Here is a 113,504-nt window from a genome sequence, read left to right on the forward strand (position 1 = left end):
TTGGCGCCCTGCGCGATCTTGATCTGGATGTCGTCGGCGTTGACCAGGTACTCGCTGGTGACGCCGAAGCGCCCCGACGCGACCTGCTTGACCGCCGAGCGCCGCGAGTCGCCGTTGGCGTCGCGGGTGAAGCGGTTCGGGTCCTCACCGCCCTCGCCGGTGTTCGAGCGCCCGCCCAGGCGGTTCATCGCGATGGCCAGCACCTCGTGCATCTCCTGCGAGATCGACCCGTAGGAGATGGCTCCGGTGTTGAACCGCTTGACGATCTCGGAGACCGGCTCGACCTCGTCGATCGGCACGGGGGTCCGGCCGACCGACTCCGCGGCCTTGAAGTCGAACAGCCCGCGCAGGGTCATCAGCCGCGAGCTCTGCTCGTCGACCGCGCGGGTGTACTCCTTGAACGTGTCGTAGTTCTGGGTGCGCGTGGAGTGCTGCAGCTTGAACACCGTGTGCGGGTTGAAGACGTGCAGCTCGCCCTCGCGGCGCCACTGGTACTCGCCGCCGACGGCGAGCTCGCGGTGCGCGGGCTTGACCCCGTCGGCCGGCCAGGCCTGGCGGTGGCGCTGCGCGACCTCCTCGGCGAGCACGTCGTAGCCCACCCCGCCGAGGCGCGAGGTGGTGCCGGCGAAGCAGTCGTCGACGACCTCGGGGCCCAGGCCGATCGCCTCGAAGATCTGGGCGCCGACGTACGAGGAGACCGTCGAGACACCCATCTTGCTCATCACCTTGCGCACGCCCTTGGCCAGCGCCTCGACCACGTTGCGCGTCGCGGTCCCCGAGGTGACGCCGGTGATGACGCCCCGGTCGATGAGGTCGTCGACCGAGTCCAGCGCGAGGTACGGGTTCACCGCGCTGGCGCCGTAGCCGAGCAGCAGGGAGACGTGGTGGGTCTCGCGGACGTCGCCGGCCTCGACGACGAGGTCGACGCGGGTGCGGGTCTTCTCGCGCACGAGGTGGTGGTGCACCGCGCCGGTGAGCAGCAGCGACGGGATCGGCGCGTGGTCGGCGTCGGAGTTGCGGTCCGACAGGACGATGACGCGCGCGCCGTCGGCGACGGCGGTCGAGACCTCCTCGCGGATCTCGGTGAGCCGCTCCCGGAGCGCGTCCCCACCCCCGGCGACGGGGTAGAGCCCGGACACGACGTAGGGCGCGAAGCCGGGCATGTCGCCGTCGTCGTTGATGCCGACGAGCTGGGCGAGCTCGTCGTCGTCGATGACCGGCAGCGGCAGCACGACGCGCCGGCACGAGGCGGGCGAGGCGTCGAGCAGGTTGGTCTCCGACCCCAGGTGCACCTGCAGGGAGGTCACCAGCTCCTCGCGGTAGGCGTCCAGCGGCGGGTTGGTGACCTGCGCGAAGAGCTGGATGAAGTAGTCGAACAGCACCCGGCTGCGCGAGGAGAACGGCGCCAGCGGCGCGTCGTTGCCCATCGAGCCGGTGGCCTCGGCGCCCCCGGTGGCCATCGGGCGCAGGAGCAGCGAGACCTCCTCGCTGGTGTAGCCGAAGGTCTGCTGGCGGCGCACGAGCACGTCGTGGTCGAACGGCACGCGCTCGCGGACCGGCAGGTCGGCGAGCTCGACCATCCCGGCGTGCAGCCACTCGTCGTACGGGTGCTCGGCGGCGAGCTCGCCCTTGATCTCGTCGTCGTCGACGATCCGGCGCTCGACGGTGTCGACGAGGAACATGCGGCCGGGCTCGAGGCGGCCCTTGCGCACGATCGTCGTGGGGTCGATCTCGAGCACCCCGACCTCGGAGCCGAGCACGACCAGGCCGTCCTCGGTGACCCAGTAGCGGGCGGGCCGCAGGCCGTTGCGGTCGAGCACCGCGCCGATCACCGAGCCGTCGGTGAACGCGGCGAGCGCGGGGCCGTCCCAGGCCTCCATGAGCGTGGAGTGGTAGCGGTAGAACGCCCGCCGGGCGGGGTCCATCTCGGCGTGGTTCTCCCACGCCTCGGGGATCATCATCAGCACCGCGTGCGGCAGCGTGCGGCCGCCGAGGTGCAGCAGCTCGAGCACCTCGTCGAAGGTCGCCGAGTCGCTGGCGTCGGGCGTGACGATCGGGAACAGCCGGTCGAGTTCGGCCTCGCCGAACGCCCCGGTGGCGAGCATCGACTCGCGCGCGGCCATCCAGTTCCGGTTGCCGCGCAGGGTGTTGATCTCGCCGTTGTGCGCGAGGTAGCGGTACGGGTGCGCCAGGCTCCACGCCGGGAAGGTGTTGGTGGAGAAGCGGCTGTGCACCAGGGCGATCGAGCTGGTGGTGCGCTCGTCGGCGAGGTCGGCGAAGAAGGGCTCCAGCTGCTCCTCGGCGAGCATGCCCTTGTAGACGACGGTGCGCCCCGACAGGCTCGGGAAGTAGGTCTCCAGCCCGGCGGCCCGGGTCTCGTGCTCGACGCGCTTGCGCAGCGCGAAGGCCCGGCGCTCGAGGGTCAGGACCACCCCGGCGTCCCTATCGGCGTGCTCCCCTGATCCCCCCGCTGACGGCGTGTCGACCACGTGGTCCACGCCCGCGTCTTCACCCGCCCGCCCGAGGCCGACGAAGAGCTGGCGGAACCGCGGCATCACCGCGCGGGCGGTGGGGCCGATGCCGGCGCGGTCGGGGTCGACGGGCAGCTCGCGCCAGGCCAGGACCTCGAGGCCCTCCTCGCCCGCGATCCGCCCGACGATCTCCTCGATCGCGGAGGGGTCGCCGTCGACGGGCAGGAAGGCGTTGCCGACCGCGTAGCGCCCGGCCGCGGGCAGCTCGACGCCCGCCTCGGCGAGCACGGGGCGGTAGAGGCCGTCGGGGACCTGGATGAGGATGCCCGCGCCGTCGCCGGTTTCCGGTTCCGCGCCGCGGGCACCCCGGTGCTCGAGGTTGATGAGCGCGGTGAGCCCCCGGCTGACGGTGCGATGGTCACGGCGACCGGCGATGTCGGCCACGAAGGCGACGCCACAGGCGTCGTGCTCGTGGGCAGGGTCGTAAAGGCCCTCGGCCCGGCGTCCGGTCGCGTCCACGTGGCGCCTCCGATCGTTCTCGCGTGCAGGTGGTGGTCGCCGGGGACCGGCGTGGTGGTCGTGGGGTGGGGAGCGCCATCCGCACTGGACTCGTCCCGAGACGGCCCCCGCACACCCGGTCGGCGGTGGACGACCGGAGGGGCAACCCGACGTTAACCTCCGCAGCCGTGCGCGCGCACCGGGTCGATGGGCCCGAAAGAGTGCTGATCGCCACGTGCCGGCAACCGGCGGGGGTCAGCGCCTCCTGCGTCGGCGCGCGGCGGGATCCTCATAGGGATCCCGACCCGGCAGCCCGGCCGCGGCGGCGTCGCCCGACGAGCGCGGAGCGCGCGGTGGGCGCCGCGCCCTCGTGATCGATCCCGACACGCCGATCAGTCTGCCCGGCGACACACCGTGCGGCCAACCCCCGCTACCCGGCGGTACGCCCCGGGACAGCCGCTGACGGTGTGCTGAGGTGTCCCCGCCGCACGACCGGGTAACCGGGGCGGGTCGAACGCGTGTTCGACGCGACCCTCGACCACCCCGACGACCGAGGAGCTCCGGTGACCGACCCCCAGACCACGACCCCCGACCCGCGCGCCGTGAAGACCCCCGGTGACGACTCCCCCGCCGCGAAGGACAACAGCGCGTGGGTCACGGGCGACGAGCCGATGACCGGCCCGCAGGCGAGCTATCTCGAGACGCTCGCCCACCAGGCCGGCGAGGAGCCGCCGAGCGGGCTGAGCAAGGCCCAGGCCTCCGACGAGATCGAGCGCCTGCAGGGCGCGGTGACCCCGACCACCGGGAACGGCACGGAGGGCGGGGACTCCCCCGACCTCTCGCGCCAGGAGCGCCCCACCACCGAGTGGGTCACCGGGGACGAGCCGATGACCGGGCCCCAGGCCAGCTACCTCGAGACGCTGGCCCAGCAGGCCGGCGAGGAGCCGCCCACCGGGCTGAGCAAGTCGCAGGCGTCCCGGGCGATCGACGAGCTGCAGCAGAAGGCCGGCCGGACCCCGTGAGACGGATCTGGCCTCCTGCCCGCGTACCGGGGCCCGACGTCGAGCTCGACCGCGACGCCCTGGCCGCGCTCTACGCCCACCCCGAGGGGTGTGTGCGCGTCAACTTCGTCGCGAGCGCCGACGGGGCCGTCGCGGTCGGGGGTCTCTCGGGCGGATTGGAGGCGCCCGGCGACGCGCAGGTCTTCGGGCTGCTGCGCGAGCTCGCCGACGTCGTGCTCGCGGGGGCGGGCACGGTGCGCGCCGAGGGCTACCGCGGGGCGCGGACCTCCGCGGCGCGCGAGGCCCGCCGCCGCGCCCGGGGCCAGGCGGCCGTGCCGCCGATCGCCGTGGTGAGCACGCGCGGCGACCTCGACCCCGGGGCGGCCCTGTTCACCGACACCACGGTGGCCCCGCTGGTGCTCACCGCCGCGGACGCGGCGGACGACGCCCGCCGCCGCCTCGGGCCGGCGGGGGCCGAGGTGGTCGCCGTCAGCGCGTCGGACCCGGCGGCCACCGACCCGCACGCGGTCGTGCAGGCGCTGGCCGACCGCGGTCTGACGCGCGTGCTCTGCGAGGGCGGGCCCGTGCTGTTCGGGTCGCTGCTCGCCGCGGGGTGCGTCGACGAGCTGTGCCTGAGCCTGGCGCCGCAGCTGGTCGGGGGCGGCCCCGAACGGATCGTGGCCGGTCCCGGCCTCGACGGTCCGCGGCCCCTGCGGCTGGCCTCCGTCGTGGCCCACGACGACGGCCTGATGCTGCGCTACCGGACGGGAGCGGGCTGAGATCCCGGTCACGAATGTGGTCTTTTCGGGTGACGGCACATGACGACTCGCCGACGGCTGTGTCCCACGGGTACCGGATCGGCAACCGGCCTGGTCCGGTGTGAACGACCCGACGCACAGCCCAGCGCACAGGGAGCGCCCCCATGACGCAGAGCCCCAGCACCGCCACCAGCTCCGGCTCCGGCCCCGAGGCCTCGAGCGGGGCCACCGCCCCGTCGACCGGGCGGACCGGGAGCCCCAGCACCCCGGCCCGGCTGGCCGACGACACGGGCCAGGGCAAGACCACCATCGCCTCCGGCGTGGTCCAGAAGATCGCCGGCATCGCCGCCCGCGACGTGTCGGGCGTCTACTCCATGGGCGGCGGCGTCTCGCGTGCGTTCGGCGCGATCCGCGAGCGCATCCCCGGCGGCAGCGGCACCTCGCAGGCCGCGGGCGTCCAGGTCGAGGTCGGCGAGAAGCAGGCCGCGATCGACCTCGACATCATCGTCGAGTACGGCGCCGGCATCGTCGAGCTCGCCCGTGCCGTGCGCCGCAACGTCATCGCCGCCGTCGAGCAGATGACCGGCCTCGAGGTCATCGAGGTCAACATCGCCGTCAACGACATCCACATGCCGGGCGAGGACACCGCCGACGAGACGGCGCAGTCCCAGCCGACCACGCGCGTCGAGTGAGCAGGCCCGACCCGGCCCGGGCCGGCGGGGCCCGGACGGGACACCCGGCGGAGGGGAGCCGGACCGGGGCGGGCGGCTCCGCCGTCGGGCCCGGTACCCCCGAGGCGCCCGGCCTCGGCCCGCTGCCCGAGCGGGTCGCCGCGGCGCTGCTGGCACACCCGGCGGTGGCCGCCCTGTCCGGTGGCCCCTTCGGCACGGTCGCCAGCTACCTGCCCGGGCGCCGGCTCGTCGGGGTCGCGCTCGGCGGCCCGGACGAGCCCGCCCGGATCGGGGTCGTCCTGCGCTTCGGCGCCCCGATCGAGGCGACGGCCGCCGAGCTGCGACGCATCGTCGCGGCGGCGTCCGGCGCCCGCCGGGTCGACGTCGTCGTCACGGACCTGGAGATGCCGGTATGAGCAGCCCGTCACCCGACGCCGCACGGGCGGCGCTGCGGGCCTTCGTCCGCACGCACCACCCCGACGTCGGGGGCGACCCGGTCGCGTTCCGCGAGGGCCTGGCGGAGCTCCGGGCAGCGCTGGGTGTCCTCGCGACGGCGCCGTCCGGGCGGGCCGGGGGGTCCTGGCCGGCGCCGGACGACCCCCGGCTCGACGCGCCGGTCGTCGCCGTGTCCGACCGTCACCTGGCCCGGCTCGGACGCCTCGGGAGGCGGCTCGCCCGGCGGTACGACCCCCGGCGCGGGTCCGCCCGCGTGCAGTAGCACCCCGCCCCGCCGCTCGGCGGAGCACACGAACGACGTGGAGGTAGTGGTCATGAGCGCCACCCGTACCGGCATGTTCGTCGGCCTCATCCTGGGACTGGCCGCCGTCATCGGCGGCCTGACAGGCTTCTTCATCGCCCTCGTTCTCGGCGTCCTGGGCTTCGTCGTGGGCCGGGTGCTCGACGGCGAGCTCGACGTCAACCAGTTCGTCGGGCGCGGCCGCGACCGATGAGCACCCCCACCGAACCGGTCGCGCGCCCGGGGACGGTGCCGCTGGCCGAGCGGACGTCCCCGGCGTCCGGCACGCCCGCCGCCGGGGATCACGACGAGGCCGCCGAGCGCGGGCGTCTCGACGTCGCGCTGTCGGTGGTCCGCAAGATCGCGGAGTACGCGGCCGACCACACCGCGGGCACGGTGCGCACCCAGCGCCGCCTGGCCGGGCTCGACCTCGGCGAGGCCGGGGCCAGCGCCAAGGTCTCCGGCTACGGCGAGCAGGTCGACGTCCGCCTCGAGGTGCCGCTGGCCTACCCCGCGCGGATCACCGAGACCGCCGCCGCGGTCCGCGACCACGTCCGCGAGCGCGTCCAGGCCCTCACGCCCTACCGGGTGCGCTCGCTGGACCTGAGCGTCTCCGCGCTGACCGACCCCACCTCCCGGAGGGACTGACGACGTGCGCCTGCTACTGCGCGTCCTCGCGCCGCTGCTCGGCCTCGCGCTGGCCGTGGTCGGCCTCGCGATCGTGGTCGAGACGGTCACGCTCTGGGTCGCGCCCGCCTCCAGCCCGCTGATCGTGCCGTGGCCCTCGTGGCGCACCGCGATCGAGGGCCTGACCTGGCAGTCCGGCGTCGTGCGCGGCGTCGCCATCGGGGTAGGCGTCGTCGGGCTGCTCGTGCTGCTGCTCGGGCTCGTCGCCCGCCGCCACGACGTCTACCTCGCCGACCCGGTCCCCGAGGTCACCGTCACCACCTCCCCGCGCTCGCTGGCCCGCGCCGTCGGGCACGAGGTGCGCTCGCACGAGGACGTCGTGTCGGCCTCGGTGGTGGCGACGACGAAGAGGATCACCGTCAAGGCCTCGACGCTCGACCCCGCCGACACGGTCCGCGACGCCGTCCGGGCCCGGGTCGACGAGCTCCTGGGCCGCCTGCCGCTGGCGCGGCGCCCGCGCGTCGCCGTGTCGGTCACCACCACCAAGGGGGTCAAGTGAGCCGCCGCTCGCGTGCCGCCGTCGCCCGTTCCGCGGGCGGCGACCGCACCCTCACGGTCGTCCTCGGGCTCGTCCTCGTCGCCGCAGCGGTCCTCGCGCTGCTGGTCGGCTACGGCGTGTTCGGTGTCTTCCGCGCCCAGCGCCCGTTGATCGACCCCCTGCTCGTCGAGTGGGTCACGGCCCACACCGGCGCGACTCGGTGGATCGCCGTCGGGATCGGCGTCGTGCTGTTCCTGCTCGGGCTCTGGTGGACGCTGCGCTCGCTGCGCCCCGAGCCGCGCCCCGACGTCTCGCTCTCGGAGGTCCCCGGCGAGCGCCTGACCGTCGAGCACTCCGCGATCTGCGACGCCGTGCGCGCGGACGCCGAGACGATCGACGGCGTCAGCCGCGCCCGCGTGCGCCTCGTCGGCGGCCCGCAGCGGCCGGCGCTGCGCATCGCGCTGACCCTCGTCGAGGGCACCGACGTCCGGGACGTGTGGGCCGACCTCGACGGCCGGGTGCTCGCCCGCGCCCGCGAGGCGTTCTCCGTCTCGGCCCTGCCCACGGCGGTGCGCCTGGAGCTCGACGCCACCTCGGCCCCGACCCCGGCGCGGGTGGAGTGACCTGTCGCTCGACCGTCAGGCCTCGACGAACCGTCCGATGGTGTGGTCCGGCTCGATACCTCGCAGGTGCTCACGGAAGATCCGGTAGTAGGCGAGTTCCTCGCGGGTGCGCAGCGGCGGGTCGACGGCGTCCCGCTCCTGCTCGAGCTCCTCCTCGGTCACCGTGCGCCCGAAGTGGTCGGAGAGCACGTCCTTCATGCCCGTGCCCTGGCCGAACTGCTGCTTGCCGCGCCAGAGCAGGTCGTCCGGGAGCCAGCCCTCGAAGGCGCGCCGCAGGAGCCACTTCTCGGCCCGGTCCTCGCGCGTGAGCTTCCAGTCCGGGGGCAACGCGAGCGCCAGATCGACGACGTCGAGGTCGAGGAAGGGGATCCTGGCCTCGATGCCGTTCGCGCTCGTCACCCGGTCGACACGCTGGAGCCCCAGGTTGTGCAGTCCGCGGATCGTCTCGAGCAGTTCCTCACGGAGCGCTTCCCCGGTCTCGATCTCCGCGTAGTGGGAGTACCCGGCGAAGAGCTCGTCCGCCCCCTCCCCGATCAGGACCGCCTTGACGTCATCGCGCGCGAGCGTGGCCACGAGGTGGTTCGGCACCGCGCTGTGGATCAGCATCGGATCGAAGGACTCGAGCATCCAGATGACGTCCGGGACGAGCTCGATCGCCTCCTCGGCCGTGTAGACGCGCTCGTGGTGGTGGCTGCCGATGTGGTCGGCCACGCGACGGGCGGCGAGGAGGTCGGGGCTGTCGCTCAGCCCGGCGGCGAAGGTGTGGAAGGTCCCGCCTCGGGCACGGACGGCGTTCGCGGCGACCGCGCAGATGACGCTCGAGTCCAGGCCTCCGGACAGGAACGCGCCCACCGGCACGTCGGCGCGCAACGCGGTCTCGACGGCCCGGACCACCGAGTCGCGGATGGCGTCGAACACCCACAGCGGTGGGTCCTCGTCGGACGCGCGGCTGCGCATCAGCGCCGTCGGCCCCGAGAGGGAGGAACTCCACTCGCACAGGCCGTCCCGCGGCGTCCAGGCCTGACCCGTCGGGAAGGGCTCGACCTCGGGGCGCCAGTCCTCGTCGAAGGCCTTGAGCTCCGAGGCGAAGAGGACGGTGCCGTCCCGGCGGGCCCAGTAGAGCGGCGCCACGCCCAGCGTGTCGCGGATGGCCGCGAAGCGCCCGTCCTCGCCGGCCACGGCGAACGCGAAGGTGCCCCACAGTCGCTGAGCCCCTTCGAGGCCGTCGCGGTCGAACAGGCGGAGGGCGGCCTCGTGATCGGAGCCGGTACGGAAGTGTTGCTCGCCCAGATCGGCACGCAGGCGTCGGTGGTTGTAGATCTCGCCGTCGCCGACGAGCCAGACGTCACCGGCGTCGTTCGCGAGCGGCTGGCCGCCGCCCTCGGGGTCGACGACCGCGAGGCGGCGATGCCCGAGCCATGCGTCGCCGACCTGGCGTGAGCCCTCGCCGTCCGGACCGCGGTGGGCGAGCCGCTCGAGCATGCGCCGCCCGAGACGGGGGTCGAAGGGGCCGTAGGCGGCGACGATGCCGGACATGGGGAAGCCTCCTGCTCGAGCGACGGCCTCGGTGGACCGAGCGCTGCAAGAGGGTGGGTACCCGCGACGGGCGGCGCGATCACCGAGCCGTCAGAACCTCGGTGAGGTCGAAGCGCACCGGCCGCTCGAGCTGGGAGAACGTGCACGACGCCGGGTCCCGATCGGGGCGCCAGCGCTTGAACTGCGCGGTGTGCCGGAACCGCACGCCCTCCATGTGGTCGTAGCGCACCTCCACCACGCGCTCGGGGCGCAGCGGCACGAACGACAGGTCCTTCTGGTTGTTCCAGCGGCTGTGCTCGGCCTCGCGAGGGGTGCGGGTGCCCTCCTCCTGCGCCGCCCAGGCCCAGGGGTGGCCCTCGAAGGAGGTCACCAGCGGCTGCAGCTCGGCGAAGAGCTCGCGGCGCTTCGCCATCGGGAACGCGCCGATGACGCCGACGCTCTGCAGCGTCCCGTCCTCGGAGTACAGCCCCAGCAGCAGCGAGCCCAGGGCGTCGGGACCCGACTTGTGCACCCGGTAGCCCGCGACCACGCAGTCGGCGGTCCGCTCGTGCTTGACCTTGCTCATCACCCGCTTGTCGGGCTGGTAGGTCAGGTCCGCGCGCTTGGCGACGAGCCCGTCGAGGCCCGCGCCCTCGAAACGGTCGAACCAGTCGCGGGCGGTGTCGAGGTCCTCGGTCATCGGCGTGAGGTGCACGTCGGGGCGCGAGAGGCCTCCGACGAGGTCGGCGAGGCGCTCACGGCGCTCGCTGAAGGGCCGCCCGGTGAGGTCCTCGTCGTCGACGGCGAGCAGGTCGAACGCGACGAAGTGAGCCGGTGTCTCCGCGGCCAGCTTGCGTACGCGCGAGGCGGCGGGGTGCACGCGCTGCAGGAGCGCCTCGAAGTCCAGCCCCGTGCCCTCGGCATCGACGACGACGATCTCCCCGTCGACGACGCACCGCGGCGGCAGCGCGTCCCGGAACGCGTCGACCAGCTCCGGGAAGTAGCGGGTCATCGGCCGCTCGTTGCGGCTGCCGATCTCCACCTCGTCGCCGTCACGGAAGATCACCGAGCGGAAGCCGTCCCACTTGGGCTCGTAGCGCTGCCCCGCGGGGATGTCCGGGACGGCCTTGGCCAGCATCGGGGCGACGGGTGGCATCACGGGCAGGTCCACGCGCGCATCATGCCGCGTGGGCGCAGGATGTCGACCGCGCGCGTCGACCCGGGTCGAGCCCTGCTGCGTCCTCCCGCCGTCCTCCCGCAGTCCTCCCGCCGTCCTCCCGCCGTCCTCCCGCCGTCCTCCCGCCCCCTCACGCGCGCCAGCGCCGCCGGCCGTCAGACTCCCCCGGTCCGCGGTCCCCGTCCCGTCCCAGGAGCTCGTGTGCCCCGACCGACGACCCGCGCCGGCCGGGCCTCCGTCGCGCTCGTGCTCGGCGCCGTCCTCCTGCTCGCAGGGTGCGCGGTGGGACCGTCGCAGCGCCCACCGGTGGCGACGCGGGTCGACGGTCCGGTGCTGCCGGCCCCGGAGCCGGAGACCGCGGCGCCAGGGCCCGCCCCGTCCCTGCTGCCGCCGTGGGCGCCGGTGCCGTCGGCGCCGGTCGGCTTCGCCGACTGCACCGCCGAGATCCGGGCGACGTACGGGACCGCGCTGCCGGCGGGGCGCGACCTGCGCTTCGGCTGCCAGAGCGTGCCGGTCGGGGGACGCGGCGGCTCGTCGCGCGCCGAGGTCGGCGTGCTGCAGGTGACGCTCGGGCCGGTGCCCCCGGGCGGACCGGTGCCGGTCGCCGTGGTCGGCGAGGCCGGCGGGCCGACCGGGGCGGAGCACGCCACCCGTCTCGCGGCGACGGCCCCGGAGGCGGTGCTCGCGGGTACCGCGCTCTACGGCGTCGACCTGCGCGGCACGGGCAACTCCGAGCCGGTCGACTGCATCACCCCGACCACGCGCGAGGCGCTGGTCGACGCCGACCCGCTGGCCACCGAGCCGGCCGCGCTCGACCAGCTGCGCGAGGCGGCGGCCACCGCGGCGCGCACATGCACCCAGGTGCTCGAGACCGCGCTCACCGACTACCGCACCGAGGTCCACGCCGAGGACCTCGAGGAGGTCCGCACCACCCTCGGCGCCGACCGGCTGCACGTCGTCGGGATCGGGGACGGCGGCGGCGTCGTGGCGTCGTGGGCCCGGCGGTACCCGTCGTCGGTGGGCCGCACCGTGATCGACGGCGCCGCCGACCCGACCACCTCGTTCTCCCAACGCGGCCGCGAACGCGCGGCGGCCGCCCGCGAGGCGCTCACCGCGTTCGCCGCCGACTGCACCGCCCGCCCGGACTGCCCGCTCGGGCCCGACCCGGCCGGCGCGCTGACCGGCATCCTCACCAACCTGCGGGCGGCGCCCCTCGTCGCCCCGGGCGGGCGCACGGTCACCGACGGGACCGCCATGCGGGCGGTCGTCACCGGGCTCGCCGAGCCCCGCCGCTGGCCCGAGCTCGCGTCGGCGGTCGCGGCCGCCGGCGAGGGCGATCCGGAGGGCGTGCTCGGGCTGCTCACCCGCCTGGAGGTCGACGGCGGGGGCTTCGACGCCGGGGTGCTCCTGACGTGCAACGACACCCTGGAGCGCCCCACCCTGGACCAGGTCGCCCTCGACGCCGCGCAGGCCCGCGCGGCGGAGCCGCTGTTCGGGGCCTACTTCGCCCACGACGCGCTGGTGTGCGGGTCGTGGCCCGTTCCCACCGCGACCCCGGACCCGGGTCCGGCCGTCGGGCCGCCGCCGCTCGTCGTGGCCACGCGCGGCGACCCGGTGACGCCGCTGCCGGGCACCGAGCGGGTGGCCACCCAGCTCGGGTCGGCGAGCCTCGTCGCGTGGCTCGGCGCCGGGCACGGCGCGTTCCCCGCGACGCCGTGTGTCCGCGACGCCGTCGGCGCCTACCTGCGCGACGGCGCCCTGCCCCCGCCGGGGCTGGTCTGTCCTCCGTGAGGGGCGGCGTCACCGCGCTCCCCGACCTCGTCAGTAGCCTGCTCGCCGTGCCGCTGCCCCGCCTCGTCGATGCCGTGCTCGACCGACTGGTCGTCCCCGGCTACTCCCGCCTGGGCTACGCGGCACGGCGCGCCGGCTTCCGGGCCCTGCCGGCGGGCGGCATGGCCGGGCGCACCGTGATCGTGACCGGCGCGAGCAGCGGGCTCGGCGCGGCGACGGTGCGGGGGCTGGCCGGTCTCGGCGCGCGGGTCGAGATGGTCGTGCGCGACCGCGAGCGGGGCGAGCGGGCCCGCGAGGCCGTGCTCGCCGAGCACCCGGGCGCGGCGGTCGAGGTGGCGGTCTGCGACGTGTCGTCGCTGGCCGACGTCCGCCGCTACGCCGCCGAGGTGCGCGACCGCGAGGCCGCGGTGCACGGGCTGGTGCACAACGCCGGCGTCCTGGCGACCGAGCGCACCGAGACCGCGGAGGGCCACGAGGTCACGCTCGCCACCCACGTGCTCGGGCCGTTCCTGCTCACCCGCGAGCTGCGCCCCGTGCTGCGCGCCGGCGCCGGCCCGACCGCCCCGTCGCGGGTCGTGTTCGTCTCCTCGGGCGGCATGTACACCGCGCCGCTGCGCCTCGACGACCCCGAGTCGCGGGAGGGCGACTGGTCGGGCGGGGCGGTGTACGCGCGGACCAGGCGGATGCAGGTGGTGCTCGCCGAGCTGCTCGCCGACGATCTGGCCGGTGACGGCATCGTCGTGCACAGCATGCACCCGGGCTGGGCCGACACCCCCGGCGTCGCGCGCTCGCTGCCCGGCTTCCACCGCGTCACCGGTCCTCTGCTGCGCACCGACGAGCAGGGCGCGGACACCGTCGTCTGGCTGCAGGCGGCCGCCGAGCCCGGCCACAGCACGGGGGTCTTCTGGCACGACCGGGCCCCGCGGCCCACCCACTGGCTGCCGCGCGCCGCCGAGAGCCCCCAGGCCCGGGCGGCGCTGTGGACCCTGTGCGTCTCCGACACGGCACACCGATAGGGCGACGGCGTCATGACCGACTCCCGTCCCACCTCCCGTCCCACCTGGAAGCGCCGCGGCCTCGACGAGGTGCGCACCGAGGCGCCGACGTCCGCGGCCGTGCTCACCCCGGAGCGCCGGACCCTGCAGGACACGGCGCGCGCGTTCGCTATGGAGGAGGTCCTGCCCGTCGCCGACGCGCTCGACCCGCGCCGCGAACCTGCTGGCGCGTACGCGCCCGCCGCGCGAGGGCGAGAGCCGGTCGGACGGCCTCGAGCTCTTCCTGGTGCCCAAGGAACGGGGCCGGTTCCCCGACGGCGTCACGGGCACGCCATCGACAAGATCGGCTACTTCGGCCTGACGACCTGGGAGCTGCACCTCGACGGCCTGCGCCTGCCCGCCGACGCGCTGCAGGACACCGGGCAGGCCGAGGGTCAGGGCTTCAAGGACAGCCTGCGGTGGCTGGGCACCGCCCGCGTGCAGATGGCGGCGCGGGCGGTGGGCGCTCGCGCGCGGGCGCTCGAGGACGCGGTGGCCTACAGCCGCCGGCGCGAGCAGTTCGGCCACCCGATCGCCGACCAGCAGGCCCTGCGCCACAAGCTCGCCGACTTGGCCGCGGCCGTCGACGCCGCGCGGACGCTGTGGTGGCACGCGGCGTGGCTGCTCGACGAGGGCCTGCCCGGCGGGGACGTCGCCGCGTCGTCGGCCAAGCTCGTCGCGTCGGAGACGGCGGAGCGCGTGACCAGCGACGCCCTGCAGGTCTTCGGCGGCAACGGTTACACCACCGAGCCACTCGGTGGAGCGCTACTGGCGCGACGCCCGCCTCACGACGATCTTCGAGGGCACCTCGGAGATCCAACGAAAGATCATCTCCGACGCCCTGTTGGGCTAGCGGCCGGCCGGGGGAGACGCATTCGCCCGGGTGGCGGTGCGTGTCGGCGTCGTCGCTGACCGTTCACCCGCCGATCGTGCCCAACGGACCGCTCGCGCCGTCGACCGTCGACCTCGCGGTATCGAGCGCTCACGGTGGGCATGCGTGCCGGGACGTGACCAGGGGTGCAGGACGCCGCCCGATGGTCCGGGGAAGCGGAGAGGCCCGGGACGAGACCGGGGGCGGGGGACGGAATGACGGACGCGGTGGAGTTCGCGCGGGCGGTGCACCCGGCGCGGGCGGACGAGGCGGCGCGGATGCGCCACGAGGCACGGGACTGGCTGGCCGGGCTCGAGCTCGACCAGGACGCGCGCGAGCGGGTGCTGATCGCGGTGTCCGAGGCCGTCGAGAACGCGGTCGAGCACGCGTACCCCGGTGACGCCGAGGGCACGGTCGAGCTGACGTTGTGGTGCGAGGCGGACTCGGTCAACGTGCGGGTCACCGACCACGGCACCTGGAGCGAGGGCTCCGCACCGGCGGCGCCCGGCTCGCACGCGGCCCGTGGACGGGGCTTCGTGCTCATGCAGCGCAGCGTGGACAGCGTGGCCATCCGGCACACGCGGACCGGGACGACGGTGGCCCTGCGCCAGCAGCGGGGAATCGAGGCCGGGTAGGGGCCGGCTAGTCGGGCGCCGGGTCCGGCACGACGGCCAGGCCCGCGAGGAGCTGGTCGAACAGGACGAGCAGCTCCGCGCGCAGGGCCGCGTGCTGCTCCGGGGACGCCTGGCCGAGCAGCTGGCCGGCGCTCGACAGCATCCCCAGCACGACGGTGGGGTGCGACACCCCCGGCGGCCGGGCGAGGTAGCCCTCGCGGGCGAGGCCGTCGAGGACGCGGGCGATGAAGGCGTAGCCGTAGTCGGCCTCGCACTCGCGCCAGCGCTCCCACCCCAGCGCCAACGGGCCGTCCCGGAACACGATGCGTCCGTAGGTGGGTTCGGTGCAGGCGTCGAGGAACGTGCGCAGGGCCGCCCGGGCGCCGGCGAGGTGGTTGGGCGCGCCGTCGAGGGCGGCGCCCAGGCGCTCGTGGACCTCGGCCTCCCGGGCCGAGAAGACGGCCTCGAACAGGGCCGCCTTGCCGGCGAAGTGGTGGTAGACCGCGCCCTTGGTCATGCCGGCGACCGCGGCCACGTCGTCGATCGACGTCCCGGCGAAGCCCCGCTCGGCGAAGAGGGCCGTGGCCGCCTCGACCAGACCCGAGCGCGTCGCGGCCGTCGCCTCGGCGCGCGGGGAGGTCAGACGGGGCACGGGGGAAGGGTAGGTGACGGGGGCGGGGTGCCGGAGGCCTCAGACGCGGGCGGTCGGGATCGCGGCGGCGGCCATGGCCGCGAGGGCGGCGGGGGTGGTCGCCCGCGGCCGCGGGGCGGGCACCACCGGGGCGGGCACCGCCGGTACGGGCCGATGGGGGACGAGGCCGCGGTAGGCCGCGGGCGGCGGATAGCCCCACGGCGTCCAGGTGTGGGCGTCACCCACGTGGCCGGCGGTCACGGCCACGGCCGCGTGGTGGGCGGCGTGGGCCCAGGTCGGCTCCAGCTCGGCGAGGTCGACGAGCCCGGCCGGCGGCTGCCACGGGACGGGAGCCGTCCAGCGCACGCGGTGGAGGTCGGCGGCGGGGTGCGGGGCGGGGCGCATGTCCCTGGGACGGCACGGCGCCCGCCGGTGGGTCCCGTCGTTCTCTGGCGGTTCCGTGAGAGAGGCCCACCCTCAGCGTTCGCAGCTCATCACCGATCGTCGCCGGGAGATGTCTCGTCGGGCTCGACGTTCTCCCGCGCCTGGCGGGCACCCGGAGCCCGTTCCTCCTCGTAGATCTCCTCGGCGCGCTCGACCTCGTCCTGCGCCTGCCGGGCGGCCGGGGCCCGTTCCTCCTCGTAGATCTCCTCGGCGCGGTCGACGTTCTCCTGCGCCTGCCGGGCGGCCGGGGCCCGTTCCTCCTCGTAGATCTCCTCGGCGCGACGGGCGTTCTCCTGCGCGTGCTGTGCGGCGCGGGGCGCCTCCGGTTCGGTCATCGGCCCTCCTCGAACGACGAGACCGGGTTACCCCGTGGGGGCCGGGCGCGATGCCGGGACGACGGGGCCGCCTCACCCTTCCTGCGCCACGAACACGTCGTCGACGTGCACCAGCACCGCGACGGGTTCCAGTCCCGTGTGGGCGCGGATGCCCGCTTCCACCGTCGCCCGGATGCGCGCCCCCAGGGCCACGAGGTCCTCGCCGAGGTCGGCCGCGAGGGTGATCGCCACGACCGTCGAGCTGCCGACCACCCCGGCCGTCACCTCGGGCCCGCCGTCGAGGCTGGTCTCCGGGCCGTGGCCGGCCGCCACGAGGCGGCTCACCGCCACCCGTACCCCCGGCACCCGGGAGGCGAGGTGGCGGGCCAGCGCCACGACCACCCGCGCGCTGATCCGGGTCCGGCCGCGCGGGCCCTCGATCCGCCCGTACTCCGGGTCCGACGCGATCCCCCGGATGCTGCGCAGCGCCTCGTCCAGCAGCCCCTCCGGGGCCCGCGGGCGGTGGGCCGACACGGCCCGCACCGGCGCCCAGAGCCGGTCGAACTCGGCGAGCGCGGCCTGGCAGTGCGGGCAGTCGCGCTGGTGGGCGTCGAGCCGGCTCCCGGCCCCCTCGGCGACCTGCGCCACGAGGGCGTCCGTGTCGCGCCCGCAGGCCAGCCGCCTCCCGGTCACGGCGTCGGGGGTGCGCTCCTGGGTCATGTCCAGTCCTTCATCTCCGACATCAGCGTGGCGCGTGCCCGGGCCAGACGGCCCCGGACCGTAGCCTCCGTCGTCTTCGTGACCGCCGCTGCCTGGCGGTACGACAGTCCCTCGAGCTGCACCAGCACGAGCGGCACGCGCTGCTCGTCCGGCAGGGAGCTGATCGCCGCCAGCCCGGCCCGCAGCTCCTCCCCCGCCAGCACGCGCCGCTCCGGACCGGGCACGCCCGGGTGGGTGGTGTCGTCGAGGTCCCGGTGGGGGCGCTGGGCGCGGCGGTGGTTGAGGCACCGGTTGACCACCACGCGGTACAGCCACGTCGTGAACGCCGCGCTGCCGCCGAAGCCCGACAAGGCCGTCCAGAGCTGGATGACGACGTCCTGCGCGACGTCGTCGGCGTCGGCGGCGTTGCCGAGCATCCGCAGGGCGATGCGGTAGATCCGGTCCCGGTGCCGGCGGACCAGCTCCTCGTAGGCGCTCCGGTCGCCCTCGCGCGCCCGGCGCACGAGCCAGCGATCGGCCTGGTCGTCGGTCCCCGGCGAGGGGTCGTCAGGGCCGTGTTCTCGACCCTCGGTGGTCACCCGGGCAGCCTCCCACGATTCGGTCGTGCACGACCGATCGACGTCGCCGCCGGTGGCGACCGTCGCAGGCCATCATCCCGGCCGGGGTGGCCCGCGTCCCACGACGCGCCCGTCGGGTCGCAGCACGGCCGTTCGTGGGGCAGGAGCCCGCGGATCACGCGCTTCCGCCGCGCGGCCGGACGCCGACGCGAGGGGCACGTCCGGCAGCCCCGATGCCCGGTGGATCATGCCCGACGTGCCTCTCGCGGGCCGGACGCCCGTGGCCCGGCGGGCGCCGCGCCCGGAGCGCCCCTAGCGTCGCTGGCCGTGGAGCCCCTCGCCCCGACCGGTGTCCCCGGACCGGCGGTGCCCGCCGGTCACGTCGAGCCCTGCCCGCGGCGGGTGCGCGCCCGTCTCGACGGGCGGGTCGTGGTCGACACCACGGACGCGCGCTACCTGTGGGAGCACCCCTGGTACCCGCGCTGGACGATCCCGGTGTCCGACGTCGACCCGGCGGTGCTGGTCGAGGACACCACCACGCGGACCGACGCGCACGGCAGCGTCCGCGACGTCGTCCTGCGCGGGGCCGCCGGCGACCGGCTTGCCGGGCACCGCTGGGTCGACGGTCCCCTGGCCGGCACCGTCGCCCTGCGGTGGGACGCGCTCGACGCGTGGTTCGAGGAGGACGAGCAGGTCCGTGGGCACCCGCGCAGCCCCTACGTGCGGGTGGACGCGCTGCGCTCGCGACGTCACGTGCGGGTCGAGCTCGACGGGGTGGTGCTCGCGGAGTCCGACGCGCCGGTGCTGCTGTTCGAGACCGGGCTGCCGACGCGGGCCTACCTCGACCCCACCGCCGTCGACGCCTCCCGCCTCGAGCCCTCGGACACCGTCACCGCCTGCCCCTACAAGGGCGTGACCAGCCGCTACTGGTCCGTGCGGACCCCGGTGGGCCGCTACGAGGACCTCGCCTGGTGCTACGACCATCCCGCCCCGGCCGTCGCCCGCATCGCCGGTCTCGTGGCGTTCTACGACGAGCGGGTGGACGTGGTCGTCGACGGCGTGACCCGTCCGAGGCCGCGGACGCACCTGGCGTGAGCTCACGGGCAGCGGGCGAGCAACCAGGCGACGATCTCCTCCCCCGCCCGCAGTCCGGTCCCTGCGGTGACGGCGACGTGGTCGGCGCGCCAGCCCGCGGCGTGCAGGCGCCCGTCCACCGGCTGGATGCCGGCGTCGGCGGCGCGGAGCAGGTCGGCGTCGAGCGGGGAGTCGCCCGCGGCCAGGAGGCGGGTCGACCCGAGCCGGCGGCGGACCTCGTCGACCGCGCGGCCCTTGCCCAGACCCCGGGGCAGGACGTGCACCTCGGTCCCGTGCACGACGACCCGCCAGCCCCGGGCGTCGCACTCCGCCGCCAGTCCGGTGTGCCACGCGGCGGGCGCCGGGGCCCGCACCACGAGCAGCGCGCCGTCGACGTCGCGGACCGGCCCCGCCGCCCCGGGCGGCAGGCACGCGAGGTGCCGCGCGAGGACGTCGGCGACCTCCGCCCTAGGCGCCGCGTCAGCGAGGAGGCGTTCGATCCACGCCGCCCACGCCGGATCGGGGACCCCGTCGACGAGCAGCACCCCGCCGCACGCGGCCACGACGTACCGCGGGGCGACCCCGAGGCGACGCCCGAGATCGAGGCGCGCGTACTGCGCCGTCGACCGCGTCGTGGCCGGCACCCACACCGCCCGGCGGTCGAGCGCGGCGAGCGCGGCGGCGGTGCGGGGGGTCAGCATCGCGGTCGGCACGCCCGCGCGCCCTCCAGGCAGAGGGCGGACCGCGGATCGACGGGCCCCGCGGCCCGCGCGGAGTGCACGACCGTCCGGTCGAGGTCCGTCGCGACGAGGGCGGTCACGGGCGCCACGGACGCAGGACGCCCACGCAGCGGTACGGGGACGCGAGACCCGCGCACGGGTCCGGGAGCTCGCGGACCGGGACATCCCGCTCGCGGCACAGCACCCGCACCGGGTCGAGGTGGGCGCCGGCGTCGCGCGCGAGGAGCACCACGGCGGGGTCGCGGCGCAGCAGGGCCCGCAACGTCTCCCCCGCACCGGCCCGGAGCCGCCCGCCACCGAGCGGGCCCAGCTCGCGCGCCAGCGCGGCGAGGTAGCACGCACCGCGCCGGTCCGGCTCCCGCCCCGGACCGGCCGTCGGGGCGCTCGCGGGGAACCGGGCGCTGACGGCGTCGAGGAAGGCCCCGGTGCGGTCCTGCTCGGCGAGCTCCGCGTGGTACTTCGCGCCGTGCCACGCGCCGGGTGCGAGCAGGTCCGCGCGGGCCACCGTGCGCGAGACCAGCCCGCACACCGTGGCGTTGAGGCACGCCTGGGGCACCAGGAGGTCCGCCCGCGTGCCGTACAGCGCGGTGGCGTGGGCGGGGTCGGCGAGGACCGCGACGGTGGGGTCGACCCGGTGGCCCGTCGCGCGCGCGTGCCGGGCGAGGTCGCCGGCCACCTCGTCGACGATGCCGCCCGTACCCGTCCAGCCGTCGACGAGCACGAGCGAGGCCGGGTCGTGGGCGGCGGTGAGCGCGTCCAGCGCCGCCCGGTCGAGGCCGCGACCGCGCAGGACGCTCATCGCGTAGTGCGGCAGCGCGACGCCCCGCACGCGCGACGCCCACCGCCGCACCAGCACCGCGACCGGCGTCCCCGCGCGCGCCAGCGACAGGAGGACCGCGCCGGCGCCGTGCCGGGCGAGGATCCGGTCGGCCAGGACCCCGACCGCCGCGGCCACCGCGTCGGCGCCCTCGGCGAGGACCCGGTCGACCACCTCCGCGTACGCCCGGCTCGGCGCCGTCTCGTGCGGCAGGGTCTCGGCGTAGTGCGCGCGACCGCTGCCGAGCGCCTCCTCGCGCCGGGCCCGCGACGTCTCGAGGGCGAGGCCCGAGAGGTCGCTGAGCAACCAGCCCACCTCGTCCGGGGCGAACGTCCCGAACTCCGGCGCGCGCCGCGCCGCCACCGCGCGCGGACGCCCGCACGGCGCCCGGCACGGCACCACCGCCTCGATCACCCGCCCGCACACGGCGCCCAACGCGGCGAGCAGCCCGTCGGGACGGCGCAGGGCCGGGGTCCGGGCGACGCCGTCGACGACGAGCACGACGGTGTCGAAGTGGCCCGCGCCCGGCGCACCGAGACCGTAGGCGTAGCGCTCCGGGGCGTGGCCGAACGCCGTGTCGTGCGCGGCGAAAGCCAGCGCCGAACGCACCGGGTACCCCGGGAGGTCCCGCGCCACGAGCGGGGAGCGGCTGGTGGCGCCCACGGCGACGTCCAGCCCGCGGCCGGCGAGCGCCTCGGCGAGGCGCACGGGCAGGTGGTGCAGCTCCTCGGTGCCCAGCACGAGCACGCGGCCGGGCGCGGGTCCGAGGGCGTCCTCCACCGCCGCGGCGGCGCCGGGCACGGCGGCGTCGAGCGCCGCGCGGCCAGGGCGGTCGAGGCCGTGCCGCGCACCCTCCGACGCCCCGTCGAGGCCGAGGTGGACGGTGACCGGGGTCGCCGACCGGACCGCCGGACGGTCGGCCGTGTCCGGGATCCGCGCCAGGAGGCGGGCTGCGCGGTCGAGCACGTCCGCGGGCGGGACGAGGGCCGCCCGCGACAGGGCGACGACGTCGACCCGCACCCCCAGCTCGCGCGCCGCCTCGGCGAGCGCGACGTCCGGTCCCCGCAGGTCGGCGAGGGTGGCCACGACGTAGCGCCCGCGCGGGAGCACCGCGTGGAGGGCGTGCACCGTCGCCGCCGCCGTCCGGCCCGTGGACAGCTCGTCGTCGACGAGCACCAGGGGCCGGTCGGGCGTCCAGCGCCCCGGGTCGTCGGGCAGGAGCACGTGACGCGGGGCGTGGCTGTGCTCCTCGTCGACGGCGGCGAGGACCTGCGCGCCGGGCACGATCCGGCGGGTGGTGTGCACGACGTGCTCGGCGTCGAGGTCCTCGGCCAGGAGGTGGGCCAGGGCCGTCGCGTTCTCGGCGTACCCGAGCACGATCGGGTCGCCGCGGACCCCCGAGCCCGTGGCCAGGCAGTGCGCGACACGGCGGGCCAGGGCCACCGCCGCCGCGCGCACCCGGCCGGGGTCGGCGGGGACGTGCTTGCCCAGCAGCGGGGAGACCGGCAGGTGGGCGCGACGCGGGTTGCGGCGCAGCGCGAGGCCCACCACCGCCCGCACCGGCTCGGCCTCCTCGTCCGGCCCGAGCTCGAGACCGAGGGCCTGCTGGACGACCTCGCCGGTCCACGGCTCGTCGATCACATGCCCTTGATGCCAGAGCGGGCGACGGAGCACCACAGCTCGGCGGTCGCCCGATCGCGCCACCGGCGCGCTGTCGAGCGCGACACGCCGGGGAGCACGAGCCCATCAGGGTGATCTCCCGGCCGAGGTGTCGCGTGGAGATCACCCGGAGGGTAGACAGTCGGGCCGACGCAGACGGGGGGACCGATGTCGTACGCCGCGACCATCGCGCGCGAGCCCGCACGCCGTCGGACACTCCTGCGCACGACGGGCTCCGTCATCACGACCGTGCTGTGCGCCGGCGCCCTGATGCTGCTCCTCGAGATCGAGGTCGCCGAGCCCGCGGCGCGGCCGGCCGCCACGGCGGCGCCCGAGGTCGTGCCGTTGCCCTACGGCGGCCAGCTCGACCGGCCGGACCCGGGTGACCTCGTCGGCCCGGGTGGCGCGCTGGGGCTCGGTCTGCTCGCCCTCGGCCTGCTCAACGCGCTGGTGTTCGCCGGCGCGGCGACGCTGGACGTGGTGCGGGCGCCCTCCCCCGCCGAGACCCGGCACCGGCTGCGCCACCGCACCGCGCCCGGTGCCGTGCCCGGCGGCCGGCGGGAGGTCGAGCGGACGGTCGTGGCGGCCCCCGCAGCCCCGGCCGCCTCGGACGGGCCGGTGGTCGGCGACCTCCCGGCGCTCCGCAGCGCACCGGGCCGCCCCGCCGCGGGGACCACCTACGCTCCGATCCCGATCCCCCGCGCTCCGGTGGACCCCGTGCCGGAGCCCCGGCCCGTCATCGAGGTCGCCCCGGAGCCGGAGCCGGAACCGGCTGCCGAGGTCGCCCCGGAACCGGACGCGGCACCGGCGGCCGGAGCCGCCCCGGAGCCGGCGCCGGCACCCACCCCGGAGCCGGAGCCGGAGCCGGAGCCGATGCCGGAGCCGCTGCCGGACCCGGTCGCGGAGCCCGCCCCGGAGCCAGAGCCGGAGCCGGCCGCCGCGGCCCTGCCGGACCCGGTGCCCGAGCCCGCGCCCGCTGCTCCGCGCCGTCCCTCCCCCGTGCCGCGTGACGGCGGCGACGGCCGGCCCGCACCCGCGACCCGTCGCGGCACGGGGCCCTGGGGCTGGCGCCCCGCGCGCCCGGACCCGGTGCCGTGGCGCAACCCGCTGCCGGTGCCGGCCCTCGCGGGCTGATCAGCGGGCGAGCGCGTCCTCGACGGTGCGGGTGAACGCGGCGAACACCGGCCCGGCCGGCGGCAGCACCTGGGTGACGAGCACCGCCGCGAGGTCGTGGTCGGGCCACGAGTACCAGAGCGTGCCGAGGCCGCCCGCCCAGCCGTACCGCGGGCCGGCGGCCGTGTCGGCCACGCCCATGCCGTGGCCCCAGCCGCCGCCGTCGAGGAACGGCGCGGCCGCCGGTGCGGCGCGCTGGGTCGGGGTCAGGTGGTCGGCCGTCATCGTCGCGACCGCGGCGGGGTCGAGCAGTCCCGCGCCCCCGTCGAGAAGCATCCCCGCGAACCGCAGCAGGTCCTCGGCGGTGCCGACCAGCCCGCTGCGGCCGTCGGGGAAGGTCGGCGGCGCCAGCCACCGGCTGTCGGCGACGCCGTCGAAGAGGTCGAGGCGGCCGTCCTCGCCGCGCGCGAACGAGGGGACGAGTCGGGTGGGGTCGGCGACGAAACCGGTGGCGGCCATCCCGAGCCGGGCGAGGAGCGCCTCGACCAGCAGGTCGCCGAGCGGGCGCTCGCCGGCCCGCGCGACCAGCACCCCGAGCACCGCTGCGGAGAGCTCGTAGCGCCAGGTCGTGCCGGGCTGGTCGAGCAGGGGCAGCGTCCCCAGCCTCGTGATCCACGCGTCGGGCGGCGGCGGTCCCTGCGGGTCGGGCGGGCCGAAGCCGAGGCCGAGGGCGGCTGCGCGGTCGAGCGTCGGGCAGGGGCCCTCCACGACGAACCCGGAGCCCATCCGTAGCGTCAGGAGGTCCTCGACCGTGATCGGTCGCTGGGCCGGGACGGTGTCGTCCGGGTCGGCGAGGCGGCGCAGCACCCGGGGTTCCGCGAGTTCGGGCAGGAGCCGGTCGACCGGTTCGTCGAGGGTCAGCACGCCCTCGCCGACCAGGCGCAGCGCCAGGGCGGCCACGATCGGCTTCGTGTTCGAGCTGAGCCGGACGACGGCGTCGGGGCGCAGCGGGGTGTCGCCGCCGGGCGTGGTGGCGCCGCGCGCGGCGAGGGTGGTCCGCCCTCGGTGCCGCACGCCGACGACCGCGCCGGGGACGACCCCCTCGGCGACGAGATCGTCGATCCCGTCGATGACCTCGTCGGCGTCCACGCGACCTCCGGGCGGGTCAGGCGGTCAGGTCGTCCCGACCCTGCCACCCGTCGCGACGGGTCGCAGCGGCCGGGACGGCGCCTGCCGTGAACACCACCTCAGCCGTTGGTGCCGCCGCCCGCGGGACCCACAGGGCTGGGCTCGGGCCGGACGCCGCCGCCCCCGCCCGAGCCGTCGGGGCCGTCGTCCGGGTCGGGCCCGGTCGGGGTGCGGGCGGCCCCGCCCGCGATCCAGATGCCGACCTCGGCACCGCGCTCGCGCTGCTCGCCGGCGGGCGGCTCCTGGTCGTTCACGTGTCCGCGCCCCGCACCCGTGTGCACGGCGTTCCGTCCGACGGCGAGGACCCCGGCGTCCAGGGCCTTGTCGTGCGCCTCGGCCGCGGGCAGCCCGACCAGGTCGGGCACCGTGGTCACGTCACCGCGGGGCCCGCCGGCCGCGTCGCCCGTCATGTCCTCGGCGTCGGTCGTGCGCGTCTCGTCGGTGTGCATCGTCGCCTCCTCCGGCATGCCGGTCACAGCCAGTGCGTACCCATCCTGCCGGTCACCCGAAGCTGCGTCGGGGGTCACCCCGTCGTCGGCGGCACCGCGACCCGGACGCGCCGCACCCGGGCTGCCGCCGCCGGAGGCGATGCGCGCCCTCGTCCGGACGCTCCTGGCCCGACCCGCGGGGGCGGTCGCCCGACGGCGGCGCGTGTCCGCCCGAGCACCGTCCGAAGTGTGCCTTGACCTCGTCCGAGCTGCGGGTCTGCACTTGGTTGGTCTACCAAACAGCGCGGTGGAGGGTGCGGGCATGGACGACGTACTGGTGGTCGGAGCGGGGCCGGTGGGGCTGACGGCGGCCTGCCAGCTCGCGCGGCTCGGGGTGTCGGTGCGGGTCGTCGACAAGCTGGATCGGCCCACCACCGAGTCACGTGCCGTCACCGTGCACGCCCGCAGCATGGAGATGCTCGCGCCGCTCGGCGCGCTGCCGCGCATGCTGGCCCGGGGCCGTCGCGTCGACGGCCTGGCGATGGTCGACGGCGCGACGGGCCACACCCGCGCCCGCATCGATTTCGGCGAGGTGCCGAGCCGCTACGCCTTCCTGCTGGACATCGCCCAGCCCGACAGCGAGGCGGTGCTGGCCGAGCGGGCCGACGAGCTCGGGATCGTCGTGGAGCGTGGGGTCGAGCTCATCGCGCTGACCCAGGACGACGACGGCGTCGAGGTCACCCTGCGATCCGACGACGGCGAGCGCACCACGCGGGTGGGCTGGGTCGTCGGCGCCGACGGCGGCCACAGCACCACCCGCCACCTGGTCGGCACCCACCTGGAGGGCGGCTTCCACGGCCAGCACTTCGCCATGGCGGACGTGGAGACCGAGACCGCCCTGTCGCCGGACACCATCCGCATGTTCACCCACCCCGACGGCGTCGGGATGCTCTTCCCCCTGGCCGGGGCCCGCGCCCGGACGATCTTCCTCGTCGACGCGCCACCCGCCGGCGCGACCGCCCCCACGCTGGAGGAGATCCAGGCCCTCGCCGACGCGCGCATGGGCGGGCAGGTCCGGATGCGCGACCCGCTGTGGCTGACCTACTTCGAGGTCCACCATGCCCAGGTCCCGCAGTACCGCCACGGCCGGGTGCTCCTCGCCGGCGACGCCGCGCACATCCACAGCCCGGCCGGGGCGCAGGGCATGAACACCGGCATCCAGGACGCGGCCAACCTGGCCTGGAAGCTCGCCCTCGTTGCCCGGCACGGGGCCGACGCCCGGCTGCTCGACACCTACCACGACGAACGTCACCCCGTCGGCGCCGAGGTCGTCCGCACGACCACCGCGCTGACGAACGTCGGTACCGCGGCGGGCGTCGGCGCGGTGCTGCGCGACGCCGCCCTCTTCGTCGTCGGTCACACCCCCGCGGTGGGCGACGCCGCGGCCGCGAAGACGGCCGAGGTGACCATCGCCTACCGCGACGGCCGCCTGGCGGTCCACCACGGCCACCACCGGCACGGCACGGCGCGCGCCGGCGACCACGCGCCGGACCCCGACGGCCTGCGACGTCCCGACGGTTCCGCCGTGACGATCGCGGACCTCCTCGTGCGGCCGGGGCTGCTGCTGCTCGCCCGCAGCGACGACACCGACACGGTCGACGCGCTGCACCGGGTGCTCGGCGACCTCGGCACGGTGGTGCGGGTCGTGCGGGCGGCGTCCGCCGACGGCGGGGAGCAGGTCGTCGACGACGGCGACGTGATCGGGCGGCACTACGGCCTCGGCGACGAGGGCCTCGCGCTCGTCCGGCCCGACGGTTACCTCGGCCTCGTCGCCGACGCGGCCGACCCCGAGCTCCTGCGGCGCTACCTCGCCGACTCCCTCGGCGTCCCCGAGCCCGTGGCACCGTAGGGGCGATCGTGGCCGACAAGCGCCGCGCCATCGTCGAGGCCGCACTGGAGGTGATCGGCGACTCGGGACCGGGCGGGTTCACCCAGCCCCGGGTGGCCGCGCGGGCGGGTCTGCGCCAGAGCCACCTCACCTACTACTTCCCGACCCGCGACGACCTGCTCGCCGCGGTGGCCGAGGAGGCGGTACGCCGGCGCATCGCCGTGCTCCGCGAGGCACAGGCGGCCGCCGGCGGACCCGGCGAGCAGGTGGCGGCCCTCGCGCAGGTGCTCACCGCCCCCGAGCACACCCGGATCCTGTTGGCCCTGACCCAGGCCGCCGACCGGGACGCGGCGGTGCGCGCCTCGTTCGACGCGCTGGCGGCGGGTGTGGGACCGCTCGGCGCGGACCTGCTGGCGACGGTCGGCGCGGAGCCCGACCCGGTCGACGTCGCCCTCGTGCAGGCGCTGTCGACCGGCATCGCCGTGCTGTCCCTCGCGCGCGGCGGGGACGCCGCGGCCGCCGAGCACCTGCTCCGCGCCTTTCTCGACCGGCTCGCCGCGGCCCGTAGTCACGGCGACGCCGGCGTCGTCTCCAGCGACGCCGCCAGCCGCGCGAACCCCTCGTCGAGCGGCACCCGCGGGACGTAGCCGAGGTCGCGGCGCGCGGCGGTGATGTCGAACCAGTGCGCCGTGGCCAGCTGCCGGGCCAGGAAGCGGGTCATCGGCGGCTCCCCCACGCCGACCGGCACCGGCAGGCGTTCGAGCAGCCGCCATACCGTCTCCACCGCAGCTCCCGCGGCGAGGGCCACGGGCAGGGGCACGGTGGCGTGCACCGGGGCGAGCCCGCCCGCGACGACGATGCCGTTGATCAGCTCGCGCACCGGGCGCGGGTCGCCGGACGTCACGAAGTACGCCCGGCCCGCGCAGGCCGCGCCGGGCGTGAGGCGGTCGGCGGCGTCGAGGTGGGCCCGGGCGGCGTCGTCGACGTAGGTGGAGTCGATCAGCGCCGAGCCGTCACCGACGAGGCGCAGCCGCCCGGACCGGGCGCGGGCGAGGATCCGCGGCACGAGCTGGGTGTCGCCCGGTCCCCACACGAGGTGCGGGCGCAGCGCCACGGTGGCCGGCCCGTGACCGTTCGCGGCGAGCACCAGGCGCTCGGCCTCGGCCTTGGTCTCCGGGTAGGGCGCGTCGAAGTGGGTGGCGTAGGGCAATGACTCGTCGCCGCCGGCGATGTCGCCGCCGGTGTGCACCACGCTGGGCGTGCTCGTGAAGACGAAGCGCCCGACGCCCGCGTCGCGGCAGGCGTCGAGCAGCACGCGGGTGGCGTCGACGTTGCTGCGGCGGTACTGCGCCTCGCTGCCGGAGATGCCGGCCCGCGCCGCGACGTGGAACACGACGTCGACGCCCTCGACCGCGGCGCGCGCGACGGCGGGGTCGGCGAGGTCGCCCCGGTGGGTGGTCACCCCGCGCTCGCGCAGGGCCGGGTAGTCGCCGCGGGCCACGCTGGCGACGTCGTCGCCGCGATCGAGCAGCGCGTCGACCACGGCGCCGCCGAGGAACCCGCCGCCGCCCGTGACCAGGGCCCTCACGCGAGCTCACCCGCCGCCCAGCGCCCGAGCGCCTCACGGTCGATCTTCGAGTTGTGCCGCGGGTCGACGGGCAGCCCGGGGTGCTCGAGCAGGGTGGTGATCGACCGGGTGCGCGCGTCGTCGGCGGCGAGGGCGCGCAGCTCGTCGGCCACGACCGGGGTCAGCCGGTGCCCGGGGAGCATCTCGACCACCGCCACCGGCCTCCGGTCGCCGTCGGGCCCGACCCCCACCAGCGCGGTGCGGCGCACCGCGGGGTGCCGGTTGAGCACCTCCTCGCACGGGACGCTGTGGAGCGGGCCGCCGGCGGTGTGGACGACGTGCGAGACCCGGCCGGCGAACCAGAGACGGCCCGCGGCGTCGGCGGAGGCCAGGTCGCCCATCCGGTGCGCGAGGCTCCCGTCCCAGCGCAGCTTGGCCGCCGCCGTCGCCGCCGGCCGGTCGGCGTAGGCGGGGCTGACGACGGGACCGCGGACGACGACCTCGCCGACCTCGCCGGGCGCGACGTGGCGGTCGGGGGTGAGCTCCTCGATCGGCCCGTCCGTCGGCCGCACGAGGGCGACGTCGACACCGGGCACCGGGCGCCCGACGCAGATGCCGTCGTCGGGCAGGTCGAGCAGCTCGTCGCTGCCCACCGACGCGACGGGGAGCGCCTCGGTGGCGCCGTAGGGGGTGTGGACCTGCGCGCCCGGGTCGAGCAGGGCGAGCACGCGGCGCTGGACGTCGCGCGGCACCGGGGCGCCGGCCGAGATCACCTGGCGCAGGGTCGGCAACCGCGTCCCCGCCGGCGCGCCGCGGCCGAGGCGGTCGAGGACCGCGGGCGAGCCGAACATGACCGTGGCCCCGGTGCGCCGGGCGGCCCGCACGAGACGCGCCGGGACGACCTTCGCCGGCTTCGTCGGGTCCATGCGCGGCACCACCGTGGTCATCCCGAGGGCCGGGCCGAAGAGCGCGAACGGGGGGAAGGTCGCGAGGCTGACGTCGCCGGGACCGAGCCCGTAGAGGTCGCGCACGAGGCCGGCCTGGGCGAGCAACCCGTCCTCGTGGTGCTCGACGCCCTTGGGCGGGCCGGTGCTGCCGCTGGTGAACAGGATCGCGGCGGGCGTGCCGGTGGGTCGGGCGACGGGGGCGAACGGCCCACGGCGGGCGCCCTCGCGTTCCAGCCGGCGCAGCGACAGCGCGCCGGGCACGGGCACGGGGCCGGCCCCGACGGCGACCCACGCGTCGGGGCACCAGCGCAGCACGCGGCGCGCGAGGTGGGCCTTCGCGACGCCGACGAACGCCTCGGGCGCGGCCTCGCCGAGACAGGCGCGCACCCGGTCGAGGCCGATCCCGGGGTCGACGACGACGGGCACGGCCCGCACGCGCAGCAGCGCGTAGGCCAGCACGAAGAAGTCGGCGACCGGGGGCACCAGCAGCGCGGTACGGGTGCCCGGCCCGACACCCGCGGCGAGCAGCCCGCCCGCGGCGGCGTCGACCCGGCGCTCGAGGGCAGCGAAGGTCACCCGGCGGAACCCGAGCGGTCCGGGGAGCACCAGCGCGTCGGCGCCCGGCCGGGCGGCGGCGTGCTCGGCGAGCAGGCCGTCGAGGGTGGGCGGTGCCTGCGGCGACGTCGCGGTCATCGCCCGGCGGCCAGGAACGTCCGGACCCGCGGCACGATCCGGTCCGCGGCGTCCTCGAGCACGTAGTGGCCGGCGTCGGGGTAGCGGTGCACCTCCGCGCGCGGCAGGTGCCCGACGAGGTGGTCGAGGATCTCGGCGTCGAACACCGGGTCCCGCATCCCCCAGTGCACCTGGACCGGCTTCGCGTCCAGCAGCGGCAGGCGCTCGGCGAGGTGTTCCAGCACGGGCTGGGCGGGGTCGGCCGGGCCGGTCGGGATGTCCTGCACGAAGGCGTGGACCGCGACACGGTGGGCGGGGCTGTCGTAGGGAGCGAGCAGCCCGCGGCGGGCCTCGGCGTCCAGCCAGCGACGCCCGGTGCCCATCGCCAGCGCGCCGAGGGAGAACGCGTTGAGGCGCCGGACCGCCACGTCGCCGACGACCGGCAGCCGCGCCGCCTGCAGCGACCACGGGATGCGCTTGCCCGCCGGGAGCGGGAACGCGCCCGTGTTGAGCACGACGACCCGGTCGACGCGGTCGAGGTGGTCGACCGCCCAGGACAGCCCGATCGGCCCGCCCCAGTCGTGCACGACGAGCGAGACCGGCTCGTCGAGGTCGAGGGCGTCGACGAAGGCGGTGAGGTCGGCGACCCGGCGGGAGAGCGTGTACGGGTAGTCGGCGCGCGCGGGCTTGTCCGACCGACCCATGCCGATGTGGTCGGGAGCGATCGCCCGGAACCCGTCCCCGGGCAGCGTCGCCAGCAGGGAGCGGAAGTAGAACGACCAGGTCGGGTTGCCGTGGACGTGCAGCACCGGCGGCCCGGTGCCCTCTCCCCCGGGCCGCTCGTCGACGTACGCCATCGCGTGGCCGCCGACCTCCACGGTCCGCTCGGTGAAGGTGAACCCGGGCACGGTGGTCGTCACCAGATCACCTCCGCGGCGGCGGCGTTGATCCCGCTCCCGACCCCCATGAGCATCACCCGGCTGCCGTCGGTGACGGTGCCGTCCTCCACCGCCTTGGACAGCACGGTGGGCACGCCCGCCGGGCCGATGTTGCCGAACCACGGGTACTGGGACGGGAAGCGGTCGTGGTCGAGTCCGAGCTGGTCGGCCACCGCGCGGGTGTGCACCTTGCTGACCTGGTGCAGGCAGTAGACGTCGTAGCTGTCGGTGTCCCAGTCGAACGCGGCCACCGCGTCCTTCCACGCACGTCCTGCGAGCTCCATGCCCGCCGTGAGCAGGCCGGAGCTGTCGGTGCGCATCTCGTCGGCCTGCCCGACGCACAGCCCCGAGTTCCCGATCGTGCTGGCACGCCCCAGCCCACCCAGGAAGCGGTGCCCGCCCGGGCCGTCGGCGCGCGAGAGGACCATCGCCACGGCCCCCGAGCCGACGGTGAGGGTGGCGAACTGCTCGTGGAACATCGCGCGCGTCGCGCCATCGCCCGCCAGGCGTGCGAGCGTCGACTCCATCGCGAAACGGCTCGTCTCTCCGGCGACCACGAGACCGTGGTCGATCTCGCCCGCCTCGATCATCGTCGACACGATGTTCATGCCGTTGAGGAATCCGAGGCACGCATTGCCGAGGTCGAAGTTCACGGCCTCCGGGGACAATTCGAGGCGGCCGTGGACGATGCTCGCCGTCGACGGTTCGAGGTGGTCGCGGCTCACCGAGGTGTTGATCAGCGCACCGATGTCAGCGCGGTCGACGCCGCTGCGCGCCAGGGCCTCCTCCCCCGCCCGCGCGGCCACCTCGCTGGGCATCGTGCCCTCGTCCCAGACGCGCCGTTCCGCGATGCCCGAGAGCTTCTCCAGCAGGCCCGGCGTGATGCGCAGGCGCTGCAACGTCCCCGCGATCCGGTCCTCCAGCTCGGTGGAGGTGACCACGTGCGGCGCATCGACGTGTGCCAGGCCCGTGATCACGACGTCGTCGTACCGCTGTGCCGCTCTCATGCCCCCGAGAATGCGTGCCGACCGTCGAGCGCGCACAGGAGACGGAATCGTCTGCTCCCCGACGACGGCTGATACCGTCGTTCACACGAACTGCGGTAACAGGAAAGATCGGGTGCTGTCTCCACCGAACGGGCGCACCCACGACGACACCCGCAGGAGAATTGTCGACCTCGCACGATACGGCACTACCGAGGGGTACGGCGCCGGAGACCGTGCGATGTTTCTCGTATTCGCCGTGCGGTCGGATCTCTCCCCACCGGCACACGGGCCGCGCCCCGCCAGAGGCCGAGGGACCGATCGCGGCCGCCGCAGGTCCCGGCAGCGAGCCGTCGTCGGCACTGTGCACGGACGCGCGCCCGCCCGAGGATCGCGGGCCGTGAGAGCGACCAGGCGTCGCGGGAGCACGCGCACCCCGGCGGTGCTCGGCTGGGCCCTGTGGGACTGGGGTGCCTCCGCCTTCAGCGCGATCATCGTGACGTTCGTGTTCGCGGTGTACCTCACCGATGCCGTGGCCGCGGACCCGGACGCCGGCGCCCGGGCGCTCGGTCTCGCCCTCACCGCCGCCGGGGTGTGCGTGGCGCTGCTGGCGCCGGTCACCGGGCAGCGCGCCGATGCACGCGGTCGACGCAAGGTCTGGCTGGGCGTGCACAGCGCGGTCGTCATCGCCTGCATGGCGGCGATGTTCGCCGTGCGGGACGAGCAGGCCTACCTGCTGCTCGGCCTGGTCCTGCTCGCCGTGGCCTCGGTGTTCTTCGAGTTCGCCGAGGTCAACTACAACGCGCTGCTCGTGGCGGTCTCGACCCGGGAGACGCGGGGCAGGGTCTCCGGGTTCGGCTGGGGCATGGGGTACTTCGGCACCGTCGTGGTGCTGGCCTTCGTGCTGTTCGCCTTCGTGCAGCCCGACGTCGGCCTGTTCGGGGTCACCGCGCAGGACGGTCTGAACATCCGCGCGGTCGCGCTGACCGCGGCGCTCTGGTTCGCGGTCTTCGCGCTGCCCTTGTTCCTCCTGGTGCCCGAGGCACCCGCGTCCGGCGAGGCGGTGCCCCGCAACGTCCTCGCCAGCTACGCCGTGCTCGGGCGGCGGATCGCTCAGATGTGGCGCTCGGACCGGCGGCTGCTCGCGTTCCTCGGCGCCAGCGCGATCTACCGCGACGGGCTGGCGGCGGTCTTCACCTTCGGCGGCGTCATCGCCGCGGGGACCTTCGGTTTCAGCCAGGCCGAGGTCGTGGTGTTCGCGATCGCGGCGAACCTCACGTCCGGGCTGGGCGCACTCGTCGGCGGCCGGCTGGACGATCGGCTCGGCCCGAAGGCCGTGATCGTCGCCTCACTGGCCGGCATGCTCCTGGCCGGAACGCTCCTCGTGCTGTTCACCGGCAGGGCCGCGTTCTGGGTGTGCGGGCTGGCGCTGTCGGTCTTCCTCGGCCCCGCCCAGTCGGCCAGCCGCACCTTCCTCGTCCGCGTGGTCCCGCCGGCGCGGGAGGGCGAGGCCTTCGGGCTCTACGCGACCACGGGCCGCGCCGTGAGCTTCCTCGGACCGCTGGCGTTCACCGGCTTCGTCGCGGCCTTCGGCACCCAGCGCGCGGGGATGGTCGGCATCGTGCTCGTCCTGCTCGCCGGGCTGGTCGCCGTCCTGCCCATCACCGGCCCTCGCGGCGACGAGGCGCGCGCCGCGTGACCGATCGGGCGGGCTCGTTGCTGCTGCTGCGCCACCGACAGCCACCCGCGGAGGGACGTTCTCGGGGTGGCAAGTGGACCCGTGTGATACCACCCACATCAAGGTCATCTTGAGGTTTAAGGTTCCGGCTTCGTCGCCCGAGGCGCGTGGTGTGGACCTCCGCGCGGTGGCGACCCATCGGGAACAGTGCGGCAGGAGGCCGGAGAGATGTGGCAGCGACAGGGGGCGCCCGTCGGAGGGTGGCGCGCCGACGCGTTCGGCACCGGGACCTGGCAGGGGGCGTCGCAGCACCAGCGACCGCCCGTCGAATCCGATCCGGCGACCGCCGCCGGACCGCTCGGTGCGACGGCGGTCGCGTCAACGGGCCGGCGTTCGCGACGCACCCGGGACGCGGTGCCAGGGCCGCCCTCACCTGCGCGGGGGGCCTGGGAGCCGACGCCGATCTTCCAGGCCGTGGCGTCGGAGTGGGAGCGGCGCCGGCGCGACGACGTCGTCGCGGACCGCCCGGGCGCCGAGGCCGGGCCCGCGGGGGACCACGGCGCGCCGGCCGCGTCGTCGGCGGACACGGGACCGTTGCCGGTCCAGCGGACCCACGGGGCCCGGGCGCACGATCTCGCCCCGGTGCACGCCGTGCCCCCGCCTCCGCCACACGACGCCCGGCGCCACGAGGTCGACGGCCTCCCCCCGCGCGTCGCGTCCGCGGGCGGGACGGACCGCCCTGGCTGGATGCCCGTGCCGCGTCCGGGAACGGGACCGCTGCCGGTCCAGCCGCGGTACGCGAGCCGGCGTGATCTCGCCCCGGTGGACGCAGTGCCGCCGCCCCCGCCGCGGGGCGGCTCGCTCGAGGACGAGCTGATCCGGCGGGCGGAGCGCCGCCGGCGGCCGCTGTCCTCGACACCGGTCGCGGGCGGACGGCACGCCCTGCGCCCGCTCGACGGGGACGAACCGACGCCGCATGCCGACCCCGACAGGCTCGGCACGGGCGGGAACCTCCTGACCTTCACCGGGATCTCCTAGCACCGACCGGCCACCGGAACCGCCAACCGAGGACGGTGCGACGGTCCGTCGACGCGGGCGACCAGTGCCCCGGGCTCTAGCGCCGGCGAGTGGAGGCCGGTTCCGGGCCCCTCGACGCGCGACGGGCGCGCTCACCGTCGCGGTACTCGTAGAGGCGGAGGCGCGCGGCCACGTCCGGGTCGATCGAGCCGGGTGGGGCGGGCTCGGGGGGCAATGCCGGCGCCGCCTCGAGCGCTGCCGCGCACGGCTGTTCGCCGGTGGCAGTGCGGCACTCCGCGGACGCGTGCGCGGGCACCGGGGCGCCGTTCGGCGCCGGGTGCCGTCGGCTGCGCTCGTCGGTACGAGGGGGATCGGCCTCGGGGTGGTCGGCGGCGGATCGCCGGTGACGACGGATCGAGCGCCGAGGGCTGGTCTTCTTGCTGTGCAGCAGGGCCGCATCGATCCGTCGATGAACCCGGTCGGGCTGGTCGACGTCCACGACGACACGGTGAAAGGGTCGGCCGGAGAGGTAGATGACCACGACGTGTGTGCCGTGCCGGGCGCTCCACAGCTGGCGACGTTCACCGACTCCCCAGCAGCCGGCGCGGTAGCGCCGCGGCCACCACAGACCGGGACAGGGAAGGCGTGGACTCGAGGCGACGGCGTCGGCCCGAGCCATCACCCGGGCCCCGAGGATCCGTGTGTAGGGCAGGAAAATCCCACGCGAACCCGCGGCGACGAGGTCGGCTCCGGAGAACCGGACACGCAGCCCGGTCAGCGTGACCTGGAGTCGTACCGCCATCCACACCTCCACGGCTTTCGGAGGGCAGCCACACCGACTCCCCTCCTGGACCCCCACCGGATGTGGCGGCCGCGAGCGAGTTGGTGACTTGTCGAATTTCATCACGCCGGGGTTACGGCCCTGAGCCCTGTCCTGAGCAAGTTGGGCCATTCGCCCGCGCGGATGACGGCCGGCCCGACGCAGCCCTTGCTCTCCATCGCGCTCTCGCATCGACAGCAATTCGTCGTTTCCGGGGTCGCGACACGCCGAGCGAGCCGAAATGCCGGGAACGGGTCGGCCTCGGAGGATCCTGCACGGCTATGATCGCGTGGCTGTCGGTCCTCCTGTCGGTCCTGCCGCCGCTGTTGATGCTGCTGGCGGTCGGGACGGAACGCTTGGAGACCACCCGTTTGAAGGCCGGTACGGTCCGGGTGGAGGACGTCGAGGACTTCCTCGATCGCGTTCACCGCCTCCGACTCAACCGCGGTGACCGTCTCGACGGCTGAGAACGCACGCCCGCCCTCGACCAGCCCGCGGTGGTCGGGCACGGGCCGTCAGGCGCGCGGCACCAACCTCACGATCTTGCACGCGTGGCGGCCGGAGTCCTCCTCGCGCGACGTCACGGCGTGCCGTCCGTGAGCCGTGAACGGCACGACCTCCGCCTCACGGCCGTGCTCCGCGGGATGCTCCAGCTCGTCCTCGGCCGGCCGGGCTCGTGGCAGGACCGGCGGCGTCGTGGTCGCCGAGGCCCGGGCGTGCCGGACGGCGCGGCGCTCGACGGCCCTGCCCCGGCGCTCCCAGTCCGAAGCCACGGCGCGAAAGATCGGCGTGAACTCGTCCGCCCCCTCGTCCCAGGCCTCCCAGGCCCAGGTGCGGAGCGTGTCGGATCGCCACTCTCCACGCCGCACGTCCTCGCGCCATCCCGACATCGCCGGTCTCCCTGTCGTCCGCCACGGTCACCGACGCCGCGCGGACTGCCCTCCGCGGCTCGCGTCGAGGCAGACCCTAAAGTTCAACATGAGGTTGAGGGGCCGCGACACGCTGAGGGAGATTTCCGACGCGCGACCGGCCGCGAACAGGGAGTGGAAGACGTCGCCGATCTCACCCTCGGAGACGTCGAACAATTGACCACATACAATGGGGCGGGCCCCGCCGCTCACAGTTGAACGGCGGGGCCGGCGGACGCCCGAGGTGGGGGCTCCCCCAGTGTCCGCGAGACCACCGGCGGACGGCGCGACGAACAGGGAAATACTTCCTCGTGACGGCGTTGACCGACTTCCGGAACAGTTCTTCCGCGCGACCGGTCGGCGCCGTTTCCGGTCACGGGGTGCACGTCGGAATCCTCATGAGACAGTTTTCCCGGTGGTGTCCGCCCTGGAACGGCTGGGCTGCACCCGTTTCGGCTCGCCGGGCATCTTCGGGTACTCGGGCGGGTAGGGCAGATCGCCCAGGCCGTGGTCGCGCCGGTCGCGCTCCACCCACTCGAGCACCGTCTCGAGGCCGCGGGGGTCGTCGTGCAGGCCCGCGTGGGCGTCGCCGCGCTCGGCGAGCACGCCCGCGGCGGTGAGGACGTCGAAGTCGTCGGGGTCGACGTCGCCGAGGTCGTCCCAGCCCAGCGGCATCGACACCGTCGCCCGCGGGGTGCCGCGCACCGACCACGCCGAGGCGATCGTGCGGTCACGCGCGGCCTGGTTGTAGTCGAGGAAGACGCGCTGCCCGCGCTCCTCCTTCCACCAGTCGACGGTGGCCTCGCCGGGCACACGCCGGCACACCTCGCGGGCGAGGGCGATCACGGCGCGGCGGACGCCGACGAAGTCCCACTCCGGGCGCACCGGCACCATCACGTGGATCCCGCGCCCGCCCGAGGTCTTGGGGCGCCCGTGCAGGCCGGCGTCGTCGAGCACCTCGCGCAGCACGCCGGCGACGCGCACGGCGTCGGCGAAGTCGGTGCCGGGCTGGGGGTCGAGATCGATGCGCAGCTCGTCGGGCTGATCCACCTGCCCGCGGCGTACGGGCCAGGGGTGGAAGTCGAAGGTCCCGAGGTTCGCGGCCCAGGCGAGCACGGCCGTGCGGGTCGGGCAGATCTCCTCGGCGGAGCGCCCGCTGGGGAAGCGCACCTCGACGGTCTCGAGCCACTCCGGGGCGCCCTTGGGCACGCGCTTCTGGTAGAAGAACTCGCCGGTCACGCCGTCGACGAACCGCTTGAGGTGGGTCGGGCGTTCGTAGAGCACGTCGAGCAGCGGCCCGCGCACCGCGATGTAGTGCTGGACGACCTGGCGCTTGGTGATGCCGCGGTCCGGGAAGTAGACCTTGTCGGGGTTGGTGACGCGCACGGCGAGGCCGTCGACGTCGAACTCCTCGGCCGGGGACTTCGCCACGCAGGCAGGCTAGGAGATCAGGCCTCGCCGGTCACGATGCTGTCGTCGGCGGTGCGCAGCCGGTCGGCCAGGGCCTGCAGCTCGCTGCGCAGGCGCGCGAGGTCGGACGGCTCGAGGCCCGTCTCGGCCTGGACCCGGCGCTGCACGGCGAGCGCGGGCTCGCGCAGCGCCTCGCCCTCCGGCGTGCACGCGACCTCGACGGTGCGCTCGTCCTCGGGGCGGCGGCGCCGCACGACGCGGCCGCGCTCCTCCAGACGCTGGAGCAGGGGCGAGAGCGTGCCGCTGTCGAGGTGCAGCTCGCGGCACAGCCGGCCCATCGTCACCGGCCCGTGCTCCCACAGCACGAGCAGCGCGACGTACTGGCTGTAGGTGAGGCCGAGGGGTGCGAGACCACGCCGATAGGACGCCGCGATCGCGCGCGAGGCGTCGTGCAGCGCGAAGCACAACTGCGCGTCGAGCGTCGTGCACGCCGAGGTGTCCGTCGTCATGCCGTACAGGGTAGGCCCGACCTGCCCGTTCGCGGGTTACCGTGGGCCGATGACCATGTCCGAGGGCCCGCGCGACCGACCGGGGGACGCCCCCGGTCCGCCCGGCCGGTTCGCCGACGACCTCGTCGGTCTCGACCCCGACGACCCCGAGGCGCGCGCGTTCGCCGCGCACCTCGACCGCATGGAACGCGTCGGGCCGACGTTCACCGTCGAGGGGCAGCTGGCCGGGGTCCGCGACTTCGCCGAGTCGGCCAACCGCGCCGACGGGCTGCGCCGGTTGGCCGCCGTGGTCCTGGTCACCCTGGTGCTGCTCGGCGCCGGGTACGTCATCTTCGAAACGCTCGAGGTCGTGCTGCGCACCGCGTTCTGAGCCGTCGGGCCGGGCCGCGGGACGTATTAGCCTGGGGGCATGAGCAGTGACGCCTCGATCGGCACCCCGAAGGTCAGCAAGTCCGACGCCGAGTGGCGTGCGCAGCTGAGCCCCGAGGAGTACGCGGTGCTGCGCCAGGCGGGCACCGAGCGTCCCTTCACCGGTGAGTACGACGAGGTCTTCACCGAAGGCGTGTACTCGTGCCGCGCCTGCGGGGCCGAGCTCTTCCGCTCCGAGACCAAGTTCGCGTCGCACTGCGGCTGGCCGTCGTTCTACGCCCCGTCGTCCGACGACAACGTCATCCTGCGCGAGGACCGTTCGATGGGGATGACCCGCGTCGAGGTGCTGTGCGCGAGCTGCCACTCGCACCTGGGCCACGTGTTCACCGGCGAGGGCTACGGCACGCCCACCGACCAGCGCTACTGCATGAACTCGGTCAGCCTGCGCCACGAGCCCGCCGCCTGACGACGACCACCACTGGTCCGTCCGGTGGAGCCGGCACGGCCGGACCGACGCTTTGCCCGGCGGCTCCGGTGGCCGTGACCACCTGTGGCGGGCGCGAGCGGCCGTGGCCGTTAACGTCGAGGACGGCGAGCCGCCTCTGCACCCGGAGCGAGAGAGGACGATGCCGCCGATGGGCCATCCCATCCGCCACGGGGCCACCCCCGACCACCCGCGCCGCCCGCACCCGCTGGCCGCGCGGCTGCCGCGGTTCGACGAGAGCGTCCAGTACGACGTCGTCCGCGACAGCCTCATGCCCGAGGAGCAGATCGACGGCGTCTACGCCAGCGAGAGCGCCATCGCGCTGTGCGGGATCACCAACCGGCGGGTCATCCTGCTCGACACGGCGTTCCCGGGTGGGCGCGCGGCGCTGATCACCGCGCCGTACAGCCGGATCACGACGGTCGCCTACGTCTCCACCGAGAACGACCCGATCTTCTCCCGCACCGTCGCGATCCAGATCGGGCGCACGTTCTACGAGGTGACCTGCCGCGGCGAGGAGCAGGCCGCGGAGATCCACGACCTCATCACCTGGCACCTCATCGACTGAGGGCCGGCACCCCGCGCGTCGCGGCCGCCGCCAGCTCCTCCACGCCCACGGCGGCGACCCCGCGCTCGCGGGCGACGCGGACGACGTCGCCGAGCAGGGAGGGCCAGGTGCACACCACGGCGTCGACGTCGCGGCAGATCAGCTCGCCGACCCGGGCGGCCAGGCGGACGCGGATGTCAGCGGTGGGCTCGAGCAGCGTGCGGTCGACGACGTGCACGTCGACGATGCCCGGCGCGTGCTCCGCGAGGAGCCGCCGGGCCGCCTGGACGTGCGCGGCGGCGACGTGCAGGAAGCCGACGGTCGCCACGTGCGGAACATGCCACATCGCGGAGCGTGACGCGAGTGCTCGGTCGACGGGCGGCCGTCCACCGCCGTTCGACGGCACCCGACCGGGCGACGATCAGGGCAGCGACGTGACCAGCTGGCCCGGCGACACCCGCGGCCCGGTGAAGAACGGGGTCTCCTCGCGCACGTGACGGCGGGCGTCGGTGGCCCGCAGGTCGCGCATGAGGTCGACGATCCGGTCGAGCTGGTCGGCCTCGAACGCGAGGATCCACTCGTAGTCGCCCAGCGCGAACGCCGGCACGGTGTTGGCGCGGACGTCGGCGTAGCCGCGCGCGGCCTTGCCGTGCTCGGCGAGCATGCCGCGGCGCTCCTCGTCGGGCAGCAGGTACCACTCGTAGGAGCGGACGAACGGGTAGAGGCACAGGTAGCCGCGGGGCTCCTCTCCCGCGATGAACGCCGGCACGTGGCTCTTGTTGAACTCCGCCGGGCGGTGCAGCGCCGTGCCCGACCACACCGGCGTCGAGGCGCGGCCCAGCGCCGTGCGCCGCAACGCCGAGTACGTGGCCTGCAGCGACTCGACGTCGGGAGCGTGGGTCCACACCATCCAGTCGGCGTCGGCACGCATGCCCGCCAGGTCGTAGACGCCGCGCACGGCGACGCCCTTGCCCTCGGCCTGCTCCAGCACGCCCGTGAGCTCCTCGCCGAGGGCTGCGCGGTCCTCGCCCAGGCGCGCCGGGTCGGTGCGGAAGACCGACCACATGGCGTAGCGGACGGTCGAGTTCAGCTCGTCGTAGTTCAGCCGGGCCACGGCTCCATCGTGCCACCGCGCGTCCCGGGCACGCGGGTCAGAGGGACTCCTCGGTGGCCGAGACGCCGGGCACACGGTCGGCGCGGAAGGCCTCGACGAAGCGGCGGTGGTCGTCGCGCACGACGGAGGCGTAGTCGCGGCCGAAGGCGACGAGGTCGGCGACGAACGCGTCCTCACGCTCGCCGACCACGGCGAGGACCGCGTCCTCCACCTGGAGTGCGACCAGCCCCTGCTCGGCGTCGGCGTCGGCGACGCAGTGGGCGCGGGCGGTCGCCTGGCCGAGGCGGTGCAGGACGTCGCGCAGATCGCGGGGCTCGGTGAGGTCGTCCCAGTCGAGGTCGTTCTCGTAGGGCGAGAGCTGGTTGACGACGTAGCCGACCCCGCGCATCTCGGTCCACCCGAGCAGGCGGTCGGCGTGCGCCTGCAGCGCGCGGCGGGACAGGGCGGTGCGGTGGCCGTGGTGGAGGAACCACGCGGCGGCCTCGGGGTCGTCGACCACGCGGCTCGGCGCGGCCCGGACCGCCTGCTTCATCGACAGCACGATGTCGTCGTCCAGCGCCTCGGTCGGGCCCTCGATGAGCACGTTGTAGGCGGGCAGTCCGGCGCTGCCGATCCCGAAGCCGCTGCGGCCGACCACGTCGTGGACCGTGTAGGCCGGATCCGGCCAGCGCCTGCCCGGCGGGATCGTGTCCAGATAGGCCTCGTAGGCCGCGAGGACCTCGGCGCGCTCGTCGTCGTCGAGGCGCCGCACCCCCGGGCCCGCGCGGAAGATGCGGTTCTCGCCCTCGATCTCGGTGGTCGCGTCGAGGAGGGCTCGGCGGCTCCGCTCCCGCGAGCGCTGCAGCGCGGCGCGGATCGGGCCGTCGGTGGTGGCGCGGGTGAGGGCGAACTCCCGCTCGCCCGAGCCCCCGGAGAAGGAGCGCACCGCACCGAGGTAGGACCGCAGGTACGCGGTGTTGAGCGCGTCGATGTCGGCGTCGGAGAACGCCTTCGACCAGCCGAGCAGGGCCACACTGGCCACGAGCCGGCGCAGGTCCCAGGTCCACGGGGCGACGTAGGCCTCGTCGAAGTCGTTGACGTCGAACACCAGCACGCCGTCGCCGTCGAGGTAGGTGCCGAAGTTCTCGGCGTGCAGGTCGCCCTGGATCCACACCCGGCGCGTGCGCTCGTCCACCCACGGGTCGTCCAGCCGGACGACGTCGGCGTAGAACAGCGGCGCGCTGCCCCGGTAGAAGGCGAACGGCTCGGCGGCCATCTTGCGGAACTTGTTGCGGAACGCCGCCGGCGACGCCGCCATGAGGTCGGAGAACGCGTCGGTGAGCACGTCGACGATGGCGGCGGTGCGGTCCTCGTCGTCGTGGGCGTCGAGGGCGGCGGCGAGATCGGCCATGGCGATCAGTCTGGCCCCGGTCGGCGCCGCGCGGGAGGCGCCGGGCGGGACGTCAGGCGACCGCCAGGTGGGCGGCCACGCGTGCCGCGGCGGCGTCGCCGGTGGCGAGGCAGGCCGGCACCCCGACGCCGTGCCACGCGGCGCCCGCGACCGCGAGGCCGGGCAGTGCCGCGACGCCGGCCTCGACGGCGGCGACGCGGTCGAGGTGCCCGACGCCGTACTGCGGCAGGCCGCCCGGCCAGCGCACCACGGCGGTCTCGACGGGCACGGCGTCGATGCCGGTGAGCGCGGCGAGGTCGTCGCGTGCGGCGCTGACGAGGTCGTCGTCGTCGCGGCGCAGCGCGGCCAGCGAGGCGGCGTCGCCGTGGCGCCCGACCGACAGGCGCAGGACGGCCGTCGCGTCGGGGTCGTCGGGGCGGGCGTGATCGGACGCGGCGAGGTGCGGCCACTTCTCCGAGGTGAAGGTGGCCGCTTTGATGGTCCAGGGCAGGCCGTCCGGGCGCCGCTCCCCCGCCCCGACGAGCACCCCGGACCGGCCGGCCAGCGGCGCGGCGTCCGCGGCGGGCAGGGCGAGGAGCACGAGCGCCGAGGAGGCCAGCTCGATCTCCCCGGCCGCCCGAGCCGCGGCGGGCGCATGGTCGGCGAGCAGGCGGCGCACGGCGGGTGCGGGGACGGCGAGCACGACCGCGTCGGCGTCGACGTGGCCCACGATGTCCGCTCCCGTGTCGGCGACCTCCGCGCGCCACCCGGTGGGCGTGCGGGCGAGCGCGGTCACGGTGCGGCCCAGCCGCAGCTCAGCGCGGGCGGCGAGGGCGAGCGTGGCGGGGAGGTCGGCGAGGCCGCCCCGCAGGGTGCCGAAGACCGGCACCGGGGGCGCCGCGTCCGCGGGCGGTGCAGGCAGGCACGCCCGGGCGGCGGCGAGCAGCGAGCGCGGGTCGGCGTCGAGGGCCGCGGCCAGCGCGGGCACGGTGGCACGCAGGCCCAGCCCGTCGGCGTGGCCCGCGTAGACCCCGCCGAGCAGCGGGTCGACCAGCCGGTCGGCCACCTCGTCGCCCAGCCGCGCCCGCACGAGCGCGCCCACGGCGACGTCACCGCCGGGCTCCCAGGGTCCCGGGCGGTCCTCGCGCAGCGCGGCGAGCCCGGCGGGCGAGAGGACGCCGGCCGCGACGTCGGGGTCCCCGGGCACGCCCATCACGGTGCGCGGGGGCAGGGGCACCGTGCGCCCGCCCACTCGCAGCGCCGACGCCGCCGGCCCGGGGTGCACGAGCTGGTCGTCGAGCCCGAGCTCGCGGATCCGCGCGGCGGCCTCGGGACGGCGCGCGAGGAAGGCCTCCGCGCCCACGTCGACGCGCCGTCCGCCGAGCTCCATCGCGGCGAGCTTGCCGCCCAGCGCGCGCGCGGCCTCGACGACCACGATCTCCGCGTCGGGCCCGAGCAGCGTGCGCAGACGGTGGGCCGCGGCGAGCCCGGAGACCCCGCCGCCGACGACGAGGACGCGGGTCACGGCAGGTCGGCGGAGTGCACCAGGTCGACGACCCGGGCGAGCGCGTCGGGGTCGGTCTCGGGCAGCACGCCGTGGCCGAGGTTGAACACGTGGCCCTCGGCCGACGCGCCCTCGGCGAGGATGCGCCGGACCTCCCGCTCGACGACCTCGGGGCCGGCGAAGAGCAGCGCGGGGTCGAGGTTGCCCTGCAGCGCCCGGCCCGGTCCGACGCGGGCGGCGGCCATGTCCAGGGGCACGCGCCAGTCGACGCCCACGACGTCGGCGCCGGCCTCGCCCATGGCGCCGAGGAGCTCGGAGGTGCCGACACCGAAGTGGATGCGCGGCAGCCCGGTGTCCGCGAGGCCCTGCAGGACGCGCGTCGAGTGGGGCAGGACCAGCTCGCGGTAGTCGCGCTCGGACAGCGCGCCGGCCCAGGAGTCGAACAGCTGCACGGCGTCGACGCCGGCGTCGACCTGGGCGCGCAGGAACGTCAGCGTGGTGTCGGCGAGCGCGGAGCACAGCGCGTGCCAGGTGGCCGGCTCGGCGTGCATGAGCGCCTTGGTGCGCTCGTGGTTGCGGCTCGGCCCGCCCTCGACGAGGTACGACGCGAGCGTGAAGGGGGCGCCGGCGAACCCGATGAGCGGGGTCTCCCCCAGCTCGCGCACCAGCAGGCGCACCGCCTCGGCCACCGGCGCGACGCCCTCGGCGTCGAGGGTGGGCAGGGCGGCCACGTCGGCGGCGGTGCGCACGGGACGCTCCACCACCGGGCCCGTGCCCGCGACGATGTCGACGCCCACGCCCGCGGCCTTGAGCGGCACGACGATGTCGGAGAACAGGATCGCCGCGTCGACGCCGTAACGGCGCACCGGCTGCAACGTGATCTCGCAGGCGAGCTCGGGCGTGAGGCAGGCCTCGAGCATGCCGCTGCCCCGGCGGACCTCGCGGTACTCCGGCAGCGAGCGTCCGGCCTGGCGCATGAACCACACGGGGCGCCGTGACGGGCGCTCGCGGCGAGCGGCGGCGAGGAACGGCGCGTCGGGGAGGTGGCGGCGCGCGGGGACGACGTCGGTGGCCGCGTCCGCGGTGCCTGCCCTGCTCATGGTGCCCCCATCCTCCCACGCCGTCCCCGGGCACCGCCGCGCGTGCCGGGTTCGTGGAGCGAGGGACGCCCCGAGTGCGTCAGACGCAGCGAGCGACGCCCTCGCTGGGCACCGGGGCGGGTGCGCACCGGGGTTGCTCGGCGTGGGAGGTGCCGGAAAGAACCCGTTCGGCCTACTGTCATCGAGGTGACGGCGCCCACCACCCACCCCGAGACGTTCCGGCGCGCGGTGGACTCCCTGAGCGATCTGCGCACCCGCCCGGAGATCGAGCTGCGCACCATGCGCCCGCCGCAGCGCCTGGCGCCGTACTCGGCCGCGTGGAGCGCGGAGGTGCTCGCCGGGCCGCCGGCTCCGGGCGCCCGCGAGGTGGACGACGCGGAGGTCGTGGTCACCGGCCGGCTCGTGCTGTTGCACGACCCGGAGGGCCAGGACGCGTGGGACGGCACGCTGCGCGTCGTGACGTTCGTGCGCGCGGAGCTCGACCCCGAGCACGCCGGCGACCCGCTGCTGCCCGAGGTGGCGTGGTCGTGGCTGACCGGCGCGCTGGAGGACTCCGGTGCGGCGTGGACGGCGCTGGGTGGCACGGTGACCCAGACCGCCTCGGTGCGCTTCGGTGACATCTCCGGACCGAGCCACGCGACGGACCTCGAGCTGCGGGCGTCCTGGACGCCCACCGAGGACGTGCTGACGGCCCACGGCGAGGCGTTCGCGGGCGTCCTCGCGATCGCGGCGGGACTTCCGCCGGAGGGCGTGGCGACGCTCGGTGCCCGCCGCGCCGGGCGCTCGGGCTGACCATTTTCCGGTACCACGGGTATCGGAACACGCAATTTCCGCAGGTCGTTCCGGGTCGTTCCCGTTCGTCGAACGGATGCTCAGGCAGGCGTCCGATCAGCCTGATCGTGCTCCGTCCGTCACGGGGCGGCGTTGGGTCGTTGGTTGCAGTGCGGCTGGGACGGTCGGCGCCACTTCGACACGCTGCGTAGCAGCGGTTACACCTAGTGTCACCGCGAGACGATTCTGCGTCGTCTGTCCACTCCAAAGGGTGACCGTGAGCACGTAACGCGCGAAACTCCACCGAGCGAAGTTGGCCCTGATGCTCTCGTTAACTCGCCCGGGGGGATATGTTCTCTCGCACGCACTTCCTCGTCCGATCGGCGGCGCGGTCGATGGGTCGGGGGCCGGGGTGCGGAATGTCGGGGGGCAAGACCGACTTCTAGGAGGTACTCGACGTGGCTACCGTGGGCCCAGGCATGGCCCTTCGCGGCGTCGCGAGCGGCTTGCTGCCGCCGGCCATGGTCCCGCATCCGCGGGAAGAGATGTTCACCGTGCTGGTGGTCGACGACCACCCGCTGCTGCGTGAGGCGATCGCACAGCGGCTCTCCTCGATGGGCGCGGGCACCGTCCACGAGGCGGCCTCGATCTCCGAGGCGCGCACCCGGGCACTGGCCAGCGGCCCGTGCGACCTCGCGATCCTCGACCTGGGCCTGCCGGACGGCAGCGGCCTGGACCTGATCGCCGAGCTGCGGGCGCAGGGCTGGAACCGGGTGGTGGTGCTGGCGGCCTCGGACGACCCGTCGGCGGTGCGTGCGGCCTTCCAGGCCGGCGCGCAGGCCTACCTGCTCAAGTCCGCCTCGCCGGGTGTCGTCACCGACGGCGTGCGCCGGGTGCTCGAGGGCGGCCTCTACGCCGATCCCTCGGTCGCCCCGCTGCTCGCCGCGGGCACCCGCGTGCCGGCGACGGACAACACGCCCCGCGAGCTGTCCGCCCGCGAGGTCGAGGTGCTCCAGCTGGTGGCCGACGGCCGCTCCAACAAGGAGATCGGCGACGCGCTGAGCCTCTCGGCGCTCACCGTCAAGAGCCACCTCTCCCGCATCGGGCGCAAGCTCGGCACGGGCGACCGGGCGCAGATGGTGGCGCTGGCCATGCGGGCCGGCGTCATCCGCTGAGCGCGAGGGTGCGGGGGTCGGCCGGTGCGTCGACCCCGACCACCCGCTCCGCGGACCCCGCCGGGGGCGCCGGCGGGGTCCGCGGGCGGCGCTCGTCGGCGGACACTTCCACGGCACGCGCCGACGCGCCGCGCGCCCCGAGGGCCGCGAACGGGCAGACTGTCGAGGCAGTGGACGCCGCGCAGACCGACGAGCACGCTCCGGGAGACCGATCGGGGCGGACCCCCGGAGACGACCCGACGGTCGTCGACCTGCTCGTGCCCGCCGAGGGCGTCCCGCCCCTGGTGACCGACCGGGACGCGCTGGCCGACACCGCGGCCCGCCTCGCCGCGGGCACCGGCCCGGTCGCGGTCGACGCCGAGCGCGCCTCGGGCTACCGGTACTCGGCGCGCGCCTACCTCGTGCAGCTGCGACGCGCGGGTGCGGGCAGCTTCCTGGTCGACCCCATCGCCTGCGACGGCGACCTCACCCCGCTCGACGAGGCGCTGCGCGGGGTCGAGTGGGTGCTGCACGCCGCGTCGCAGGACCTGGCGTGCCTGGCCGAGGTCGGCATGCACCCCGACCGCCTCTTCGACACCGAGCTCGCCGGGCGCCTCGTCGGGTACCCCCGCGTCGGGCTCGGCCCCCTCACCGAGAACCTGCTGGGCGTGCGGCTGCAGAAGGGCCACGGCGCCGCCGACTGGTCCCGCCGTCCGCTGCCCGCCGAGTGGCTCACCTATGCCGCCCTCGACGTCGAGCTCCTCGTGGAGCTGCGCGACGCCGTCGCCGCCGACCTCGAGCGCCAGGGCAAGACCGTCTGGGCCGAGCAGGAGTTCGAGGCCGTCCGACTCGCCGCGCCCCCGCCGCCGCGCGCCGAGCCGTGGCGCCGCACCTCGGGCCTGCACAAGGTGCGCCGGCCCGCGGCGCTCGCCGTCGTCCGCGAGCTCTGGGAGTCCCGCGACACGCTCGCCGCCGCCCGCGACATCGCCCCCGGCCGGCTGCTGCCCGACGGGGCCATCGTCGACGCCGCCCTGCGCGAGCCGTCGCGCCGCGACGACCTCGTCGCCATGCCCGTGTTCCGGGGCCGCGCCCAGCGCCGCCTGGCCGACCGCTGGTGGTCCGCGATCGAACGGGCCCGCGCGCTGCCGCGCGACCGCTGGCCGGCCACGGCCGCGCCGCCCGACGGCCCGCCGCCGGCCCACCGCTGGGGCGACAAGGACCCGGCCGCCGCCGCGCGTCTCGCGGCGGCACGCGCCGCGCTCGCCGAGCTCTCGGAGGAGACGGGCACCCCGGTGGAGAACCTCCTGACCCCCGACCTCGTGCGGCGGCTGTGCTGGTCGCCGCCGGAGCGCGCCACGCCCGACGCGGTCCGGACCGCGCTCGCGACACTGGGGGCACGCCCCTGGCAGGCGGAGCTGACCGCGCCCCGGCTCGCCGAGGCGCTGACGGCGCAGCCGGCTCAGCCCGCTCAGACCTCCGCCGACGCGGGCTGAGCCCCGACCCGCTGGCTGGTCAGCGGCAGGACCACGGTCACCGCCAGCCCCCCGCCCTCGACGGGCTCGGCCACGGCCCGGCCCCCGTGCGCCCGCGCCACGGCGCGCACGATCGACAGGCCGAGCCCCGTGCCGCTGCCGGTGCGCCCGGCCCCGCGGCGGAAGGGCTCGAACAGCTCGGCGACCGTCGCCGGCGCGACCACCGGCCCCGACGACGCGACGTGCAGCACGGCGTGGCCGTCCTCGGTGCCCGTGTGCACGGTGAGCCACCCGCCCTCGACGTTGTGGCGCACGGCGTTCTCGACGAGGTTGCCGGCCACGCGTCCGAGCAGCGCGGCATCGCCGGCCACGGGCGCCGGCCCGAGGTCGGTGGAGATCCGCAGGCCCCGGTCGCGGGCCTCGGCGCGCACCGCCTCCAGCGCGAGCGGGACCGTCTCGGCGAGGTCGACGGGCTCGGTGGGGACGGCCTCGGTGGCCTCGGTCCGCGCGAGCAGCAGCAGCCCGGCGACGAGGTGCTCGGCGCGGCGCGTGGCCTCGCGGACCACCTCGGCCATGCGCCGCAGCTCGGCGACGTCGGCGTCGGGGTCGGCGAGGGTCACGTCGACCTCGGTGCGCAGCACCGCCAGCGGGGTGCGCAGCTCGTGGCTGGCGTTGGCCACGAAGCGTGTCTGCGCGTCGAACGCCGCCTGCAGCCGGTCGAGCATCGCGTCGAACGTGGCCGCGAGCTCGGCGACCTCGTCGCGGGGACCGGTGAGGCCGATGCGGGCGTCGAGCGACGTCGCCGACAGCCGGCGTGCGGTCGCCGTCACCTCGTGCAGCGGGCGCAGGACGCGGCGCACCAGCACCCACGACACCAGCGCCGCCGCCAGCACGACCATCGCGAACGCGATCGACCCGACGCGCAGGACCTCGACCCGCGCGGCCTTGCCGAGCGCGTCGGCGAGCTCCCCGGCCGGCACGCGCACGCCGTCGACGAGCACCGGGGTGTCGGGCGGCAGCTGCGGGACGGCGGCCGCGACCTCGCCCACGAGCATCCAGCCGAGCCACACGAGCAGCACCGCCACCACGGCGACGAGCCCCGTGGCCAGCAGCGTGAGCCGCACGCGCAGGCCGGGGCCCCGGCGCAGGGCGGACGTTCCGGCGGGCACGCCAGGACGCTACGGGGCGCCGGGCGACCCCGGGGTGAAGCCCCCGGGAGTCAGACGGTGGCGGGCGCCTCGGCGGGCACGCGGTAGCCCGAACCCACGACGGTGTCGATGATGCCGGGCTCGCCGAGCTTCTTGCGCAGGGTCATGACCGTGACCCGGACCGTGGTGGTGAACGGGTCGGCGTTCTCGTCCCACACGCGCTCGAGCAGCTCCTCGGAGCTGACGACGGCGCCGCGGGCGGCCATGAGCACCTCGAGCACCCCGAACTCCTTGCGGGTGAGCTCCAGCGGGACGCCCCCGCGGGTGACGGTGCGCTTCGAGGGGTCGAGCACGATGTCGGCGGCGCGCAGCACCGGCGGCACCGCGGGCGTGGCGCGGCGACCCAGGGCCCGGACGCGGGCGACGAGCTCGGGGAAGTCGAACGGCTTGGGCAGGTAGTCGTCCGCGCCGAGGGCGAGGCCCTCGACCTTGTCGCGCAGCGTGCCGCTGGCGGTCAGCATGATCACCCGGGTGACCCCGCCGACGATCTCGGTGCACAGGTCGTCGCCGGAGCGGCCGGGCAGGTCGCGGTCGAGCACGACGACGTCGTAGCGCGTGACGCCGACCTTCTCGCTGCCCTCGTCGCCGTCGTAGGCCACGTCGACGGCCATGCCCTCACGCCGCAGGCCCCGGGCCAGGGCATCGGCCAGCGCCTGCTCGTCCTCAACGATCAGTACTCGCACGCCTCCACGGTGCCACAGCGGACCTGAGGGCCCGCTGAGAGAAGCCGCAGGTCAGCGTGCGAATGAGTCCGCCGTGTCGCCCCCGTCGGGCAGCGTGGTGGCGTCCCGCCCGGAGACCCACTCGGTGACGCGGCGGGCGACGTCGGCGTCGGTGAGCCCGGCCGCCGAGAGCACCTGACCCCGGGAGGCGTGCGCGAGGAACTCCTGGTCGAGCCCGAGCCGGCGCACCGGCACGTCGACGCCCGCCACGGAGAGCGCCTCGGCCACCGCGGACCCGACGCCCCCGTGGCGACCGCCGTCCTCGACGGTGACCACCAGGTGGTGCTCGCCCGCGAGGTGCAGCAGGGCCTCGGGCACGGGCTGCACCCAGCGCGGGTCGACCACGGTGACGCCGATCCCCTGCGCGGCGAGGCGCTCGGCGGCCTGCACGCCGAGCTCGCCGAACGCGCCGACGGCGACGAGCAGCACGTCGGCCACCCCGTCCGACCCACCCACCCCGGAACCGGCCTCGGGGAGGCGGTCGACCGCGGTGGGGCGCGGGGCCGCCCGCGAGGCGCGACCGGGCTCGGCGAGCACGTCGACGCGGCCCGGGCCCGCGGCCGGGCCGAGATGGCGCAGCGCCGGCACCTCGGCCGGCACGGCGCCCTTCGACCAGCGCAGGGCCGTGGGGCCGTCGCCGATCCCGACGGCCTCGCGCAGCTCGTCCCGCAGGGTCGGCGCGTCGCGCGGGGCGGCGACCCGCAGGCCCGGAACGATCCCGAGGACCGACAGGTCCCACATGCCGTTGTGGCTGGCGCCGTCGTCGCCGGTGACCCCGGCGCGGTCGAGCACCACCGTCACCGGCGCGCGGTGCAGCGCCACGTCCATGAGCAGCTGGTCAAAGGCGCGGTTCAGGAACGTCGAGTAGATGGCGACGACGGGGTGCAGGCCGCCGGCGGCGAGCCCCGCCGCCGAGGTCATCGCGTGCTGCTCGGCGATGCCGACGTCGAAGAGCCGCTCGGGGTAGGCCTGCCCGAACGGGGTGAGGCCCGTCGGCCCCGGCATGGCCGCCGTGATGGCCACGACGTCCGAGCGCTCGCGGCCGAGCTCGAGCATCGCGTCGGTGAACACCGACGTCCAGCCCCGGGCCTTGGGACCCACGGGCAGCCCGGTCTCGGGGTCGAGCACCCCGATGCCGTGCATGAGGTCGGCCTCGTCGGCCTCGGCGGGCGCGAACCCGCGGCCCTTGGCCGTCACGGCGTGCACGACCACCGGCCCGCCGAAGTCGCGGGCCCGGCGCAGCGCGTGCTCCATCTCGGCGACGTCATGGCCGTCGACCGGGCCGAGGTACTTCAGCCCGAGGTCGGCGAACAGCGGCTGCGGGCTGAGCGCGTCCTTCACCCCGACCTTGGCGGCGTGCACCGCCGAGTACAGCGTCGAGCCGATCACCGGCACGCCCTGCAGGGCGCGCTTGCCGTGCTCGAGCGCCTGCTCGTAACGGGGCAGCAGCCGCAGCGACGAGAGCTTGCGCGAGAGCCCGCCGATCGTCGGCGAGTACGAGCGGCCGTTGTCGTTGACGACGATGACCACCGGGCGGTCGGGCGCGGCGGCGATGTTGTTCAGCGCCTCCCAGCACATCCCCCCGGTCAGCGCACCGTCGCCGACGACCGCGACGATCGCGCGGTCGCGGCCGGTCAGCGCGTCGGCCTTGGCCAGCCCGTCGGCCCAGGACAGGGCGGTGGACGCGTGGGAGTTCTCCACCAGGTCGTGCTCGCTCTCCGCGCGGCTCGGGTAGCCCGAGAGACCGCCGTCCTGGCGCAGCCCGTCGAACTCCCCGGCCCGTCCGGTGAGGATCTTGTGGACGTAGCTCTGGTGACCGGTGTCGAAGATCAGCGCGTCCCGGGGCGAGTCGAACACCCGGTGCAGCGCCAGCGTCAGCTCCACCACACCGAGATTCGGTCCGAGATGCCCGCCGGTGCGGCAGACCTTGTCCACCAGGAACGCCCGGATCTCCGACGCGAGCGTGGCGACCTCGTCCGCATCGAGGCCGCGCAGGTCCGCAGGGGTGCGGACACGGTCCAGCAGCGTCACTGAAGGTCACCTCGGCTCCGCAGGCGGATCAAACGGCCCGGCCAGTCTACGGACGCCCGGTGCCCCCGCAGCGTGCGAAGCCTCCGCCCCTACGGGCGGGGGCGGCGGGCCACGTAGACCACGGCCGGCGGGACGTTGGCCCACACGGTGCGGCTGACCACGACCTCCTCGAACGCGGCCTCGAGGTTGCGCTGCACCTGCTTCGCGGTCGGGAAGAAGCGGATCCACGCGTGCGCGAGCTGCGTCACCGCCCCGCCCGGCGCCGCCAGGCGGGCCAGCGCCTCGAAGATCGAGGGGCCGGTCGTGGGCGCCGTGACCAGCCACGGCAGACCGGACACGGTGAGGTCGGCGCGCACCCCCTCGGCGAGCAGGCGCTCGACCACGGCGTTCGCGTCGTCGCAGAGCACCTCCACCTTGGGGTGCCGCTCCGCGAGGAGCGCGGCCATCCGCGGGTTGAACTCGACGGCGATGTGCCGGCCCCGGCCCGCCAGGCGCTCCTGGAGGACGTCGGTGACCTGGCCGGTGCCGGCGCCGAGGTCGAGCACCACCGGGTCGCCGGTCTCGGGCAGGGGCGCCGCGGCCTGGCGGCACAGGGGCCCGCCGCTGGGGACGAGGGACGCGACGTTGAGGGGGTCGCGCAGGAACTCACGGGCGAAGGTCTGGATCTCGGACACGATGACTCGTCGACTCCGTCACGGTGGGGTGGTGTCCGGTACGGGCTGCGGATTCGACCCGGTCACCGGCGGGGCGAGTGCCGCGCCCGCGGCCGCGACGGACGCGAGGAGCGCGCGGGCCACCTCGCCGACCATCGCGTCGTCGGGCGAGAACTCGGGGTGGTGCAGGCCCGGGCCCGCGCCCGGGGTGGTCCCGGTCGCGGCCGCGCCCACGAACAGCATCAACGACGGCAGAACGTCACCGTAGTGGGAGAAGTCGTCGGCGCCACAGGAGCGGAACGTGGTGTCGAGCACCAGCCCGGTCGGGGTGCCCTCCCCGTCGACCCCGTCCCCGTCGACCCGGTCCTCCGCCCCACGCCCCCCGAGCGCGGTCGCGACGGTGCGGGCCAGGGCCTCGTCGTTCACCACCGCGGGCTCGTTGGGCACGACGGTCAGGGTGGCCGTGCACCCGTAGGCGGCGGCGGTGCCCTCGACGTGCTCGCGGACGGCGTCGAGCAGCTCGTCGCGGCTCGCGTCCAGCGCCCGCACGGTGCCCCGTGCCGAGGCGCTCTCGGGTACCACGTTGGGCGCCGAGCCCGCCTGCACCTGGCCGACCGTGACGACGCCCGCAGTCATGGGGTCGACGCGCCGCGACACCACGTGGTGCACCCCGCAGACGATCTGGGCCAGCGCCAGCACGGGGTCGCGGGTGCGGTGCGGGTAGCCGCCGTGGCCGCCGCGCCCGTGCACCTCGATCTCGATCTCGTCCGCCGAGGCGTTGACCGGCCCGCCGCGCACGGAGACCGTCCCGCGCGGCAGCTCGGGCTGGACGTGCACGCCGAGCACCGCGCCCACGCCGTGCGCGGTGAAGGCGGGCTCGGCGACGACGTCCGCCGCACCCGACGGGGCCTTCTCCTCGCGTGGCTGGAACACCGCGAGCACGGGAGCCGGCAGCCGGGCGGCGCCGACCCGGGCCAGCGCGCGCACGACGGCCACCAGTGCGGCGACGTGCACGTCGTGGCCGCAGACGTGAGCGACCCCGCCGGTGGCGCTGAACGGCAGGCCCGTGCGCTCGACCACCGGCAGCGCGTCGAGCTCCGCGCGCACCGCGACCGCGGGCGGCCCCTCCCCCGGCGCCGGGCCGAGGCGCAGCAGCGCGCCGGTGTCGGCCACCGGCTGCGGCGTCGTGCCGGGGGGCAGCGCGTCGGCGAGGGCGGCCAGCACGAGGTCGCGGCTGTCGGCCTCGTCCCCGGACAGGCGCGGGTCGCGGTGCAGCGCGTGCCGCAGCGCCACGGCCGCGTCGAGCTCCGCCTCCAGCGCGGCGCGCAGTGCGGGGTCGACGCGGGGCGGGACGGCGGGATGCGGCCGGCTCACGCCGGCATCCGCCCGTAGACCCGGCGCGCGTTCTCCGTCCCGATCATGGTGGCCACCCGTTCGGCGTCGGCGGGCGCGAGCTCGTCGGTCGCGCAGAGGTGCTCCAATAGACCACCCAGCGCGGACCGGAAGCGCAGCGCCCCCAGCAGGTGCAGCTCGGGCAGCCCGAAGGCGTCCGAGGAGTAGAGCACCTTGCCGTAGGGCGCCAGCTCCAGCAGCTCGGCGATGATCGTGGCCGCGCGCGCGCCGATGTAGGGCACGGCGAGGCCCACGTCGACGTGCACGACGGCGAACGCCTGCGCCAGCCACGCCGCCTCGCGGTGATACGGGTAACAGTGCAGGAGCATCAGCGGCACGCCCAGCGGCTCGACGAGGCGCGCGAGACCGACGAGCAGCGCGGGGTTGGCGCGGTGCAGGTCCTCGTCGGGATCGCCGAACCCGGTGTGCATCTGCAGCGGCAGGCCGGTGTCCAGGCCCGTCCACAGGCCGTGGCGCAGCAGCACGGGGTCGCGCAGGGGCTCGCCGGTGGCGGCGCGTCGCCGCAGCCAGCCGTCGGCGGCCCGCGCCACCTCCCCCGGCTCCGGGCGGGCGGGGTCGACGTCGAGACCCGCGCGGTAGGCGAGCACGCTCTTGCAGGCCACCGGCAGCGGGTCCGCCGAGGGAGCGGTACGGGCGGCCACCGCGTCGCGCAGCGCCTCGCCGTATCCCCCGGCGTCGACCCCGGCGTCGGCGAGCGCCTCGGCCACCGCCTCGAGCCGGACGACCTCGCCCACCGGCGCCCCGGCCGCCGTCCCGAGCGAGGCGGGCGGCAGCAGCCCGTCGGCGGCGAACCCGTGGTCGACGAACAGCGCGCCCACGCCGGCGCCGCCGAGGAAGCGGCGGGTCACCTCCTCGGGGCCGAGCTCGGTGCGGCGGGCGAGGTAGTCGTCGGCGGCGGCGTGCGCCGGCAGGTCGAGCGCGGGCGCGCACCACCGGCGGACCGAGAACCCCAGCGCGGAGTCGAAGCTGCTCGTGCCCCGCGCCGGGCCGGGGCCCTCGGTGAGCAGGGCCTCGAACCCGGCCCGGTCCAGGGGCCCGTCCACGACGCTGTGGCAGTGGTGGTCGACGAGCCGCACCCCGTCGAGGAAGCTCACCGGACCCGCGGGCACCAGCCCCGCACTGACCATGCTCCCGCTCACCGGTGACCCCCTCGACGCCGCCGGGTCCTGTGTACCGGAGCGGATCACGTCGCGAGCAGGGTTGCGACGCACTCGACGTGGTGGGTCATCGGGAACGCGTCGAAGGCGCGCAGCCCGGCCAGCGCGTAACCGTGCTCCGCGAGGGCGGCGACGTCGCGCGCCAGGGCCGCCGGGTCGCAGGCCACCAGCACGATCCGCGCCGCGCCCTGCCGCGCCAGCTCCCCGGCCAGGCGGCGCCCGAGGCCCTTGCGCGGCGGGTCGGCGACGATGACCGCCGGCGGCCCCGGCAGCCCGTGGAGCACCTTCTCCACCCGCCCCCGCACCACCTGCACCGCGGGCAGGTCGGCCAGGCACTCCCCCGCTGCCGCCGTGGCCGCCGGGTCGCTCTCGACCAGCACCACACGGCCCTGGGAGCCGGTGCAGCCGTCGGAGCCCACGGTGCCCACGGTGCCCACGGCGCCCACGCGCTCCGCGAGCGGGGCGGCGATGAGCCCGGCCCCGCCGTAGAGGTCCCAGGCGCAGGCCCCGGGCTCGAGGTCGCCCACCCCCTCGAGCACCGCGTCCACCACGGCATCGGCGGCGTGCGGGTGGACCTGCCAGAACGCCTCGGCCGGCAGCTCCCACGCGCGTCCGGCGGCACGTTCGTGCGCGGTGCCGTCGCCCAGCTCGGGGTGCCGCTCGCCCTCGAAGAGCTCGACGGCGTGCACCTCGCCCGCGGCGTCCCGGACGATCTCGACCTCCGCGGTCGGGGTCCACGACCGCTCGAGCACCGGCAGCAGCGCGCCCGGCGCGGCGATCGGGCAGTCGCCCACCGGCAGCACCTCGTGACTGCGGTGCGCGCGCAGTCCCGGGCGCCCGTCGTCCGTGACGGCCATCCGCATCCGCGTGCGCCAGCCCAGGGGCCCGCCGGGCAGCTCCTCGACGGTGACCTCGCGCTCGATCCCGGCCAGGCGGGCGAGCTGCTCGGCCACCACCGCGGCCTTGAGCTGCCGCTGCGCCGCCGGGCTCGCGTGCTGCCAGTCGCAGCCCCCGCACCCGCCGGGCCCGGCCCACGGGCAGGCCGGCTCGACGCGGTCCGGCGACGCCGTGAGCACGGCGACGGCGTCGGCGCGGCAGAACGACCCGCCGCCGTCCTCGGTGACCACCGCCCGCACCCGTTCGCCGGGCAGCGCGTGGCGCACGAACACGACGCGGCCCTCGCTGCGCGCCACGCAGTGCCCACCGTGCGCGACCGGCCCGACGTCCAGCTCGAGCAGCCGGTCGGTCCAGTCCAGGGTCTGCCGGGGGGCCGTCACCGCGGCCGCGCCGGGGTGCGGGACGTCGGCGCGGGCGCCGCGGCCGGGTTGGGCGGCGGGGCGGGGGCCGTCGGGCCGGTGCCGGGCGTCGTGCCGGGCGGGGGCTCGTAGCCGCGGCGCGCCGAGCCGGGCGCGCCGGGCGGGCGCCGCGTCGCGGCGCGCTTCGACGACTCCAGCTGCCACGGCACGCTGACCACCATCACCCCGGGCTGGAACAGCAGACGGCCCTTGAGGCGCAGGGCGCTCTGGTTGTGCAGCAGTTGCTCCCACCAGCGCCCGAGCACGTACTCGGGGATGAACACCGTGACCACGTCACGCGGGTTGTCGGTCCGGATCCGCTTGACGTACTGCAGGATCGGCTTGGTGATCTCGCGGTAGGGCGACTCGACGACCTTGAGCGGGACCGGGATGTCGCGCTTCTCCCACTCCGCGACCAGCGCCCGCGTGTCGGCGTCGTCGACGTTGACCGTCAGCGCCTCCAGCACGTCCGGGCGCGTGGCGCGGGCGTAGGCGACCGCCCGCAGCGTCGGCATGTGCAGCCGCGAGACGAGCACGATCGCGTGGTTGCGGCTGGGCAGCGTGCTGCTCATGACCTCGGGGGCCGCGATCTCCTCGCTGACCCGGTCGTAGTGGCGCCGGATCGACACCATCATGAGGAACGCCAGCGTGCCGGCGACGAGCGCGATCCACGCGCCCACCACGAACTTGGTGACCAGCACCACGACCAGGACCGTGCCGGTCATCGCGGTGCCGAAGCCGCTGACCCACCGCGAGCGCCGCAGGCGGGCCCGCTCGCCGGCGTCGGGCTCGGTGCGCAGGAGCCGCGTCCAGTGCCGGACCATCCCGGTCTGCGACAGCGTGAACGATACGAACACCCCGACCGTGTAGAGCGGGATCAGCGCGGTGACCTCGGCACGGAACCCGACGACGAGCACGATCGCGAAGAACGCCAGGAACAGGATGCCGTTGGAGAAGGCGAGCCGGTCGCCGCGGGTGTGCAGCTGGCGGGGCAGGTAGCGGTCCTGGGCGAGGATCGAGCCGAGGACCGGGAAGCCGTTGAACGCCGTGTTCGCGGCGAGCACCAGGATCAGCGCGGTGAAGATCGTGACCGCCCAGAAGCCGGGCGGGAAGCCGTCGAACACCGCCCGGCCGAGCTGGGCGACCAGCGTCTCCTGCCGGTAGCCGGGGGGAGCGCCGACGAGCTGCTCGCCGGGGCGCTCGGCCATGATCACGCCGGACGCGCGGGCCAGGTAGATCATCCCCGAGAACAGGAACACCGCGATCAGCCCGAGCAGGGCCAGGGTCGTCGCGGCGTTGCGCGACTTCGGCTTGCGGAACGCCGGGACGCCGTTGCTGATGGCCTCGACGCCGGTGAGAGCCGCGCAGCCCTGGGTGAACGAGCGCAGCACCAGGAAGACCAGCACGAGCTGCGAGAGGTCCTCGGTGGACTCGGCGCCGCCCTCGGGCCGCACCCCGAACCCGGCGCTCGGGGCGACGAGGGTCTCGCCCAGCACCAGCTGCACGAGGCCCCAGACGATCATGCCACCGACGCACACGACGAAGCAGTAGGTCGGGATCGCGAACGTGATGCCGGACTCGCGCACGCCGCGCAGGTTGATCGACGTGAGCACGAGGATCGCCGCGCACGCGAACAGCACCTTGTGGTCGCCGACGAAGGGGATCAGCGCCCCGAGGTTGTCAGCCGCCGCCGACACCGACACGGCGACGGTGAGCGTGTAGTCGACGAGCAGGGCGCTCGCGACGACCAGCCCGGCGTACCGCCCGAGGTTGACCGTCGCGATCTCGTAGTCGCCCCCGCCGGAGGGGTAGGCGTGCACGTTCTGCCGGTAGCTCACGATCACCGTGCCGAGCACGACCATCACGGCGACACCCACCCACGGCGACAGCGCGTACGCCCCCAGCCCGGCGAGCGAGAGGGTGATGAGCACCTCCTGCGGCGCGTACGCCACCGACGACAGGGCGTCGGAGGCGAACACCGGCAGGGCGATGCGCTTGCGCAGCAGCGTGCCGTGGAGTTCGTCGCTGCGGAACGGCAGACCGAGCACGAGGCGCTTGGTCACCGTGGCGAGCTTGGGCACGACACGAAGCGTAGGCGCGCCGGACCCGGCGCGTCGCACCCGAGGCGGGCGCCGCGGTCGCACATCCCGGTCGCACCGTCCGGGCGATACGGTGCGCACCGCTCGCGGGCACTCGTGGGACGCGCAGCGGCGGAGACCGGAGTCGGGGAGGCGGCGTGCACATCGTCGTGATGGGCTGCGGGCGGGTGGGGTCGTCGCTCGCCCTGGCCCTGGAGCGGCTGGGCCACGACGTGGCGGTGGTCGACCGCGATCCCCAGGCGTTCCGGCGTCTGGGCAGCGACTTCCACGGCCAGGAGGTCGTCGGCACCGGCTTCGACCGCGAGGTGCTCACCGCGGCCGGCATCCACCGCGCGGAGGCCTTCGCCGCGGTGTCCTCGGGCGACAACTCCAACATCATCGCCGCCCGGGTGGCGCGCGAGACCTTCGGCGTCGGCCAGGTGGTCGCCCGCATCTACGACGCCAAGCGCGCCGCGGTCTACGAGCGTCTCGGCATCCCCACCGTGGCCACCGTGCCGTGGACCACCGACCGCTTCCTGCGCATCCTGCTGCCCGACGGCGTGGCCACGGCCTGGCGCGACCCGTCCGGCACCGTCGCGATCATGCAGGTGCACTTCCACGAGGACTGGGCGGGCCGGCTGGTCACCGAGCTCGAGGAGGCCACCGGCAGCCGGGTGGCGTTCATCGTCCGGTTCGGCACCGGCCTGCTCACCACGCCGGACACGGTGCTGCAGGCCGAGGACGTCGTGTACACGGCCGCGGTCAGCGGCACCGTCGCCGCGGTCACCGCCGCCGCGGCGGCGGCCCCGGAGAGGGCGGAGTAGCGCGATGCGCGGGTCCGGGAGGGACGAGCGATGCGTGTAACCGTGGCCGGGGCGGGGGCGGTCGGCCGGTCGATCGCCGCCGAGCTCGTCGAGGCCGATCACGAGGTGATGCTCATCGAGCGCGACCTCGCCCAGGTGGAGCCCGAGGCCGTGCCGCAGGCCGAGTGGGTGCACGCCGACGCCTGCGAGCTCGCCTCGCTGGAGGAGGCGCGCCTGCAGGGCTGCGACGTCGTCATCGCGGCCACCGGCGACGACAAGGTCAACCTCGTGGTGTCGCTGCTGGCCAAGACCGAGTTCGCGGTGCGGCGGGTCGTCGCGCGCGTCAACGACCCGCGCAACGAGTGGCTGTTCACCGACGCCTGGGGCGTCGACGTGGCCGTGTCCACCCCACGCATGCTGGCGGCGATGGTCGAGGAGGCCGTCAGCGTCGGCGACCTCGTCCGCCTGCTGACCCTGCGGCAGGGCACGGCCAACCTCGTCGAGGTCACGCTGCCCGCCAACACCCCGCTCGCCGGGAAGGCGGTGCGCGAGGTGCCCCTGCCCCGCGAGGCGGCGCTCGTGGTCATCCTGCGCGGCGGCCGGGTGATCGTCCCGCAGGCCGACGACCCCCTGGAGCCGGGCGACGAGATGATGTTCGTCGCGGGCGAGGACGTCGAGGAGGAGATCCAGCGCGTCCTCAAGGGCGAGCCGGCCTGAGATGCTCCTATGCCTGGTCAAGAGGTGAGGACGCGGTGTATCTCGCGGGCTAGGTAGCGCTTGAGTTCCCTGAGTCAAGTTGCTGATGTTGGTCGGTCGCGGCGTGCGGCGTGTGTGGCCGGGTCGTAGGGGTTGCCGGTGTGCCAGCAGGCCCAGATGACGCGGAGCCAGGCGCGGGCGACGATGCGGATGGCGTGCGGGTTGCGTTTGCCCCGTCGGCGAGCGTTGGCATAGAGCTCGCCAGCCCAGGGTGACTGCAGGCGGGCGTTGTGGGCGAAGGTGGTGAGGGCCTGGCGGGCTCTGCTGTTGGCGGCGTAGCGGAAGTAGACCCCCGAGCTCTTGCCGGAGGCCTTGGTCACCGGAGCGGCGCCGCACTCGGTCGCGGCCTGCTCGGCGCTCTCCACCCGGTCGAGGATGGGACCGAGCTCGGCGAGCAGCTGAGCGAGGTTGATCGTGCCGACTCCGGGCAGCCCGGCCAGCAGCCGGGCTCGGGGGTGGGCGGCGACGCAGCCGGCGATGCGCTTCTCGATCTGGGCGATCGTGGCCTGCACCGCGTTCAACAACTGGATCTGGGCGGTGATGATCGCGCTCAGTGTCGTGGAGGGCAGGCCGACCGGCGCCACCGGTGCCGCCCGCAGACGAGTCAGCAGCTGTTCGGGGGTCTTCGAGCCGCGGTAGCCATGGCGTCGGCAGAACGCGGCCATGCGGGCTTCGCCGAGCCGCGCCGCGGAGTCGGGGGTGGGGTAGTCGGTCAGGAACGCTCGGGCGATCGGGGAGCCCAGTGAGGTGAACAGATCACGCGGCCCGGGCCAGTGCGCCTCGAGAGTGGCGGTGAGCTGGTTGATCGTGGCGGTGCGCGTGCGCACCTGGTCGTCGCGCAGCCGCACCAGCGCCTGCAGCTCCCGTAGCCCGGCATCGGTGGGCTCCAACCGGCGCAGCCGGTGTCCGTCGGTGCGCAGGTAGTCGGCGAGCTTGTAGCTGTCGCCGGGGTCGGATTTCGCTCCCGCGGCACCCCAGCGCGGTCGGGCGGCGTAGAACGCGGTGGGATGCACCGGAACCACCGGATGCCGGGCCCCGAGCAGCCGGTCCACGACCAGCCCGCTGCTCTTCTCGATGATCACCGGTAGCTGGTCGGGGTCGCCGTGGCGGCGCAGCCGGTGCAACGTCGCCGCCCAGCCCGCCTCGGTGTGGGCGAAGGACCAGCGCTCGACGACCGCACCGCTGTCCTCGAGCACCGTGACGTCGTGGGTGCGACTGGCCCAGTCCCAGCCGACATAGCGCATCTGGCCTCCCGATCGAGCCGTGTGGTTGGCTCGGCGGTGTCGAGGCCCTTCGCCGGTTCCTCATTGTTCGGCCCTCGGTCGGGCATGTCCCTAACGCCGGTCAAGGGTCTCGGCGCGTCGGAGGTGGCAGGACTCAAACTGGCCATCACCTGGCGAGGCAACGGGGCCATCCCCCGACGCGACCGCGAGCCACGGCCGGGGCTCGTCCCCGGCCGCCGCCCGATACTTGCCCAATGAGGCAACGGATGATCTCTAGGTTGCTCAGTCCCTGTGTTCGGCGGCGCGCGGCGTAATCCCGGGTCGGTTGGTGGGCCGAGAGTCGGACCAGGGCGATGATGTGCAGCGCATAGTTGGCGTGTCGGTCACCGCCGCGATTGAGCCGGTGGCGGGTGGTGCGCCCACTGCTGGCCGGCAGCGGTGCGGTGCCGCAGAGCTGGGCGAAGGCGGCTTCGGAACGCAGCCTCTCGGGGTTGTCTCCGGCGGTGATCAGTAGCTGGGCGGCGACCTCGGTGCCCACGCCGTAGACGGCCAGCAATGCCGGGGCGGTGGCCGCGACCAGTGGCCGCAGCTCGGTGTCGATGTCGTCGATCTCCTCGCGCAGCGCGGTGATCCGGCGAGCCAGCCGACGCAGGGTCAGCTTCGTCGCCGCGGTCACGGGGTCGGCGAGCTCGGCCAGCCCACGGTTGGCACGTAGCCGCCGGCAGGTCTCCAGCAGCTCGCGGGAACTCTGCCCGGCCAGCGCCTGGCGCAGCTCTGCCGGCCCGGTGAGCACGAGCGCCTTGAGCTGGTTGATGGCCTGAGTGCGGGCCTTGATCGCGCTGCGCCGAGCCACCCGCAACGTGCGGATCGCCTCGACCTGCCCGTCGCGAGTCTTCGGTGTGCCACTGGCCGTACCGCGCAGCACCGCGGCGGCGGCGGCGTAGGCATCGATCGGGTCGCTCTTGCCGCGCTGACGGCGGGTCGTGCGGTCGGGGCGGTCGACCTCGATCACCACCTGCCCCGCTGCGCGCAGGTGCCGGGCCAGACCGGCGCCGTAGGCGCCGGTGCCCTCCACCCCGAAGGCACTCACCTGCCCATGGCCTCGAGCCCAGACCAGCAACTGCTCATAACCGGCCGGCGTGGTCGGGAACCCCGAGTCAGCCAGCGGCCGACCAACCGCGTCGATGACCGCGGCGTGGTGGATGTCGCTGTGGGTGTCCACCCCGACCGTCACGTGAATCGCCGCCGGTGTGACATCCGGGCTTGTGCTGGTCATGCTCGTCATGTCGTCTCCCGCTCACACCGGTGATGGCGACGCGCGGCCGGGCGGGCTGGTCGGACAAGACAGTGACGGGCGCCTCTGGCACAGGCTCCTATGAGGTCACGGCCACCCGCCCGGACGTGCGCAACAGCGCCACCGGGAGCCGCCGACAGATCTCAGCCAAGACAGCTCTCGCGTCGGTCAGAACACCGGGTCAGACGACCCCCGATGACGCCAACACCATCCTCACTGTCAGGCCGCGCGGCTCCGGCGGGCCCCGGCGCCCCGGGACGCCGAGCGGCTGCGGCGGATCGCCCACACCGTCACCGCGGCGGCGAGCGCCGCCAGCGGCAGGCCCATGGCGAGTCGCACCCAGCCCAGCCAGGTGTCGGCGTACACCGAGTCGTAGAGCCACCGCTGGACGACGAAGCGCGCTCCGAACACCACCACCCACGCCAGGGACGCGAGGTCGTAGGCGCGCAGCACGCGCTTGTCGCGGCGCCACTCCTGGCCCTCGCCGTTGACGAGATGCCAGATGACCCCGACCAGCGGGCGCCGGACGATCACCGAGAGCAGGAAGACCCCGCCGTAGAGCAGGCTCGTCCAGATCCCGAGCAGGAAGAAGCCCCGGGCCTCGCCGGTGCGCCACGCGACGAAGGCGCAGACCGCGACGCCGAGCAGACCCGAGAGCGCCGGCTGCACCGCCTCGCCGCGCGCGAGCCGCCACCCGGCCACGAGCAGCGCCGACAGGACGGCCGCGACGACGGAGGCGACGAGGTTGCCGGCGACCGCCTGGACGACGACGAACACGACGACCGGCACGCCCGAGGCGACGATCCCCGACAGGCCGCCCATCTGCTCGAGCAGGGTCGGGGTGCGCGGCTCGCCCTGATCAGCGGGCTCCTCCGCGGACGGCTCGTCCGCCCGCGGGGACCCCAGGACCTCGGTGGGGGGGTCGTCGCCGGGGCGCGGGACCTCCACGGGCCCGGTCGGGGGGTCGGCCGGGCCGGCCTCGTCGGCACCGCGCCGGTGGCGGCGGCCGGTGGAGCGAGTCTCGGGTCGGATGGCTGCCTCCCGGGCGCGGGTCCCCGGGGTCAGGGCGCCCGCTGCAGCTCGTAGTACGGGTTGTAGATGACCTTGCGTCCGTCGCGGACGGCCACGCGTCCGCTGGCCCGCACGGTACGGCCCGGCTCGATGCCCGGGATACGCCGCCGTCCGAGCCAGACGAGGGTGACGCCGTCGGTGCCGTCGAAGAGCTCGGCCTCGAGGGTGGCGACCGATCCCCGCGGACAGATCTCCACCGACCGCAGCCGGCCCTTGACGGTGACGGCCTCGCCCGTGCTGGAGTCGCACGCCCGGTCGCACCCCGACCGGACGGCCTCGGCGGACAGGTCGTCGGCGTCGAGGTCGCCGACGTCGGAGGTGAGGCGCCGGACCATGCGACGCAGGAAGCCGGACTCGGCACTCATGGCTGCTCCATTGCCATCCCCGCGGCCGTCACCCCGGACGGGCGCCGTCGACCGCGGACGACTCCCAGGATAGTCCGGTCGTGCCCGACCGGAACGGGCGTCCCGCCGTGGGGAACGGGCCGGTCAGCCCCGTCCCGGCGACGTCCCGGCCCCGGCGCGCTGCGGGAGCATCATCGGGATCACGGGACCCTCGGGCCGGGTGATCTGGCGGGGCTTCGTCGGCATCGACTCCACCAGCGAGTCGGCGAACCCGGCCGGCACGTCCTCGGGGATCTCCAGGGGCAGCAGCGACCGCACGGGCAGCGGGTCCGAGGAGCGCGACACGACGGTCCCGCGGATCATCTCGCGCAGCATCCCGTGCAGCTTGAGCGCGTGCTGGACCTGGCCCGTCCCCACGCCCCGCAGCATCCAGCGCGGGCCCTCGACGCCGATCACGCGCGCGACCGTGTTGCCGTTGCGGGCGACCAGCTCGCGGCCCCACTCGCCGCGGTCACGGCGGATCGTGGCGCCCTCGGACTGCAGCTGGGCGGCGAGCTCCTCGACGAGCTCGGTCCAGAGCCCGCCGGTGCGCGGCGCCGCGAAGGCACTGACGGTGAGCCGGCCCTCGGGGACGAGGGCGTGCACGGCGCGCAGCGGGCCCGAGGGGTCGGGCTCGGCCTTGAGGCGGGCGCCGCGGGGGACCGGCAGCTGCACCGAGCCGAGGTCGAGGCGCAGCTTGCCGTCCCGGGGCGCCTCGTCGGCGTCCCAGGGGCCCTGGCGCTGGTGGTGTCGGCGACCGGCGGGGTCGGCGGCCACCGAGACCTGGGCCACGCGGCCCTTCTGCCGGTGGCGTCCGCCGCGCGGCTCCTGGCTCACCGAGGTCCTCCTTCGCTGCCTGTCCCCCGCGGTGCGGTACCCGACGAGCTCGTGCCGGACGGGCCGGTGCCCGTCGAGCCGAAGCCGCCCGCCCCGCGTGCCGACGGGGCGTGAGCGGCGAGCGCCTCGAGGTCGTCGACGCCGTCGAGGACGCGGAACACGGTCTCCTCGACGCGCTGCACCACGAGCTGGGCGACGCGGTCGCCGCGGCGCACCATGATCGGACGCGCCGGGTCGTGGTTGACCAGGCACACCATGACCTCGCCGCGGTAGCCGGCGTCGACGGTGCCGGGTGCGTTCAGCAGGCCGAGGCCCTCGCGGGCGGCGAGCCCGGAGCGCGGCACGACGAACGCCGCGTAGCCCTCGGGCAGGACCAGCGCCACGCCGGTGCCGACCAGGGCCCGCTCGCCGGGGCCGAGGGTGACGTCCCGGGCGGCCGCGAGGTCCGCGCCGGCGTCGCCGGGGCGCGCCCGCGCGGGCACCGGCAGCCCCGGGTCGAGGCGGACGAGGTCGACCTGCAGCACGGCGCGCGAGACTACTCTGGGTGTCGTGAGCCCCTCACGACCCACACCGCCCCCCTCACCGGGACCCGACGCGGGCCCTGCGAGGGGCACCGTCCACGCCGAGCGTCTCCGGGTGCCGTGGTGGTCGTGGCCGCTGGTCCTGCTGATGGCGGCGCTTCTGGCCGCCGAGGTGCACATGGGCTACCCCGGCCTGCGCTCCTGGCTGCCCTACGTGCTGCTCCTGCCGCTGGCCGTGGCGTTGCTGATCTGGGCGGGGCGGGTGCGCGTCGAGGTCGGCCCCGGGGCCGACGGCGAGCGCGAGCTGCGCGCGGGCGCGGCGCACCTGCCGGTGTCGGCGGTCGGGCGCGTCGACGTCGTCCGCGGTGAGGCCAAGCGCGAGGCGCTGGGCCCGCAGCTCGACCCCGAGGCGTTCGTCCTGCACCGCCCGTGGGTGGGCCCGGCCGTCCGGATCGAGGTGCTCGACCCGGACGACCCCACCCCCTACTGGGTCGTCTCCACCCGCCGCCCGGAGGACCTCATCGCCGCGCTCCGGTGACCACAGCTGATCAGGCGGCGCAGTCGCGGCAGATGAACATGCCGCCTCGCTGGTCGGCCAGCCGGCTGCGGTGGTGGACGAGGAAGCAGCTGCCGCACGTGAACTCGTCGGCCTGCTTCGGCAGTACGCGGACCGTCAGTTCCTCGCCGGAGAGGTCGGCCCCGGGGAGCTCGAAGCTCTCGGCGGTGTCGGTCTCGTCGACGTCGACGGCGGCGGACTGCGCTTCGTTGCGCCGGGCCTTGAGCTCCTCGAGGGAGTCCTCGCCCATCTCGTCGGTCTCGTTGCGGCGCGGGGCGTCGTAGTCGGTCGCCATTGCGGTTCCCACCCTCGGTCTTGCCCGGTTGTCTGCCGGTTCATCTGTGGCGTGCGGCAGCACAACGCGGGACGGCGACCGTTTGTGCCGGACCCGGAAAGTGACCCGGGTCTCACACGGGGAGTTGTCCCTCGGCACGGACGACGCGACGTCCGCGCGGCTGCGGAGCGGCGGGAGGGTAACCCACTCCAGGGCCGCGGAACAGCCACCCCGCGGGCACTACCCTGGTGCGGACCAACGTCGGCGGGTGCGGTGCGGGAGGAACGTCTGTGGTCGGCACGTCGAGCGGCACGGTCAGGGCGGCGACGTCATGGGTGCGCGAGGCCTACCGGCGCCGCAACCTCGTGCCCGCGACGGTGCTGGTCGCTGTCCTCGCCGTCGCGAGCATCGTCACCTGGACGATCGTGTTCACCAACTCCACCGCGGGGTCGGTGACCTCCTGCAACCCGTCACCGGTGGCCGGCGCCGGCACGCCGCAGTCCGCCGACGCGCTCGACGACACGTCGGCCGCGGCGCCGGGTGATGTGCGCGTGCACGTGCTCAACGGCGCCGGCCAGCGCGGCCAGGCCCAGCTGGCCGCGGCCGAGCTGGGCGAGCTGGGCATCGCGGAGGCCGCGCCGCCCGACAACGACCCCTTCTACCCCGCGCAGGACCTGTCGTGCGTCGGACAGATCCGTTACGGCCCGGAGGGCGCCTCGGCCGCCCGGACGCTGAGCCTGGTCGTCCCGTGCGCCGAGCTCGTGGCCGACCAGCGCTCGGGCAGCGAGGTCGACCTGGCGCTCGGCGACGACTTCCGCGACATCGCCCCCGGCCAGGAGGTCACCGACGCGCTGCGGGCCCTGGCGCGCCAGACGGCCACGGACGGCTCGGGCGCGCCGGACGCGGTGCCCGACGCCGCCACGCTCACCCAGCTGCGCTCGGTCGACTGCAGCACCTAGCTCGATCCCGCTAGATCTCTGCGCCGCCCTCGGCGACGAGCAGCTCCGTCAGCGGGCCGGCCAGCGCGGGCGGGGCGACGAGGGTCGCCGCGGTGCCGAGGCCGTCGGGGTCGGTCCCCGGCAGGCGCACGACGGCGCCGGCCTCCTCGGCGACGAGCCCGCCGGCGGCGACGTCCCACGGGTGCAGCCCGTGCTCGTAGAACGCGTCGAGCCAGCCGGCGGCGACCGCGCACAGGTCGAGCGAGGCGCAGCCGGTGCGCCGGACGTCACCGAGCCGCGCCGCCACCCGGGCCAGGACCGCCGCCTGACGTTCCCGCCGGCCGGGGTCGTAGTTGAGCCCCGTGCCGACGACCGCCAGCCCGAGGTCGTCGAGCCCCGAGACCCGCAGGGGCTCGCCGTCGCGTGTCGCCCCGTGCCCCCGCGCCGCCCGCCACACGCGTCCCGAGACGGGCTCGACGACCGCGCCCGCCACGACACGCCCGTCCACCTCGGCGCCGATCGACACGGAGAACCACGGCAGGCCGTGGAGGTAGTTGACGGTGCCGTCGATGGGGTCGACGACCCAGCGGACCTGCCCCGGCGCGGGCGTGCCGCTGGAACCTCCCTCCTCCCCCAGCACGAGGTCGCCGGGACGGGCCGCGGCGAGGCGCTCGCGGACCAGCGCCTCGCACGCCGTGTCGCCCTCGGTGACGACGTCGGTGGCCGAGCTCTTGGTGTCGAGCCGCTCGGCGCGCACGGCCCGTTCGCGCACCTCCAGGGCGAGCACGGCGGTCTCGCGTGCGACGCCCTCCGCGAGGTCGGCGAGGGCCGTGGCATCCACGGGCCCCGGAGCTGCGACGACGTCCGGGCGACGACCCACGGTGTGGTCCATCCCGGCATCCGACCACAGCCGGGTGTCCGGGCGGCGACCGTCCGGCCACCGCCCGGTGAGCGCACCCCGCGGAACCGTTCGTCGACTCGGAATCGATCCTGGTACCCCTTGCGGTGGCTCCCTCACCTCTCCGCGGCCGTGAGGTGCGACGGACCGTGCCCGTGCTCGTTACAATGGAGCGCAGCCGAGGCGGTACACCGGGTTGGACCGGGGCCTTCGCGCCGTCCCTTCGTCCGGGTGGCCACATCGGCCCGGGCCCGTTCGATCACCGCACGCCGTGCAGCCGTTCGTCACGAAAGGTCGTCTGTGGCAGCCGCAAAGCCCGCAACCCGACGCCGCGTCACCGACGCCGCCGACTCCGACGCCAGCGCCCCCGGTGGCCCGGTCGGTGTCGTGACGGCCGCTCCGGAGGCTCCCGAGGCGCCGGCCCCTGCGAAGAAGGCCGCCTCCCGCTCGGCCAAGGGCACCAAGCGCTCCACCAAGAGCGCCCCCGCCAAGGGCAAGGGCGCGGCCGCCAGGACCGCCGACGCCCCCGAGGGTGTCGAGGGCGACGAGATCGAGGTCGAGGGCGGGCCCGAGGGCGCCGACCTCGAGGGGCTCGAGGGCGCCGACGTCGAGGCCGTGGGCACCGAGGAGCTGTCCGAGGAGGTCGTGGTCCTCGGCGCCGACGTGGTCGAGGCCGCGGAGGTCGAGACCGAGGAGCCCACCGAGGAGGACAAGAAGTCCGGCGACTTCGTCTGGGACGAGGAGGAGTCCGAGGCGCTGCGCCAGGCGCGCAAGGACGCCGAGCTCACCGCCTCCGCCGACTCGGTCCGCGCCTACCTGAAGCAGATCGGCAAGGTCGCGCTGCTCAACGCCGAGGAGGAGGTCGAGCTCGCCAAGCGCATCGAGGCCGGCCTCTACGCCTCCGAGCGGCTGCGCAAGGTCGCCGAGACCCAGCAGGAGCTCGCGACGCAGATGCGGCGCGACCTGCGGTGGATCGTCCGTGACGGCGAGCGCGCCAAGTCCCACCTGCTCGAGGCCAACCTCCGCCTCGTCGTCTCGCTGGCCAAGCGCTACACCGGCCGTGGCATGGCCTTCCTGGACCTCATCCAGGAGGGCAACCTCGGCCTCATCCGCGCGGTCGAGAAGTTCGACTACACCAAGGGCTACAAGTTCTCGACCTACGCGACGTGGTGGATCCGCCAGGCCATCACCCGCGCGATGGCCGACCAGGCCCGCACCATCCGCATCCCGGTGCACATGGTCGAGGTCATCAACAAGCTCGGTCGCATCCAGCGCGAGCTGCTCCAGGACCTGGGCCGCGAGCCCACGCCGGAGGAGCTCGCCAAGGAGATGGACATCACCCCGGACAAGGTGCTGGAGATCCAGCAGTACGCCCGGGAGCCCATCAGCCTCGACCAGACCATCGGCGACGAGGGCGACTCCCAGCTCGGCGACTTCATCGAGGACTCCGAGGCGGTCGTCGCGGTCGACGCGGTGAGCTTCACGTTGCTGCAGGACCAGCTGCAGTCGGTGCTCGCGACGCTGTCGGAGCGCGAGGCCGGCGTGGTCCGCCTGCGCTTCGGCCTCACCGACGGCCAGCCGCGCACCCTCGACGAGATCGGCCAGGTCTATGGCGTGACGCGCGAGCGCATCCGCCAGATCGAGTCGAAGACGATGTCGAAGCTGCGCCACCCCTCCCGCTCCCAGGTCCTGCGCGACTACCTGGACTGAGGGGAACCGGACCGGAGCCCGACCCCTGGAGCCCCCCGCGCGACGCACGGTCGCGCGGGGGGCTCCGTCGTCTCCGGGGTCGTGGTCGTCTCCGGGGTCGTGCCGGCGTCGCTCGCGCGACTCCCACGGCGGCGCGGGGAGCGTCGTCGGCCGGAGGGCGTCGGGATCCGGGACCTTCGGCCCTGGGACCCCGCCCGCCTCCGAGGCCAGGGTGGCCCGCCTCGGACGACACCGGTGTCGAGGAGGACGCGATGGCGACCTACGCCTACCGCTGCCCCGACTGCGGCACCTTCGACCAGTCGCGTCCGATGGGTGAGGCCCCGGAGTGCGTGGCGTGTCCACGCTGCGCTGCGTCCTCGCCGCGGCAGTGGACGCCTCCGCTGCTCGCCCGGATGAACCCCGCGCTGCGGACGGCGCTCGCGCGGGAGGAAGCCAGCCGCGACGCACCCGAGGTCGTCACGCGCGCCTCGGGCACCACACGTCGCTGACCGGACGTGCGGGCGGGCTCGTGCCGCGCCCCGCCGGGGGGAACGTCCTCGTCCACTCCAGGGGAGGACCCGTGGCCGCTGTCGGTTTGTTCTACGTCGGTGCCGTCCTGTTCGTGAACGGGCTGATGCTCCTCGGCCTGGTCGAACCCAAGGCCACCGCGATCATCAACCTCTTCGTCGGCTCCCTGCAGGTCATCACGCCGACCTACCTGATCTTCACGGCCAACGGGGACAGCAACCAGGTCCTCCTGGCGGCGGGCCTGTACCTCTTCGGTTTCACCTATCTCTACGTCGGTATCGGCCTGCTCGCCGGCCTCGACACCACCGGCGTCGGCTACTTCTCGTTGTTCGTGGCCATCGCGGCGATCGGCTTCTCGTTCGCCAACTTCACCGTGCTCGAGGACCCGCCCTTCGGCGTGATCTGGCTCTACTGGGCCGTGCTGTGGACCCTGTTCTTCCTCCTGCTCGGGCTCAAGCGCGAGTTCCTGACGCGCTACACGGGCTACGTCACGACGATCCAGGGCTGGGTCACCGCCGCGATCCCCGGGTTCCTGCTGCTCATCGGCGCGTGGCCCACCACCGGGCTCACCGCGATCGTGCTCGGTGTCATCGGGGTCGCGATGCTCCTGGTCCTCCTGCCGACGCTGCGGACGCCGCGCCGCCGCCACGAGGCGGGCTCCACGACCGGCCCCACTCCCACGCCCGTTCCCGATTCGGAGCTGAGCAGGACCTGACCGCTCCGCCGTCCCGTTGTGCCCGCCGGCCACGGCCGGCCCGTCCCGGAGGTGAATGACCATGCCCGAGGTCGTGTTCGAGGTCGACCAGTCCAAGTCCATGCGCGACCAGGCCGTCCCCGGCCACAACCGGTGGCACCCGGACGTGCCCGTGGCCACCATGGTCCGGCCGGGGAGCGAGTTCCGGGTGGAGTGCCGGGAGTGGACGGACGCCCAGATCGGCAACAACGACTCCGCCAACGACGTGCGGGACGTCGACCTCTCCCGCGCGCACATGCTGTCCGGGCCGATCGGCGTCGAGGGAGCCGAACCGGGCGACCTGCTCGTGGTCGACATCCTGGACCTCGGGGCGTGCCAGCCCCCGCAGGAGTACGGCGACGCGCCCGGCCAGGGCTGGGGCTACACGGGCATCTTCGCCCGCACCAACGGCGGCGGGTTCCTCACCGACTACTTCCCCGACTCCGCCAAGGCCATCTGGGACTTCCACGGCCAGGTCGCGACCTCGCGGCACCTGCCGGGCGTGCGGTACACCGGCATCACCCACCCCGGCCTGTTCGGCACGGCTCCGTCGGCCGACCTGCTCGCGCGCTGGAACCGCCGCGAACAGGCGCTCATCGACCGCGAGCCCGACCGGGTGCCGCCGCTGGCCCTGCCGCCGCTGCGCGAGAGCAGCCTGGGCGGGCAGGCGACGGGCTCGCTCGCCGACCAGATCGCCGCCGAGGGCGCCCGCACCGTGCCCGCCCGGGAGAACGGCGGCAACCACGACATCAAGAACTTCACCCGCGGCAGCCGGGTCTACTACCCGGTGCACGTCGAGGGCGCCAAGCTCTCCGGCGGCGACCTGCACTTCAGTCAGGGTGACGGCGAGATCACCTTCTGCGGCGCCATCGAGATGGGTGGCTACATCGACTTCGGCGTCGACCTGATCAAGGGCGGCATGGAGACCTACGGTGTCTCCACGAACCCGATCTTCATGCCCGGCAACGTCGAGCCGCGCTACTCCGAGTTCCTGACGTTCATCGGGATCTCCGTCGACCACGACACCGACACCAACGAGTACCTCGACGCGACGCTGGCCTACAAGCGCGCCTGCCTCAACGCCGTCGAGTACCTCAAGAAGTTCGGCTACACCGGGGAGCAGGCCTACCTGCTGCTCGGCTCGGCCCCGATCGAGGGCCGGGTCAGCGGCGTCGTCGACATCCCGAACGCATGCTGCTCGCTCTACCTGCCCACCGCGATCTTCGACTTCGACATCCGCCCGTCGGCGTCGGGGCCCACGGCGGCCGACCGCGGCATGTCCGCGGTGACCAGCTGAGCGGCCGCGGCGTCAGGCCGAGAGGGCCGGCGGCTCGCCCTCCGCGCGGGGGCGGGCCGTCACCACGGCGGCCGCGCCGCAGTTCCAGCACGCCGGCTCGGGCTCGTGGTCCCGACCGGCGACCTCGCAGTGAGGGCAGTACCAGTGGCTGACGATGATGTCCATGAGGAGGCTCCTGAGGAGAGGGACCCGCGGTCCCGTGAGTGGGTCCCCCCGCCGAAACATGTGGCGGCCGACCGCGCCGCTGTGCACAGCCTGCGCACAGCTCACCACATCGCGGAGTCGCTCGCCGAGGCGGGTGTGCCCGACGAGCCGGTCGTGCTGGACCGGCGCGGGCCGCACCGGAGCCTCGCCGCCCTCGACCGTCTGCTCGCCGACGCGATCGACGAGGCGGAGTCCGAGAAGGACGCGACGGACGGGGTGGACGGGGTCGACGAGGCGGACGACACCGGCGGGACGGACGCGGCGGACGACGCCGACCCGACGGCCGACGCGTGATCCCTGGGCCCGCGTCCGGCCGTGGGCGCGGGACCGTCCGGTCGATGGTCACCACCGGCTCCGAGTTCCTAGACTCCGGCGGTGACCTCCGCCGGCGTGCGCCGCTCCCCGCAGGGCGGGCTCGCCGAGGTCCTCGACCTCATCCTCGACAAGGGCCTCGTCATCGACGCCTTCGTCAAGGTGTCGGTGATCGGGATCGAGATCGTCACGATCGACGCGCGCATCGTCGTGGCCAGCGTCGACACCTACCTGCGCTTCGCCGAGGCGACCAACCGGCTGGACCTGCACGCCAAGGGCGGCAAGGGGCTCGCCGAGCTGCCGGGGCACATGACCGAGAAGGTCTACGAGGGGGGCGCCAAGGGCATCACCAAGGGCGTGCTCGACGGGGCGCACGAGGTGTGGCGCGAGGTCCGCGAGGAGCGCCGCGAGCGCAAGCGGCGGCGGAAGGGCTGAACGGCCTCCCGACGCCCGGCCTGCGATGCTGGCCCCCGTGCAGCCCGACCCCGCCCGCGACGTGCCCGACACCGACCCCGCCGAGGTCCACCGGCGGTCGGTGGCCCTGATCCGCGGCATGGACGCGGGCGACCTCGAGGCCGTGGGCGCCCTGCTCGCCGAGCTGGCGGGGCCGGAGGAGTTCGCCGCCCAGGTCGTGAGCCTGGCGAGCCTGGCCCGGCTGCTGCTCGACCAGCGCGAGGACACCGCGCCCGGCGCGGACGAGGCACGCGCGGCGGTGCTGCACGAACTCGCGAACGTCCTGACCGCGGCGGAAGGCGGCTGACCCTGGGCCGCCCGGCCGCGCCGGCGCGCGTCGGGGAGGATCGGGGGGTGAGTGCCGCGAGGGACGTGCCACCGGACGCGACCGCCGAGCCGACGGTCGCGGAGGACGCCGCGCTGGCCCGCGAGCTCGCCGAGGCCACCGGCGCGCTGCTGATGACCCTGCGCGAGGACACCGCCCCCGGCCGGTCCCGCGAGTACCGCGGCGACGCCGAGGCGCACGACTTCCTCGTCGGCGCGCTCGCCCGCCACCGGCCGACCGACGCCGTGCTCTCCGAGGAGGGCACCCAGGACCCGGCGCCGCGCCGCGGGGCGCACCGCCTGTGGATCGTCGACCCCCTCGACGGCTCCAGCGGCTACGGGCGCGGCGGGGACGAGTGGGGGGTCCACGTGGCGCTCGTCGTCGACGGCGCCCTCGTCGCCGGCGCCGTCGCCCTGCCCGCCCGCGACGAGCTGGCCGACTCGGAGACGGTCGCCCGGGTACCGGACACCCCGGTCGACCCCGATCGCGGGCTGACCGTCACGGTGAGCCGCTCGCGCCCGCCGGCCGAGCTGCGCCGCCTCGCCGCGGCCTTCCCGGTGCGCACGCGCGCGATGTCGGCCGCGGGCGTGAAGACCCTCGCGGTGGTCGACGGCCACGTCGACGCCTACCTGCACTCCGGCGGGCAGTACGAGTGGGACAACGCCGCCCCGGCCGCGGTCGCGATGGGCGCGGGCCTGCGCGTCACGCGTCTCGACGGGCGTCCGCTGCCCTTCGGCGCCGACGACCCGTACTCCCCCGACCTGCTGATCGCCCGCCCCGCCGTGCACGAGGCGATCCTCGACGTGCTCGTCCCGCGGTGAGCCCCGCCGCAGCGAGGGACGCCCTGGCTGCGTGTCACGCAGCGGGGGACGCCCTCGCCCCGCGTCAGTAGCGCCAGCGCCAGGCCGCGAGGACGTCCTCGGTGTCGCGCTCGGCGCCCCAGGCGGCGTCGGCGCGGCGCACGGCCAGGAAGGCGCCGAGGCGCTCCTCGCCCAGGGCCGCGGTGAGGCGCTCGCAGCCGAGCAGTGCGGCCTCCTGATCGGCCTGGGTGGTGGGCAGTGGGACGACGCCGGCCTGCGCCCGCTCCTCCTCGGTCCACGTGCCCGGATCGGACGCGAAGGGCGGGGGCGGCGTCAGGCCCTCGTCCACGCCCGCGACCCCGGCGGTGAGCAGGGCGGTGAGCGCCAGGTAGGGGTTGGCGGAGGCGTCGGAGACCTTGAGCTCGACGTTCGCATGGTCGTCGCCGAGCATCGGCGAGCCCGCCACGTAGCGGACCGGGGCCTCGCGGTTCTCGATCCCCCAGAACCCGTAGGCGCCGGCGAAGAAGCCGGGCCGCAGCCGTGCCGCGGAGCCGAGCGAGGGCGCCGTGACGGCGGCGAGCGCGGGCAGGTCGCGCAGCAGCCCGGCGATGTACGCACCGCCCGCCGGGTCGTCGGGGCCGTCGAGGCCACCGGCGAGCAGGTTGCGGCCGTCGCGCCACAGCGAGGTGTGCGCGTGCCACCCGTTGCCCGCCATCTGCAGCGACGGCAGCGGGGCGAAGCTCACCCGCAGCCCGTGCCGCGCCGCGGCGGCGAGCACGGTCTGGCGCGCCAGCAGCTGCTCGTCGGAGGCCCGGACGGGGTCGGTGGCGCCGAGGGAGAGCTCGACCTGCGCCGGTCCGTACTCGGCGTGCAGCTGGCCGATGCGCAGACCGTTCGCCTCCGCGTCCCGCAGGACGTCGGTGACGAAGCCGTCGATCTCGAGCAGGGCGTGGGGGCTGTACGCGGGGCCGCGGTACGCGGGCACGACCGCGCCGTCGGGGCTCGCCGCGGAGACAGCGAACTCCATCTCGTAGCCGACCAGCGCGCTGTAGCCGCGGTCGGCGAGGGCGTCGACGGTGGACGTCAGCAGCGAGCGCTGGTCCCAGGGCCACGGCGACCCGTCGACCGTCACCTGGGTGCCGGGCGCCCACGCCAGGCCCGGCTGGCCGGCCAGGGGTGTGAGCCGGTCCAGGTCGGGCACCAGGCGGACGTCGCCCGACGGCGTCTCCCGCCCCGGCGCGCCGTACTGGATCCCGTCGTTCGTGTCGAAGATCGCGAACACGGTGCTGACCCCGATGCCGGTCTCGGCCACCTGCGGCAGCGTGGCCACCGGCACGGTGCGCGACCGCGGGATGCCGTTGTTGTCCGCCCAGACCACCACGACGCCGGCGACACCCGCCGTCCTCAGCTGCTCGGCGAGCTCGGCCGCCCGCTCCCCGATGTCGCCCACCGTCGTCTCCCCTCCCCCACCCGAATGGTGGCGGACAGGCTAGTGGGCGACCAGGGCTCCCAGGCGGTCACCACCGCCGGGAGATCCCGTTCCGCGGGCACGGACCGCTCGTCGCCGGAGATCGACTCCCGAACGGGTGGCGAGCGCCGCTACCCCGAAACGAAGGTCCTCTCACCCCCGATGAGCGGTTCGTGACGGACGACAAAGCGGCGCGTGAACACGAGCGGTCGCGGGCAGCGTCTGCCACAGTGGAGGGGCGACGGTCGCACGACCGGAGCTCGCGGGCCCGGACCCCCATCCGAGGCCTCGACGGAGGGAGATGACGATGCCCGGCACCCTGACCCGGCCAGAACTCACCGCCTCGGACCGCTGCGACCGCTGCGGTGCAGCGGCGAAGGTTCGCGCCGTACTGCCCTCCGGTGGAGAACTCCTCTTCTGCGGGCACCACGCCCGGGCCCACGAGGCCAAGTTGAAGGAGCTGTCGGTGGACGTGCAGACCGGTGAGAGCGCATGACGGCCGACTGACCAGCGGTTTTCCCGCAGGACCACAGACCAGAGATCGAGACCACGACGGGCGAGGGCCACACGGTCCTCGCCCGTCGTCGTGTCCGGGCGGGTCGGGACCACGGCTCCCGACGACCTCCGAGCACCCGGCGCCCGACCGTCCGCGCGACGATGATGATCGAGGCGGGCCGTGCCGTCCCGTCCTGGACGCTCCCGACGGTGCCGGGTCCCCTCGCTCCGGCGCCACCGAGACGTGTGACGACGGGGTGAACGGTGTGTCGTCACGATGTCGCTCCGCGACGACCGCGACACACCTCCTCCACCACGGAGTGTGATATCGACCACATGTCACGGGTCGCGCACGGAGCGTGAGTGGGTCACCGCCACGACCGCAGGGTGGCGATCCGTTCCTCGATCTGCTCCAGCGACGCCATGGGCGTGGCGGGCCCTCCGCAGTGGCGGCGCAGGTCGCCGTGGATCACGCCGTGCGGCTTGCCGGTGCGGTGGTGGTGCGCGGCGACGAGGGCGTTGAGCTCCCGCCGGAGATCCTTGAGGCGCTCCGCGACGCCGACGTCGCGCCGGAACTCGCGGGCCGGGGCCGGCTGCTCGGTGGTCGTCGCGGTCGTCACCGCCGACACGGTCTCCTCGCGGGCCGCCGCCTCGTCGAGCTGCTCGCTCTGGCGGCGCCGCAGCAGCGCCCGCACCTGCTCGGGCTCCAGCAGGCCCGGCAGCCCCAGGTAGTCCTGCTCCTCGGCCGACCCCGCCCCCGCGGCCGTCCCGAAGGACGAGCCGTCGTAGATCAGCTGGTCGAGCTCGGCCTCCGCGGACAACGCCTCGAACGCCTTCTCCTGCTCGCCCGGCTCGTCCTCGGTGCGGTTGGCCCGTTCGACGAGCTCGTCGTCCCAGCCCTCCTTCGGGCGGTGGGGCTCGCCGAGCACGTGGTCGCGCTGCACCTCCAGCTCGCTGGCCAGGGTGAGCAGCGACGGCACGCTCGGCAGGAAGACGCTCGCGGTCTCGCCGGGGCGCCGCGAGCGGACGAAGCGGCCGACGGCCTGGGCGAAGAACAGCGGGGTCGACGCGCTGGTGGCGTAGACGCCGACCGCGAGGCGTGGGACGTCGACGCCCTCGGACACCATCCGGACCGCGACCAGCCACCGGTCGTTCGAGCGCGCGAACTCCGCGATCCGCCCCGAGGCCTTGGGGTCGTCGGACAGCACGACCACCGGCTCCTCGCCGGCGATGCGCCGGAGCAGGGTGGCGTAGGCCTTGGCCGTGGTGTGGTCGGTGGCGATGACCAGCCCGCCGGCGTCGGGCACGCCGCCGGCGCGCAGCTGCGTCAGCCGGGTGTCGGCGGCCTGGAGCACGGCGGGCATCCACTCGCCCTTGGGGTCGAGCGCGGTCTTCCAGGCGCGGGCGTTCTGCTCGGCGGTCAGGGGCTCGCCGAGGCGGGCGGTCATCTCCTCCCCGGCGCTGGTGCGCCAGCTGGCCTGACCCGAGTAGGCGAGGAACACGACGGGCCGCACCACCCCGTCGGCCAGCGCATCGGCGTAGCCGTAGGAGTGGTCGGCCCGCGAGCGCAGCACGCCCGCCGCGTCCGGCTCGTAGGTGATGAAGGGAATCGGACTGTCGTCGGACCGGAACGGGGTCCCGGTGAGCGCCAGGCGCCGCGTCGCGCCGGCGAAGGCCTCACGTGTCGCCTCGCCCCACGACTTCGCGTCGCCGGCGTGGTGGATCTCGTCGAAGATCACCAGCGTGCGCCGGCCCTCGGTGCGGTTCATGTGCAGCACCGGGTGGGCGGCGACCTGCGCGTAGGTGACCGCCACGCCGCGGAAGTCGCTCGAGGTGCGACCGACCGCGTTGGAGAACTCGGGGTCGAGCGCGAGCCCCGCTCCCTGCGCCGCCTCGGCCCACTGGTGCTTGAGGTGCTCGGTGGGGCACACGATCGTCACCGTGTCGACGGTGCGGTCGCCCAGCAGCTCGGCCGCGACGCGCAGCGCGAACGTCGTCTTGCCCGCGCCCGGCGTCGCGACGGCCAGGAAGTCGCGGGGACGCTCGGCGAGGTAGCGCGTCAGGGCGCGGCGCTGCCACTGGCGCAGCGGCCGCGCCCCCGCCGGCGCCGTGCTGGTGCCCGTACTGATCGGGCCGTCGGTCGCGCGGGTGGTCAAGAGCCCTCCGGGGCGGGACGTCGGTCTCGGGGGGTGACCTGCGGCCTACTCCCCGTCGTCACCGCCGCGGGGCATCTTGTTGAAGATCTCCTTGCACTTCGGGCACACCGGCGAGCCCGGCTTGGGCGAGCGGGTGACCGGGAAGGTCTCGCCGCACAGCGCCACCACCATCGACCCGGTGACCGCCGACTCGGCGAGCTTGTTCTTCCGGACGTAGTGGAACATCTTCGGGTCGTCGTCACCCGTGCGGTCGGTCCCCTGCGGGCGGGTGTCGGGAAGCACCGCGGTCTGGCTCATGTCTCCCATGATGCCCCACACCCCCGACGGCGGACCCACACCGGGCTCACGCGTTCTGCCCCCGGCGGATCCCGCGAAACGGCACCCACGCTCCCGGCCCGGCTGCCACCGTGACCCCACCCGGCCCCCGGACCCGAGGAGTGCTCGTGACGTTCCCGGCCCCCGCCGTACGTCACGGCGTGCCCCGCCCCGCCGGACCCCTGCCCTGGCGCACGCTCGCCCCCGAGCGGGCCGGCGAGATCACCGCGACCCTGGCGCCGGCCCGCGCGTCCCGCCGCGGCCGGGCCGAGCCGGCGCCGGCCGAGGAGCTGCCCGACCTGCCGGTCCGCCGCCGCGACGAGGTGCGGGCGTTCGTCGCCGCGCACCGCCCGCGGCTGATGCGGCTCGGCCTGCACCTCGTGGTCGCCGCGCTGCCCCTGCTGGCGATCTCCGCGCACGTGTTCGGCGTCGCCTTCATGCACGTGACGGCCGGGGTGGTCGTCGTGCCGCTGACGCTCGTGGTGCTCCTGCTGGCACTGTTCGCGCCGGTGCCGGAGGACCGGCTCGTGCGGGCCGGCGTGGGGTGGGGCGTCGTCGCCACGCTCGTCTACGACGCGGTGCGCCTCGACACGGTCTACCTGCTCGGGCTGTGGGGCGACTTCATCCCGACGGTCGGCACCTGGATCCTCGACGTCGACGCGGGCTCCTCGACGGCCGGGGCGCTCGTGGGCTACGTCTGGCGCTACGTCGGCGACGGCGGCGGCATCGGCGTCGCCTTCTTCGTGCTGGTGGCGGCGACGGGGCTGCGCCGGTGGGGCCGGCGGGCGACGGTCGCGGCGTCGGTGGTGTTCGCGGTCTTCCCGGTGTGGACCGGGCTGGTCGCGACCGTGGCGGTCGCGCCGCGCGGCGAGCAGCAGATGTTCCCGCTGACCGTCACCACGGTGAGCCTCTCGCTGCTCGGTCACCTCGTGTTCGGCCTGGTCCTGGGGCTGGGGTGCGCCCGGTGCCGGCGGCTGGAGGAGTACTGGCCGTGGACGCCGCTGCTCGACCTGCGGCGCCGTGGCCGGCCCACCGGCGTGTCCGTGGCGACGCGCTCGTCGGCCGACGAGGGTTGGGGCCCGCCGGCGCTCGTCGCGGGCCGCCGCCGTGGCCGGGACGGCGACCCGGAGCTCACCGAGATCCGTGTCGAACGCCCCGTGCGGCGGCCGGGGGCGGCGTCCCGAGACGGGACGAGCGGGCCGGCGTCCCGCCCGGTGCGGGTCGTCGGCGTCGCGTCGGGCCCGCTGCCGGTCCCGGGGGCACCGTCCGGTCCGCTGCCGGTTCCGGACCCGCGCGCGGGAGCGCGACGCGACCCGCGCTCCGGGCCCCTGCCGGTGGCGGGCGCTGCCCGGTCGCCCGGGACGCCGGGACGCGTGGGCGCGGCTCCCGGGGGGCCGTCGTCCGGCCGCGTGCCGGTCCCAGTGTCGGGGCCGGTCCCGCCGTGCTCCTCCCGACCCTGGTCGCGGCCGGTCCCGCCCGGTGCCGCCGACCCGTGGCTCGGCCACGGTCGGGACCGGTCCGCGAGTTCGGCGAAAGCGCACCCGGGCGCCGTGGCGCCGCACTAGCGTCCGCCCCGTCGGGTGGTGGACTCGGGACGGAGGGCGATGGACGGGTGGGGGCGGGGGCGTTCGCCACGGTCACGGCGCCGTGCGTCCGCGCGGACGCCGCCGCCGGCCGTGCCGGAGAGCCCGTGGGCGGCGCTCGACCGCCGTCACGACGACGGGCCCCGCCGGCTGCCGGTCCTCGCCCTCGCCCTCGCCGCCGCGGCGGCGCTGATCGTGGGCGCCGCCCTCGCCGGCGGGACGCCGCTGATGTCCCACGGCGGGCTCGTCCCGATCGCCGAGGACGACGCCGACCCCGGCGACTCCGGTGGGGGGCAGCAGGACGAGGAGGAGGACGGCGCCCAGGCCGGCGACGACCAGGGCGACGACCAGGGCGACGGCGGCGGAGAGGGTGACGACGGCGGAGAGGGTGACGACGGCGAGGAGTTCCCGGGCCGCGACCAGATCGGGCGGGCGAGCGCGGACGAGTACGTCGACATCCAGGACGTCCGGCGCGGCCCCCGCGGCGAGGGCGGGGTGTTCTCCGGGGGCAGCTACAGCATCCGGTGCGCACTGAGCGACCACCACAACTCCGACAACCCGATCATCGCGCCGGGGGTGCGCAACGGCGCCCAGCACACCCACGACTACGCGGGCAACGAGGGCGCCAACTTCGCCTCGGACCTCGAGACGCTCCAGGAGTCGTCCACCACGTGCACCAACGGCGACCGCTCCCCCATCTTCTGGCCGGTCCTGCGCGACCTGCGCGGCGTCGGCCCCGATGTGGGCGCCGACGGCGGGAGCCTCGACGGCAACGTCGGCTCCTTCGTCGAGCCGTCGTCGGTGGACTACACGTTCCACGGGCACGGCACCCGGCGCACCGAGGCCATGCCACTGAACATCACGCTGGTCACCGGGTCGGCCAAGGCCGGCACGAACGACGGCGAGGGCAACAACGCCAAGTACACGTGCACCGGGTTCGCCGACCGGCTCACCGACCGGTACCCGATCTGCCCCCAGGGCTCGTCGATGCAGCGCGTCTACGACTTCCCGAGCTGCTGGAACGGGCAGGACCTCGACTCCGAGGACCACGCGAGCCACATCCGCTACCCCGACGAGCGGGGCGAGTGCGACGACGACCTCGTCCCCGTCCCCGCGCTGCGCATCACGGTGACGTACGAGGACCCGCCGCCGGGGCGGCTGTTCGCCATCGACAGCTTCCCCGAGCAGCAGCACGACCCGATCACCGACCACGCCCTGATCGAGTACCTGTCGTCCGAGCGTCGAGCCCAGCAGGGCGCGGAGTGCATCAACGACGCGCGCCGCTGCGTCCAGGGCCCGGAGCAGGACGGGGCCGCGTCGGGGTCCACCGACACCGCCGATCGCGTGCCGCGCTCCCGGACCTTCGCGCACGCGCTCGCGACGCACGCCCAGCACGGCGTCCACGGCAGCGAGCGGCGCGAACCGACGGGCGCGGCACGGCCGACCGCACCGGCCACCCACGACCACGGCCCGTCACCGTCGGTGTGGCAGGCCCGGCCCTGCGCGGAGCCGACCCCGCCGGTGCTCGCCGCTCCGGGTTCCTCGACGGTGCCGGCACGGCGGGAGCACCCGACGGCCTGCTGCTGCTGACCTGCCCTCCGCGGTGGGGTCAGCCCTCCGAGCCGGTCCGGGGCGCCTCGGGATCGACGGTGCGCGGGGGTTCGTGGTCGGCGGAGTCCTGGCGGGCCTGCCGCGGCCGCTCGCTCTCCCCGACGAACGGGCGCCGCCCGTCGAGCACCTCGGCGGCCTCGATGATCCGCGCGTCCGGCACCCCACCGAGCTCTCGGTCGCCGCGCTTGAAGCGGTTGGCCTTCTCGGCCTTCTTCGCCGGGCGGTCGTTGGCGATGAGCACCGCGACCCACGGCAGCGGCACCGAGAGCACGATGAAGGCGACCGCGACCCACGGCCGCTGGAAGCCGATGCCGGCGATGCCGGCGAGCACGAGGCACGGGATGCGGAACGCCATGATCAGCGAGTAGCGCTTCTTCCGGGCCGCGAACTCCTCGTCGTACGAGACCTGGGCCTCGGTGATCAGGATGGGCCCGTCGTCGTCCTGACGTCGGTTCAACGCGTGTCGCCTCCTCGGCACCAGCCGTCTCCCGCGGGTGCCCTCGCGTCCCAGACTCAACCCTGGACGCCCGCAGCGCCACCGGAGGGACGGGTCAGGTGGACGCCTCCGCCTTGGCGGCCTTGGCGGCCTTGGCGGCCTTCTTCTGGGCCTGCTTGAACTCGCGCACCTCGCCGAGGGTCACGGGGTCGACGACGTCGGCGATCGAGCGCCGCGAACCGTCCTCCCCGTACGCGCCCGCGGCCTCGCGCCACCCCTCCGGGCGCACGCCGCACTGCTTGCCGAGCAGCGCCGTGAAGATCTGCGCCTTCTGCCTGCCGAAGCCGGGCAGCGACTGCAGGTTCGCCAGCACCTCGCGCCCGTCGGCCGCGTCGGCCCACAGCCGTTCCGCCTCGCCGCCCCAGTCCGCGACGAGCGCGCGGCACAGCGCCTGCACCCGCTCGGCCATCGACCGCGGGTAGCGGTGCAGCGCGGGCGGCCCGGTGAACGCGGCGACCAGCGCCTCGGTGTCGTGCTCGGCGAGGCCGGCGGCCGTCAGCGGCGCGCCGAGGCGCTCGGTGAGCAGCGCGGGCGAGGCGAACGCCCGCTCCATGGGGAACTGCTGGTCGAGCAGCATGCCGATCAGCAGCGCCAACGGGTTGTCGCTGAGGACCGCGTCGGCCTCGGGGTCCTGCGCGAGGGTCAGGTCGGGCACTCCGTCAGCCTCGCAGATCGCGCGTGAGCACGGCGAACCTGAAGTCGTCGCCGCGGAGATCGGGCCCGGCCCGTGACCTCCCTCCGCCACCGGCCCACCGTCTCGCCACGCTGCAGCGATCGCGGTACCGCCGCACCGCAGGCATGGGACGGGTGCGGTACGACGCGGGTGCCGCCGGGACGACGCCGCGACGGCGTGGTCCGGCCTACAGTGAACCGACGGCGCCGCGACCCTCCGGCCACCGCCGGCCGGGGCCGGCGTGAGGCGAGGGCTGGATGTGACTGACCGACCGTCTCCCCCGACGACTCCCGGCGAGGCCCGCTCCCGCCCCGGGGACGGCTCGCGGTGGACGGCGCTCGCCGTCGACACCGGCGTCGCGGCGGCAACGGCGCTCGCTTCGGTCGTGGCGCTGCTCTCCGCCGACGAGGCGGGCAGCCGCCCTCCGGACGCCGTCGCGGTCGGCCTGCTCGTGACCGCCGCTGCCGCTCTGCTGATGCGCCGGCCACGGCCGAGGACCGCCCTGTGCGGCACGGTCGGGTTCGCGCTGGTCTACCTGGCCCTCGACTACCCCGGCGGACCGGAACTTCCGGTGCTGATGGTGGCCTTCTACAGCGTCGCGGCGGCCGGCCAGAGGTGGGAGACGGTGCTGATCGTCGTACTGTTCGGCGGCGGCGGCGCGGTGTACCGGGCGGTCGTGGAGCGGGAGTCCGTGCTGGAGATCACCGTGACCGTCGCGCTGCTCGTGCTCGCCTTCCTGCTCGGCGACGGCGTCTCCACGCGGCGGCGGCTGCGGGCGGAAGTCCAGGAGCGCCTGCGGGCGGTGGCGGTCGAGAAGGAGCTCGAGGCGCAGACCCGGATCAGCGGGGAGCGCATGCGGATCGCCCAGGAGCTGCACGACGTCCTGGCGCACACCATCACCACGATGACCGTGCACGCCGGGGCCGCCTCCGACCTGCTGGGCCACCAGCCCGAGCAGGCCCGCCGCTCGCTGGCGACGCTGCGTGCCTCCGGCCGGGACGCGATGGCGGAGCTGCGCGCGACGGTCGCCGTGCTGCGCTCCGGAGACGAGGAGCCGCCCCGGCGGTCCGCGCCGGGGCTGTCCCAGCTCGAGGCCCTGGTCGAAGGGGTCCGGCAGGCAGGCCTGCCGGTCGAGCTGGAGGTCCGCGGTGAGCCGCGTGAACTCCCTTCGGCGGTCGAACTGACGGTGTACCGGATCGTGCAGGAGAGCCTGACCAACGTGATCCGCCACGCTCGCGCGTCCCGGGCGGCCGTGTGCGTCCACGTGGCAACCACCGCGGTCGAGGTGACCGTGGAGGACGACGGCGGCGGCCGCGGGGACAGACCGGCGCCCGGCGTTGGGTTGGCGGGCCTCACCGAGCGGGTCCGGGCGCTGGGGGGCGCCCTCCTCACGGGGGACCGCCCGGACCGCGGCTTCCGAGTGTCCGCGACGCTGCCGGCACCGGAGACGACGGAGTGAGGGACGGGACCGCGCGTGACCCGGTGGTGCGGGTGCTGCTCGCCGACGACCAGGCACTGGTGCGCGCGGGCTTCCGCCTCGTCCTCGAGCGGGACGAGCGCATCGAGGTGGTCGACGAGGCGGCCGACGGCTCGGAAGCGGTCGTGCTGGCCCGGCAGCACCACCCCGACGTGGTCCTCATGGACATCCGCATGCCGGTCATCGACGGCATCGAGGCCACGCGCCGCATCCTCACGGACGGCCGGTCGGACACCCCGCGCGTCGTCGTCCTCACCACCTACGAGCAGGACGACTACATCGCGGATGCCCTGCAGGCCGGCTCCAGCGGCTTCCTGCTCAAGGACGTCGAACCGGAGGACCTCCGCCGAGCGGTGCACGTCGTCGCGGCCGGCGACGCCCTGCTCTCCCCCAGCGTCACGCGCCGGCTCCTGGACACCCTGCGGGCCCGTCCCGACCGGCGACCCCAGCAGCCCGAGCGGCTCGACGTGCTCACACCGCGCGAGCGCGAGGTGGTCGCCCTGGTCGGACGCGGGCTGAGCACCGCCGAGATCGGCAAGGCGCTGTCCATGAGCCCGGCCACCGCCAAGACGCACGTCAACCGGGCGATGGGCAAGCTGCACGCCCGGGACCGCGCCCAACTGGTCGTCATCGCCCACGAGACCGGGCTGGTCTCGCCGCACTGACCCGGCCCCGGGTCCGACGAACGCGGCAGCCGCGTATCGCCGCACCCACCGCCGATGCGGTAGCCGGCTCGCACCGTCGCGCCGATGGCGGGAGAGCCCCGCATTCCTAGCGTCGATCCCGTCGCCCGACCCACGCCCCTTCGCCCGGGAGCGGCGGCAGACCCCACGGACCCCGACCAGCACGGGACGCGCCATGACCCGAATCCGCACAGCACATGTCGTCGGTGGCGGTATCGCCGGCCAGGTGGCCGCCGTCGCCCTGCACCGCGCCGGCATCGAACCGTGCGTGTCCGAGGCCTATGACACCGATGCCGCCGGCGTCGGCGCCTTCCTCGGCCTCGGCCTCAACGGCCTCGATGCCCTGCGGACGGTCGGCATGGACACCGCCGTCCTCGCCCGCGGCTTCGCCACCCCCCGCATGGTGCTGCTCAACGGGAGCGGGCGCGTCCTCGCCGACGTCCCCAACGGCGGCGCGCTGCGCGACGGCACGCACGCCCTCACCATCCGCCGGTCGGACCTCTACGCGGCCCTCCGCGACGAGGCCGAACGGCGCGGCATCCCCACCCGACACGGGAAGCGGCTGACCGCCGTCCGGCACACCGACTCCGGAGTCCGCGCGGAGTTCGGCGACGGCAGCACCGCGGAGGCCGACGTGCTCGTCGGCGCCGACGGGATCCACTCGACGGTGCGGGGGCTGCTCGACCCCGCCGCCCCCGGCGCCAGCTACGTCGGGTTCCTCAACACCGGCGGCTACGCGCGAGGCGTCGACGTCCCCGGACCGCCCGGGGTGAACCACCTCTGCTTCGGCCGTCGCGCCTTCATCGGCTGGGTCAAGGCCCCCGACGGGGAGGTCTGGTGGTTCGCCAACCCGCCGGCGCCCCGCGAACCCCGCCCCGAGGAGCTGGCAGCCATCCCTGCCGAGCGGTGGCGGGCGCGCCTGTTGGACCTGTTCGCCGACGACCGCGGACCGGCCGCCGACCTCATCCGGGCGACCGACGAGGTGTTCGCCGGCTGGACCACCTACGACCTGCCCTCGGTGCCCACCTGGCACGACGGCCGCACAGTGATCATCGGAGACGCCGCACACGCTGTGTCACCGTCGGTCGGGCAGGGCGCCGCGATGGCGATCGAGGACGCCGTCGTCCTCGCCCAGTGCCTGCGCGACCACGACGACGCCCCGGCCGCGCTGTCCCGCTACGAGCAGCTGCGCCGTGCCCGTGTCGAGAAGGTCAGGACGCAGGGACGCCGCAACGGCAGCGGCAAGACCGTGGGCCCCGTGGGCCGCGCCGCTCGTGACCTCGTGCTGCCGATCGTGATGCGCCGGCTGTTCCGCGACGGCCGCGATCCCCTGCGGTGGATGTGGGATCACCACATCGACTGGGAGACGTCCGTAACCGACCCGGCCCCGTCGCCGGCCTCCCGATGATCACCGCTACCGCTCGTGGACGCCCCCGCCGCACCGGCCGGCGGTGGGTCGTGCGCGGGCTGCTCACCCTGCTCGTCCTCGCCTTCGCAGGGCTCGCGGCGCTGGCCCTGACGTGGGCGCGCGCGTCCACCGACACCACCGGCCGGGTGGCGTTCGACCGTCCGCTGAACGTCCCGCCGCTCGCCCCGTCGCGGGTGGAGGACGGCACACGGGTCTTCGAGTTGCGCGCCACCGCCGGCACCACCGACTTCGGCGTCGGGGACAGCGCCACCCGCACCTGGGGCTTCAACGGCGCCTACCTCGGTCCGACCTTGCGCGCCGAGCGCGGCGAACCCGTGCGCATCGACGTCACCAACGCCCTGCCCGAGGCCACCACCGTGCACTGGCACGGTCACGAGCTCCCGGCGGCGATGGACGGCGGACCGCACCAGGCGATCGCTCCCGGCGCCGGCTGGCAGCCGTCCTGGACAGTCGACCAGCCCGCGGCCACGACCTGGTACCACCCCCATCCGCACGGCGCGACCGCTCACCAGGTCTCCCGCGGCATGGCCGGGATGTTCATCCTCGACGACACCACCAGCCGCGCACTCGAGCTGCCCGACGAGTACGGCGTCGACGACATCCCCGTGATCGTCCAGGACCAGGCCTTCGACGACGACGGCCAGTTCCGTCGGGCCGAACACCCGTTCAGCCCGGTCGGCCACCTCGGCGACCAGATCCTGGCCAACGGCACCATTGGCGGGTATCACGAGGTCACCACCGAGAGGCTCCGGCTCCGGCTGCTCAACGCCTCCCCCGCGCGGGTGTACGACTTCGGCCTCGGGGACGACCGCGAGTTCGCCCTCGTCGGCACGGACGGCGGCCTGCTGCCAGCACCGCACCGCACCGACGCCGTCCGGCTCTCCCCCGGCGAACGGGCTGAGATCGTCGTGTCGCTGGATCCCGGGGAGCGGGTCGTGCTCCGCAGCACTCCACCCGACCTCGGCACCGACCCCTGGACCGGCCGGTTCGCGGGCGGCGACGACCGCTTCGACATCCTCCAGTTGCGCGCCGCCGAACACCTCGTTCCGGTGCCGGAGGTGCCCGACCGTCTCGCCGGGACACCCGGGCTCGACCCGGCGGACGCGGTGGCCACGCGGCGGTTCCGCTTCTCCGGCATCAGCATCAACGACCGACGGATGGTCATGGACCGGGTCGACGAGGCGGTCGTCGCCGACACCACCGAGCTCTGGGAGCTCAGCACCTCGGACGGCTCGCCGCACAACTTCCACGTGCACGGCGCGCGCTTCACGGTCCTCGAGGTCGACGGCGAGCGACCCGGTCCGGAGCTGACCGGCTGGAAGGACACCGTCTACCTGGCCCCGTCCACCACGACACGCGTACTGGTGCACTTCGCCGATCACGCCGACCCGAACCTGCCGTTCATGATCCACTGCCACTTCCTGCGGCACGAGGACCAGGGCATGATGCTGCAGTTCGTCATCCTCGAACCGGGGCAGGAACGGGGTCGTCCTCCGGCAACGCACGCCACGGAACATGCCGGCCACGTCACCCCAGGTGGGTGGATCAGCCTCGCAGGTCCTTCTCCAGCACGGCGAACCTGAAGTTGTCGCCCCGAGGCTCCCCGACGCCCTCCGCGCCATAGGGGAACGGCCGGGTCTCGCCGGTGCGGGTGTAGCCCCGCCGCTCATACCACTCGATGAGCTCGGTGCGCCGGTCGATGACGCACATCTCCATGGTCGTCGCGCCGCGCTCGAGGGCGTGTTCCTCGGCGGCGCGCAGCAGCGTTGTGCCGATGCCGCCCTGCTGCGCCCCGGGCCGCACGGCGAACATGCCGAACGAGGCGGTGTCGCTGCCTTCCGGGTGGGTCACCGCCGCGCAGCCGAGGAGGTCCCCGGCGACGAGCATGGTGATCGACGGGTCGGCGAGGTCCGCGGCGAGCAGGGCGCGGGTGGTGCGGGGGCCGTCGATGAGGTCGGCCTCCGAGGTCCAGCCCTCGCGGCCGGAGGGGCCGCGGTAGGCCGAGTGCACGAGGGCGAGCAGGGAGTCCACGTCGGCGGCCTCGGCGACGCGGATCGTCAGTGGAGCGGTCATCGCCCCGAAGTCTGCCGCCTCACCCGCCGGTGGTGCTCGTCGATGACGCACCCTCGGGGCGCTATCGGTCCTCCAGGGGGACGGCCAGGCCGTCGGGGTCCCCGGCCGCCATGGCCTTCGCGACCGGCTCGGGCAACGGTTCGAGACCGAGGGCGCCGAGGGCGAACCCCGTGACGAGCGCGTGCCAGGCGGCGGCGCGTCGCAGCATCGCGTGCCCATCGCCGAGGACCTCGAAGCGCGCGACGCGGTCGGAGACCGTCGCCACCTCCCCGGCGAACCAGCGCGAGGCCTGCGGGCTCGTCATCCGTTCGCGGTCGCCGTGGGCGATGAGCACGGTCCGGTCGGCGAGGTGGGCGTACGGCTCGTCGCGCTCGATCCACGGCGCGAGCGCGGCCACCCCGACCACGCCGTCGTCGCCGCCCACGCGCAGGGCCGCGCGGGCGCCCATGGAGTGCCCGACCAGCACGACCGGCACGTCGCCGTGCCGTCGCCGCAGAGCGCGCAGCGCCCAACGCGCGTCCTGCACCGGGTCGAGGTCGGGCGCGTTCCACCCGCGGTGCCGGTAGCGCAGCAGGACCGTGTCCACCCCGCGGCGCGCACCGGCCGCGGCGACGGCGTGGGCGAACGGGACCATGCGCAGGAACGGCAGGCGCAGGCCGTCCGCGGCCTCGTACCCGTCAGGGCGCCCGCCGTGGAGCACGAGCACCGCGCCGGTCACCGGGCGGCGCGTGGCGGGACGGACGGCGTCGAGTCGCGGCAGGGTCACGGATCCATCCTGCGGGGCCGCCGAACCGCGCCGCGCGCGAGAGCTCGAGCGCGATACACCCGGCCATGGCAGATGGGTGACAATCTGCACCACCCGGGTGCACCGTTCGTGTCGTCCGGATCATCCGAGTACGGAACGTGCTCGGATTCACCCCATGGTGGGGGTGGGGGTCAACGACGTCCCGATCGTGGGGGAACCGGTCGCGTACGGCGTCGGGTTCATCGTGCTGTTGTTCGTGTGCTTCTCGGCGGTCCTCCGCCAGTACTTCGTCACGCTCGCGCACGAGGGCGGCCACGTCCTGGTCGCAGCGGTCTCGCTCCGGACGAAGATCACCCTGGAGCTCAAGGACAACGGCGACGGTGAGACCACCTATCGGGGTTCTGGCTGGTTCTCGGAACTCATCAACGGCATCATCGGTTACGCGAGCCCGCCCCTGCTCGGTCTCGCCGCCGCCGCGCTCATCGCGCTGGGGAACCCGTGGGCGGTCCTGCTGGGCGCGGTGGTCCTGGCGTTCGCCCTGGTCCCGTTCTCGATCAAGAGCCTTGCCTTCGTCGTGCCCGCGGTGGTGGTGCTCGGCGTCGGTTACGTCCTGATCCAGGGCTCGGCACAGCTCCAGGCCGCAGTCGCCGTGGGCATTGCCTGGCTCCTGCTCATCGGGGGCGCCGCGGACAACTTGTCGTTTCGCGGACGCAAGGCCGATGCCTCTGACCTCGCCCAGACGACGATCATCGTGCCAGCGTTCGTGTGGGAGCTTCTCTGGGCGTTCGTCGCCGTCGTGTCCCTCATCGTCGGCGCGCAGCTCCTCCTCCGCCCCGGCTATGCGATCGGCTGAGGGACTCCACGCATGCGGGCGCCGCGGGCACCCGAGAGGATCGGCCCCATGGCGCGCTACGACCGTCTACGACGGATCACCCAGGGCCACGACCGGCGGAGGTCGGGCCGGGCCCTGCGGCTGTGGCGCAAGCTCGCGATCTGGCTGCTCATGCCCCGGCGCGACCGAGGGTTCTGGTACGGCTTCGCGATCGACGTGCTGTGGCCCGTGCTCATGGCGGTGGCGCGCTGGGACTTCCGCGGCGGGCGTCAGGTCCCGACGTCGGGCGGGGCGCTGCTCGCGGTCAATCACCTGTCGCACGTGGACCCGATCGTGCTCGTCGCCTACGTGCTCTCGCAGGGCCGCGTGCCCCGGTTCCTGGCGATGAAGGAGCTGTGGGGCATGACGGTCGTCGGCGCGCCGCTGCGCGGGGGCCGGCACATCCCCGTCGACCGCAAGGCCTCGGGTGTCGAGGCCTACCGCGCGGCCGTGGAGGCGGTGCGGCAGGGCGAGGTGGTCGTGCTCTACCCGGAGGGGGGCTTCGCCGAGCACTCCGACGGCTGGCCCCGCGCCGCCCGGACCGGCATCGCGCGCATCGCGCTGGAGACCGGTGCACCCGTCATCCCCGTCGCGCAGTGGGGTTCGAACCACCTGCTGCCGCCGACGGCCTCCCGCCCGACCCTGCTCCCCCGCGCGACCCTGCGTGTGCTCGCGGGCCGGCCGGTGGCGCTCGACGACCTGCGCGCGGGCCGGATCGGGCGCACGGCCCTCCAGGACGCCACCGAGCGGATCATGGGACGCATCACCGAGCAGCTCGCGGTGCTGCGCGACGAGGAGCCACCGCGGGACACCGGGGCCCCCGAGCCCGCCCGCTCCGGTGTCGACCTGCAGCCACCCGCCGTGGGCTGACAGGCGTGCCTTGCGGCACGTGAGCAGTAGGAAGGCTCCAGCACTTCCTACTGCTCACGTGCGCGCAGCGCACCTAGCCGTTGACCTGCTTCTGCATCTCCTCGACCACCGAGGGGTCGACCAGCGTGGAGGTGTCGCCGAGCTCCTCGCCCTCGGCGATGTTCTTCAGCAGGCGACGCATGATCTTGCCCGAGCGGGTCTTCGGCATGTCGCGCGCGAAGATCACCGACGCGGGGCGGGCGAGCTTGCCGATCGACTGCGCGACCTGCTCGCGCAGCGCCTGCTCCAGCTCCTCGGTGCCCTGCTTGTCCCCGATGAGGGAGACGAACGCGACGATCGCCTGCCCCGTGTCGGGGTCCTTCTTGGCCGCGACGGCGGCCTCGGCGACGTCGGCGTGCTCCACCAGCGCGCTCTCGATCTCGAAGGTCGAGAGGCGGTGCCCGGAGACGTTGACGACGTCGTCGATGCGGCCCATCAGCATGATGTCGCCGTCCGCGTCGTACTTGGCCCCGTCGCCGGCGAAGTAGGCGTCGGAGTACTTCGACCAGTACGTGTCGCGGTAGCGCTGGTCGTCGTTGTAGAGCCCGCGCATCATGCCCGGCCAGGGCTGGGTCAGGACGAGGTTGCCGGTGGTCTCGACGGGGACCTGGTTGCCCTCGTCGTCCCGGATCTCCGGGCGCACCCCCGGGAACGGCTGCTGGGCCATGCCCGGCTTGAGCGTCGTGATGCCGGGCAGCGGGGTGATGAGGATGTGGCCGGTCTCGGTCTGCCACCAGGTGTCCATGATCGGCGCCTTGCCGCCGCCGACGTGCTCCCGGTACCACTCCCACGCCTCGGGGTTGATCGGCTCACCGACGCTGCCGAGGATCTTGATCGACGAGAGGTCGTGCGCCTGGGCGTGCTTCTCGCCGGCCTTCATGTGGGCCCGGATCGCGGTCGGCGAGGTGTACAGGATCGTCACCCCGTACTTCTCGATGATCTTCCACCAGACCTCCTGGTCCGGGTACCCGGGGACGCCCTCGAAGAGCACCGAGGTGCACCCGTTGGCGAGCGGGCCGTACACGATGTAGCTGTGCCCGGTGATCCAGCCGATGTCGGCCGCGCACCAGTAGACCGAGTCGTCCTTGACGTCGAAGACGAGGTTGTGGGTCGTGGCACAGCCGAGCAGGTAGCCGCCCGTGGTGTGCACGACGCCCTTGGGCTTGCCGGTGGAGCCCGAGGTGTAGAGCAGGAAGAGCAGGTCCTCCGACTCCATGGGCTCGCAGGGGCAGCTCTCGGGGTCGTCGGACGCGTTCGCGATCAGGTCGTCGAGGTAGACGTCGCGGTCCGACATCGGGATGTCGGCGCCCGTGCGCCGCACCACGACGACCTTCTCGACGGTGGTGGGGCTCGCGTCGAGGCCCTCGTCGGCGTTGGTCTTCTGCGGCGCGGCCTTGCCGCCGCGCATCGCCTCGTCCTGGGTGATCAGGACCTTGCACTCGAGGTCGTTGCAGCGCTCGGCCACGGCCTTGCCGCTGAAGCCGCCGAACACGACGGTGTGCGGCGCGCCGAGGCGGGCGCAGGCGAGCATCGCGATGACGGCGTCGGGGATCATCTGCATGTAGATCCCGACCGGCACACCCTTGCCGACCCCGAGTTCCTTGAGCCCGTTGGCCACCGCGGTCACCCGCCGCTGCAGCTCGGCGTAGGTGATGTCCCGGACCTCGGAGGAGTCCGGTCCGTCATCGGGGACGACGTGGAGGGCGACCTTGTCGCCCATGCCCGCCTCCACGTGGCGGTCCACGCAGTTGTAGCAGGCGTTGAGCTTGCCCCCGACGAACCACTTCGCGTAGGGCTGGTCCCACTCCAGCACCTTGTCGTAGGGCTCGTACCAGCTGAGGCGCTGCTTCGCCTGCTCGTCCCAGAAGGACTCGAGGTCCTGCTCCAGCATCTCCGGGCGCACGTTCGCCGTCTTCGACAGCTCCGGGTCCGGCGGGTAGGTCCTGCCCTCGGTGGTCGTCGCCTGTTCCGACATCCGCGTCTGCCTCCCGGTCGTCGTCCGGCACCGACCGGCGCCTCTGACCGCCGGTGCCACCTCTGTGTGCGCAGCGTCACGCACAACCCTGCCCGGCGGCAACGGTGCGATCGGAGAGTCCGGAACCTGGGTCGGCGAAGATCGACTGCAGGTGCAGTGTGACGATCTCCCGCGTGACCCGGCCGGACCTCCCCGACACGGACCGCCCTCCTGTGGACGGGGTCGACGTCCCACATGCCCGAATGTGGCGTGGCTTACGCGTCGCGCTCGTCCGTGAACGGTTCACCGTGGACGGCGTCGCCGCCTTGATCGGTTCCGCCGCGCGCGCCGCGCTCGACCGCGGCGAGACGACGCCGGCCCGCCGGGCGGTCCGCGCCGCCGGGGCGGCGGGCGCCCTCGTGCGGTTGTTCCTGCTGGGCGACGTGCTGCCGCGGGACGAGGTCGCGGCCGCGCTGGACCCCGTCGACGTCGACGAGGCGGTGACCGCCGGGCTCCTGGACGTCGACGAGACCGGGGTGCGGGCCGCTCTCGACCTGCGCCCGCACGCCGACGCGGGTCTCCCCGACGCACCGCCGTGGTGGGTGCTGTCGGATCTCGAGGTTGCGCCCGGCGGGAGGACCGCCGATCGGGAGCACGTGCTCGGTACGGGTGCGGCGTCGCTGTCCCTGGCGCGGGCGACGGTGCGCCGGCCCGTCGACACGTTGCTCGACGTCGGCACCGGGTGCGGGGTGCAGGTGCTGCACGCCTCCGGGCACGCGCGGGACCTCACGGCCACCGACGTCTCGACCCGCGCCTTGCAGATCGCGCGGGTGACGTTCGCGCTCTCCGGCCTGGAGGTCGAGTGCCTCGCCGGGCCGTGGCTCGAGCCCGTCGCGGGCCGGCGCTTCGACCAGATCGTCAGCAACCCGCCGTTCGTGCCCGGGCCGCCGCACGTCGAGCACGTCTACCGCGACGCGGGGCTCGGCGGGGACGGCGCGAGCGCCCTGCTGGTGGGACGCCTGCCCGCGCACCTCACCGAGGGCGGCGTCGCGCAGCTGCTCGCCTCCTGGCTGATCACCTCTGACGACTGGACCGGGCGCCCCCGGGCCTGGCTCGGCGAGGCCGCCGAGGCGGCCGCGCCCGGCGGGCTGGACGCGTGGGTGGTGCAGCGCGATGTCGCCGATCCCGCGTTGCACGTCGGGACGTGGCTGCGCGACGCGGGCGTCGACCCCGCCTCGCCGGAGGGCACCGCGCTCTCGGAGCGGTGGCTGGACTGGCTCGCCGAGGCCGGGGTGCACGCGATTGGCTTCGGCTTCGTGACGCTGCGGCGCACCGCACCTGACGTCGCGGGCACGGTCGTGTGCGAGGACCTGCGTCAGTCCCACGACGACCCCCTCGGCCCCGAGATCGAGGCCTGGCTCGACCGCACGGCCTGGCTGGCGGCCCGTTCCGACGAGGCCCTGCTCGACGAGCGGCTGCTCGTGCCGGACACGGTGGCCCTCGAGCGCGGCCTGGTCTCCACCGACGAGGGCTGGTCGCCGGTGGCCGCCACGCTCGTGCGTCTCGACGGCCCGCAGTGGCGCCACGACGTCGACGAGCTCGGGGTCGCGTTGCTCGGCGGCTGCCGCGGTCACCTGCCGCTGCGCGACCTGCTCGACCTGCTCGCGCTCGCGCACGGCCGCGACGCCGACGAGCTGGCCCGCACCGCGGTGCCCGTCGTCCGGGACCTGGTCCGCCACGGGATGCTGACCGCGGTCGCATGAGGGCGGTCGTGAGCCGCGTCGCCTGGGCGCGGGTCGTGGTGGACGGCTCCGACGGGGAACGCGTGGTCGGGGCGCTGGAGCAGCCGGGGCTGCTCGTGCTGCTCGGGGTCCATCGCGACGACGGGCCCGAGGCACCGGCGGTGATGGCCCGAAAGCTGCACGAGCTGCGGCTGCTGCGCGGCGAGCGCTCCTGCGCCGAGACCGGTGCCGGGCTGCTGGTCGTCAGCCAGTTCACCCTCTACGGGGACACGCGCAAGGGCCGCCGGCCGTCGTGGTCGGCGGCGGCCCCACCGCCGGCGGCCCGGGAGGCGGTCGACGCGGTGGTGGCCGCGCTGCGGGCCCGGGGAGCGCCGGTGGCCGAAGGGAAGTTCGGGGCCGACATGCGCGTTGTGTCGAGCAACGACGGGCCGTTCACGGTCCTCGTGGAGATCTGAGGACGGTTGCGTCCCGGTGGCGCGCGCCATGCGTCGGCCACGCCACACCGGGCACCCCACCGTTGTATCCCAGGCCGGGAACGAACGCCGCCCCCGAGGCGTTCGACCATGTGACGCGGCGCCACAGCACCTTCGCGCCGCGCAGGGAGGAAGCAATGACGGCGACACTCGCACCGCAGACCGGCCCCGAGGCGGCCGTGCCCACCGGGCCTGCTGAGAGCGACCTCGACGCCCAGGGCCCTGCGGCGGACCTCGTCCGCGTCTACCTCAACGGTATCGGAAAGACCGCGCTGCTGACGGCCGCCGACGAGGTGGAGCTCGCGAAGCGCATCGAGGCGGGCGTCTACGCGGCGCACCTGCTGGAGCAGCCCGAGGACCTCGACGCCCAGCGCGCCACCGACCTCCGCGCCGTCGCGCGCGACGGGCGCCGCGCCCGGGCGCACCTGCTCGAGGCCAACCTGCGCCTGGTCGTCTCGCTGGCCAAGCGCTACACCGGCCGGGGCATGCCGCTGCTCGACCTCATCCAGGAGGGCAACCTCGGCCTGATCCGGGCGGTGGAGAAGTTCGACTACACCAAGGGCTTCAAGTTCTCGACCTACGCCACGTGGTGGATCCGCCAGGCCATCACCCGCGGCATGGCCGACCAGGCCCGCACCATCCGCCTGCCCGTCCACCTGGTCGAGCAGGTCAACAAGCTGGCCCGCATCAAGCGCGACCTGCACCAGACCCTCGGGCGCGAGGCCACCAACGAGGAGCTGGCGGAGGAGTCGGGGCTGCCCGTCGAGAAGGTCGCCGACCTGCTCGACCACAGCCGGGACCCGGTGAGCCTGGACATGCCGGTCGGGTCCGAGGAGGAGGCCCCTCTCGGGGACTTCATCGAGGACGCCGAGGCCACCGACGCCGAGTCGACGGTCATCTCCGGCCTGCTCCACGACGACATGCGCCGCGTCATCGCGACGCTGGACGAGCGCGAGCAGAACGTCATCCGGTTGCGCTACGGCCTCGATGACGGCCAGCCGCGCACGCTCGACCAGATCGGGCGCCAGTTCGGGCTCTCCCGCGAGCGGGTGCGCCAGATCGAGCGCGAGGTCATGGTCAAGCTCCGTGACGGCGACCGCGCCCGCCGGCTCAAGGCCTACGCGGCCAGCTGAGCCCGAGGACGGTTCGGCCACGGTACGTAACCGGATCGGTCCGGTGCGTGCCGCCCGAACTCCGCATTGACGGTGACTCGCCGGTAACGGCAGTCTGAACCGCACGGGCCGGGTGTGACCCTCCTCACGAGGGTCCACCGGCTCGGCCATCCACTCCGACGGGTCACGGCCCGTCGTGCGACGGGAGACCGGGACGGTCGGGGGCCGGCCCGGTCTTCCGGCTTTCCGCGTGCGAGGGGCTCAGGGCACCTCGCCGGTCAGCACCACGCCGCGGTTCCCCAGCGGGGCATCGAGCGTGGCCTCCAACGGCGGGTAGATCAGCTCCCGCGTGCACGGCCCCGGCCCGGTCGTGAACTGCACGACGCGCAGCACCACGCCCTCCGGACCCTGCTCGACGACCTCCAGGCGCGCGTCCGTGCACCCTCCGCCACGGCCGTAGGCGCCGATCGTCCGGTCGTCGCGGGTCCAGACCAACGTCGGGAGCCCCGGCGGGAGCGCGGACGTGTCCACCCGGTCGGCCGGCAACGCCGTCGCGCCTGCCGGCGGTCGGGCCACCAGGGGATCGGGTGTCGCCGGCACCGGGCGGTTCGAGGGCGACCCCGGCGGCGGGGCGTCGGTGGGCAGGGTGGACGACTCGGGCAGCGGCGGCTCGTCCCCCGCACCACCGCAGCCTGCGGCCAGCAGCACGCCGGTGGTCAGGACGGCCGCCAGGACGACCGGGCGCAGCGCGGCCGAGGCCGTCGCGCGGGCCGTCGCCGAGGGTGTGCTCATGGTCCGCCCGACGGTAGGGCGCACGGCGGGGCCGCGTCGCCCCGACGCGGTCACTCCTTCGCGGGGTGTTCGCGCGTCGTGGTGGGCCGCCTTCCCGTGCCGGGGCGCGGGGAAGCGGGCGCGAGCGCGTCAGCGCAATCGGCGCGGCCCGCTGTCGAGCGGACCCGGCGGCGGGCCGAGCACCACGGTGACGCCCGTGGGGTGCGCGCCCCGCTCCGAGGCCAGCACCGGGTCGATCACCAGCGAGCGGATCTCCGGCACGGCGTCGGCGAGCACGCCGATGCGCAGCACGAGGTCCTCGAGCGCGGGCAGGTCCGCGCGGCGCGCGCCGCGATAGCCGTCGAGCAGGGGTGCTGCCCGGGGCGCGCGGACCAGCGTCGCGGCGTCCATCGTCGACAGCGGCGTGGCGCGGTAGGCGCGGTCGCCGAGCAGCTCCCCCGCCACCCCGGCCAGACCGAACGCCACGAGCGAGCCGAACGACGGGTCGTCGCGGACCTCCACCACGCACGGGATGCCGGGGGGCGCCTGCACCTGCACGTAGACCTCGTCCGAGCCCGAGAGCTCGACGAGCTGGTCATAGGCCGACGCGATCGCCGAGGACTCGGTGAGCCCGACGTGCACGCCGCGCAGGTCGGTGCGGTGGCGCCAGCGCCGATCGGCCGTCTTCAGCACCACGGCCCCGCCCAGCTCGCGGGCCACGGCGATCGCCTCACCCGATGTGGACACCCGCCGGAAAGGCGCCACGACGACGCCGGCGCAGCGCAGCAGCGCGTCGGCCTGCTCGTCGGAGAGCACCGTGCGTGGCGCGGGCGCGATCTCGGCCACGAGCGCGCGGGCGGCCTCGACGTCGACGCCCTCGGGCACCACGAACTCGCCGACGGGACGCGAGCGCCACTGCGTGTAGCGCACCGCGCGCGCGAGCGCGAGCACCGCCCGCTCCGGGCTCGGGTAGGACGGGATGCTGCCGCGCTGCGGGCCACCGTCGCCGTCGGAGACGGTGAGCGCCTCGGGGACGCCCTCGGAGGCCAGGAAGGTCGACACGACGGGCTTCTCGGCGCCGTGGACGGCGTCGGCGAGCGCACGCGCGTGGTCGGTCGGGTCGGTGGTGATCGCGGGGACGAAGACGACGACGAGCGCGTCGCACTGGTCGTCGGCCAACAGGTCCGCCACCGCCGCGCGCAGCTCCTCCGCGCCGGCGGACGTCCCGAGGTCGACGGGGTCGCGGGCCAGGAACAGGCCCTGCGCGAGCACCACGTCGGCGGCGAGGATGCCGAGCGCGGTGGAGTTGCCCACGATCCCGACGCGCGGTCCCGGCGGCAGCGGCTGGTGGGCCAACAGTTGACCGACGTCGAACAGCTCGTCGACCGAGCCGACCCGGATGACCCCGGACTGGTCGAACACCGCGCCCACGGCCGCCTCGTCGATCGGCTGTGCGCCGGCGGCCAGCCCGGGTGCGGCGGCGACGTGGCGCCCCGTCTTCACCGCCACGACCGGCTTCTGGCGGGCCAGACGCCGGGCCAGCCGCGCGAACTTGCGCGGGTTGCCGAACGACTCGAGGTAGAGCATCACGACGTCGGTGTCGGGGTCGGTGTCCCAGTACTGCAGCAGGTCGTTGCCGGACAGGTCGGCACGGTTGCCGGCCGAGACGAACGACGACAGCCCGAGGCGGCGCTCCGCGGCGGTCGCGAGGATCTGGATGCCCAGCGCGCCGGACTGGCTGAAGAACCCGACGCGCCCCGGCGGGGGCAGGGTCGGCGCCAGCGAGGCGTTGAACGACACCTTCGCCGAGCGGTTGACCACGCCGAGCGCGCTCGGGCCCACGACCCGCATGCCGTTGGCCCGCGCGGTCGCGACGAGCTCGCGCTGAGCGGCCAGGCCGAGCGGGCCGGTCTCGCCGAAGCCGGAGGTGATGACGACGAGCGCCCGCACGCCCTTCTCCAGGCAGGCGTCGAACACCCCCGGCACCTCGGTGGGCGGCACCGCCAGCACCGCGAGGTCGACGTCGTCGGGAATGTCGAGGACCGTGGCGTAGGCGCGCACGCCGCGGACCGAGCGCGCCTGCGGGTGCACCGGGTAGACGGGCCCCGTGAACCCGCCGGCCAGCAGGTTCGCAAGCACCACGTTGCCGATCTTCGACGAGTCCGGGGAGGCGCCGACGACGGCCACCGACCGGGGCGAGAGGACGTTGGCGACGCTGCGGGCCTCGGCGCGCTGCTCGCGGGCGAACCGGACCTCGCGCGAGCGGGTGGTCGAGGCGATGTCGAACTCGAGGTGCAGCGTGGAGCCCTCGAGCGCCCGGCTGACCTCGAAGCCGGCGTCGCGGAACACCCGCACCATCTGCTGGTTCTCGGTGAGGACCTCCGCGACGAAGCGGGTGAGCCCGCACTCGGTGGCCGCCGCGGCGAGGTGCTCGAGCAGGATCGAGCCCAGGCCCCGGCCCTGGTGGTCGTCACGGACCACGAACGCGACCTCGGCCGCGGTCGTCTGCGCCAGCCGCACGTAGCGCCCGATCGCGATGATCTCCCGGCCGAGCCAGAGCACCAGTGCGACCCGGTCGTGGTGATCGACCTCGACGAAGTTCTTGAGGTCGCGCTCGGGGATGTGCGGGTAGGGGCTGAAGTAGCGGAAGTAGCGCGTGCGGTCCGAGAGCCGGGCGTGGAACGCGACCACGTCCTGGGCGTCGTCGGCGGAGATCGGGCGCAGGTGGGCCGTCGCGCCGTCGGAGGCGACGACGTCGGCCTCCCAGTGCGCGGGGTAGGGCGCGTCGGGTACCGCCCGGACCTCAGCGGTGGTGGCGTCGGGGTCCGCCGTCTCGGTCATCCTCGCCCTCGGGCTCGTGCGGCTCAGGTCGGCCGCGGGTCAGTCGCGGGTGTCCGCGGGGTCGAGGCCGTGCAGCGGGAACACCGCGCGCCGGGTCTCGAGCAGGAACGGGTCGACCTCGACCTCGGTGAACCCGCCCCACCGCTCGTAGTCGGTGGGGGCTCCCTCGGTCATCGAGGTGGGCAGCGGCCGCCGGGTCTTGGTGGACGCATAGGACGTCCAGTCGGCGGGGATGGAGCGGTCCGGCTCGAGGTCACGGTCGAGCACCGTGGCCAGCAGGTGGGTCCACGACCGCGGGACCGCACGGAACAGGCCGTAGCCGCCCCCTCCGAGGGCGAGCCACTTGCCTCCCGCGTGCTCGGCTGCCAGTCGGCGCAGGTGACGGTAGATCGCGCGATGCCCGTCGACCGAGAGCGACAGCTCGGCCAGCGGGTCCTCGTGATGGGTGTCCACACCGCACTGGGTGACGAGGATCTGGGGCCGGAACGCGCGCAGCAGCGACGGGACCACCGCGTCGAAGGCCCGCAGCCAGCCGGCGTCGCGCGTGCCGGGCGGCAGCGCGAGGTTCACCGCCGTCCCCGACGCCCGGCCCCCGCCGAGCTCGGAGGCGAAGCCGGTGCCCGGCCACAGCGTGCGTGGGTGCTGGTGCACCGAGATCGTCAGGACGCGGTCGTCGTCGTAGAACGCGGCCTGGACGCCGTCGCCGTGGTGGACGTCGGTGTCGAGGTAGGCGATGCGCTCGTACCCGTGGTCGAGCAGCCAGGAGATCGCCACCGCGCAGTCGTTGTAGACGCAGAAGCCCCAGGCGTGGTCGGCCATCGCGTGGTGCAGGCCGCCGGCGATGTTGACCGCGCGGTCCGCCCGTCCCTCGGCGATCTCGCGGGCCGCGGCGATCGACCCGCCGCACACGAGCGCGCTGGCCTCGTGCATGCCCTCGAAGATCGGGTTGTCGGCCGTGCCCAGCTGGTGGGCCGGGTCGTCACCCTCGAGCGGCGCGCGCCGGACCGCGTCGAGGTAGGACGGCACGTGGATGCGCCGGACCTCCTCGTCGGGCGCGGGCGCGGGCACGAGCGGCTCGACGCCCTCGAGCACGCCGAGCGAGGTCGCCAGGCGCATCGTGAGGTCGAGGCGCACCGGGTGCAGCGGGTGGGACTCGGAGAGCTTGTAGCCCAGCAGGCCCTCGTCCCACACCACGGCCACGCGCGCCGGATCCACCGTCGGGGCCCCGGAGCTGGTCACGGCGGCGACCCTACCGGCCGGCACCGACGGCGGGCCGGGCGCGAGCGGGCGTCACTCCGCGGGCGGATCAGGCGTCCCCGGTGGCGACGGGCCGCCCGGTCCCGCACCAGTGCGACCAGCTGCCGACGTACAGGCCGGCGGGATCGTCGGGCGGGCGCAGGCCGGCGTGCTCCAGCCCGAGGACCAGCATCGCCGCGCTGACGCCGGAACCGCAGTAGGCGCCGACCGTCCCGGCGTCGGCCACCAGGGGGCGCAGCAGGGCGGCCGCGTCCTCGGGCGTGCGCCAGCGGCCGTCCTCCCCGATCAGTGCGGCGGCGGGCAGGTTCGCCGCGCCGGGCACGTGGCCCGCGACCGGGTCGAGCGGCTCGGCCTCGCCGCGGAATCGCTCCGCCGCCCGCCCGTCGATCAGCACGCCCTCGAATGCGTCCGCGACCCCGGCCGCCGCGTCGGCGGTGAGCACCGGCATCGCGCCCGCGTCCACGCGCACGTCCCCGGGACGTCGCACGCCCTCCCCGCCCGCGACCACCTCGCCGCCGGCCGCGACCCACGCCGGGTAGCCGCCGTCGAGCACCGCGACCCGGTCGGCGCGCACCCCGCCCCAGCGCAGCACCCACCACGCCCGCGCCGCGGCCATCCCGTCGCCGCCGTCGTAGACGACGATCTCGGAGTCGGCCGCCGCGCCGGCGCGCTGCAGCGTCTCCTCGAGGACGTCGGGGTCGGGCAGCGGGTGGCGCCCGGCGGCCCCGGGCGGGCCGGCGAGCTCGGTGTCGAGGTCGACGTACACGGCGCCGGGGAGGTGGCCCGCGTCGTGCTCGACCAGGCCCGGCGGATCCTCGCGCGCCGCCGCCCGGCGCTCCTTCGCGGTCCTCGGCGGTGGGCGCAACGTCCACCGCACGTCGAGCACGACGGGCCGGCCCTCCGGGCGGGCCAGGGCGGCGCGGAGCCAGTCGACCCCCACGACGGGGGTCGGCAGCGGTCCCGGGGAGCTCGGCGAGGAGGCCATGACGCGATCGTGCCCTGCCGGACGCGGTCGCCGCTGCCCGGTGTCGGACGGGCTCGGTAGCATGGACGAACGGAAAGGGGTGGGCATGAACGACCTCATCGACACCACCGAGATGTATCTCCGGACGATCTACGAGCTCGAGGAGGAAGGGGTCGTCCCCCTGCGAGCCCGCATCGCCGAACGTCTGGAGCAGAGCGGCCCCACCGTCAGCCAGACCGTCGCACGCATGGAGCGCGACGGCCTCGTGCACGTGGCGGGCGACCGCCACCTCGAGCTCACGCCCGCCGGGCGCAGCAAGGCGGTCGCGGTGATGCGCAAGCACCGCCTGGCCGAGCTGCTGCTCGTCAACGTCATCGGGCTCGAGTGGGAGCACGTCCACGTCGAGGCGTGCCGCTGGGAGCACGTCATGAGCGACGCGGTCGAGCGCAAGCTGTTCACGCTGCTCGGCGAGCCGTCGGTGTCGCCGTACGGCAACCCGATCCCCGGTCTCGAGGCGCTGCGCGGCGGCGAGGTCGACGGCGAGACCACCGCGCGCACGCCCACGCCCGACGAGGCGGGGCTCGTGCGGCTCGACGAGTTCGCCCGCGGCGGCGGCGGCAAGGTCGAGGTCCGTCGCATCGCCGAGCACATCCAGCTCAACGAGCAGCTCATGGCCCACCTCAAGAGCGCCGGCGTCCTGCCGGGCAGCGACGTCGACGTCGTGGCCATCCCGCGCTTCGGCGACGCCGTGGGCGTGGGGCACAAGGGCAGCAAGTCCGAGGTCGACCCGCTGGTGGCGCACGCGGTGCTGGTGCGCGCGCAGTAGTCCCCGCACGGGGCGCCCGGGGCCGACCGGCAGACTGGCGCCCATGACGCTGGTGGTCACGGGCGGAGCGGGGTACGTCGGCAGCGTGTGCGCGCGGCACCTGCTGGACGCCGGGCACGAGGTCGTCCTGGTCGACGACCTGTCCACCGGGCACCGCGACGCGGTGCCCGAGGGCGCCCGGCTCGTCGTGGGCGACGTCGCCGAGGTCGCCGACGGGGTCCTCGCCGAGGGCGGGATCGACGGTGTGGTGCACTGCGCGGCCCGCTCGCTGGTCGGCGAGTCCACCGAGCAGCCCGCGAAGTACTGGCACGGCAACGTCCTCACCACGGTCGCCCTGCTCGATGCGTTGCGCCGCCACCGCGTGCCCCGCCTGGTGTTCTCGTCCTCCGCGGCGACCTACGGCGAGCCGGAGACCTCGCCGATCCCCGAGGACGCGCCGACCCGGCCCACCAACACCTACGGCGCCACCAAGCTCGCCGTCGACCTGGCCATCGCCAACTACGCGGCGGCCTCCGGCGGCGAGCTCGGCGCCGTGAGCCTGCGGTACTTCAACGTCGCCGGCGCGCACAAAGGAGGCGCCGACGGCGACACCGGCGTCCCCGCCCTCGGCGAGCGGCACACCGTCGAGACCCACCTCATCCCGCTGGTGCTCCAGGTCGCCCTCGGCCAGCGCGAGGAGATCGCGGTGTACGGCGACGACTGGCCGACGCCGGACGGCACCTGCGTCCGCGACTACATCCACATCGACGACCTCGCCGAGGCCCACCTGCTCGCCCTCGACCTCCTCGCCCGCGGTGAGCGGCCCGCCGGTGGCCACCTGGTGTGCAACCTGGGCAACGGTCTCGGGTTCTCGGTGCTCGAGGTGATCGAGGCCTGCCGCCGCGTGACCGGCCACCCGATCCCGGCCCGTGTCGCACCCCGCCGCGCCGGCGACCCCGGCGTGCTCGTGGCCTCCGCCGCCCGCGCCCGCGACCTGCTGGGCTGGAAGCCGACGCACACCGAGCTCGACGGCATCGTCGCCGACGCCTGGGCCTTCGCCCGGGCCCGGGCCTGACCGTCGGCCCCGGGGGCCCTCACCCCGCCCGCAACCGCGCGGCCGACTCCGCCGCCGCGTCCCGCACCACCTCCCGCACCGTCTCCGGGCCCGCCCCGGAGGCGAGCAGCGCGCGGAGGAGGCCGGTCAGCCGGTGGGTCGGGTCGGCCCGGCGGGCGCGTTCGAGCGCCACGCCGACCAGCGCCGACCCGCCCCGCACCAGCAGCGCGCAGGCCAGCAGCACGGCGGGCTCGGCGACCTCGGGCGCGGGCAGGGCGCGGACCAGCAGCGTCCACAGCTGCTCCGCCGACGACACGAGCTCCTCGTCGTCGTCGACCGACCAACCGAGCACGGTGTCGCGCACCGTCGGGTCGGTCAGCGCCACCGCGACCCGCGCGAGCTCGACGTCGCCGAGCACCCGACCGGCCGCGACCTCCCGGCGTGCAGTGGCGACCGCAGCCAGGTCACGGCGGGCGGCCGCGGGCCCGCCCAGCTCCCGGTCGAGCACGGCGGCCTGGCGCGCGGCGTCGACGAGGGCGCGCAGGCGTGGGTGGGGTGACTCCGGCTCCAACGACGCCGCCATCTCGTCGCGCGAGCCGTAGGTGACGTGCCCGAGCCACGTCGCCGCGGCGGCGAGCGGGGAGTCGTCGATGCCGGCGACCGTGCCCCGGCAGTCGCACGGCGGGTAGCACCGCCACCTCACCCCGGCGGCGATGTGCGGCACCCACAGCCGGCTCGGGACCGCCACGCCGCGGTCGGTGAACACCTCGCGCACCGCGTCGGCGACGTCGACGCGCGGGGGCTCCCCGTCGCCCTGGTCCGCGGCCACCACGACGGCCGTGACCTCCTCGGGCCCGGTCGGCACCACCCGCTGCGCGCACGCGCCCACCACGGCCGCGACGTCGTCGGGCGGCGGCAGGTCGGCCCGGGCCACGACGCCGAGGCGGCGCCGGCCCGGACCACGGGTCGGACTCCGCTCCGCTCCGTCTCCCGGGCCGTGCACGGCGATCACCACGAGCGAGTCGGCGGGACGGAAGCCCAGCAGGTGGGGCACGGCGGCGACGAGCTCGCCGGGCTCGTGCAGGCGCAGCCGCAGGGGTCCGTCGGTGGTGGTGGGTGGGGCGGGGGGCCGGTGGTCGGTGCTCACACCGGTTCCGACGCCGTCGTGGTCCCGCCGGATCCGGCTTTCTCCGGCCTGTGGACAACTCGGCTGCTCGACGGCGAGGGTGAGCGCGTGCACCCGGTGGATCCCCCGGCCGACGACCGGTCCGACGCCGCGGGCGGCCCGGTGCCCCCGGCGCGCCGGGACGACCCACGACACGACCCACGACACGACCCACGACACGACCCACGACACGACTACGACCTGCTCGTCATCGGCTCGGGCCCGGGCGGGCAGAAGGCCGCCATCGCCGCGGCGAAGCTCGGCCGGCGCGTCGCGGTCGTCGAGCGGCGAGGCATGATCGGCGGCGTCTGCACCCAGACCGGCACGATCCCGTCGAAGACGCTGCGCGAAGCCGTCCTCTACCTCACCGGCTACGCCATGCGCGGGCTCTACGGCGAGAGCTATCGGGTGAAGCAGGACATCACCGTCCAGGACCTCCTCGCGCGCACCCACTTCGTCATCGGGCGCGAGGAGGAGGTCATCCGCGCCCAGCTGCAACGCAACCGGGTGGACCTCTACAGCGGGGCCGGGCGCTTCCTCGACGAGCACACCGTCGAGGTGCTGGGCGAGCAGCTGGGCGAGCGGAGCGACGGGAGGGTGTTCCGCGGGGAGCACCAGACGATCACCGCCGAGCGGATCGTCATCGCGACCGGCACGCGGCCCGCCCGGCCCTCCCAGGTCGAGTTCGACGACCACCGCGTCGTCGACTCCGACGGCATCCTCGCCATGGAGCGGATCCCGTCGAGCATGGTCGTCGTCGGCGCCGGCGTCATCGGCATCGAGTACGCCTCGATGTTCGCCGCGCTCGGCACGCGCGTGACCGTCGTCGAGCGGCGTCCGACGATGCTCGACTTCTGCGACGCCGAGGTCGTCGAGTCGCTGAAGTTCCACCTGCGCGATCTCGCCGTCACCTTCCGGTTCGGCGAGGAGGTCGCCGGGGTCGCGGTGTCGGACCGCGGCACGATCACCACGCTCGCGTCGGGCAAGAAGATCCCGGCCGAGACCGTCATGTACTCCGCGGGCCGTCAGGGCGTCACCGACGAGCTCGGCGTCGCGCGCGCGGGGCTCGAGGCCGACGCGCGCGGGCGCCTCAAGGTCGACGAGCACTTCCGCACGGCGGTGCCGCACATCTACGCCGTCGGCGACGTCATCGGCTTCCCCGCGCTCGCCGCGACGTCGATGGAGCAGGGCCGGCAGGCGGCGTACCACGCGTTCGGCGAGCAGGTGCACTCGGCGGCCGGCATCACGCCGTTCGGCATCTACACGTTCCCCGAGGTCAGCTACTGCGGCGCCACCGAGGCCGAGCTGACCGAGGCGGCGATCCCCTACGAGGTCGGCATCTCCCGCTACCGGGAACTCGCGCGCGGCCAGATCGTCGGCGACGACTACGGGATGCTCAAGCTGCTGGTGTCGCCGGAGAGCCACGCGCTGCTCGGGGTGCACGTGTTCGGGACGTCGGCCACCGAGCTGGTGCACGTCGGGCAGGCCATCATGGGCTGCGGCGGCACCGTCGACTACCTCGTCGACGCCGTCCTCAACTACCCGACGCTCTCGGAGGCCTACAAGGTGGCCGCCCTCGACGCCACGAACAAGATCCGTGCCCTCGAACAGTTCGCCTGAGCCCGGCTTCGCCCGCGACGCCTTCGTCCTCCCCCGCGCCCCCGGCGGCGGCGACGCCGTGTACCTCGCCGGCAACTCCCTGGGCGCCCAGCCCCGCGCCGCGCGCCGGGCGGTGCTCGTTGCCGTCGACGACCAGTGGGGCGCGGTCGGTGTGGCCGGCTGGGAGGAGTGCGGCTGGTGGGCGACGCCTCAGCGGCTCGGCGACCGGGTCGGCGCCCTCGTCGGAGCGGCGCCCGGGCAGGTCGTCGTCGGCGACTCGACGTCGGTGCAGCTCTTCGGGGCGCTGATCGCCGCCGCGCGGCTGCGCCCCGGGCGCAGCGTGCTGCTCTCCGACGCCGGGCACTTCCCCACCGACCGCTACCTGGCTTCCTCCGTGGCCCGGCTGACGGGGCTGACCCTGGCCACCGGCACCCCCGACGCGCTGGCGCCGGACGGGGACACCGCCGTCGTCGCCGTGCCCGCCGTCGACTTCCGCACCGGCGAGCGCTGGGATCTCGCCGCGATCACCGCGCGGGCACACACCGCGGGCGCGGTAGTGGTCGCCGACCTCTCCCACGCGGTCGGGGCGATGCCGGTGGCGCTCGACGACCTGGTCATCGACCTCGCCGTCGGGTGCACCTACAAGTACCTCAACGGGGGTCCGGGCGCGCCGGCGTTCGCCTACGTCGCCGCCCGGCACCACGACGTGCTCGACCCGCCGCTGACCGGCTGGACCGGGCACGCCGACCCGTTCGGGATGACCGAGGACTGGACCCCGGCACCCGGCGTCGGACGCCTGCGCGTGGGCACGCCGCCGATGCTCTCGATGCTCGCGCTCGACGGCGCGCTGGACGTGTTCGCCGGTGTCGACCTCGCCGCCGTCCGGGCGGCGTCGCTGGCGCTGGGCGACGCGTTCCTGGCAGCGCTGCCGGAGGGGGTCGAGGTCGTGACGCCCCGTGAACCCGCGCGTCGCGGCGGGCACGTCGCGGTGCGGGTGAGCGACGCCGAGGGCCTCCGTGCGGCCCTGGCCCACCGCGGCGTGGTGGTCGACGCCCGCCCGCCGGATCTCCTGCGCTTCGGCTTCGCGGCGCCCTACGTCACGCTCGACGACGCCCGCACCGCAGCGCGGGAACTCGCCGCCCTACTGGGCTGAACGGCCGAGCGCCCGATGTCAGCGGTGTGGCACCACGGACACTCAGTGTCCGCGGTGCCACACCGCTGCCACGAAGGGACTGCTCCGTTCAGCTGCCGGTCGGGAAGCGCAGGATCGCGCCGACGTGGTCGACGAGGTCGGTGCCCCCGCCCAGGACGTCGACGTTGCCGCCGAGCGCGCCCACGGTGCGCAGGAGCACCTGCTCGGCGGGCCGCTTGACCGGCTCGGTGTCCGAGAGCTGCGCCAGGTTCTTCGGGTCGGTGGAGATCTGCTCCGGCGACGAGCCGACGTACAGCTCGCCCGGGACCTCCTTGCCCGCGATCACCAGCAGCGTGTCGACGGCGCCCTGCCGTGCAGCCTCGAGCACCGGCTCGAATCCCTCGACGGCGTTGCCGTGACCCTTGGCCTCCTGGAACCGCTGGCGGACCTGAGCCTCGCGCTCGGTGGCGAACTCCCCCGCCGTGGTCAGCAGCGCGTCCTCGAGCGCGTCCTCCGACGCCCCGGCCGCGCGGCTGCCGGCCTCGATCTCGCGCACGATGTCGGCGAGGTCGCCGGGCAGCTGCGAACGCACCGCGTGCCGGCCCTGCACCTCTCCCGCGATGGCGAGCACCTCGGGACGGAACGAGCCCGCGATCGAGCGGATGCCCTTCACGACCTCCTCGGCGTTCTGGTACGAGGCCATCTCGTGGCGGTTCTGCCGCGTGCGGTTGCCCAGCCCCTGGCCGCGGGCCTTGTGGACCGTCTCGAGTGCGTCGCCCTTGACCGTCTGCTCGTCCAGCTCGCGCGCGCCCTCGTCGTTGGCCGCGATCACCTGGTACAGGTCGCCGCCGGTCTGGTCGACGACCGCGAGCAGGACGCGCACCGACCCGCCCTGGGTGCGGTAGTAGCGACCCAGCTCGGGCAGCGGCGACCACAGCGCCACGTCGCCGCCCGCGGCGACGCCCTCGACGGCGTCGTCGAACAGCACGCCCTCCGAGGAGGCCACGAGCACGCGGCCGAGGCCGGTGACGGCGCCTGGACGCTCCCCGCCCAGCTCGTCGTCGAGCGCGGCGAGTGTCTTGTCGTCCGCGCCGGCCTCCCGCAGCTGGTTCGACAGGTCACGCCAGCGCAGCTCGATCTGCTTGGCGGAGTCCTCCTCCGCCTGCCGGGCCTCCAGGTAGACCGTCGCGAACGGCCCCGGCCGCTCGAAGAGTTCCCGCGTGCGCGACAGGTCCATCCGGTGTTCCTCCTGCTCCACCCCGCCGTGCCTGACCGGCGGGGAAACGTCGATTGCGTCCAGCAGCCATACCCTCTCGCCCCCTCCGGGATGCCTCACCGCCGGGTGTCGGAGCTGCGCCCGCACCCCGGCCTCCCGGGGCAGGGACCGCGCCGGCGTGGCGAGCCCCGCCTCCGCCGGCCGACCGCGACGCGGTGCCCCGATCCGTCCGACCGGCGCCACCGTGCGCGCCGGTCGTCCACGACCACAGCGCGACGGCCCCGCGACGCCGTGCTCCGGGGCTCGATCCTTGCCGTTCCGACACTCGCGATATATCGTTGACGTGTCGCGATCGAACCGAGAAGGAGGAGCGACATGAACACGCATGACGTTCCCGGCGGAGGCCGGGACGAGGGACACCAGGGACACCACGGGCCGCACGCGCACCACGAGCACGGCCCGCGTCGGCACGGCGGGTTCGCCCGCGCGGCGGTGTTCGGCGAGGTGGCGGGCGGCCCCCGCGGTCGGTTCCGGCGCGGTCGCCGCGGCGGCCCGTTCGGCCGTCCCGACGGGCCCGGCGGCTTCGGACCGGGCGGCTTCGGGCCCGGGGGCTTCGGGCCCGGGGGCCCGCGGGGTGGACACCGCGGGCGCCGCTCGCGCGGTGACGTGCGCACGGCGCTGCTGGCCCTGCTCGCCGAGGAGCCGATGCACGGCTACCAGATCATCCAGGAGATCGCCGAGCGCTCCGGCGGGGCGTGGCGCCCCAGCCCGGGGTCGGTGTACCCGACGGTCTCGCAGCTGGCCGACGAGGGCCTCGTGCGCACCGAGAAGGCCGACGGCCGCTCGGTGATCCACCTGACCGACGCCGGCCGCACCTACGTCGCCGAGCACCGCGAAGAGCTCGACGCCGTGTGGAACACCGCGGCGGCCGAGGACGGCTTTGCCGCGCTGCGCGAGGCGGGCCGCGGGCTCGCCGGCGCCGTGGCCCAGGTCGCGCAGGTCGGCCGGGACGAGCAGGTCGCCGAGGCCGTGCGCCTGCTCGACGACACCCGACGCCGGCTCTACCTGCTGCTCGCGGGCGAGCCGACGGGCACGACCGGCGAGGACGGGACCGACGAGACGGGCACGGCCGGGTGAGCCGTCGTCACGCGGCGGCAACGCGGCCGTCACCCGTGGTCACACCGCGGACCTAGGCTCGTGTCGATCACCGGCGTCGAGCCGACCGAGGAGGCCACGGACCGGCCGTGTTGCTGCGCCGCCCGCCGTCGGGGCCGCCCTCGCCCGGACCCGTCCTGCGCGACGTGCCGGGCGAGGAGTGGACCCTGCGCTACCGCACGGTCCACGGCTACCGCCGCGCGTTCCGGATGGCGGGCTCGGGTCCGGTCCTGCTGCTAATCCACGGCATCGGCGACGACTCGTCGACGTGGCGCCCGCTGCTCGACGACCTCGCCCGCGACCACACCGTGCTCGCCCCCGACCTGCTCGGTCACGGCGGCTCGGACAAGCCCCGCGGCGACTACTCGGTCGCGGCCTACGCGTCGAGGCCAGCACGCCGATAGGGGCATGCGGGACCTGCTCGGGGTGCTCGACATCGACCGCGTCACGCTCGTCGGGCACTCGCTCGGCGGCGGGATCGCGATGCAGTTCGCCTACCAGTACCCGGAGCGCACCGAGCGGATCGTGCTCGTCGGCGCCGGCGGGGTCTCACGGTCGGTGAGCCCGGCGCTGCGCGCCGCCTCGCTGCCGGGCGCCCAGCTCGTCCTCGGGATGCTCGGCCTGCCCGGGATGCGCACCCCGACCGAGGCCGCGGTCTGGGCGCTGCGCCACCTCGACCACCCGCTGGGTCGCGACGCCGAGGACCTCGTCCGCATCGTCGATGCCCTCCCCGACGCGACCAGTCGCAGCGCCTTCCTCCGGACCCTGCGCGCGGTGGTCGACTGGCGCGGGCAGGTCGTCACCATGCTCGACCGCTGCTACCTCACCGCCGGCATGCCGACCCTGCTGCTCTGGGGCGGCGACGACGTGATCGTGCCCGTGGAGCACGCGCAGCTCGCCCACGAGGCCATGCCGGGCAGCCGCCTCGAGGTCTTCGACGGCGCGGGGCACTTCCCGTTCCACACCCACCCGGACGAGGTGCTGCGGGCGCTGCGGGAGTTCCTCGCCGACACCGAACCCGCGCACTGGAGCGCTGCCGAGTGGCGGGCGCTGCTCCGGCGCGGTCGCGTCGCCGGCGATGGGTGAGGATGGCGTCGTGAGCGCCTCCTCCCCCGCCACCGAGTCAGCCGAGTCAGCCGAGTCAGCCGAGTCAGCCGACGACCCCTACCTCTGGCTCGAGGACGTCACGGGCGACGACGCGCTGGCGTGGGTGAAGGAGCGGAACGCCGAGTCGCTGGACGAGCTCACCGGATCCGACCGATTCGCCGAGCTGCGCGACGAACTGCGGGCCGTGCTCGACGCCGACGACCGCATCCCCTACGTCCGACGGCGCGGCGACCGGCTCTACAACTTCTGGCAGGACGCCGCGCACCCCCGCGGCCTGTGGCGGCGCACGACGCTGGAGAGCTACCGCTCGGGCGACCCCGACTGGGAGCTCCTGCTCGACGTCGACGCGCTGGCCGCGTCCGAGGACGAGAACTGGGTGTGGTCGGGCGCCGCGGTGCGCTGGCCCGACCACCAGCGCGCGCTCGTGCAGCTCTCCCGCGGTGGCGCGGACGCGACCGTCGTACGCGAGTACGACCTCGCGACGACGACCTGGGTGGACGACGGGTTCACGCTGCCCGAGGCCAAGAGCCGGGTCGGCTGGATCGACGACGACACCGTCTTCGTCGGCACCGACCTCGGGCCGGGCTCGCTGACGACCTCCGGCTACCCGCGGGTGATGCGGCGCTGGCGGCGGGGGCAGCCGGTCGCCGAGGCCGAGGTCGTCTACGAGGCCGCGGAGGGCGACGTCTCAGCCTTCGCCGCGCACGACCACACCGAGGGCTGGGAGCGCGACTTCGTCGGGCGGAGCCCCGACTTCCACACCACCGAGGAGTACCTGCTGCGCCCCGACGGGTCGCGCGTCCTGATCGACGTCCCCGCCGACGCCGAGACCGACGTCCATCGCGAGTGGCTGCTCGTGCGCACCCGCTCCCCCTGGACGTTGGAGGGTGTCGAGCACCCGGCGGGCGCGTTGCTGTGCTTCGGGTTCGACGAGTACCTGGCGGGCGACCGGACGGCCCGCGTGCTCTTCGAGCCCACCCCCGGCCGCTCGCTGAGCTACCACGCCTGGACGCGTCACCACCTCGTGCTCGCGGTGCTGACCGACGTCGTGACGCGGCTCGAGGTGCTCACGCCGGGCCGGGACTGGGCGCGCCGCGAGCTGCCCGCCGGGCCGGAGCTCGGGTCGGTGGACGTCGACGGCGTCGACCCCGACCAGGGCGACGAGTACTTCCTCGACACCGACGGCTACACCCAGCCCTCGACGTTCCTGCGCGGCGAGCTCGGCCTCGAGACCGACCCCGAGCCCGAGGTGCTGCGCACCGCCCCGGCGCGCTTCGACGCGACCGGGCTGGAGGTGCGCCAGTACTTCGCGACCTCCGACGACGGCACGCAGGTCCCCTACTTCGTGGTCGGGCGGGTGGCCGACACCCCGGGGCCGACGCTGATGACGGGCTACGGCGGCTTCGAGATCGCCCTGACACCCGGCTACAGCGGCGTCGTCGGGCGCGGCTGGCTCGCCCGCGGCGGCACGTACGTCGTGGCCAACATCCGCGGCGGCGGCGAGTACGGGCCGACATGGCACACCGCGGCGCTGGGCGAGCACCGCCACCGCGCGTACGAGGACTTCGCGGCCGTGGCGCGCGACCTCGTCGCCCGCGGGATCACCACGCACGAGCAGCTGGCGATCCACGGCGGCAGCAACGGCGGGCTGCTCATGGGCGTGATGCTCACGCGCTACCCCGAGCTCTTCGGCGCGATCGTGGTGATGGTGCCGCTGTTCGACATGCGGCGGTTCCACCTGCTGCTGGCCGGGGCGTCGTGGATGGCGGAGTACGGCGACCCCGACGTGCCCGAGGAGTGGGCCTGGATCGCGCAGTACTCGCCGTACCAGAACCTGTCGGGGGACGCCTCCTACCCGCCGGTGCTGGTCACGACCTCGACCCGCGACGA

111 protein-coding genes and 1 pseudogene (2 of these 112 only partly in view) are annotated in these 113,504 nt (G+C 75.1%); 57 read left to right on the forward strand and 55 right to left on the reverse strand.

All coding sequences use genetic code 11. The annotated features are described in order from the left end of the window. A protein-coding gene (gene gltB, locus C8D89_RS00290; RefSeq protein WP_116706104.1) for a glutamate synthase large subunit crosses the window boundary here: on the reverse strand, positions 1–2,990 show its 5' portion. Its footprint begins 1,669 nt before the window's first position; only the first 2,990 of its 4,659 coding nucleotides appear in the window; its start codon is at positions 2,988–2,990; the stop codon falls past the left edge of the window. A 542-nt stretch (positions 2,991–3,532) separates the two neighbouring features. Between gltB and C8D89_RS31025 the strand changes: the two genes are divergently transcribed. The 9 genes from C8D89_RS31025 to C8D89_RS00335 all read left to right on the forward strand — a co-directional run bounded on the left by C8D89_RS31025 (position 3,533) and on the right by C8D89_RS00335 (position 7,923). After that, a complete protein-coding gene (locus C8D89_RS31025; RefSeq protein ID WP_423716603.1) occupies positions 3,533–3,991 on the forward strand; it encodes a DUF3072 domain-containing protein in 459 nt (152 codons plus the stop codon). Beyond that, positions 3,988–4,749, forward strand: coding sequence for a pyrimidine reductase family protein (locus C8D89_RS00300; RefSeq protein ID WP_116706105.1), 762 nt, complete (start codon positions 3,988–3,990; stop codon positions 4,747–4,749). Before C8D89_RS31025 ends, C8D89_RS00300 begins: the two co-directional genes overlap by 4 nt. Positions 4,750–4,892: 143 nt before the next feature. After that, positions 4,893–5,420, forward strand: coding sequence for an Asp23/Gls24 family envelope stress response protein (locus tag C8D89_RS00305; RefSeq protein ID WP_116706106.1), 528 nt, complete (start codon positions 4,893–4,895; stop codon positions 5,418–5,420). Continuing rightward, positions 5,417–5,815 carry a hypothetical protein gene (locus tag C8D89_RS00310; RefSeq protein ID WP_243417645.1) on the forward strand — a complete coding sequence of 133 codons (399 nt, stop codon included), beginning with the start codon at positions 5,417–5,419 and terminating at the stop codon, positions 5,813–5,815. The genes C8D89_RS00305 and C8D89_RS00310 overlap by 4 nt, the downstream gene beginning before the upstream one ends. After that, complete coding sequence (locus tag C8D89_RS29650; protein WP_207787060.1) at positions 5,812–6,117, forward strand: hypothetical protein; 306 nt, start codon at positions 5,812–5,814, stop codon at positions 6,115–6,117. The genes C8D89_RS00310 and C8D89_RS29650 overlap by 4 nt, the downstream gene beginning before the upstream one ends. A gap of 52 nt (positions 6,118–6,169) precedes the next feature. Then, positions 6,170–6,349 (forward strand): hypothetical protein, encoded by a 180-nt coding sequence (locus C8D89_RS00320; protein WP_116706803.1) that lies wholly within the window; start codon positions 6,170–6,172, stop codon positions 6,347–6,349. Then, positions 6,346–6,783 (forward strand): Asp23/Gls24 family envelope stress response protein, encoded by a 438-nt coding sequence (locus C8D89_RS00325; RefSeq protein ID WP_116706107.1) that lies wholly within the window; start codon positions 6,346–6,348, stop codon positions 6,781–6,783. The genes C8D89_RS00320 and C8D89_RS00325 overlap by 4 nt, the downstream gene beginning before the upstream one ends. A gap of 4 nt (positions 6,784–6,787) precedes the next feature. Further along, complete coding sequence (locus C8D89_RS00330; RefSeq protein ID WP_116706108.1) at positions 6,788–7,321, forward strand: DUF6286 domain-containing protein; 534 nt, start codon at positions 6,788–6,790, stop codon at positions 7,319–7,321. Then, positions 7,318–7,923, forward strand: coding sequence for an Asp23/Gls24 family envelope stress response protein (locus tag C8D89_RS00335; RefSeq protein WP_116706109.1), 606 nt, complete (start codon positions 7,318–7,320; stop codon positions 7,921–7,923). The genes C8D89_RS00330 and C8D89_RS00335 overlap by 4 nt, the downstream gene beginning before the upstream one ends. Before the next feature lie 15 nt (positions 7,924–7,938). Here the strand turns inward: C8D89_RS00335 and asnB are convergent, their stop codons facing one another. Further along, the gene (asnB, locus tag C8D89_RS00340; protein WP_207786982.1) at positions 7,939–9,459 is read right to left on the reverse strand and encodes an asparagine synthase (glutamine-hydrolyzing); all 1,521 of its coding nucleotides are present in this window, start codon (positions 9,457–9,459) and stop codon (positions 7,939–7,941) included. A gap of 79 nt (positions 9,460–9,538) precedes the next feature. Beyond that, positions 9,539–10,609: an ATP-dependent DNA ligase gene (locus C8D89_RS00345; protein WP_116706110.1), complete on the reverse strand. Its 1,071-nt coding sequence runs from the start codon at positions 10,607–10,609 to the stop codon at positions 9,539–9,541. 207 nt (positions 10,610–10,816) lie between these two features. Between C8D89_RS00345 and C8D89_RS00350 the strand changes: the two genes are divergently transcribed. The 4 genes from C8D89_RS00350 to C8D89_RS00365 all read left to right on the forward strand — a co-directional run bounded on the left by C8D89_RS00350 (position 10,817) and on the right by C8D89_RS00365 (position 14,946). Continuing rightward, positions 10,817–12,406, forward strand: a complete 1,590-nt coding sequence (locus C8D89_RS00350; RefSeq protein ID WP_165825483.1) for an alpha/beta hydrolase — start codon at positions 10,817–10,819, stop codon at positions 12,404–12,406. A 53-nt stretch (positions 12,407–12,459) separates the two neighbouring features. Beyond that, the gene (locus C8D89_RS00355) at positions 12,460–13,422 is read left to right on the forward strand and encodes an SDR family NAD(P)-dependent oxidoreductase (RefSeq protein WP_207787020.1); all 963 of its coding nucleotides are present in this window, start codon (positions 12,460–12,462) and stop codon (positions 13,420–13,422) included. Between the two features lie 12 nt (positions 13,423–13,434). Then, a complete protein-coding gene (locus tag C8D89_RS00360) occupies positions 13,435–14,352 on the forward strand; it encodes an acyl-CoA dehydrogenase family protein (RefSeq protein ID WP_207786983.1) in 918 nt (305 codons plus the stop codon). Between the two features lie 174 nt (positions 14,353–14,526). Continuing rightward, complete coding sequence (locus tag C8D89_RS00365; protein ID WP_116706112.1) at positions 14,527–14,946, forward strand: ATP-binding protein; 420 nt, start codon at positions 14,527–14,529, stop codon at positions 14,944–14,946. Positions 14,947–14,953: 7 nt separating this feature from the next. On the opposite strand, the gene C8D89_RS00370 is transcribed toward C8D89_RS00365, so the two are convergent. From C8D89_RS00370 to C8D89_RS00390, 5 genes are all read right to left on the reverse strand, one after another. Then, positions 14,954–15,577 carry a TetR/AcrR family transcriptional regulator gene (locus C8D89_RS00370; protein WP_116706113.1) on the reverse strand — a complete coding sequence of 208 codons (624 nt, stop codon included), beginning with the start codon at positions 15,575–15,577 and terminating at the stop codon, positions 14,954–14,956. A gap of 39 nt (positions 15,578–15,616) precedes the next feature. Continuing rightward, a complete protein-coding gene (locus C8D89_RS00375; RefSeq protein ID WP_116706114.1) occupies positions 15,617–15,961 on the reverse strand; it encodes a hypothetical protein in 345 nt (114 codons plus the stop codon). A gap of 89 nt (positions 15,962–16,050) precedes the next feature. Continuing rightward, a complete protein-coding gene (locus tag C8D89_RS00380) occupies positions 16,051–16,335 on the reverse strand; it encodes a hypothetical protein (RefSeq protein ID WP_116706115.1) in 285 nt (94 codons plus the stop codon). 72 nt (positions 16,336–16,407) lie between these two features. Continuing rightward, entirely contained in the window at positions 16,408–17,034 is a 627-nt protein-coding gene (locus tag C8D89_RS00385) for an Asp23/Gls24 family envelope stress response protein (RefSeq protein WP_116706116.1), read from the reverse strand. After that, a complete protein-coding gene (locus tag C8D89_RS00390; protein WP_116706117.1) occupies positions 17,031–17,612 on the reverse strand; it encodes an RNA polymerase sigma factor in 582 nt (193 codons plus the stop codon). The genes C8D89_RS00385 and C8D89_RS00390 overlap by 4 nt, the downstream gene beginning before the upstream one ends. Before the next feature lie 306 nt (positions 17,613–17,918). On the opposite strand from C8D89_RS00390, the gene C8D89_RS00395 reads away from it, so the two are divergent. After that, on the forward strand, positions 17,919–18,686 hold the full coding sequence (locus tag C8D89_RS00395; protein WP_116706118.1) for a DUF427 domain-containing protein: 768 nt from the start codon (positions 17,919–17,921) through the stop codon (positions 18,684–18,686). Between the two features lie 2 nt (positions 18,687–18,688). On the opposite strand, the gene C8D89_RS00400 is transcribed toward C8D89_RS00395, so the two are convergent. Both C8D89_RS00400 and C8D89_RS00405 read right to left on the reverse strand, forming a co-directional pair. Next, the gene (locus tag C8D89_RS00400; protein WP_207786984.1) at positions 18,689–19,378 is read right to left on the reverse strand and encodes a Cof-type HAD-IIB family hydrolase; all 690 of its coding nucleotides are present in this window, start codon (positions 19,376–19,378) and stop codon (positions 18,689–18,691) included. Positions 19,379–19,481: 103 nt separating this feature from the next. Continuing rightward, the gene (locus C8D89_RS00405) at positions 19,482–21,863 is read right to left on the reverse strand and encodes a phosphoribosyltransferase domain-containing protein (RefSeq protein ID WP_165825484.1); all 2,382 of its coding nucleotides are present in this window, start codon (positions 21,861–21,863) and stop codon (positions 19,482–19,484) included. 186 nt (positions 21,864–22,049) lie between these two features. Between C8D89_RS00405 and C8D89_RS00410 the strand changes: the two genes are divergently transcribed. Next, positions 22,050–23,015, forward strand: a complete 966-nt coding sequence (locus C8D89_RS00410) for a hypothetical protein (protein ID WP_116706120.1) — start codon at positions 22,050–22,052, stop codon at positions 23,013–23,015. On the opposite strand, the gene C8D89_RS00415 is transcribed toward C8D89_RS00410, so the two are convergent. Further along, positions 23,016–24,143, reverse strand: coding sequence for a serine hydrolase domain-containing protein (locus C8D89_RS00415; RefSeq protein ID WP_116706121.1), 1,128 nt, complete (start codon positions 24,141–24,143; stop codon positions 23,016–23,018). It abuts the gene before it with no gap. Between the two features lie 98 nt (positions 24,144–24,241). Then, the gene (locus C8D89_RS28940) at positions 24,242–24,649 is read right to left on the reverse strand and encodes a PASTA domain-containing protein (RefSeq protein WP_243417836.1); all 408 of its coding nucleotides are present in this window, start codon (positions 24,647–24,649) and stop codon (positions 24,242–24,244) included. A gap of 283 nt (positions 24,650–24,932) precedes the next feature. On the opposite strand from C8D89_RS28940, the gene C8D89_RS00425 reads away from it, so the two are divergent. Together C8D89_RS00425 and C8D89_RS28945 are read left to right on the forward strand one after the other, a co-directional pair. Continuing rightward, the gene (locus C8D89_RS00425) at positions 24,933–26,519 is read left to right on the forward strand and encodes an FAD-dependent monooxygenase (RefSeq protein WP_165825486.1); all 1,587 of its coding nucleotides are present in this window, start codon (positions 24,933–24,935) and stop codon (positions 26,517–26,519) included. A gap of 8 nt (positions 26,520–26,527) precedes the next feature. Next, entirely contained in the window at positions 26,528–27,145 is a 618-nt protein-coding gene (locus C8D89_RS28945) for a TetR/AcrR family transcriptional regulator (RefSeq protein WP_165825487.1), read from the forward strand. Here C8D89_RS28945 and C8D89_RS00435 read toward each other — a convergent pair. Genes C8D89_RS00435 through C8D89_RS00450 form a run of 4 tightly spaced genes read right to left on the reverse strand, consistent with a single transcriptional unit; the run spans position 27,067 to position 31,629 of the window. After that, the gene (locus C8D89_RS00435; RefSeq protein ID WP_116706123.1) at positions 27,067–28,086 is read right to left on the reverse strand and encodes an NAD-dependent epimerase/dehydratase family protein; all 1,020 of its coding nucleotides are present in this window, start codon (positions 28,084–28,086) and stop codon (positions 27,067–27,069) included. The genes C8D89_RS28945 and C8D89_RS00435 overlap by 79 nt on opposite strands. Next, positions 28,083–29,705, reverse strand: a complete 1,623-nt coding sequence (locus C8D89_RS00440) for a fatty acid CoA ligase family protein (RefSeq protein WP_116706124.1) — start codon at positions 29,703–29,705, stop codon at positions 28,083–28,085. The genes C8D89_RS00435 and C8D89_RS00440 overlap by 4 nt, the downstream gene beginning before the upstream one ends. Next, positions 29,702–30,604: an alpha/beta fold hydrolase gene (locus tag C8D89_RS00445; protein ID WP_116706125.1), complete on the reverse strand. Its 903-nt coding sequence runs from the start codon at positions 30,602–30,604 to the stop codon at positions 29,702–29,704. Before C8D89_RS00445 ends, C8D89_RS00440 begins: the two co-directional genes overlap by 4 nt. Further along, positions 30,601–31,629: a 3-oxoacyl-ACP synthase III gene (locus tag C8D89_RS00450; RefSeq protein ID WP_116706126.1), complete on the reverse strand. Its 1,029-nt coding sequence runs from the start codon at positions 31,627–31,629 to the stop codon at positions 30,601–30,603. Before C8D89_RS00450 ends, C8D89_RS00445 begins: the two co-directional genes overlap by 4 nt. Positions 31,630–32,005: 376 nt before the next feature. Here C8D89_RS00450 and C8D89_RS00455 point away from each other — a divergent pair, with 376 nt between their 5' ends. The 3 genes from C8D89_RS00455 to C8D89_RS00470 all read left to right on the forward strand — a co-directional run bounded on the left by C8D89_RS00455 (position 32,006) and on the right by C8D89_RS00470 (position 35,587). Continuing rightward, positions 32,006–33,304, forward strand: coding sequence for an MFS transporter (locus tag C8D89_RS00455; RefSeq protein WP_243417650.1), 1,299 nt, complete (start codon positions 32,006–32,008; stop codon positions 33,302–33,304). A gap of 453 nt (positions 33,305–33,757) precedes the next feature. Continuing rightward, positions 33,758–34,321 (forward strand): hypothetical protein, encoded by a 564-nt coding sequence (locus C8D89_RS00460; protein WP_133251786.1) that lies wholly within the window; start codon positions 33,758–33,760, stop codon positions 34,319–34,321. A gap of 1,080 nt (positions 34,322–35,401) precedes the next feature. Further along, a complete protein-coding gene (locus C8D89_RS00470; protein WP_116706130.1) occupies positions 35,402–35,587 on the forward strand; it encodes a hypothetical protein in 186 nt (61 codons plus the stop codon). Between the two features lie 48 nt (positions 35,588–35,635). On the opposite strand, the gene C8D89_RS00475 is transcribed toward C8D89_RS00470, so the two are convergent. From C8D89_RS00475 to C8D89_RS00485, 3 genes are all read right to left on the reverse strand, one after another. After that, positions 35,636–36,010, reverse strand: a complete 375-nt coding sequence (locus C8D89_RS00475) for a hypothetical protein (protein ID WP_116706131.1) — start codon at positions 36,008–36,010, stop codon at positions 35,636–35,638. 414 nt (positions 36,011–36,424) lie between these two features. Continuing rightward, positions 36,425–37,459 carry a non-homologous end-joining DNA ligase gene (gene ligD / locus C8D89_RS00480; protein ID WP_116706132.1) on the reverse strand — a complete coding sequence of 345 codons (1,035 nt, stop codon included), beginning with the start codon at positions 37,457–37,459 and terminating at the stop codon, positions 36,425–36,427. A 17-nt stretch (positions 37,460–37,476) separates the two neighbouring features. Next, complete coding sequence (locus C8D89_RS00485) at positions 37,477–37,947, reverse strand: MarR family winged helix-turn-helix transcriptional regulator (RefSeq protein ID WP_116706133.1); 471 nt, start codon at positions 37,945–37,947, stop codon at positions 37,477–37,479. Between the two features lie 49 nt (positions 37,948–37,996). Here C8D89_RS00485 and C8D89_RS00490 point away from each other — a divergent pair, with 49 nt between their 5' ends. The 3 genes from C8D89_RS00490 (at position 37,997) to C8D89_RS00500 (ending at position 39,368) form a co-directional block, all read left to right on the forward strand. Beyond that, positions 37,997–38,317 carry a hypothetical protein gene (locus C8D89_RS00490; protein WP_423716605.1) on the forward strand — a complete coding sequence of 107 codons (321 nt, stop codon included), beginning with the start codon at positions 37,997–37,999 and terminating at the stop codon, positions 38,315–38,317. Between the two features lie 39 nt (positions 38,318–38,356). Beyond that, the gene (gene msrB / locus C8D89_RS00495; RefSeq protein WP_116706134.1) at positions 38,357–38,782 is read left to right on the forward strand and encodes a peptide-methionine (R)-S-oxide reductase MsrB; all 426 of its coding nucleotides are present in this window, start codon (positions 38,357–38,359) and stop codon (positions 38,780–38,782) included. A 169-nt stretch (positions 38,783–38,951) separates the two neighbouring features. Then, the gene (locus tag C8D89_RS00500; protein ID WP_116706135.1) at positions 38,952–39,368 is read left to right on the forward strand and encodes a PH domain-containing protein; all 417 of its coding nucleotides are present in this window, start codon (positions 38,952–38,954) and stop codon (positions 39,366–39,368) included. On the opposite strand, the gene C8D89_RS00505 is transcribed toward C8D89_RS00500, so the two are convergent. From C8D89_RS00505 to hemE, 5 genes are all read right to left on the reverse strand, one after another. Further along, the gene (locus C8D89_RS00505; protein ID WP_116706136.1) at positions 39,358–39,675 is read right to left on the reverse strand and encodes a hypothetical protein; all 318 of its coding nucleotides are present in this window, start codon (positions 39,673–39,675) and stop codon (positions 39,358–39,360) included. The genes C8D89_RS00500 and C8D89_RS00505 overlap by 11 nt on opposite strands. Positions 39,676–39,768: 93 nt before the next feature. Continuing rightward, complete coding sequence (hemQ, locus tag C8D89_RS00510; RefSeq protein WP_116706137.1) at positions 39,769–40,461, reverse strand: hydrogen peroxide-dependent heme synthase; 693 nt, start codon at positions 40,459–40,461, stop codon at positions 39,769–39,771. A 37-nt stretch (positions 40,462–40,498) separates the two neighbouring features. Then, entirely contained in the window at positions 40,499–41,851 is a 1,353-nt protein-coding gene (locus tag C8D89_RS00515) for a DUF2252 domain-containing protein (protein WP_116706138.1), read from the reverse strand. Between the two features lie 52 nt (positions 41,852–41,903). Then, positions 41,904–43,355 (reverse strand): protoporphyrinogen oxidase, encoded by a 1,452-nt coding sequence (gene hemG / locus C8D89_RS00520; RefSeq protein ID WP_116706139.1) that lies wholly within the window; start codon positions 43,353–43,355, stop codon positions 41,904–41,906. Continuing rightward, positions 43,352–44,434 carry a uroporphyrinogen decarboxylase gene (hemE, locus tag C8D89_RS00525; protein ID WP_116706140.1) on the reverse strand — a complete coding sequence of 361 codons (1,083 nt, stop codon included), beginning with the start codon at positions 44,432–44,434 and terminating at the stop codon, positions 43,352–43,354. Before hemE ends, hemG begins: the two co-directional genes overlap by 4 nt. A 186-nt stretch (positions 44,435–44,620) precedes the next feature. Between hemE and C8D89_RS00530 the strand changes: the two genes are divergently transcribed. From C8D89_RS00530 to C8D89_RS00540, 3 genes are all read left to right on the forward strand, one after another. Further along, entirely contained in the window at positions 44,621–45,226 is a 606-nt protein-coding gene (locus tag C8D89_RS00530; RefSeq protein WP_116706141.1) for a DUF3000 domain-containing protein, read from the forward strand. 458 nt (positions 45,227–45,684) lie between these two features. After that, positions 45,685–46,380: a response regulator gene (locus C8D89_RS00535; protein WP_116706142.1), complete on the forward strand. Its 696-nt coding sequence runs from the start codon at positions 45,685–45,687 to the stop codon at positions 46,378–46,380. Positions 46,381–46,550: 170 nt separating this feature from the next. Continuing rightward, positions 46,551–47,852 carry an HRDC domain-containing protein gene (locus C8D89_RS00540; protein WP_116706143.1) on the forward strand — a complete coding sequence of 434 codons (1,302 nt, stop codon included), beginning with the start codon at positions 46,551–46,553 and terminating at the stop codon, positions 47,850–47,852. On the opposite strand, the gene C8D89_RS00545 is transcribed toward C8D89_RS00540, so the two are convergent. From C8D89_RS00545 to C8D89_RS00580, 8 genes are all read right to left on the reverse strand, one after another. Then, entirely contained in the window at positions 47,828–49,000 is a 1,173-nt protein-coding gene (locus tag C8D89_RS00545) for a sensor histidine kinase (RefSeq protein WP_243417652.1), read from the reverse strand. The genes C8D89_RS00540 and C8D89_RS00545 overlap by 25 nt on opposite strands. A 50-nt stretch (positions 49,001–49,050) precedes the next feature. After that, the gene (locus tag C8D89_RS00550) at positions 49,051–49,722 is read right to left on the reverse strand and encodes a response regulator transcription factor (RefSeq protein WP_116706144.1); all 672 of its coding nucleotides are present in this window, start codon (positions 49,720–49,722) and stop codon (positions 49,051–49,053) included. A gap of 51 nt (positions 49,723–49,773) precedes the next feature. Further along, complete coding sequence (gene dxs / locus C8D89_RS00555; protein WP_116706145.1) at positions 49,774–51,792, reverse strand: 1-deoxy-D-xylulose-5-phosphate synthase; 2,019 nt, start codon at positions 51,790–51,792, stop codon at positions 49,774–49,776. A gap of 89 nt (positions 51,793–51,881) precedes the next feature. Then, positions 51,882–52,466: a class I SAM-dependent methyltransferase gene (locus C8D89_RS00560; protein WP_116706146.1), complete on the reverse strand. Its 585-nt coding sequence runs from the start codon at positions 52,464–52,466 to the stop codon at positions 51,882–51,884. An 18-nt stretch (positions 52,467–52,484) separates the two neighbouring features. After that, entirely contained in the window at positions 52,485–53,819 is a 1,335-nt protein-coding gene (locus C8D89_RS00565) for a M20 metallopeptidase family protein (protein ID WP_243417653.1), read from the reverse strand. Next, positions 53,816–54,997 carry an amidohydrolase family protein gene (locus C8D89_RS00570; protein ID WP_243417655.1) on the reverse strand — a complete coding sequence of 394 codons (1,182 nt, stop codon included), beginning with the start codon at positions 54,995–54,997 and terminating at the stop codon, positions 53,816–53,818. Before C8D89_RS00570 ends, C8D89_RS00565 begins: the two co-directional genes overlap by 4 nt. Positions 54,998–55,041: 44 nt before the next feature. Continuing rightward, complete coding sequence (locus C8D89_RS00575) at positions 55,042–56,292, reverse strand: class I SAM-dependent RNA methyltransferase (RefSeq protein ID WP_116706810.1); 1,251 nt, start codon at positions 56,290–56,292, stop codon at positions 55,042–55,044. After that, positions 56,289–58,391, reverse strand: a complete 2,103-nt coding sequence (locus C8D89_RS00580) for an APC family permease (protein WP_116706148.1) — start codon at positions 58,389–58,391, stop codon at positions 56,289–56,291. Before C8D89_RS00580 ends, C8D89_RS00575 begins: the two co-directional genes overlap by 4 nt. A gap of 155 nt (positions 58,392–58,546) precedes the next feature. Here C8D89_RS00580 and C8D89_RS00585 point away from each other — a divergent pair, with 155 nt between their 5' ends. Both C8D89_RS00585 and C8D89_RS00590 read left to right on the forward strand, forming a co-directional pair. Next, entirely contained in the window at positions 58,547–59,212 is a 666-nt protein-coding gene (locus C8D89_RS00585; protein ID WP_116706149.1) for a potassium channel family protein, read from the forward strand. Between the two features lie 30 nt (positions 59,213–59,242). Continuing rightward, a complete protein-coding gene (locus C8D89_RS00590) occupies positions 59,243–59,908 on the forward strand; it encodes a potassium channel family protein (protein WP_116706150.1) in 666 nt (221 codons plus the stop codon). A 74-nt stretch (positions 59,909–59,982) separates the two neighbouring features. Here C8D89_RS00590 and C8D89_RS00595 read toward each other — a convergent pair whose 3' ends face one another. The 6 genes from C8D89_RS00595 to dut all read right to left on the reverse strand — a co-directional run bounded on the left by C8D89_RS00595 (position 59,983) and on the right by dut (position 65,276). Next, on the reverse strand, positions 59,983–61,191 hold the full coding sequence (locus C8D89_RS00595) for an IS110 family RNA-guided transposase (protein ID WP_116706151.1): 1,209 nt from the start codon (positions 61,189–61,191) through the stop codon (positions 59,983–59,985). 145 nt (positions 61,192–61,336) lie between these two features. Then, a complete protein-coding gene (locus C8D89_RS00600; RefSeq protein ID WP_116706152.1) occupies positions 61,337–62,455 on the reverse strand; it encodes an IS110 family RNA-guided transposase in 1,119 nt (372 codons plus the stop codon). A gap of 228 nt (positions 62,456–62,683) precedes the next feature. Then, on the reverse strand, positions 62,684–63,412 hold the full coding sequence (locus tag C8D89_RS00605; protein ID WP_243417657.1) for a DUF3159 domain-containing protein: 729 nt from the start codon (positions 63,410–63,412) through the stop codon (positions 62,684–62,686). Positions 63,413–63,525: 113 nt separating this feature from the next. Then, positions 63,526–63,900 (reverse strand): OB-fold nucleic acid binding domain-containing protein, encoded by a 375-nt coding sequence (locus tag C8D89_RS00610; protein WP_116706153.1) that lies wholly within the window; start codon positions 63,898–63,900, stop codon positions 63,526–63,528. A gap of 123 nt (positions 63,901–64,023) precedes the next feature. Continuing rightward, a complete protein-coding gene (locus C8D89_RS00615; protein WP_116706154.1) occupies positions 64,024–64,755 on the reverse strand; it encodes a DUF3710 domain-containing protein in 732 nt (243 codons plus the stop codon). Beyond that, positions 64,752–65,276: a dUTP diphosphatase gene (gene dut, locus C8D89_RS00620; RefSeq protein WP_116706812.1), complete on the reverse strand. Its 525-nt coding sequence runs from the start codon at positions 65,274–65,276 to the stop codon at positions 64,752–64,754. The genes C8D89_RS00615 and dut overlap by 4 nt, the downstream gene beginning before the upstream one ends. 28 nt (positions 65,277–65,304) lie before the next feature. On the opposite strand from dut, the gene C8D89_RS00625 reads away from it, so the two are divergent. Continuing rightward, the gene (locus C8D89_RS00625) at positions 65,305–65,814 is read left to right on the forward strand and encodes a DUF3093 family protein (protein WP_116706155.1); all 510 of its coding nucleotides are present in this window, start codon (positions 65,305–65,307) and stop codon (positions 65,812–65,814) included. 10 nt (positions 65,815–65,824) lie between these two features. Here the strand turns inward: C8D89_RS00625 and C8D89_RS00630 are convergent, their stop codons facing one another. Further along, positions 65,825–66,127 (reverse strand): DUF4193 domain-containing protein, encoded by a 303-nt coding sequence (locus C8D89_RS00630; RefSeq protein ID WP_116706156.1) that lies wholly within the window; start codon positions 66,125–66,127, stop codon positions 65,825–65,827. A gap of 269 nt (positions 66,128–66,396) precedes the next feature. Here C8D89_RS00630 and cei point away from each other — a divergent pair, with 269 nt between their 5' ends. Then, a complete protein-coding gene (cei, locus tag C8D89_RS00635; RefSeq protein WP_165825488.1) occupies positions 66,397–67,065 on the forward strand; it encodes an envelope integrity protein Cei in 669 nt (222 codons plus the stop codon). A gap of 10 nt (positions 67,066–67,075) precedes the next feature. Here cei and C8D89_RS00640 read toward each other — a convergent pair whose 3' ends face one another. Next, a complete protein-coding gene (locus C8D89_RS00640) occupies positions 67,076–67,936 on the reverse strand; it encodes an inositol monophosphatase family protein (RefSeq protein WP_116706158.1) in 861 nt (286 codons plus the stop codon). Between the two features lie 237 nt (positions 67,937–68,173). Between C8D89_RS00640 and C8D89_RS00645 the strand changes: the two genes are divergently transcribed. The 4 genes from C8D89_RS00645 (at position 68,174) to fmdA (ending at position 72,189) form a co-directional block, all read left to right on the forward strand. After that, positions 68,174–69,652 (forward strand): RNA polymerase sigma factor, encoded by a 1,479-nt coding sequence (locus C8D89_RS00645; RefSeq protein WP_116706159.1) that lies wholly within the window; start codon positions 68,174–68,176, stop codon positions 69,650–69,652. A gap of 251 nt (positions 69,653–69,903) precedes the next feature. Further along, positions 69,904–70,140, forward strand: a complete 237-nt coding sequence (locus C8D89_RS00650; protein WP_116706160.1) for an FmdB family zinc ribbon protein — start codon at positions 69,904–69,906, stop codon at positions 70,138–70,140. Positions 70,141–70,211: 71 nt separating this feature from the next. Beyond that, positions 70,212–70,874, forward strand: a complete 663-nt coding sequence (locus tag C8D89_RS00655; protein ID WP_116706161.1) for an AmiS/UreI family transporter — start codon at positions 70,212–70,214, stop codon at positions 70,872–70,874. 61 nt (positions 70,875–70,935) lie between these two features. Then, positions 70,936–72,189 (forward strand): formamidase, encoded by a 1,254-nt coding sequence (gene fmdA, locus C8D89_RS00660; RefSeq protein WP_116706813.1) that lies wholly within the window; start codon positions 70,936–70,938, stop codon positions 72,187–72,189. A 12-nt stretch (positions 72,190–72,201) separates the two neighbouring features. Here the strand turns inward: fmdA and C8D89_RS28950 are convergent, their stop codons facing one another. After that, entirely contained in the window at positions 72,202–72,354 is a 153-nt protein-coding gene (locus C8D89_RS28950; RefSeq protein WP_165825489.1) for a hypothetical protein, read from the reverse strand. 81 nt (positions 72,355–72,435) lie between these two features. Between C8D89_RS28950 and C8D89_RS00670 the strand changes: the two genes are divergently transcribed. The 4 genes from C8D89_RS00670 to C8D89_RS00685 all read left to right on the forward strand — a co-directional run bounded on the left by C8D89_RS00670 (position 72,436) and on the right by C8D89_RS00685 (position 74,304). Beyond that, positions 72,436–72,687: a hypothetical protein gene (locus C8D89_RS00670; RefSeq protein ID WP_133251787.1), complete on the forward strand. Its 252-nt coding sequence runs from the start codon at positions 72,436–72,438 to the stop codon at positions 72,685–72,687. An 81-nt stretch (positions 72,688–72,768) separates the two neighbouring features. Then, complete coding sequence (gene gvpJ / locus C8D89_RS00675; RefSeq protein WP_243417659.1) at positions 72,769–73,140, forward strand: gas vesicle protein GvpJ; 372 nt, start codon at positions 72,769–72,771, stop codon at positions 73,138–73,140. Positions 73,141–73,177: 37 nt separating this feature from the next. Beyond that, entirely contained in the window at positions 73,178–73,465 is a 288-nt protein-coding gene (locus tag C8D89_RS00680) for a hypothetical protein (RefSeq protein ID WP_133251788.1), read from the forward strand. A 47-nt stretch (positions 73,466–73,512) separates the two neighbouring features. Next, positions 73,513–74,304 carry an inositol monophosphatase family protein gene (locus tag C8D89_RS00685; RefSeq protein WP_243417661.1) on the forward strand — a complete coding sequence of 264 codons (792 nt, stop codon included), beginning with the start codon at positions 73,513–73,515 and terminating at the stop codon, positions 74,302–74,304. A 64-nt stretch (positions 74,305–74,368) separates the two neighbouring features. Here the strand turns inward: C8D89_RS00685 and C8D89_RS00690 are convergent, their stop codons facing one another. Then, positions 74,369–75,724: a type I glutamate--ammonia ligase gene (locus C8D89_RS00690; RefSeq protein ID WP_116706816.1), complete on the reverse strand. Its 1,356-nt coding sequence runs from the start codon at positions 75,722–75,724 to the stop codon at positions 74,369–74,371. A 328-nt stretch (positions 75,725–76,052) separates the two neighbouring features. On the opposite strand from C8D89_RS00690, the gene C8D89_RS00695 reads away from it, so the two are divergent. Further along, on the forward strand, positions 76,053–76,247 hold the full coding sequence (locus C8D89_RS00695) for a DUF7455 domain-containing protein (protein ID WP_116706165.1): 195 nt from the start codon (positions 76,053–76,055) through the stop codon (positions 76,245–76,247). A 367-nt stretch (positions 76,248–76,614) separates the two neighbouring features. Here the strand turns inward: C8D89_RS00695 and C8D89_RS00700 are convergent, their stop codons facing one another. After that, positions 76,615–78,402, reverse strand: coding sequence for a DEAD/DEAH box helicase (locus C8D89_RS00700; RefSeq protein WP_116706166.1), 1,788 nt, complete (start codon positions 78,400–78,402; stop codon positions 76,615–76,617). Positions 78,403–78,447: 45 nt separating this feature from the next. Further along, positions 78,448–78,699: a DUF3039 domain-containing protein gene (locus C8D89_RS00705; RefSeq protein ID WP_423716607.1), complete on the reverse strand. Its 252-nt coding sequence runs from the start codon at positions 78,697–78,699 to the stop codon at positions 78,448–78,450. 146 nt (positions 78,700–78,845) lie between these two features. Here C8D89_RS00705 and C8D89_RS00710 point away from each other — a divergent pair, with 146 nt between their 5' ends. Further along, positions 78,846–80,282 (forward strand): hypothetical protein, encoded by a 1,437-nt coding sequence (locus C8D89_RS00710; protein WP_133251789.1) that lies wholly within the window; start codon positions 78,846–78,848, stop codon positions 80,280–80,282. Positions 80,283–80,393: 111 nt separating this feature from the next. Continuing rightward, positions 80,394–81,890 (forward strand): DUF1996 domain-containing protein, encoded by a 1,497-nt coding sequence (locus C8D89_RS00715; protein WP_243417663.1) that lies wholly within the window; start codon positions 80,394–80,396, stop codon positions 81,888–81,890. Between the two features lie 19 nt (positions 81,891–81,909). Here the strand turns inward: C8D89_RS00715 and C8D89_RS00720 are convergent, their stop codons facing one another. Further along, positions 81,910–82,368, reverse strand: a complete 459-nt coding sequence (locus C8D89_RS00720) for a DUF3099 domain-containing protein (RefSeq protein ID WP_116706168.1) — start codon at positions 82,366–82,368, stop codon at positions 81,910–81,912. A gap of 94 nt (positions 82,369–82,462) precedes the next feature. Continuing rightward, positions 82,463–83,062: an HhH-GPD-type base excision DNA repair protein gene (locus tag C8D89_RS00725; RefSeq protein ID WP_116706169.1), complete on the reverse strand. Its 600-nt coding sequence runs from the start codon at positions 83,060–83,062 to the stop codon at positions 82,463–82,465. 277 nt (positions 83,063–83,339) lie between these two features. Here C8D89_RS00725 and C8D89_RS00730 point away from each other — a divergent pair, with 277 nt between their 5' ends. The 4 genes from C8D89_RS00730 (at position 83,340) to C8D89_RS00745 (ending at position 88,252) form a co-directional block, all read left to right on the forward strand. Then, positions 83,340–84,539: a sensor histidine kinase gene (locus C8D89_RS00730; RefSeq protein WP_116706170.1), complete on the forward strand. Its 1,200-nt coding sequence runs from the start codon at positions 83,340–83,342 to the stop codon at positions 84,537–84,539. A 23-nt stretch (positions 84,540–84,562) separates the two neighbouring features. After that, a complete protein-coding gene (locus C8D89_RS00735) occupies positions 84,563–85,222 on the forward strand; it encodes a response regulator (protein ID WP_116706819.1) in 660 nt (219 codons plus the stop codon). A 193-nt stretch (positions 85,223–85,415) separates the two neighbouring features. Next, complete coding sequence (locus tag C8D89_RS00740; protein WP_116706171.1) at positions 85,416–86,648, forward strand: FAD-dependent oxidoreductase; 1,233 nt, start codon at positions 85,416–85,418, stop codon at positions 86,646–86,648. A 50-nt stretch (positions 86,649–86,698) separates the two neighbouring features. Beyond that, positions 86,699–88,252, forward strand: a complete 1,554-nt coding sequence (locus C8D89_RS00745; RefSeq protein WP_207786986.1) for a multicopper oxidase family protein — start codon at positions 86,699–86,701, stop codon at positions 88,250–88,252. On the opposite strand, the gene C8D89_RS00750 is transcribed toward C8D89_RS00745, so the two are convergent. Then, on the reverse strand, positions 88,215–88,742 hold the full coding sequence (locus tag C8D89_RS00750) for a GNAT family N-acetyltransferase (protein WP_116706173.1): 528 nt from the start codon (positions 88,740–88,742) through the stop codon (positions 88,215–88,217). The two genes, C8D89_RS00745 and C8D89_RS00750, sit on opposite strands and share 38 nt — an antisense overlap. A gap of 61 nt (positions 88,743–88,803) precedes the next feature. Then, positions 88,804–89,508, reverse strand: a complete 705-nt coding sequence (locus C8D89_RS00755; protein WP_243417665.1) for an alpha/beta fold hydrolase — start codon at positions 89,506–89,508, stop codon at positions 88,804–88,806. A gap of 163 nt (positions 89,509–89,671) precedes the next feature. On the opposite strand from C8D89_RS00755, the gene C8D89_RS00760 reads away from it, so the two are divergent. Continuing rightward, positions 89,672–90,340 carry a M50 family metallopeptidase gene (locus tag C8D89_RS00760; protein WP_165825490.1) on the forward strand — a complete coding sequence of 223 codons (669 nt, stop codon included), beginning with the start codon at positions 89,672–89,674 and terminating at the stop codon, positions 90,338–90,340. Between the two features lie 48 nt (positions 90,341–90,388). Next, positions 90,389–91,228, forward strand: coding sequence for a lysophospholipid acyltransferase family protein (locus C8D89_RS00765; RefSeq protein WP_116706176.1), 840 nt, complete (start codon positions 90,389–90,391; stop codon positions 91,226–91,228). Between the two features lie 73 nt (positions 91,229–91,301). Here the strand turns inward: C8D89_RS00765 and acs are convergent, their stop codons facing one another. After that, positions 91,302–93,242: an acetate--CoA ligase gene (acs, locus tag C8D89_RS00770; protein WP_116706177.1), complete on the reverse strand. Its 1,941-nt coding sequence runs from the start codon at positions 93,240–93,242 to the stop codon at positions 91,302–91,304. A gap of 242 nt (positions 93,243–93,484) precedes the next feature. On the opposite strand from acs, the gene C8D89_RS00775 reads away from it, so the two are divergent. The 3 genes from C8D89_RS00775 to C8D89_RS00785 all read left to right on the forward strand — a co-directional run bounded on the left by C8D89_RS00775 (position 93,485) and on the right by C8D89_RS00785 (position 96,569). Next, positions 93,485–94,984 carry a DUF7782 domain-containing protein gene (locus tag C8D89_RS00775; RefSeq protein ID WP_116706178.1) on the forward strand — a complete coding sequence of 500 codons (1,500 nt, stop codon included), beginning with the start codon at positions 93,485–93,487 and terminating at the stop codon, positions 94,982–94,984. Then, positions 94,981–95,418 carry a D-aminoacyl-tRNA deacylase gene (gene dtd, locus C8D89_RS00780; RefSeq protein ID WP_116706179.1) on the forward strand — a complete coding sequence of 146 codons (438 nt, stop codon included), beginning with the start codon at positions 94,981–94,983 and terminating at the stop codon, positions 95,416–95,418. Before C8D89_RS00775 ends, dtd begins: the two co-directional genes overlap by 4 nt. 155 nt (positions 95,419–95,573) lie before the next feature. After that, positions 95,574–96,569: a sigma-70 family RNA polymerase sigma factor gene (locus C8D89_RS00785; protein ID WP_116706180.1), complete on the forward strand. Its 996-nt coding sequence runs from the start codon at positions 95,574–95,576 to the stop codon at positions 96,567–96,569. Positions 96,570–96,809: 240 nt separating this feature from the next. On the opposite strand, the gene C8D89_RS00790 is transcribed toward C8D89_RS00785, so the two are convergent. The 4 genes from C8D89_RS00790 to C8D89_RS00805 form a co-directional block, all read right to left on the reverse strand. Next, positions 96,810–97,340 (reverse strand): hypothetical protein, encoded by a 531-nt coding sequence (locus tag C8D89_RS00790; protein ID WP_116706181.1) that lies wholly within the window; start codon positions 97,338–97,340, stop codon positions 96,810–96,812. A gap of 129 nt (positions 97,341–97,469) precedes the next feature. Then, a complete protein-coding gene (locus C8D89_RS00795; protein WP_116706182.1) occupies positions 97,470–100,160 on the reverse strand; it encodes a bifunctional acetate--CoA ligase family protein/GNAT family N-acetyltransferase in 2,691 nt (896 codons plus the stop codon). A 39-nt stretch (positions 100,161–100,199) separates the two neighbouring features. Continuing rightward, positions 100,200–101,399: an acetoin utilization protein AcuC gene (locus C8D89_RS00800; RefSeq protein ID WP_243417667.1), complete on the reverse strand. Its 1,200-nt coding sequence runs from the start codon at positions 101,397–101,399 to the stop codon at positions 100,200–100,202. A 67-nt stretch (positions 101,400–101,466) separates the two neighbouring features. Continuing rightward, positions 101,467–102,402 (reverse strand): sulfurtransferase, encoded by a 936-nt coding sequence (locus C8D89_RS00805; protein WP_116706184.1) that lies wholly within the window; start codon positions 102,400–102,402, stop codon positions 101,467–101,469. Positions 102,403–102,487: 85 nt separating this feature from the next. On the opposite strand from C8D89_RS00805, the gene C8D89_RS00810 reads away from it, so the two are divergent. Continuing rightward, on the forward strand, positions 102,488–103,207 hold the full coding sequence (locus tag C8D89_RS00810; RefSeq protein ID WP_116706820.1) for an iron-dependent transcriptional repressor DtxR: 720 nt from the start codon (positions 102,488–102,490) through the stop codon (positions 103,205–103,207). A gap of 43 nt (positions 103,208–103,250) precedes the next feature. Beyond that, the gene (galE, locus tag C8D89_RS00815) at positions 103,251–104,261 is read left to right on the forward strand and encodes a UDP-glucose 4-epimerase GalE (protein ID WP_116706185.1); all 1,011 of its coding nucleotides are present in this window, start codon (positions 103,251–103,253) and stop codon (positions 104,259–104,261) included. Between the two features lie 19 nt (positions 104,262–104,280). Here galE and C8D89_RS00820 read toward each other — a convergent pair whose 3' ends face one another. Continuing rightward, positions 104,281–105,387, reverse strand: a complete 1,107-nt coding sequence (locus C8D89_RS00820; protein ID WP_165825491.1) for a DUF4192 domain-containing protein — start codon at positions 105,385–105,387, stop codon at positions 104,281–104,283. Positions 105,388–105,606: 219 nt separating this feature from the next. Between C8D89_RS00820 and sthA the strand changes: the two genes are divergently transcribed. Then, positions 105,607–107,025: a Si-specific NAD(P)(+) transhydrogenase gene (gene sthA, locus C8D89_RS00825; protein ID WP_243417840.1), complete on the forward strand. Its 1,419-nt coding sequence runs from the start codon at positions 105,607–105,609 to the stop codon at positions 107,023–107,025. Further along, complete coding sequence (locus C8D89_RS00830) at positions 107,003–108,157, forward strand: aminotransferase class V-fold PLP-dependent enzyme (RefSeq protein WP_116706186.1); 1,155 nt, start codon at positions 107,003–107,005, stop codon at positions 108,155–108,157. The genes sthA and C8D89_RS00830 overlap by 23 nt, the downstream gene beginning before the upstream one ends. 88 nt (positions 108,158–108,245) lie before the next feature. On the opposite strand, the gene C8D89_RS00835 is transcribed toward C8D89_RS00830, so the two are convergent. Beyond that, entirely contained in the window at positions 108,246–109,373 is a 1,128-nt protein-coding gene (locus tag C8D89_RS00835) for a baeRF2 domain-containing protein (RefSeq protein WP_116706187.1), read from the reverse strand. A gap of 354 nt (positions 109,374–109,727) precedes the next feature. Between C8D89_RS00835 and C8D89_RS00840 the strand changes: the two genes are divergently transcribed. From C8D89_RS00840 to C8D89_RS00850, 3 genes and pseudogenes are all read left to right on the forward strand, one after another. Continuing rightward, positions 109,728–110,489, forward strand: coding sequence for a PadR family transcriptional regulator (locus C8D89_RS00840; protein ID WP_116706188.1), 762 nt, complete (start codon positions 109,728–109,730; stop codon positions 110,487–110,489). 227 nt (positions 110,490–110,716) lie between these two features. Continuing rightward, positions 110,717–111,593, forward strand: a pseudogene (locus tag C8D89_RS00845) (alpha/beta fold hydrolase). Continuing rightward, a protein-coding gene (locus C8D89_RS00850) for a prolyl oligopeptidase family serine peptidase (RefSeq protein WP_116706189.1) crosses the window boundary here: on the forward strand, positions 111,586–113,504 show its 5' portion. The gene runs 172 nt beyond the window's last position; 1,919 of the gene's 2,091 nt are visible here — the first part of the coding sequence; the start codon lies at positions 111,586–111,588; its stop codon lies off the right edge, out of view. The pseudogene C8D89_RS00845 and the gene C8D89_RS00850 overlap by 8 nt, the downstream one beginning before the upstream one ends.

Source organism: Actinomycetospora cinnamomea, from assembly GCF_003096675.1.
Lineage (GTDB): Bacteria > Actinomycetota > Actinomycetes > Mycobacteriales > Pseudonocardiaceae > Actinomycetospora > Actinomycetospora cinnamomea.

Coding starts and splice junctions, on each gene's coding strand:
- C8D89_RS00805 (WP_116706184.1), bottom strand. CDS start 102,402: ATGGCCTCCTCGCCGAGCTCCCCGGGACCGCTGCCGACCCCCGTCGTG.
- C8D89_RS00535 (WP_116706142.1), top strand. CDS start 45,685: ATGGCCCTTCGCGGCGTCGCGAGCGGCTTGCTGCCGCCGGCCATGGTC.
- C8D89_RS00785 (WP_116706180.1), top strand. CDS start 95,574: ATGACGGCGACACTCGCACCGCAGACCGGCCCCGAGGCGGCCGTGCCC.
- C8D89_RS00775 (WP_116706178.1), top strand. CDS start 93,485: ATGTGGCGTGGCTTACGCGTCGCGCTCGTCCGTGAACGGTTCACCGTG.
- C8D89_RS00410 (WP_116706120.1), top strand. CDS start 22,050: ATGTCGTACGCCGCGACCATCGCGCGCGAGCCCGCACGCCGTCGGACA.
- acs (WP_116706177.1), bottom strand. CDS start 93,242: ATGTCGGAACAGGCGACGACCACCGAGGGCAGGACCTACCCGCCGGAC.
- C8D89_RS00500 (WP_116706135.1), top strand. CDS start 38,952: ATGGGCCATCCCATCCGCCACGGGGCCACCCCCGACCACCCGCGCCGC.
- C8D89_RS00695 (WP_116706165.1), top strand. CDS start 76,053: ATGACGATGCCCGGCACCCTGACCCGGCCAGAACTCACCGCCTCGGAC.
- C8D89_RS00810 (WP_116706820.1), top strand. CDS start 102,488: ATGAACGACCTCATCGACACCACCGAGATGTATCTCCGGACGATCTAC.
- C8D89_RS29650 (WP_207787060.1), top strand. CDS start 5,812: ATGAGCAGCCCGTCACCCGACGCCGCACGGGCGGCGCTGCGGGCCTTC.
- C8D89_RS00640 (WP_116706158.1), bottom strand. CDS start 67,936: ATGGACCACACCGTGGGTCGTCGCCCGGACGTCGTCGCAGCTCCGGGG.
- C8D89_RS00385 (WP_116706116.1), bottom strand. CDS start 17,034: ATGACCCAGGAGCGCACCCCCGACGCCGTGACCGGGAGGCGGCTGGCC.
- C8D89_RS00360 (WP_207786983.1), top strand. CDS start 13,435: ATGACCGACTCCCGTCCCACCTCCCGTCCCACCTGGAAGCGCCGCGGC.
- C8D89_RS00325 (WP_116706107.1), top strand. CDS start 6,346: ATGAGCACCCCCACCGAACCGGTCGCGCGCCCGGGGACGGTGCCGCTG.
- C8D89_RS00835 (WP_116706187.1), bottom strand. CDS start 109,373: ATGGACCTGTCGCGCACGCGGGAACTCTTCGAGCGGCCGGGGCCGTTC.
- C8D89_RS00840 (WP_116706188.1), top strand. CDS start 109,728: ATGAACACGCATGACGTTCCCGGCGGAGGCCGGGACGAGGGACACCAG.
- C8D89_RS28940 (WP_243417836.1), bottom strand. CDS start 24,649: ATGCCGGAGGAGGCGACGATGCACACCGACGAGACGCGCACGACCGAC.
- C8D89_RS00440 (WP_116706124.1), bottom strand. CDS start 29,705: ATGACCGCGACGTCGCCGCAGGCACCGCCCACCCTCGACGGCCTGCTC.
- galE (WP_116706185.1), top strand. CDS start 103,251: ATGACGCTGGTGGTCACGGGCGGAGCGGGGTACGTCGGCAGCGTGTGC.
- C8D89_RS00365 (WP_116706112.1), top strand. CDS start 14,527: ATGACGGACGCGGTGGAGTTCGCGCGGGCGGTGCACCCGGCGCGGGCG.
- C8D89_RS00705 (WP_423716607.1), bottom strand. CDS start 78,699: ATGAGCCAGACCGCGGTGCTTCCCGACACCCGCCCGCAGGGGACCGAC.
- C8D89_RS00630 (WP_116706156.1), bottom strand. CDS start 66,127: ATGGCGACCGACTACGACGCCCCGCGCCGCAACGAGACCGACGAGATG.
- C8D89_RS00590 (WP_116706150.1), top strand. CDS start 59,243: ATGCGTGTAACCGTGGCCGGGGCGGGGGCGGTCGGCCGGTCGATCGCC.
- C8D89_RS00320 (WP_116706803.1), top strand. CDS start 6,170: ATGAGCGCCACCCGTACCGGCATGTTCGTCGGCCTCATCCTGGGACTG.
- C8D89_RS00305 (WP_116706106.1), top strand. CDS start 4,893: ATGACGCAGAGCCCCAGCACCGCCACCAGCTCCGGCTCCGGCCCCGAG.
- C8D89_RS00475 (WP_116706131.1), bottom strand. CDS start 36,010: ATGTCGGGATGGCGCGAGGACGTGCGGCGTGGAGAGTGGCGATCCGAC.
- C8D89_RS00515 (WP_116706138.1), bottom strand. CDS start 41,851: ATGGCCGATCTCGCCGCCGCCCTCGACGCCCACGACGACGAGGACCGC.
- C8D89_RS00750 (WP_116706173.1), bottom strand. CDS start 88,742: ATGACCGCTCCACTGACGATCCGCGTCGCCGAGGCCGCCGACGTGGAC.
- fmdA (WP_116706813.1), top strand. CDS start 70,936: ATGCCCGAGGTCGTGTTCGAGGTCGACCAGTCCAAGTCCATGCGCGAC.
- C8D89_RS00490 (WP_423716605.1), top strand. CDS start 37,997: ATGACCATGTCCGAGGGCCCGCGCGACCGACCGGGGGACGCCCCCGGT.
- C8D89_RS00790 (WP_116706181.1), bottom strand. CDS start 97,340: ATGAGCACACCCTCGGCGACGGCCCGCGCGACGGCCTCGGCCGCGCTG.
- C8D89_RS00425 (WP_165825486.1), top strand. CDS start 24,933: ATGGACGACGTACTGGTGGTCGGAGCGGGGCCGGTGGGGCTGACGGCG.
- dtd (WP_116706179.1), top strand. CDS start 94,981: ATGAGGGCGGTCGTGAGCCGCGTCGCCTGGGCGCGGGTCGTGGTGGAC.
- C8D89_RS00450 (WP_116706126.1), bottom strand. CDS start 31,629: ATGAGAGCGGCACAGCGGTACGACGACGTCGTGATCACGGGCCTGGCA.
- C8D89_RS00795 (WP_116706182.1), bottom strand. CDS start 100,160: ATGACCGAGACGGCGGACCCCGACGCCACCACCGCTGAGGTCCGGGCG.
- C8D89_RS28950 (WP_165825489.1), bottom strand. CDS start 72,354: ATGGACATCATCGTCAGCCACTGGTACTGCCCTCACTGCGAGGTCGCC.
- C8D89_RS00650 (WP_116706160.1), top strand. CDS start 69,904: ATGGCGACCTACGCCTACCGCTGCCCCGACTGCGGCACCTTCGACCAG.
- hemE (WP_116706140.1), bottom strand. CDS start 44,434: ATGAGCAGGGCAGGCACCGCGGACGCGGCCACCGACGTCGTCCCCGCG.
- C8D89_RS00765 (WP_116706176.1), top strand. CDS start 90,389: ATGGCGCGCTACGACCGTCTACGACGGATCACCCAGGGCCACGACCGG.
- C8D89_RS00375 (WP_116706114.1), bottom strand. CDS start 15,961: ATGCGCCCCGCCCCGCACCCCGCCGCCGACCTCCACCGCGTGCGCTGG.
- C8D89_RS00595 (WP_116706151.1), bottom strand. CDS start 61,191: ATGCGCTATGTCGGCTGGGACTGGGCCAGTCGCACCCACGACGTCACG.
- C8D89_RS00600 (WP_116706152.1), bottom strand. CDS start 62,455: ATGACGAGCATGACCAGCACAAGCCCGGATGTCACACCGGCGGCGATT.
- C8D89_RS00610 (WP_116706153.1), bottom strand. CDS start 63,900: ATGAGTGCCGAGTCCGGCTTCCTGCGTCGCATGGTCCGGCGCCTCACC.
- C8D89_RS00380 (WP_116706115.1), bottom strand. CDS start 16,335: ATGACCGAACCGGAGGCGCCCCGCGCCGCACAGCACGCGCAGGAGAAC.
- C8D89_RS00740 (WP_116706171.1), top strand. CDS start 85,416: ATGACCCGAATCCGCACAGCACATGTCGTCGGTGGCGGTATCGCCGGC.
- C8D89_RS00470 (WP_116706130.1), top strand. CDS start 35,402: ATGATCGCGTGGCTGTCGGTCCTCCTGTCGGTCCTGCCGCCGCTGTTG.
- C8D89_RS00485 (WP_116706133.1), bottom strand. CDS start 37,947: ATGACGACGGACACCTCGGCGTGCACGACGCTCGACGCGCAGTTGTGC.
- msrB (WP_116706134.1), top strand. CDS start 38,357: ATGAGCAGTGACGCCTCGATCGGCACCCCGAAGGTCAGCAAGTCCGAC.
- asnB (WP_207786982.1), bottom strand. CDS start 9,459: ATGTCCGGCATCGTCGCCGCCTACGGCCCCTTCGACCCCCGTCTCGGG.